This window comes from Planococcus donghaensis MPA1U2 (assembly GCF_000189395.1).
Classification (GTDB): Bacteria; Bacillota; Bacilli; order Bacillales_A; family Planococcaceae; genus Planococcus; species Planococcus donghaensis_B.
Genome location: NZ_AEPB01000032.1, coordinates 115,344 through 230,686 on the forward strand (window position 1 = coordinate 115,344; position 115,343 = coordinate 230,686).

Annotated in this window: 121 protein-coding genes and 1 riboswitch (2 of these 122 cut by a window edge); of the genes, 112 read left to right on the forward strand and 9 right to left on the reverse strand. The window is 39.7% G+C overall.

Annotated elements, in window-relative coordinates:
- The 36 genes from nusA to GPDM_RS09530 all read left to right on the forward strand — a co-directional run.
- Positions 1 to 471: the 3' portion of a transcription termination factor NusA gene (gene nusA / locus GPDM_RS09355; protein WP_008430873.1), read on the forward strand. 657 nt of this gene lie to the left of the window's left edge; the window shows 471 of its 1,128 coding nt (coding positions 658-1,128); the start codon falls outside the window, past its left edge; the stop codon is at positions 469 to 471.
- A 20-nt stretch (positions 472 to 491) separates the two neighbouring features.
- Positions 492 to 770 carry an RNase P modulator RnpM gene (gene rnpM, locus GPDM_RS09360; RefSeq protein WP_008430874.1) on the forward strand — a complete coding sequence of 93 codons (279 nt, stop codon included), beginning with the start codon at positions 492 to 494 and terminating at the stop codon, positions 768 to 770.
- Positions 770 to 1,114: a YlxQ family RNA-binding protein gene (locus GPDM_RS09365; RefSeq protein WP_008430875.1), complete on the forward strand. Its 345-nt coding sequence runs from the start codon at positions 770 to 772 to the stop codon at positions 1,112 to 1,114. Before rnpM ends, GPDM_RS09365 begins: the two co-directional genes overlap by 1 nt.
- Positions 1,092 to 3,434 carry a translation initiation factor IF-2 gene (infB, locus tag GPDM_RS09370; RefSeq protein WP_008430876.1) on the forward strand — a complete coding sequence of 781 codons (2,343 nt, stop codon included), beginning with the start codon at positions 1,092 to 1,094 and terminating at the stop codon, positions 3,432 to 3,434. The genes GPDM_RS09365 and infB overlap by 23 nt, the downstream gene beginning before the upstream one ends.
- Complete coding sequence (locus GPDM_RS09375) at positions 3,431 to 3,709, forward strand: DUF503 domain-containing protein (RefSeq protein WP_008430878.1); 279 nt, start codon at positions 3,431 to 3,433, stop codon at positions 3,707 to 3,709. Before infB ends, GPDM_RS09375 begins: the two co-directional genes overlap by 4 nt.
- Before the next feature lie 18 nt (positions 3,710 to 3,727).
- Entirely contained in the window at positions 3,728 to 4,078 is a 351-nt protein-coding gene (rbfA, locus tag GPDM_RS09380; protein WP_008430880.1) for a 30S ribosome-binding factor RbfA, read from the forward strand.
- Between the two features lie 65 nt (positions 4,079 to 4,143).
- Positions 4,144 to 5,073 (forward strand): tRNA pseudouridine(55) synthase TruB, encoded by a 930-nt coding sequence (truB, locus tag GPDM_RS09385; RefSeq protein WP_008430882.1) that lies wholly within the window; start codon positions 4,144 to 4,146, stop codon positions 5,071 to 5,073.
- Position 5,074: 1 nt separating this feature from the next.
- Positions 5,075 to 6,025, forward strand: coding sequence for a riboflavin biosynthesis protein RibF (gene ribF / locus GPDM_RS09390; protein ID WP_008430883.1), 951 nt, complete (start codon positions 5,075 to 5,077; stop codon positions 6,023 to 6,025).
- 135 nt (positions 6,026 to 6,160) lie between these two features.
- Positions 6,161 to 6,430 carry a 30S ribosomal protein S15 gene (rpsO, locus tag GPDM_RS09395; RefSeq protein ID WP_008430885.1) on the forward strand — a complete coding sequence of 90 codons (270 nt, stop codon included), beginning with the start codon at positions 6,161 to 6,163 and terminating at the stop codon, positions 6,428 to 6,430.
- 149 nt (positions 6,431 to 6,579) lie between these two features.
- The gene (gene pnp / locus GPDM_RS09400) at positions 6,580 to 8,697 is read left to right on the forward strand and encodes a polyribonucleotide nucleotidyltransferase (protein WP_008430890.1); all 2,118 of its coding nucleotides are present in this window, start codon (positions 6,580 to 6,582) and stop codon (positions 8,695 to 8,697) included.
- Between the two features lie 63 nt (positions 8,698 to 8,760).
- Complete coding sequence (locus GPDM_RS09405) at positions 8,761 to 9,987, forward strand: M16 family metallopeptidase (RefSeq protein WP_008430892.1); 1,227 nt, start codon at positions 8,761 to 8,763, stop codon at positions 9,985 to 9,987.
- A 107-nt stretch (positions 9,988 to 10,094) separates the two neighbouring features.
- Complete coding sequence (locus tag GPDM_RS09410; RefSeq protein ID WP_039863255.1) at positions 10,095 to 11,105, forward strand: aspartate-semialdehyde dehydrogenase; 1,011 nt, start codon at positions 10,095 to 10,097, stop codon at positions 11,103 to 11,105.
- A 128-nt stretch (positions 11,106 to 11,233) separates the two neighbouring features.
- Positions 11,234 to 12,901 (forward strand): ribonuclease J, encoded by a 1,668-nt coding sequence (locus tag GPDM_RS09415; protein ID WP_008430894.1) that lies wholly within the window; start codon positions 11,234 to 11,236, stop codon positions 12,899 to 12,901.
- 78 nt (positions 12,902 to 12,979) lie between these two features.
- On the forward strand, positions 12,980 to 15,328 hold the full coding sequence (locus tag GPDM_RS09420; RefSeq protein ID WP_008430896.1) for an FtsK/SpoIIIE family DNA translocase: 2,349 nt from the start codon (positions 12,980 to 12,982) through the stop codon (positions 15,326 to 15,328).
- Positions 15,329 to 15,503: 175 nt separating this feature from the next.
- Positions 15,504 to 16,232 (forward strand): GntR family transcriptional regulator, encoded by a 729-nt coding sequence (locus GPDM_RS09425; RefSeq protein ID WP_008430898.1) that lies wholly within the window; start codon positions 15,504 to 15,506, stop codon positions 16,230 to 16,232.
- 47 nt (positions 16,233 to 16,279) lie between these two features.
- Entirely contained in the window at positions 16,280 to 17,353 is a 1,074-nt protein-coding gene (locus tag GPDM_RS09430; RefSeq protein WP_008430900.1) for a BMP family lipoprotein, read from the forward strand.
- 166 nt (positions 17,354 to 17,519) lie between these two features.
- On the forward strand, positions 17,520 to 19,079 hold the full coding sequence (locus tag GPDM_RS09435) for an ABC transporter ATP-binding protein (RefSeq protein ID WP_008430901.1): 1,560 nt from the start codon (positions 17,520 to 17,522) through the stop codon (positions 19,077 to 19,079).
- On the forward strand, positions 19,069 to 20,118 hold the full coding sequence (locus GPDM_RS09440) for an ABC transporter permease (RefSeq protein ID WP_008430903.1): 1,050 nt from the start codon (positions 19,069 to 19,071) through the stop codon (positions 20,116 to 20,118). The genes GPDM_RS09435 and GPDM_RS09440 overlap by 11 nt, the downstream gene beginning before the upstream one ends.
- Position 20,119: 1 nt before the next feature.
- Entirely contained in the window at positions 20,120 to 21,079 is a 960-nt protein-coding gene (locus GPDM_RS09445) for an ABC transporter permease (protein WP_008430904.1), read from the forward strand.
- A gap of 386 nt (positions 21,080 to 21,465) precedes the next feature.
- Positions 21,466 to 22,740: an EF-P 5-aminopentanol modification-associated protein YfmF gene (yfmF, locus tag GPDM_RS09450; protein ID WP_008430907.1), complete on the forward strand. Its 1,275-nt coding sequence runs from the start codon at positions 21,466 to 21,468 to the stop codon at positions 22,738 to 22,740.
- On the forward strand, positions 22,733 to 24,034 hold the full coding sequence (gene yfmH, locus GPDM_RS09455) for an EF-P 5-aminopentanol modification-associated protein YfmH (protein ID WP_008430908.1): 1,302 nt from the start codon (positions 22,733 to 22,735) through the stop codon (positions 24,032 to 24,034). Before yfmF ends, yfmH begins: the two co-directional genes overlap by 8 nt.
- On the forward strand, positions 24,031 to 24,750 hold the full coding sequence (gene ymfI, locus GPDM_RS09460) for an elongation factor P 5-aminopentanone reductase (protein ID WP_008430909.1): 720 nt from the start codon (positions 24,031 to 24,033) through the stop codon (positions 24,748 to 24,750). Before yfmH ends, ymfI begins: the two co-directional genes overlap by 4 nt.
- 106 nt (positions 24,751 to 24,856) lie before the next feature.
- Positions 24,857 to 25,657, forward strand: coding sequence for a YmfK family protein (locus tag GPDM_RS09465; RefSeq protein WP_008430910.1), 801 nt, complete (start codon positions 24,857 to 24,859; stop codon positions 25,655 to 25,657).
- 89 nt (positions 25,658 to 25,746) lie between these two features.
- Positions 25,747 to 26,535, forward strand: a complete 789-nt coding sequence (locus tag GPDM_RS09470; protein WP_237704150.1) for a RodZ domain-containing protein — start codon at positions 25,747 to 25,749, stop codon at positions 26,533 to 26,535.
- 49 nt (positions 26,536 to 26,584) lie between these two features.
- Complete coding sequence (gene pgsA, locus GPDM_RS09475) at positions 26,585 to 27,163, forward strand: CDP-diacylglycerol--glycerol-3-phosphate 3-phosphatidyltransferase (protein WP_008430912.1); 579 nt, start codon at positions 26,585 to 26,587, stop codon at positions 27,161 to 27,163.
- A 23-nt stretch (positions 27,164 to 27,186) separates the two neighbouring features.
- The gene (locus tag GPDM_RS09480) at positions 27,187 to 28,440 is read left to right on the forward strand and encodes a competence/damage-inducible protein A (RefSeq protein WP_008430913.1); all 1,254 of its coding nucleotides are present in this window, start codon (positions 27,187 to 27,189) and stop codon (positions 28,438 to 28,440) included.
- Between the two features lie 174 nt (positions 28,441 to 28,614).
- On the forward strand, positions 28,615 to 29,676 hold the full coding sequence (recA, locus tag GPDM_RS09485) for a recombinase RecA (protein ID WP_008430914.1): 1,062 nt from the start codon (positions 28,615 to 28,617) through the stop codon (positions 29,674 to 29,676).
- A 297-nt stretch (positions 29,677 to 29,973) separates the two neighbouring features.
- Positions 29,974 to 31,533 (forward strand): ribonuclease Y, encoded by a 1,560-nt coding sequence (gene rny, locus GPDM_RS09490; RefSeq protein WP_008430915.1) that lies wholly within the window; start codon positions 29,974 to 29,976, stop codon positions 31,531 to 31,533.
- A 66-nt stretch (positions 31,534 to 31,599) separates the two neighbouring features.
- Positions 31,600 to 32,397 (forward strand): TIGR00282 family metallophosphoesterase, encoded by a 798-nt coding sequence (locus GPDM_RS09495; protein ID WP_008430916.1) that lies wholly within the window; start codon positions 31,600 to 31,602, stop codon positions 32,395 to 32,397.
- A gap of 324 nt (positions 32,398 to 32,721) precedes the next feature.
- Positions 32,722 to 33,150: a YlbF/YmcA family competence regulator gene (locus GPDM_RS09500; protein ID WP_008430917.1), complete on the forward strand. Its 429-nt coding sequence runs from the start codon at positions 32,722 to 32,724 to the stop codon at positions 33,148 to 33,150.
- A 317-nt stretch (positions 33,151 to 33,467) separates the two neighbouring features.
- Positions 33,468 to 35,987 carry a DNA mismatch repair protein MutS gene (gene mutS / locus GPDM_RS09505; RefSeq protein WP_039863228.1) on the forward strand — a complete coding sequence of 840 codons (2,520 nt, stop codon included), beginning with the start codon at positions 33,468 to 33,470 and terminating at the stop codon, positions 35,985 to 35,987.
- An 11-nt stretch (positions 35,988 to 35,998) separates the two neighbouring features.
- Positions 35,999 to 37,819 carry a DNA mismatch repair endonuclease MutL gene (gene mutL, locus GPDM_RS09510; RefSeq protein ID WP_008430922.1) on the forward strand — a complete coding sequence of 607 codons (1,821 nt, stop codon included), beginning with the start codon at positions 35,999 to 36,001 and terminating at the stop codon, positions 37,817 to 37,819.
- 59 nt (positions 37,820 to 37,878) lie between these two features.
- Complete coding sequence (locus GPDM_RS09515; protein WP_008430923.1) at positions 37,879 to 38,799, forward strand: alpha/beta hydrolase; 921 nt, start codon at positions 37,879 to 37,881, stop codon at positions 38,797 to 38,799.
- Positions 38,792 to 39,748 (forward strand): tRNA (adenosine(37)-N6)-dimethylallyltransferase MiaA, encoded by a 957-nt coding sequence (gene miaA, locus GPDM_RS09520; RefSeq protein ID WP_008430924.1) that lies wholly within the window; start codon positions 38,792 to 38,794, stop codon positions 39,746 to 39,748. Before GPDM_RS09515 ends, miaA begins: the two co-directional genes overlap by 8 nt.
- A 10-nt stretch (positions 39,749 to 39,758) precedes the next feature.
- Positions 39,759 to 39,983: an RNA chaperone Hfq gene (gene hfq / locus GPDM_RS09525; protein WP_008430925.1), complete on the forward strand. Its 225-nt coding sequence runs from the start codon at positions 39,759 to 39,761 to the stop codon at positions 39,981 to 39,983.
- Positions 39,984 to 40,254: 271 nt separating this feature from the next.
- The gene (locus GPDM_RS09530) at positions 40,255 to 40,554 is read left to right on the forward strand and encodes a rhodanese-like domain-containing protein (RefSeq protein WP_008430926.1); all 300 of its coding nucleotides are present in this window, start codon (positions 40,255 to 40,257) and stop codon (positions 40,552 to 40,554) included.
- 49 nt (positions 40,555 to 40,603) lie between these two features.
- Here the strand turns inward: GPDM_RS09530 and GPDM_RS09535 are convergent, their stop codons facing one another.
- Positions 40,604 to 41,209, reverse strand: a complete 606-nt coding sequence (locus GPDM_RS09535; RefSeq protein WP_008430927.1) for a trimeric intracellular cation channel family protein — start codon at positions 41,207 to 41,209, stop codon at positions 40,604 to 40,606.
- Between the two features lie 108 nt (positions 41,210 to 41,317).
- Between GPDM_RS09535 and GPDM_RS09540 the strand changes: the two genes are divergently transcribed.
- From GPDM_RS09540 to GPDM_RS09570, 7 genes are all read left to right on the forward strand, one after another.
- Positions 41,318 to 42,550 (forward strand): methionine gamma-lyase family protein, encoded by a 1,233-nt coding sequence (locus GPDM_RS09540; protein WP_100069885.1) that lies wholly within the window; start codon positions 41,318 to 41,320, stop codon positions 42,548 to 42,550.
- A 121-nt stretch (positions 42,551 to 42,671) separates the two neighbouring features.
- On the forward strand, positions 42,672 to 43,058 hold the full coding sequence (locus tag GPDM_RS09545) for a MerR family transcriptional regulator (RefSeq protein ID WP_008430929.1): 387 nt from the start codon (positions 42,672 to 42,674) through the stop codon (positions 43,056 to 43,058).
- 41 nt (positions 43,059 to 43,099) lie between these two features.
- Positions 43,100 to 44,434 carry a type I glutamate--ammonia ligase gene (gene glnA / locus GPDM_RS09550; protein WP_008430930.1) on the forward strand — a complete coding sequence of 445 codons (1,335 nt, stop codon included), beginning with the start codon at positions 43,100 to 43,102 and terminating at the stop codon, positions 44,432 to 44,434.
- 547 nt (positions 44,435 to 44,981) lie between these two features.
- On the forward strand, positions 44,982 to 45,188 hold the full coding sequence (locus GPDM_RS09555; RefSeq protein WP_008430932.1) for a hypothetical protein: 207 nt from the start codon (positions 44,982 to 44,984) through the stop codon (positions 45,186 to 45,188).
- A gap of 107 nt (positions 45,189 to 45,295) precedes the next feature.
- Complete coding sequence (locus GPDM_RS09560; RefSeq protein WP_008430934.1) at positions 45,296 to 45,727, forward strand: hypothetical protein; 432 nt, start codon at positions 45,296 to 45,298, stop codon at positions 45,725 to 45,727.
- A gap of 59 nt (positions 45,728 to 45,786) precedes the next feature.
- On the forward strand, positions 45,787 to 45,981 hold the full coding sequence (locus GPDM_RS09565) for a hypothetical protein (protein WP_008430935.1): 195 nt from the start codon (positions 45,787 to 45,789) through the stop codon (positions 45,979 to 45,981).
- Positions 45,982 to 46,062: 81 nt separating this feature from the next.
- Positions 46,063 to 46,794 carry a class I SAM-dependent methyltransferase gene (locus GPDM_RS09570; RefSeq protein WP_008430937.1) on the forward strand — a complete coding sequence of 244 codons (732 nt, stop codon included), beginning with the start codon at positions 46,063 to 46,065 and terminating at the stop codon, positions 46,792 to 46,794.
- A 130-nt stretch (positions 46,795 to 46,924) separates the two neighbouring features.
- On the opposite strand, the gene lexA is transcribed toward GPDM_RS09570, so the two are convergent.
- Positions 46,925 to 47,545: a transcriptional repressor LexA gene (gene lexA, locus GPDM_RS09575; protein ID WP_008430939.1), complete on the reverse strand. Its 621-nt coding sequence runs from the start codon at positions 47,543 to 47,545 to the stop codon at positions 46,925 to 46,927.
- A 165-nt stretch (positions 47,546 to 47,710) separates the two neighbouring features.
- On the opposite strand from lexA, the gene yneA reads away from it, so the two are divergent.
- From yneA to GPDM_RS09605, 6 genes are all read left to right on the forward strand, one after another.
- Entirely contained in the window at positions 47,711 to 48,028 is a 318-nt protein-coding gene (gene yneA / locus GPDM_RS09580; protein WP_008430941.1) for a cell division suppressor protein YneA, read from the forward strand.
- On the forward strand, positions 48,025 to 48,678 hold the full coding sequence (locus tag GPDM_RS09585; protein ID WP_008430943.1) for a YneB family resolvase-like protein: 654 nt from the start codon (positions 48,025 to 48,027) through the stop codon (positions 48,676 to 48,678). The genes yneA and GPDM_RS09585 overlap by 4 nt, the downstream gene beginning before the upstream one ends.
- Positions 48,679 to 48,736: 58 nt before the next feature.
- Positions 48,737 to 48,970, forward strand: a complete 234-nt coding sequence (locus tag GPDM_RS09590) for a DUF896 domain-containing protein (protein WP_008430945.1) — start codon at positions 48,737 to 48,739, stop codon at positions 48,968 to 48,970.
- Between the two features lie 87 nt (positions 48,971 to 49,057).
- Positions 49,058 to 51,061, forward strand: a complete 2,004-nt coding sequence (tkt, locus tag GPDM_RS09595) for a transketolase (RefSeq protein WP_008430948.1) — start codon at positions 49,058 to 49,060, stop codon at positions 51,059 to 51,061.
- 130 nt (positions 51,062 to 51,191) lie between these two features.
- Positions 51,192 to 51,428, forward strand: a complete 237-nt coding sequence (locus GPDM_RS09600) for a YneF family protein (protein ID WP_008430949.1) — start codon at positions 51,192 to 51,194, stop codon at positions 51,426 to 51,428.
- A gap of 125 nt (positions 51,429 to 51,553) precedes the next feature.
- Entirely contained in the window at positions 51,554 to 51,835 is a 282-nt protein-coding gene (locus tag GPDM_RS09605; RefSeq protein WP_008430951.1) for a hypothetical protein, read from the forward strand.
- Positions 51,836 to 51,861: 26 nt separating this feature from the next.
- Here GPDM_RS09605 and GPDM_RS09610 read toward each other — a convergent pair whose 3' ends face one another.
- Together GPDM_RS09610 and GPDM_RS09615 are read right to left on the reverse strand one after the other, a co-directional pair.
- Positions 51,862 to 52,836 (reverse strand): alpha/beta hydrolase, encoded by a 975-nt coding sequence (locus GPDM_RS09610; RefSeq protein WP_008430954.1) that lies wholly within the window; start codon positions 52,834 to 52,836, stop codon positions 51,862 to 51,864.
- Between the two features lie 12 nt (positions 52,837 to 52,848).
- Positions 52,849 to 53,748 carry a hydroxymethylglutaryl-CoA lyase gene (locus tag GPDM_RS09615; protein ID WP_008430955.1) on the reverse strand — a complete coding sequence of 300 codons (900 nt, stop codon included), beginning with the start codon at positions 53,746 to 53,748 and terminating at the stop codon, positions 52,849 to 52,851.
- A gap of 80 nt (positions 53,749 to 53,828) precedes the next feature.
- On the opposite strand from GPDM_RS09615, the gene GPDM_RS09620 reads away from it, so the two are divergent.
- On the forward strand, positions 53,829 to 55,013 hold the full coding sequence (locus tag GPDM_RS09620; protein WP_008430957.1) for an acetyl-CoA C-acetyltransferase: 1,185 nt from the start codon (positions 53,829 to 53,831) through the stop codon (positions 55,011 to 55,013).
- 13 nt (positions 55,014 to 55,026) lie between these two features.
- Positions 55,027 to 55,236, forward strand: a complete 210-nt coding sequence (locus GPDM_RS09625; protein ID WP_008430958.1) for a DUF3886 domain-containing protein — start codon at positions 55,027 to 55,029, stop codon at positions 55,234 to 55,236.
- A 57-nt stretch (positions 55,237 to 55,293) separates the two neighbouring features.
- Here the strand turns inward: GPDM_RS09625 and GPDM_RS09630 are convergent, their stop codons facing one another.
- Positions 55,294 to 57,657: an S-layer homology domain-containing protein gene (locus GPDM_RS09630; protein ID WP_008430960.1), complete on the reverse strand. Its 2,364-nt coding sequence runs from the start codon at positions 57,655 to 57,657 to the stop codon at positions 55,294 to 55,296.
- Between the two features lie 383 nt (positions 57,658 to 58,040).
- The gene (locus tag GPDM_RS09635; RefSeq protein ID WP_008430962.1) at positions 58,041 to 58,943 is read right to left on the reverse strand and encodes an aldo/keto reductase; all 903 of its coding nucleotides are present in this window, start codon (positions 58,941 to 58,943) and stop codon (positions 58,041 to 58,043) included.
- A gap of 81 nt (positions 58,944 to 59,024) precedes the next feature.
- Between GPDM_RS09635 and GPDM_RS09640 the strand changes: the two genes are divergently transcribed.
- The 7 genes from GPDM_RS09640 to GPDM_RS09670 all read left to right on the forward strand — a co-directional run bounded on the left by GPDM_RS09640 (position 59,025) and on the right by GPDM_RS09670 (position 65,685).
- Positions 59,025 to 59,576, forward strand: a complete 552-nt coding sequence (locus GPDM_RS09640) for an NUDIX domain-containing protein (protein WP_008430963.1) — start codon at positions 59,025 to 59,027, stop codon at positions 59,574 to 59,576.
- A 104-nt stretch (positions 59,577 to 59,680) separates the two neighbouring features.
- Entirely contained in the window at positions 59,681 to 60,142 is a 462-nt protein-coding gene (fur, locus tag GPDM_RS09645) for a ferric iron uptake transcriptional regulator (RefSeq protein WP_008430965.1), read from the forward strand.
- Positions 60,143 to 60,230: 88 nt separating this feature from the next.
- Positions 60,231 to 61,133 carry a site-specific tyrosine recombinase XerD gene (gene xerD / locus GPDM_RS09650; RefSeq protein ID WP_008430966.1) on the forward strand — a complete coding sequence of 301 codons (903 nt, stop codon included), beginning with the start codon at positions 60,231 to 60,233 and terminating at the stop codon, positions 61,131 to 61,133.
- Between the two features lie 67 nt (positions 61,134 to 61,200).
- On the forward strand, positions 61,201 to 62,388 hold the full coding sequence (gene deoB / locus GPDM_RS09655; RefSeq protein WP_008430968.1) for a phosphopentomutase: 1,188 nt from the start codon (positions 61,201 to 61,203) through the stop codon (positions 62,386 to 62,388).
- Between the two features lie 60 nt (positions 62,389 to 62,448).
- Positions 62,449 to 63,753 carry a pyrimidine-nucleoside phosphorylase gene (locus GPDM_RS09660; RefSeq protein ID WP_008430969.1) on the forward strand — a complete coding sequence of 435 codons (1,305 nt, stop codon included), beginning with the start codon at positions 62,449 to 62,451 and terminating at the stop codon, positions 63,751 to 63,753.
- A 69-nt stretch (positions 63,754 to 63,822) separates the two neighbouring features.
- Positions 63,823 to 65,145: a diaminopimelate decarboxylase gene (lysA, locus tag GPDM_RS09665; protein ID WP_008430970.1), complete on the forward strand. Its 1,323-nt coding sequence runs from the start codon at positions 63,823 to 63,825 to the stop codon at positions 65,143 to 65,145.
- A gap of 180 nt (positions 65,146 to 65,325) precedes the next feature.
- Positions 65,326 to 65,685 (forward strand): GNAT family N-acetyltransferase, encoded by a 360-nt coding sequence (locus tag GPDM_RS09670; protein ID WP_008430972.1) that lies wholly within the window; start codon positions 65,326 to 65,328, stop codon positions 65,683 to 65,685.
- A 1-nt stretch (position 65,686) separates the two neighbouring features.
- Here the strand turns inward: GPDM_RS09670 and GPDM_RS09675 are convergent, their stop codons facing one another.
- Positions 65,687 to 66,187 (reverse strand): DUF309 domain-containing protein, encoded by a 501-nt coding sequence (locus GPDM_RS09675; protein ID WP_008430973.1) that lies wholly within the window; start codon positions 66,185 to 66,187, stop codon positions 65,687 to 65,689.
- Positions 66,188 to 66,270: 83 nt separating this feature from the next.
- On the opposite strand from GPDM_RS09675, the gene GPDM_RS09680 reads away from it, so the two are divergent.
- The 11 genes from GPDM_RS09680 (at position 66,271) to GPDM_RS09730 (ending at position 77,427) form a co-directional block, all read left to right on the forward strand.
- A complete protein-coding gene (locus tag GPDM_RS09680; protein ID WP_008430974.1) occupies positions 66,271 to 67,044 on the forward strand; it encodes a segregation/condensation protein A in 774 nt (257 codons plus the stop codon).
- Positions 67,022 to 67,612, forward strand: a complete 591-nt coding sequence (gene scpB, locus GPDM_RS09685; RefSeq protein ID WP_008430975.1) for an SMC-Scp complex subunit ScpB — start codon at positions 67,022 to 67,024, stop codon at positions 67,610 to 67,612. Before GPDM_RS09680 ends, scpB begins: the two co-directional genes overlap by 23 nt.
- 237 nt (positions 67,613 to 67,849) lie before the next feature.
- Complete coding sequence (locus GPDM_RS09690; protein ID WP_008430976.1) at positions 67,850 to 68,581, forward strand: pseudouridine synthase; 732 nt, start codon at positions 67,850 to 67,852, stop codon at positions 68,579 to 68,581.
- Between the two features lie 99 nt (positions 68,582 to 68,680).
- Positions 68,681 to 69,241: a thiol-disulfide oxidoreductase ResA gene (gene resA / locus GPDM_RS09695; RefSeq protein ID WP_008430978.1), complete on the forward strand. Its 561-nt coding sequence runs from the start codon at positions 68,681 to 68,683 to the stop codon at positions 69,239 to 69,241.
- A gap of 13 nt (positions 69,242 to 69,254) precedes the next feature.
- A complete protein-coding gene (locus GPDM_RS09700; protein WP_008430980.1) occupies positions 69,255 to 70,913 on the forward strand; it encodes a cytochrome c biogenesis ResB family protein in 1,659 nt (552 codons plus the stop codon).
- Positions 70,910 to 72,094 (forward strand): c-type cytochrome biogenesis protein CcsB, encoded by a 1,185-nt coding sequence (gene ccsB / locus GPDM_RS09705; RefSeq protein ID WP_008430981.1) that lies wholly within the window; start codon positions 70,910 to 70,912, stop codon positions 72,092 to 72,094. Before GPDM_RS09700 ends, ccsB begins: the two co-directional genes overlap by 4 nt.
- 135 nt (positions 72,095 to 72,229) lie before the next feature.
- Entirely contained in the window at positions 72,230 to 72,946 is a 717-nt protein-coding gene (locus tag GPDM_RS09710) for a response regulator transcription factor (RefSeq protein ID WP_008430982.1), read from the forward strand.
- Positions 72,939 to 74,720, forward strand: coding sequence for an ATP-binding protein (locus GPDM_RS09715; protein ID WP_008430984.1), 1,782 nt, complete (start codon positions 72,939 to 72,941; stop codon positions 74,718 to 74,720). Before GPDM_RS09710 ends, GPDM_RS09715 begins: the two co-directional genes overlap by 8 nt.
- Before the next feature lie 46 nt (positions 74,721 to 74,766).
- Positions 74,767 to 75,300, forward strand: coding sequence for an RNA polymerase sigma factor SigX (locus GPDM_RS09720; protein ID WP_008430985.1), 534 nt, complete (start codon positions 74,767 to 74,769; stop codon positions 75,298 to 75,300).
- Positions 75,290 to 76,492 carry a hypothetical protein gene (locus GPDM_RS09725; protein ID WP_008430986.1) on the forward strand — a complete coding sequence of 401 codons (1,203 nt, stop codon included), beginning with the start codon at positions 75,290 to 75,292 and terminating at the stop codon, positions 76,490 to 76,492. Before GPDM_RS09720 ends, GPDM_RS09725 begins: the two co-directional genes overlap by 11 nt.
- A 76-nt stretch (positions 76,493 to 76,568) precedes the next feature.
- A riboswitch (FMN riboswitch) is annotated at positions 76,569 to 76,701 on the forward strand.
- Between the two features lie 144 nt (positions 76,702 to 76,845).
- On the forward strand, positions 76,846 to 77,427 hold the full coding sequence (locus tag GPDM_RS09730) for an ECF transporter S component (protein WP_008430987.1): 582 nt from the start codon (positions 76,846 to 76,848) through the stop codon (positions 77,425 to 77,427).
- A 339-nt stretch (positions 77,428 to 77,766) separates the two neighbouring features.
- Here GPDM_RS09730 and GPDM_RS09735 read toward each other — a convergent pair whose 3' ends face one another.
- Positions 77,767 to 78,018: a ferredoxin gene (locus GPDM_RS09735; protein WP_006829841.1), complete on the reverse strand. Its 252-nt coding sequence runs from the start codon at positions 78,016 to 78,018 to the stop codon at positions 77,767 to 77,769.
- A gap of 106 nt (positions 78,019 to 78,124) precedes the next feature.
- On the opposite strand from GPDM_RS09735, the gene GPDM_RS09740 reads away from it, so the two are divergent.
- The 36 genes from GPDM_RS09740 (at position 78,125) to GPDM_RS09915 (ending at position 108,597) form a co-directional block, all read left to right on the forward strand.
- On the forward strand, positions 78,125 to 79,150 hold the full coding sequence (locus GPDM_RS09740; RefSeq protein ID WP_008430988.1) for a YpbB family protein: 1,026 nt from the start codon (positions 78,125 to 78,127) through the stop codon (positions 79,148 to 79,150).
- Positions 79,147 to 80,574, forward strand: a complete 1,428-nt coding sequence (locus tag GPDM_RS09745; protein WP_008430990.1) for a RecQ family ATP-dependent DNA helicase — start codon at positions 79,147 to 79,149, stop codon at positions 80,572 to 80,574. The genes GPDM_RS09740 and GPDM_RS09745 overlap by 4 nt, the downstream gene beginning before the upstream one ends.
- Positions 80,575 to 80,653: 79 nt before the next feature.
- The gene (locus GPDM_RS09750; protein WP_008430991.1) at positions 80,654 to 81,406 is read left to right on the forward strand and encodes a LysM peptidoglycan-binding domain-containing protein; all 753 of its coding nucleotides are present in this window, start codon (positions 80,654 to 80,656) and stop codon (positions 81,404 to 81,406) included.
- Positions 81,407 to 81,464: 58 nt separating this feature from the next.
- Positions 81,465 to 82,097 (forward strand): CBS domain-containing protein, encoded by a 633-nt coding sequence (locus tag GPDM_RS09755; protein WP_008430992.1) that lies wholly within the window; start codon positions 81,465 to 81,467, stop codon positions 82,095 to 82,097.
- Positions 82,098 to 82,162: 65 nt separating this feature from the next.
- Complete coding sequence (locus tag GPDM_RS09760; protein ID WP_008430993.1) at positions 82,163 to 82,924, forward strand: metallophosphoesterase; 762 nt, start codon at positions 82,163 to 82,165, stop codon at positions 82,922 to 82,924.
- Between the two features lie 66 nt (positions 82,925 to 82,990).
- On the forward strand, positions 82,991 to 83,959 hold the full coding sequence (locus GPDM_RS09765) for a YpdA family putative bacillithiol disulfide reductase (protein ID WP_008430995.1): 969 nt from the start codon (positions 82,991 to 82,993) through the stop codon (positions 83,957 to 83,959).
- 68 nt (positions 83,960 to 84,027) lie between these two features.
- Positions 84,028 to 84,996, forward strand: coding sequence for an asparaginase (locus GPDM_RS09770; protein WP_008430997.1), 969 nt, complete (start codon positions 84,028 to 84,030; stop codon positions 84,994 to 84,996).
- A gap of 67 nt (positions 84,997 to 85,063) precedes the next feature.
- The gene (gene prsW / locus GPDM_RS09775; RefSeq protein ID WP_008430998.1) at positions 85,064 to 85,753 is read left to right on the forward strand and encodes a glutamic-type intramembrane protease PrsW; all 690 of its coding nucleotides are present in this window, start codon (positions 85,064 to 85,066) and stop codon (positions 85,751 to 85,753) included.
- Between the two features lie 82 nt (positions 85,754 to 85,835).
- Positions 85,836 to 86,510: a (d)CMP kinase gene (gene cmk / locus GPDM_RS09780; protein WP_192806503.1), complete on the forward strand. Its 675-nt coding sequence runs from the start codon at positions 85,836 to 85,838 to the stop codon at positions 86,508 to 86,510.
- Positions 86,511 to 87,101, forward strand: a complete 591-nt coding sequence (locus GPDM_RS09785) for a lysophospholipid acyltransferase family protein (protein WP_008431000.1) — start codon at positions 86,511 to 86,513, stop codon at positions 87,099 to 87,101.
- Positions 87,102 to 87,169: 68 nt separating this feature from the next.
- On the forward strand, positions 87,170 to 88,315 hold the full coding sequence (gene rpsA / locus GPDM_RS09790; RefSeq protein ID WP_008431001.1) for a 30S ribosomal protein S1: 1,146 nt from the start codon (positions 87,170 to 87,172) through the stop codon (positions 88,313 to 88,315).
- Between the two features lie 22 nt (positions 88,316 to 88,337).
- Positions 88,338 to 89,372 (forward strand): type 2 isopentenyl-diphosphate Delta-isomerase, encoded by a 1,035-nt coding sequence (gene fni / locus GPDM_RS09795; RefSeq protein ID WP_008431002.1) that lies wholly within the window; start codon positions 88,338 to 88,340, stop codon positions 89,370 to 89,372.
- A gap of 93 nt (positions 89,373 to 89,465) precedes the next feature.
- On the forward strand, positions 89,466 to 90,776 hold the full coding sequence (der, locus tag GPDM_RS09800) for a ribosome biogenesis GTPase Der (protein ID WP_008431003.1): 1,311 nt from the start codon (positions 89,466 to 89,468) through the stop codon (positions 90,774 to 90,776).
- A gap of 20 nt (positions 90,777 to 90,796) precedes the next feature.
- Positions 90,797 to 91,816 (forward strand): NAD(P)H-dependent glycerol-3-phosphate dehydrogenase, encoded by a 1,020-nt coding sequence (locus tag GPDM_RS09805; RefSeq protein WP_008431004.1) that lies wholly within the window; start codon positions 90,797 to 90,799, stop codon positions 91,814 to 91,816.
- 87 nt (positions 91,817 to 91,903) lie between these two features.
- Positions 91,904 to 92,107: a DUF2768 domain-containing protein gene (locus GPDM_RS09810; RefSeq protein ID WP_008431005.1), complete on the forward strand. Its 204-nt coding sequence runs from the start codon at positions 91,904 to 91,906 to the stop codon at positions 92,105 to 92,107.
- A 45-nt stretch (positions 92,108 to 92,152) separates the two neighbouring features.
- Entirely contained in the window at positions 92,153 to 92,827 is a 675-nt protein-coding gene (locus tag GPDM_RS09815) for a hypothetical protein (protein ID WP_050789208.1), read from the forward strand.
- A gap of 173 nt (positions 92,828 to 93,000) precedes the next feature.
- Positions 93,001 to 93,273, forward strand: a complete 273-nt coding sequence (locus GPDM_RS09820) for an HU family DNA-binding protein (RefSeq protein WP_006829858.1) — start codon at positions 93,001 to 93,003, stop codon at positions 93,271 to 93,273.
- Between the two features lie 257 nt (positions 93,274 to 93,530).
- Positions 93,531 to 94,115, forward strand: coding sequence for a GTP cyclohydrolase I FolE (folE, locus tag GPDM_RS09825; protein WP_008431007.1), 585 nt, complete (start codon positions 93,531 to 93,533; stop codon positions 94,113 to 94,115).
- A gap of 21 nt (positions 94,116 to 94,136) precedes the next feature.
- Positions 94,137 to 94,358, forward strand: a complete 222-nt coding sequence (gene mtrB, locus GPDM_RS09830; RefSeq protein ID WP_006829861.1) for a trp RNA-binding attenuation protein MtrB — start codon at positions 94,137 to 94,139, stop codon at positions 94,356 to 94,358.
- A gap of 76 nt (positions 94,359 to 94,434) precedes the next feature.
- Positions 94,435 to 95,211: a heptaprenyl diphosphate synthase component 1 gene (locus tag GPDM_RS09835; protein ID WP_008431009.1), complete on the forward strand. Its 777-nt coding sequence runs from the start codon at positions 94,435 to 94,437 to the stop codon at positions 95,209 to 95,211.
- Positions 95,212 to 95,216: 5 nt separating this feature from the next.
- Complete coding sequence (locus GPDM_RS09840) at positions 95,217 to 95,921, forward strand: demethylmenaquinone methyltransferase (RefSeq protein WP_008431010.1); 705 nt, start codon at positions 95,217 to 95,219, stop codon at positions 95,919 to 95,921.
- A 17-nt stretch (positions 95,922 to 95,938) separates the two neighbouring features.
- The gene (gene hepT / locus GPDM_RS09845; protein ID WP_008431012.1) at positions 95,939 to 96,913 is read left to right on the forward strand and encodes a heptaprenyl diphosphate synthase component II; all 975 of its coding nucleotides are present in this window, start codon (positions 95,939 to 95,941) and stop codon (positions 96,911 to 96,913) included.
- A gap of 85 nt (positions 96,914 to 96,998) precedes the next feature.
- A complete protein-coding gene (gene ndk / locus GPDM_RS09850) occupies positions 96,999 to 97,445 on the forward strand; it encodes a nucleoside-diphosphate kinase (RefSeq protein WP_008431013.1) in 447 nt (148 codons plus the stop codon).
- 184 nt (positions 97,446 to 97,629) lie between these two features.
- Positions 97,630 to 98,802 (forward strand): chorismate synthase, encoded by a 1,173-nt coding sequence (gene aroC, locus GPDM_RS09855; protein WP_008431014.1) that lies wholly within the window; start codon positions 97,630 to 97,632, stop codon positions 98,800 to 98,802.
- A 2-nt stretch (positions 98,803 to 98,804) separates the two neighbouring features.
- Positions 98,805 to 99,878 (forward strand): 3-dehydroquinate synthase, encoded by a 1,074-nt coding sequence (gene aroB, locus GPDM_RS09860; protein ID WP_008431016.1) that lies wholly within the window; start codon positions 98,805 to 98,807, stop codon positions 99,876 to 99,878.
- A complete protein-coding gene (gene aroH, locus GPDM_RS09865) occupies positions 99,878 to 100,261 on the forward strand; it encodes a chorismate mutase (protein WP_008431017.1) in 384 nt (127 codons plus the stop codon). Before aroB ends, aroH begins: the two co-directional genes overlap by 1 nt.
- Entirely contained in the window at positions 100,258 to 101,346 is a 1,089-nt protein-coding gene (locus GPDM_RS09870) for a prephenate dehydrogenase (protein WP_008431018.1), read from the forward strand. The genes aroH and GPDM_RS09870 overlap by 4 nt, the downstream gene beginning before the upstream one ends.
- 16 nt (positions 101,347 to 101,362) lie before the next feature.
- Positions 101,363 to 102,646: a 3-phosphoshikimate 1-carboxyvinyltransferase gene (gene aroA, locus GPDM_RS09875; RefSeq protein WP_008431020.1), complete on the forward strand. Its 1,284-nt coding sequence runs from the start codon at positions 101,363 to 101,365 to the stop codon at positions 102,644 to 102,646.
- Between the two features lie 87 nt (positions 102,647 to 102,733).
- A complete protein-coding gene (locus GPDM_RS09880) occupies positions 102,734 to 103,987 on the forward strand; it encodes a tetratricopeptide repeat protein (RefSeq protein ID WP_008431022.1) in 1,254 nt (417 codons plus the stop codon).
- Positions 103,988 to 104,001: 14 nt separating this feature from the next.
- Positions 104,002 to 104,562: a ReoY family proteolytic degradation factor gene (locus GPDM_RS09885; RefSeq protein WP_008431023.1), complete on the forward strand. Its 561-nt coding sequence runs from the start codon at positions 104,002 to 104,004 to the stop codon at positions 104,560 to 104,562.
- A 9-nt stretch (positions 104,563 to 104,571) separates the two neighbouring features.
- On the forward strand, positions 104,572 to 105,024 hold the full coding sequence (locus GPDM_RS09890; RefSeq protein WP_008431025.1) for a DUF2487 family protein: 453 nt from the start codon (positions 104,572 to 104,574) through the stop codon (positions 105,022 to 105,024).
- A 140-nt stretch (positions 105,025 to 105,164) separates the two neighbouring features.
- The gene (locus tag GPDM_RS09895) at positions 105,165 to 105,668 is read left to right on the forward strand and encodes a Rieske (2Fe-2S) protein (protein ID WP_008431026.1); all 504 of its coding nucleotides are present in this window, start codon (positions 105,165 to 105,167) and stop codon (positions 105,666 to 105,668) included.
- Positions 105,669 to 105,689: 21 nt separating this feature from the next.
- Positions 105,690 to 106,364, forward strand: coding sequence for a menaquinol-cytochrome c reductase cytochrome b subunit (gene qcrB / locus GPDM_RS09900; protein ID WP_008431028.1), 675 nt, complete (start codon positions 105,690 to 105,692; stop codon positions 106,362 to 106,364).
- Between the two features lie 40 nt (positions 106,365 to 106,404).
- Positions 106,405 to 107,187 carry a menaquinol-cytochrome c reductase cytochrome b/c subunit gene (locus GPDM_RS09905; protein WP_008431029.1) on the forward strand — a complete coding sequence of 261 codons (783 nt, stop codon included), beginning with the start codon at positions 106,405 to 106,407 and terminating at the stop codon, positions 107,185 to 107,187.
- 63 nt (positions 107,188 to 107,250) lie between these two features.
- Positions 107,251 to 107,862 (forward strand): lipoprotein heptaprenylglyceryl N-acetyltransferase LhaT, encoded by a 612-nt coding sequence (gene lhaT / locus GPDM_RS09910; RefSeq protein ID WP_008431030.1) that lies wholly within the window; start codon positions 107,251 to 107,253, stop codon positions 107,860 to 107,862.
- 51 nt (positions 107,863 to 107,913) lie between these two features.
- Positions 107,914 to 108,597, forward strand: a complete 684-nt coding sequence (locus GPDM_RS09915; protein ID WP_008431032.1) for a zinc metallopeptidase — start codon at positions 107,914 to 107,916, stop codon at positions 108,595 to 108,597.
- 47 nt (positions 108,598 to 108,644) lie between these two features.
- Here GPDM_RS09915 and GPDM_RS09920 read toward each other — a convergent pair whose 3' ends face one another.
- Positions 108,645 to 109,511, reverse strand: a complete 867-nt coding sequence (locus tag GPDM_RS09920; RefSeq protein WP_008431034.1) for a YitT family protein — start codon at positions 109,509 to 109,511, stop codon at positions 108,645 to 108,647.
- A gap of 107 nt (positions 109,512 to 109,618) precedes the next feature.
- Here GPDM_RS09920 and GPDM_RS09925 point away from each other — a divergent pair, with 107 nt between their 5' ends.
- The 7 genes from GPDM_RS09925 to panC all read left to right on the forward strand — a co-directional run.
- Complete coding sequence (locus GPDM_RS09925) at positions 109,619 to 109,957, forward strand: nucleotide pyrophosphohydrolase (protein ID WP_008431035.1); 339 nt, start codon at positions 109,619 to 109,621, stop codon at positions 109,955 to 109,957.
- Positions 109,954 to 110,754, forward strand: coding sequence for a 4-hydroxy-tetrahydrodipicolinate reductase (dapB, locus tag GPDM_RS09930; protein ID WP_008431037.1), 801 nt, complete (start codon positions 109,954 to 109,956; stop codon positions 110,752 to 110,754). The genes GPDM_RS09925 and dapB overlap by 4 nt, the downstream gene beginning before the upstream one ends.
- Before the next feature lie 13 nt (positions 110,755 to 110,767).
- Positions 110,768 to 111,172 (forward strand): methylglyoxal synthase, encoded by a 405-nt coding sequence (gene mgsA, locus GPDM_RS09935; protein WP_008431038.1) that lies wholly within the window; start codon positions 110,768 to 110,770, stop codon positions 111,170 to 111,172.
- A gap of 11 nt (positions 111,173 to 111,183) precedes the next feature.
- The gene (gene bshA / locus GPDM_RS09940) at positions 111,184 to 112,326 is read left to right on the forward strand and encodes an N-acetyl-alpha-D-glucosaminyl L-malate synthase BshA (RefSeq protein WP_008431039.1); all 1,143 of its coding nucleotides are present in this window, start codon (positions 111,184 to 111,186) and stop codon (positions 112,324 to 112,326) included.
- Positions 112,323 to 113,456 carry a CCA tRNA nucleotidyltransferase gene (locus tag GPDM_RS09945; RefSeq protein ID WP_008431040.1) on the forward strand — a complete coding sequence of 378 codons (1,134 nt, stop codon included), beginning with the start codon at positions 112,323 to 112,325 and terminating at the stop codon, positions 113,454 to 113,456. The genes bshA and GPDM_RS09945 overlap by 4 nt, the downstream gene beginning before the upstream one ends.
- Positions 113,434 to 114,420 carry a biotin--[acetyl-CoA-carboxylase] ligase gene (locus GPDM_RS09950; RefSeq protein WP_008431041.1) on the forward strand — a complete coding sequence of 329 codons (987 nt, stop codon included), beginning with the start codon at positions 113,434 to 113,436 and terminating at the stop codon, positions 114,418 to 114,420. Before GPDM_RS09945 ends, GPDM_RS09950 begins: the two co-directional genes overlap by 23 nt.
- Before the next feature lie 269 nt (positions 114,421 to 114,689).
- A protein-coding gene (panC, locus tag GPDM_RS09955) for a pantoate--beta-alanine ligase (RefSeq protein WP_008431042.1) crosses the window boundary here: on the forward strand, positions 114,690 to 115,343 show its 5' portion. The gene runs 183 nt beyond the window's last position; 654 of the gene's 837 nt are visible here — the first part of the coding sequence; it begins with the start codon at positions 114,690 to 114,692; its stop codon lies off the right edge, out of view.

Here is a 115,343-nt window from a genome sequence, read left to right on the forward strand (position 1 = left end):
GTTGAGATCAAGTCAATCGCACGTGAAGCAGGAGACCGTTCAAAAATCTCGGTTTTTGCTCATCGCGACGATATCGATCCAGTGGGTTCATGTGTTGGATCAAAAGGTGGCCGTGTTCAAACAATCGTTAACGAGTTAAGCGGAGAAAAAATTGATATTGTAGAATGGTCAGAAGAACCGGTAATTTTTGTAGCTAACGCACTTAGCCCATCTAAAGTATTAGATGTACAAGTAAACGAAGAAGCAAAATCGACAACTGTTGTTGTGCCTGATTATCAATTGTCTCTTGCTATCGGTAAACGTGGACAAAACGCTCGTTTAGCAGCAAAATTAACAGGTTGGAAAATCGACATTAAGAGTGAAACAGATGCACGTGAACTTGGGATTTATCCAAACGAGAATTCTAACATCGAATTATTAGAATCTGGTGAAGAACTGGATGACTTTGATTTTTACGAAGACAAAGAATAACGTAGAAAAGGTGATGTCCGTTGGCTCTACAAAAGAAAATTCCATTACGGAAGTGTGTAGCTACAGGCGAGATGCATCCTAAAAAAGAAATGACCCGCGTTGTCCGTTCAAAAGAAGGCGAAGTATCCGTCGATTTGACAGGCAAAAAGTCAGGACGCGGCGCATATCTTTCGAAATCGGAAGATGCCATCGCGACTGCCCGCAAAAAGAAAGTACTGGACAAACAATTAGAAGTTAAAGTTCCAGACGAAATCTATGATGAGTTAATTCGCGTCGTTCTTAGAGAGCAGTTGAAATAATGACCAAAGAAAAAGTCCTACAATTACTTGGATTAGCTACACGTGCAAGAATGACCATTTCGGGTGAAGAAATGTCCGTGAGTGAAGTTCGAAAAGGTAAAGCGAAATTAGTGATTCTTTCTGAAGATGCTTCAGACAACACAAGTAAGAAATTGCATGATAAATGCAAATCGAACGGAGTAGAGATCCGCGTTTTTGGATCCCGTTACGAGTTGGGACATGCGATAGGTAAAGAAGAGCGAGTAGTAATTGCAGTCACAGATTCAGGATTTGCAAAAAAACTAATCAGCTTGATTGAAGAAATTAATCGGGGGCGAGCAGATGACCAAAATTCGAGTACATGAATACGCGAAAAAAGTAGATAAGCCAAGTAAAGAAATCATCAATGAATTGTCAAAGTTAAATGTCAAAGTTCAAAACCATATGGCAACATTGGAAGATTCTGATGTAACGAAATTAGACAGCATTTACAAAAATGCTGGAGCTGGGCAACGTCCACAAGCACAATCTCGTCCAGCAAGCCAGTCACGTCCGTCACAAGGCCAATCACGTCCATCAGGACAAGGAAGCCAGTCGCGTTCAACGCAAGGCCAACGTCCGTCACAAGGAAATCAGTCTCGTCCAGCGCAAGGTCAACGCCCTTCAGGACAAGGAAGCCAGTCACGTCCGGCAGCAGCACCGAGTCAAGGACAATCCCGTTCACAAGGGAATGGCCAGCGTCCAACAGCACCTGCAAAATCGGGTTCAAACTTTACACCAAAAGCAGCGAAACCAACAGCAGGACCGGGACAGCGTTCTTCAGGACGTCCAGGCGGCGGAAACCGTAACGGATTCCAAAACCGTAAAGGAAAAGGCAAACAGCAGCAACCGGTAAATCCGTTGCCACCAATGCCTAAAAAAGAAAAAGAATTACCGGCTAAAATCACTTTTAGTGAGTCATTAACGGTAGCTGAACTTGCGAAAAAATTAGGACGCGAGCCGTCTGAAATTATTAAAAAATTATTCATGCTTGGTGCAATGGCTACCATTAACCAAGAGTTGGATAAAGATACAATTGAATTGATTTGTGCTGAATATGAGGTTGAAGTAGAAGAAGAGATCTTAGTGGATAAAACAGATCTTGAAGTTTATTTCGAACCAGAAGATGAAAGCTTAAACGAAGAACGTCCGCCAGTTGTTACGATCATGGGGCACGTTGACCATGGTAAAACAACTTTACTAGATTCAATTCGTCACACTAAAGTTACTGCTGGCGAAGCAGGCGGAATCACACAACATATTGGTGCTTACCAAGTTGTTGATAACGGCAAAAAAATTACGTTCCTAGATACTCCTGGTCACGCAGCGTTTACAACAATGCGCGCACGCGGAGCTAAAGTTACAGATCTTGCGATTATCGTTGTAGCAGCTGATGACGGTGTTATGCCACAAACAGTTGAAGCGATTAACCACGCGAAAGCAGCAGAAGTTCCAATCATTATTGCAGTAAACAAAATGGACAAGCCAAGTGCTAATCCGGATCGTGTTATGCAAGAATTGACTGAACATGGACTAGTTGCAGAAGCATGGGGCGGAGACACAATTTTCGTTCCGATTTCAGCTTTGTCTGGAGACGGTATCGATTCACTTCTTGAAATGGTTCTACTTGTATCAGAAGTTGGCGAATTAAAAGCTAACCCTGCACGCCGTGCAATTGGTACTGTTATTGAAGCAGAGCTTGATAAAGGCCGCGGTTCAGTTGCTACACTTCTAGTGCAAGATGGAACATTAAAAGTTGGAGATCCGATTGTTGTCGGAAATACATTTGGTCGTGTTCGTGCAATGGTATCTGATACAGGTCGCCGTGCAAAAGAAGCTGGCCCATCAACACCAGTTGAGATTACTGGATTGAACGATGTACCTCAAGCTGGAGACCGTTTTGTTGTCTTTGAAGACGAGAAAACAGCTCGCCAAGTTGGGGAAACACGCGCAACTTCAGCACTTCAAGTTCAGCGTTCTGAAAAGACACGTGTGACACTTGATAACTTGTTTGATCAATTAAAACAAGGCGAAATGAAAGAACTTAACTTAATCGTTAAAGCTGACGTTCAAGGGGCAGTTGAAGCAATGGCTGCATCTCTCCTTAAACTTGATGTTGAAGGCGTAAATGTGAAAATCATTCACACAGGCGCTGGTGCGATTACAGAATCTGATATTTCATTGGCAGCTGCGTCTAACGCAATTGTAATCGGCTTTAACGTTCGTCCTGATGCAAACGCTAAGCGTGCTGCTGAAGCTGAAGGTGTAGACATTCGCTTACACCGCATTATTTATAAAGTAATCGAAGAAATAGAGTTTGCTATGAAAGGATTGCTTGATCCTGAATTTGAAGAAAAAATTATTGGACAAGCAGAAATCCGTAGCACGTTTAAAGTTTCTAAAGTGGGTACAATTGCCGGAAGTTATGTAACTGAAGGTAAAATTACTCGCGATAGCGGAGTTCGTGTTATTCGTGAAGGAATCGTCGTATTTGAAGGCGAAATCGACACGTTGAAACGTTTTAAAGACGATGCTAAAGAAGTAGCAAAAGGATACGAATGTGGGATTACGATTAAAAACTTCAATGATGTAAAAGAAATGGACATTATCGAAGCTTACGTTATGGAAGAAATCAAACGTAAATGATCCTCTACATGGAATGCGAATTTTTCATTCCAACGGCACATTCGTTAAAAGATAAGCGGGCAGTTGTTAAAAGCATGCTGACCCGCAGTAGACAAAAATTCAACGTTTCCGCTGCAGAGATTGATCACCAAAATGTATGGCAGCGAACCCGTCTTGCTTTTGTTATCGTTTCTTCCTCAAAAGAAGTAGCAGATAAAGAAATGGCGCAGGTTCTCTACTATTTGGAAAGCAATCCTGCATGGGAATGCTTAGAGATTGAAAAAGAATATTTGTAAGAACGAGGTGGACTATCAATGACAATGCGCGCGAATCGTGTAGCTGAGCAGATGAAAAAAGAGCTTAGCGATATCATCAGTCGAAAACTGAAAGATCCACGTATCGGATTTGTCACTGTAACAGATGTTGAAGTTACAGGAGATCTCCAGCAAGCAACTGTATATATCAGCGTATTAGGCGAAGACCATGCAAAAGAACAGACATTGCTTGGATTAACGAAGTCAAAAGGATTTATCCGTTCTGAAATTGGACAACGAATCCGTCTTCGTAAAACTCCAGAACTGTCTTTTGAAATCGATTCATCGGTTGCATATGGCAATCGGATTGATACATTATTGCGTGATATTCAAGAACCAAAAGAAGATTAAAACAAAGCCCGCTGTCTATAATAGATAGCGGGTTTTTTTGTATCAAGCAAAGGGGTTAAAAGGATATGGCGTTAAACGGAATTTTACCGTTATGGAAAGAAAAAGGAATGACATCACACGATTGTGTGTTTAAGTTAAGAAAGATTTTGCAAACAAAAAAAGTAGGACATACAGGCACTTTAGATCCTGAAGTAGATGGCGTATTGCCAATTTGTATCGGGAACACAACAAAAGTAGCTGAGTATATTACCGACCAAGGAAAGACGTATGAAGCGGAAGTGACAATTGGTTATTCCACTGAAACAGAAGATGCGACTGGTGAAACAGTAGATACAGATCTATCGGAAAAAGTCATCACCCGCGATCAATTAGAAGCAGTTTTGCTTCAATTAACAGGGAATATTAAGCAAATTCCTCCTATGTATTCAGCAGTTAAAGTGAATGGTAAAAAATTATACGAATATGCACGTCAAGGAATTCCTGTTGAACGGCCAGAGCGAACAGTCCGAATCGACTCTATCAAATTGATGGATGACGATAGCGAATGGTCAGGTCAGCAAATCAAATTCAATATTCGGATACGTTGCGGAAAAGGAACTTATATTCGTACACTAGCTGTGCAAATTGGAGAAGCTCTAGGTTATCCAGCACATATGTCTAGACTGACGCGGACTGAATCGGGGAAATTTAGCCAAAAGGATTGCGTAACACTTGCCGAAGTAGCTGAACTTGCTCAAAATGGACATATCGATGATGTTTTGAAACCGCTAAGTTATGGATTGAGTTTATTTCCTTTCATGGAAATTGAGTCTAAACAAGTTTTTGCTGTAAAAAATGGACAAGTACTAGAAAGGCATTCTATACTCGACCAAATGGGATTTGTCGTGTTGACGTATAAAGGACAGCCTGTAGCACTTTATAAAAATCATCCTGAAAAAGCAGACAAAATGAAACCTGAAAAAATGTTCGGTTTTCCGACAGCAGACGAGGTGTAGCATGGAGATTATTCATTTAACTTATCCGAACCAAGTAAAGCCTGATAGCGAGACGGGACCCTTGTCATTGGCGCTTGGTTTTTTTGATGGAGTACATAAAGGCCATCAACGCGTTATAGGAGAAGCAATTAAGCAAGCTGAGCAAAAAGGGATCAAGTCAGCAGTTATGACTTTTGATCCGCATCCTTCGCTAGTGCTTGGTGGAAGAAAAGAAGAAGTTTTCTATATAACTCCTATGCAGCAAAAAATGGACATTTTAGAAGATATGAATGTGGATTACTGCTTTATCATCCGATTTACTTCGGAGTTTGCGAAATTGACACCTGAAGAATTTATCAACTTTTTTATTACCGGTCTCAATGCAAAACACGTCACAGCTGGTTTTGACTTTTCCTTTGGCTGCAAAGGAAAAGGTGATATGGAATTGATGAAGCAGATGAGTGAAGATCGTTACGGCGTGACGATCGCTGAAAAGTTAGAAGAAGGCGATGAAAAAATTAGCTCAACTCGTATTCGTGAATTGTTAAAGCAAGGCGAAACCGGGAAAGTATGTCAATTACTCGGAAGACCTTTTCGCGTTTTGGGTACGGTTGTCAATGGGGATAAACGAGGGCGGACAATTGGATTTCCAACAGCTAATATCGAACCTGAACTTGGTGCGGTTGTGCCAAGTCGAGGTGTATACGCTGTGAAGATCCGCGTACAAGGCAACGTGTATAACGGCGTCTGCAATATTGGCTATAAACCAACATTTAATAATCCAGATGTTAAAAAGCACGTGATAGAAGTTCATGTGCTTGAATTTGATAAGTCAATTTATGGTGAAATGGTAGAAGTTGAATGGCATGATCGCATTCGCGATGAACAAAAATTTTCGGGGATAGAAGAGTTGAAGGCACAAATTCAGCGCGATAAAAAGACGGCTGAACAAATTTTCAGTCGTACAAATTAACCCGTGCAGTTGATTTTAAAAATGCCGTATGCTATTATTTATGAGTACTAAAAGTACAAACCGTTGCTTGGCAAATCGAATCACCAACGTTTGCTCGGTAATTGGGGATATCAGAAATTAGGAGGTGGAAACAGTATGGCAATCACACAAGAACGCAAAAATGAATTGATTAGCGAATACAAAGTGCACGACACTGATACTGGGTCTGCAGAGATTCAAATCGCTATTCTTACAGAAGACATCAACAACTTGAATGAGCACTTACGTACTCACAAAAAAGATCATCACTCACGTCGTGGTCTATTCAAAATGGTTGGACGCCGTCGTAACTTGCTAAAATACTTACGTGAAAACGAAGTAGCTCGCTACCGCGAGTTAATCGCAAGACTTGGCCTACGCCGTTAATAGTAAACAGTAAAAGCGGGATTCGTCCCGCTTTTTCTTTATGGATAAAACTTTAAACTATCGCATCGCATACTGGATGCTTTTTTGATACACTACTATTGGATACATATAGTATATAGATACACGGTAATAGAGAGGAGCTCGATATTATGGAGCAAACAAAAAAAGTCTACACATTGGATTGGGCAGGCCGCGAATTACAAGTAGAGGTTGGCCAATTAGCAAAACAAGCAAACGGGGCTGCATTAATCCGTTACGGTGATACAGCAGTCTTATCAACTGCAACAGCATCAAAAACGCCAAAACCATTAGATTTCTTCCCGTTAACTGTAAACTACGAAGAACGTCTTTATGCAGTTGGTAAAATTCCGGGTGGATTTATTAAACGTGAAGGGCGTCCGTCTGAAAAAGCGACGTTAACGAGCCGTTTAATTGACCGTCCAATCCGTCCGTTATTCCCAGATGGTTTCCGTAATGAAGTTCAAGTAATTTCAATGGTTATGTCTGTTGATCAAGATTGCCCATCAGAGATGGCTGCAATGTTTGGGTCTTCATTAGCATTGATGATTTCAGATATTCCATTTGGCGGACCGATCGCTGGCGTAATCGTTGGATTAATCGATGGTCAGTATATTATTAACCCAACAAACGATCAGCTTGAGCAAAGCTCAATTAACTTAATCGTAGCTGGAACAAAAGATGCGATCAATATGGTAGAAGCAGGAGCAAAAGAAGTTTCTGAAGAAGTCATTTTAGAAGCAATTATGTTCGGTCACGAAGAGATTAAGAAATTGATCGCTTTCCAAGAACAAATCGCTGAAGAAGTGGGCAAAGCAAAATCTGACATCCAGTTGTATGAATTAGATGCAGAATTGACATCTTCCCTTAAAGACGCTGTTGAAGCGGATTTGAACGCAGCTGTTCAAATTAACGAAAAACAAGCGCGCAACGAAGCAATTGACGAAGTTAAAGCACGTGCTATGGCAGCTTATGAAGAATCTGATGATGCAGTTAAAAAACAAGCAGGTCAAATTTTAGACAAAATGGTGAAAGATGAAGTTCGTCGTTTAATTACAGACGAAAAAATTCGTCCGGATGGCCGTGGACCTTCTGAAATCCGTCCATTGTCTTCTGAAGTTGGCATTTTGAACCGTACGCATGGTTCTGGTCTATTTACGCGTGGCCAAACGCAAGCGATGAGTATTTGTACGCTAGGCGCATTAGGTGACGTTCAAATCATCGATGGTCTTGGTATTGAAGATACAAAACGCTTTATGCACCACTACAATTTCCCGTTATTCTCGGTAGGTGAAACTGGATTCCTTCGTGGACCAGGACGTCGTGAGATCGGTCACGGGGCACTTGGTGAGCGCGCGTTAGAAGCGGTTATTCCAAACGAAAAAGATTTCCCTTATACAATTCGTCTTGTTGCAGAAGTACTTGAATCGAACGGTTCTACTTCACAAGCAAGTATTTGTGCTTCAACACTTGCGATGATGGATGCAGGTGTACCACTTACAGCTCCAGTTGCAGGTATTGCAATGGGTCTAGTGAAAAAAGGCGATAACTATACGGTATTGTCTGATATTCAAGGAATGGAAGATCACCTTGGCGATATGGACTTTAAAGTAGCCGGTACTGCAAAAGGCATTACAGCTCTTCAAATGGATATCAAGATAGACGGTCTTTCTCGTGAAATTTTAGAAGAAGCGTTGACGCAAGCTCAAATTGGCCGTATCCACATTTTAGAATCAATGTTGGCGACAATTGCTGAACCGAGAACTACTCTTTCTAAATATGCTCCGAAAATCATTATGGTGAAGATCAACCCAGACAAGATCCGCGATGTTATCGGGCCTGGTGGTAAAGTGATCAACAAAATCATTGATGAAACTGGCGTTAAAATTGATACTGAACAAGACGGTACAATCTTCATTTCATCTGTTGATGAAGAAATGAATGCAAAAGCGAAAGCAATGATTGAAAACATCGTTCGCGAGGCGAAAGTCGGCGAATATTACGAAGGTAAAGTAAAACGCATCGAGAAGTTTGGCGCATTCGTTGAATTGTTCCCTGGTAAAGATGGACTTCTTCATATTTCTGAAATCCAAGAAGAACGGACAAAAGAAGTGGAAGATGTCTTGAAGATGGATCAAATCATCCAAGTCAAAGTAATTGAAATTGACCGTCAAGGCCGTGTAAACTTATCACGTAAAGTTGTTTTAAAAGAACAAAAAGAAGCAGCTGAAAAACAAAATCAAGAATAAAGTTAACCATACTAAAATTGCCGACTTTGTCGGCAATTTTTTACTATGAGGAGGAACATGCACATGGTAACTACACAGACTTGCAAAAATGGATTGCGCATTGTTTCCGAACATATCCCGCATTTTCATTCTGTCGCAATGGGTGTCTTTGTGAATAACGGATCCCGAGACGAATTGCCAGAAGAAAATGGCATTACCCATTTTATCGAACATATGCTGTTTAAAGGTACAGAGTCACGAACAGCTAAAGAAATCGCTCGTGAATTTGATCGTATTGGCGGCGATATAAACGCTTATACTTCAAAAGAATATACATGCTACTATGCCAAAGTATTAGATCATCATGCAGAACACGCAGTAACAGTGCTAGCGGATATGTTTTTCCACTCACAAATGGACCCAGAAGAGTTTGATAAAGAACGCCAAGTTATTCTTGAAGAAATCAGCATGACAGAAGATATGCCTGACGATGATGTTCATGAGCAACTTTGGCGTGTGATGTATCCAGAAAATTCCATTGGCGCACCCATACTTGGAACTGCTGAAACATTAGCGGCATTTACACCAGAGAAAATTCGCGATTATATAAACCGCCACTATACGCCAGCAAATACGGTCGTATCAGTAGCAGGTAATATCACTCCAGCATTATTAGAGAAGATTGAAGCATTATTTGGAAACTTTGAAAAAGAAGAAAATCCTAAAAAATACGAGCTTCCTAATTTCACTTCTGGCTATTCCTTAAAAAACAAAGAAACGGAACAAGGTCATTTATGCCTTGGTTATCCGGGCTTATCTTTAAACGATCCAGATATTTATAACATTACAGTGTTAAACAATATTATCGGTGGATCTATGTCTTCAAGGTTGTTCCAAGAAATTAGAGAACAACGAGGTTTAGCTTATTCTATTTTCTCTTATCATTCGGCATATTCCGACCACGGAACGTTGGCAATTTACGGAGGAACTTCAGATGAGCAAATGGCTGAAATGCAACAAGTTATTTTAAGCTTGTTAAAAGAACTAAAAAATGGTGGCATCACCGAGCAAGAAATTACAGATTCTAAAGAGCAGTTAAAAGGCAGTTTAATGCTCGGACTTGAAAGTACGAGCGCGCGCATGAGCCGCAACGGCAGACATGAATTGCTACTGGGGAAACACCAGTCTTATGAAGAAGTATTAACACAAATCGACCAAGTTTCACTCGAAAAAGTAATGGAACTATTAGAAATTTTAGTAGAAACTCCAGCTATTTCTATAATTCGACCGAAAGAAGCTTCCTTAGTTTAAGGAAGCTTTTTTGTGTTTTCTATTCCTTTAGCAGACTAAATTATGTTACAATAACTCAAATCATTATTGAGGGAGCGAATAGTTTGAAAACATACAATGTGGCAATTATGGGTGCAACAGGAGCAGTTGGTCAGCAAATGAAAGAGCAATTGGAAAAACGAAACTTCCCGGTAAAAGATATCGTCTTTTTGTCTTCTAGTCGTTCTGCTGGAAAAGAAATTGAATTCAATGGCAAAACGTATACTGTGCAAGAAGCAAAGCCAGAATCATTTGAAGGCATCGATATTGCGTTGTTTAGTGCTGGGGGCAGTGTATCAGAGAAGTTTGCACCAGAAGCTGTTAAACGTGGCGCAATTGTTATTGATAATACGAGCGCATTCCGTATGGATAAAGAAGTGCCGCTTGTTGTGCCTGAAGTAAACAAAGAGGATCTTCGTTTACACAAAGGAATTATTGCCAACCCAAACTGTTCAACGATTCAAATGGTTTGTGCGTTACAACCATTAAAAGAGTTGTACGGGATGAGCAAAGTTGTCGTTTCGACTTATCAAGCAGTGTCTGGTGCTGGAATTGATGCCATCAATGAATTAAAAGCGCAAGCTGCTGACTTTGATAACGCAAAAGATGCAGAAGCAAAAGTGTTACCGGTTAAATCGGCTGAACATCATTACCCGATTGCTTTTAATGTGGTTCCACAAATTGATCAATTTACAGACAATGGTTACACATTTGAAGAAATGAAAATGATCAACGAAACGAAAAAAATAATGCATGACGATTCTTTAGCAGTAGCAGCTACTTGTGTGCGCTTACCGGTAGTCACGGGTCATTCCGAATCGGTCTATGTAGAACTAGATCAAGAAGCAACGGTCGCGCAAGTGAAGCAAGCAATGATTGATGCACCCGGTGTTGAACTAATGGACGATCCATCAAAACAAGTTTATCCAATGCCATTAATGACGGCTGGTTTAGATGAAGTGTTTGTTGGACGTATTCGTCAAGACTTAGATAACCCGAACGGCTTCCACCTTTGGGTCGTTTCGGATAATTTGGTTAAAGGTGCAGCCTTGAATTCCGTCCAAATTGCTGAAGCGTTAATCGAGGAAAATATTATTTAATCCCGAACAATAGTCGTTAAAAATGACCGGCCACTGTGCCGGTTTATTTTTTTCTTTGGACTGTTTCCGGTGATTCCCGTATAATGAATTCTATGGATGTGTACGGGTGAATTTTAGGAGGAAATAAATTGAGTAAAATTAAAAACGAAGTAATAAGAGTTATCCCTTTAGGCGGCGTCGGCGAAATCGGCAAAGCTATGTATGTAATTGAAATTGACGAAGATCTGTTTGTCGTAGACAGCGGATTAATGTTCCCGGAAGATGAAATGCTTGGCGTTGATATCGTTATTCCGGATATGACTTTCTTAGTAGAAAACAAAGATCGCGTAAAAGGTGTTTTCTTAACACACGGACATGAAGATGCGATTGGATCAATCGCTTACTTATTGAAAAAAATCCAAGTGCCTGTTTATGGATCAAAATTAACAATCGCATTGGCAAAAGAACATATTAAAGAACAAGGTTCTTTAAAACATGTGAAGTTTTTTGAGGTGACGAACAAAAGCCGCATGAACTTTGATAAAACACATGTGACTTTTTTCCATACAACACATAGTATTCCGGACGCATTAGGCATTGTCTTCCACACATCAGAAGGCGCTATTGTGCACACGGGCGAATTTAAATTTGATCAATCAGCTAAAGGTAGCTACAAACCTGATATCGCCAAAATGGCGAAATTAGGAGAAGATGGCGTCTTGATGCTGTTATCTGATTCAACAGAAGCAGAACGTCCAGGTTATACAACCTCAGAAATTGTTGTTGCTGACCATATTTTGTCTGCATTTTTAGCAGCTGAAGGCCGTGTACTTGTATCATTGTATTCATCAAACTTTATCCGCATCCAGCAGGTATTTGATATTGCGGCAGCTACAGGTAAAAAGGTTGCAGTAGCAGGTAGAAGTCTTGAGAGCAGCTACGAAGTTGGTTTAAGACTTGGGTATTTGACTGTCGATGAAGATACGGTTATTTCATTGAAAGACTTGGAAAACTACCGCGATGACGAAGTTGTTATTATTGTTACAGGTAACCAAGGTGAACCACTAGAAGCATTAGATAAAATGGTTCGCAAGCAACACAAAGACGTTAAGATCAAACCAACGGACACAGTATTAATCACATTCACACCATCACCCGGTATGGAAGTTCCGATGTTCCAAACAATGAACAAATTGGCGAAAGCTGGAGCGAACGTGTTGACTTCAAGTAAAAAAGTTCACGTTTCGGGTCACGGCAGTCAAGAAGATTTGAAAATGATGCTGAACATGATGAAGCCAAAGTATTTCATCCCAATTCAAGGTGAATACAAAATGCTCATTGCGCATTCTAAATTAGCTCAACAAGTTGGCTTGAACAAGTCTGAAATTTTTATCGCAGATAAAGGCGATATCGTAGAATATAAAGGTGGCAAAGTTCGCATGAGCGGACGCGTTACAGCCGGCAATGTATTAATTGATGGCATTGGCATTGGTGATGTTGGAAACATTGTACTTCGCGATCGTAAATTACTATCACAAGATGGAATTTTCATCGTCGTAGTTACCTTAAACCGCAAAGAGAAGAAAATTGCATCTGGTCCGGAAATGATTTCACGTGGGTTTGTGTATGTGCGTGAATCAGAGGAGCTTATGGAAGAATCGACACGTCTAGTTCGCAAAGTCGTTGAAAAATACGTTACTAGAGATGCATTTGAGTGGAACAACATTAAACAAGAAATTCGCGATACATTGAATTCTTATTTGTTCCAACAAACAAAACGTCGTCCAATGATTATCCCAATTATTATGGAATACTAAGAAAAAAGTAAAAGGATTTCCATACCGATCTTATCGGAGGAAATCCTTTTTCGATTATGGAAGAAGTGAGGGATAGGTATGAATAGGGCTCGTGAAACTGCGAAGAAAAAATCACAAGCGAGAGCAAGAGCAAAAGCGAAACCAAAGGCAAAACCTAAAAACAAAAAAAGACAACCCATGCCAATGATTGCATATGAAGTCATCGGATTAATAATGTTAGGAATTGCGGTATTAATGATGTTTCAACTCGGCGTTATTGGAAAAATGTTTTACAATATCGCCGAATATTTAGCTGGATATATGGCGTTTTTAATTCCTTTATCGCTCGTTTTTGTGGCGGTATATGTAATGGTAAAGCGTGAATGGCCAAAACCTAAGATGAAAGTGGCGTTTGGATCCTTATTCGTATTAATTGGCATTTTGCTAATTTGTCATTTAATTTGGGCAGCAAATAGTATTTTGCCGATCACTTCATCAAACGTAATTGCTGAAACAATCCGAACTACGAAAATGACGGGCACTATTTGGAATAGTTACTTAGCAACAGGAGGCGGGATTTTAGGCGCTTTTCTGTATGCGCTATTGCATGTTCTTTTTGACACAGCAGGCACATGGATTGTAGCCATCATTTTACTATCAATTGGTGCGATCATTTTAACTGGAAAAGCAGCTGCTCCGTTTATCGCTGAAAAAATACCAAGTATGCGCCCATTTATGGATTCGTTAATGAGCCGCTTTAAGCAAAGCAAGCCGAAAAAAACACGCACTTCTCGTAAAAAATCAGAACCTGAACAAGTTTTGGAAATCAATGAATCTTTGTCTTACGATGAAGATGACGACCAAGAAGAGGATCTTTTATACGAGCCAAAACAAGAAGCGCCGATCATTTCGGCATTTACCGAAAATGTTAAACCGAAACAAACAGCTCCTCCAGAAGTTTCTGAAGACGAACCTCAAGAAACCGGAGAAGTCCAATTGTTGTCGACTGCAGAAGAACTTGAGAACGAAGAATACCAATTGCCTCCTATGAGCTTATTAACTTTGCCGCCGCATCATGACCAAAGTGGAGAATATTCGGGAATTCAAAAAAATGCTAAAAAACTTGAGAAAACCTTTCAAAGCTTTGGGGTAAGAGCAAAAGTAACACAAGTTCATTTAGGTCCTGCTGTGACAAAATACGAAGTATTGCCAGACACAGGTGTCAAAGTAAGTAAAATTGTTAGCTTGCATGATGATTTAGCTTTAGCTTTAGCAGCACGTGATATTCGTATTGAAGCACCCATACCAGGAAAATCAGCAATTGGTATTGAAGTGCCAAACTCAGAAGTTTCAATTGTTAGCTTACGTGAAGTATTGGAGTCGGAAGAAAACAACCAGCCCGATGCTAAACTATTATTTGCACTTGGCAGAGATGTTACAGGCCAAGCTGTGATGACCCAATTAAATAAAATGCCGCATCTTTTAGTTGCCGGTTCGACGGGGAGCGGGAAATCCGTATGTATTAACGGCATCATCACAAGCATCATTATGCGTGCCAAACCGCATGAAGTGAAGATGATGATGATTGACCCGAAAATGGTTGAGTTAAACGTCTACAACGGTATCCCACACCTTTTAGCACCCGTTGTTACAGATCCGCGTAAAGCGGCACAAGCATTAAAGAAAATTGTTTCTGAAATGGAAAGAAGATACGAACTCTTCTCGCATACCGGCACACGAAATATCGAAGGATATAACGAATATGTTCGGGTCTTCAACGAAGAAAACGAAGACAAGCATCCGAAGTTGCCGTTTATTGTCGTCATTGTCGATGAGTTAGCAGATTTAATGATGGTTGCTTCAAATGAAGTAGAAGATGCGATTACGCGATTAGCTCAGATGGCGCGTGCTGCAGGAATTCATTTGATTATTGCGACGCAACGTCCGAGTGTTAACGTCATTACAGGAGTCATCAAAGCCAATATTCCGTCACGTATTGCATTTGCCGTTTCGTCATCAATCGATTCTCGTACGATATTGGATATGGGTGGCGCTGAGAAATTACTTGGTCGAGGAGACATGTTGTTCTTGGGTGCAGGTCAATCAAAACCAGTTCGTGTTCAAGGTGCATTCTTGTCTGATTCAGAAGTCGAGAAAATTGTCGACTTTGTAATCGAACAACAAAAAGCACAATATCAAGAAGATATGATTCCAAGTGAAATTGATGAAACCAAAATAGACGAAGAAACAGATGAAATTTACGATGAAGCTGTGCAATTAGTTACAGAAATGCAAACGGCCTCTGTTTCAATGTTACAACGTCGCTTTCGTGTAGGGTATTCGCGTGCAGCACGAATTATTGATCAAATGGAGCAACGTGGTGTCGTCGGACCTTATGAAGGCAGTAAACCGCGTACCGTACTAGTTCCAAAGCAGGAAGATTATTGAGGAATTTGCAGTTACTTGTGATAAATTAATCACTCATTTATTTATTCGAGAACCGAAAATTCGCTGAATTCGACAAATTACTATTTATTTCGTTTCTAATAAGTGTTATAGTAATTCTGATTAGTAGGAATGTTTTACATCAGATGTCTGATCTCTGTCATGGGTGGTGAATCGTATGACAATCAAATCGGATCATCGTGCTTTGTACCTTCAAGTTATCGATCGAATGAAGCAAGATATTGCTGCGGGCGTCTACAAAGAGAAAGAGAAGTTGCCGTCCGAATTCGAATTATCGAAAACACTTGGAGTTAGCCGAGCGACTTTACGAGAAGCGCTTCGGCTGTTGGAAGAAGATAATATTATCGTCAGACGCCACGGAGTTGGAACTTTTGTCAATTCAAAACCTTTGTTTTCTTCGGGAATTGAACAATTGACGAGTGTATCTGATATGATCCGTCAGGCAGGAATGGAACCCGGTGCTATCTACTTAAGCACGTCAGAGGGCCTTTCTTCTGAAGAGGATATAAAACGCTTTCATTGCACAGCCGATGATACCATTATTACTATTGAACGCGTTCGTACGGCAAACAGCGACCCTGTAGTTTATTGTATCGACAAGGTTCCTTCCGCGTATTTGCCTACAGATTTTTTGAAACGCACAGAAAGTTCCATTTTTAAAGCGATTGAAGAATCTGGAGACATTCATATCTCTTATGCGGTGACATTTATTGATCCGACTGGTTATCATGATGATGCTTCGCCAATCCTGGAGTGTGAACCGGAAACAGCATTACTTGTTTTAAAACAGCTCCATTACGATGAAGACGATCGTTTGGTGCTTTATTCAAAGAATTACTTTAGAGCTGATAAATTCAGCTTTCATGTGGTTCGCAAACGTATGTAAAACATCAAATTCCTGCTAATATCAAAAAAACCTTGGGGGTTATTACATTGACAAAACGTAAATTTGGTCTAGGTTTATCATTAATGCTTGCTGCTGGAACTATGCTTGCTGCTTGCGGTAGCGACGAAGATACTTCAAACGGTGAAACTGGTGGAGGAGAAGGCGGAGAAGAAACTTCAGACTTCTCAGTAGCCATGGTTACCGATGTTGGAGGCGTAGATGATAAATCCTTTAACCAATCTGCATGGGAAGGTCTTCAGCAATTTGGTAAAGACAATGGTCTTGAAAAAGGCGATGGCGGCTATGACTATCTTCAATCTGCATCAGATGCGGATTACAACACTAACTTGAACAACTTGATCCGTCGCGATTTCGATGTTGTATTCGGAATTGGTTTCTTGATGGAAGGCGCTGTAGCAGAAATTGCTGAACAACAGCCTGAAGCACAAATTGCAATTATTGATGCAGTAGTTGATGCTCCAAACGTTGCAAGTGTTCTTTTTAAAGAGCAAGAAGGTGCATTCCTTGCGGGTGTAGCAGCGGCTTTAATGTCTGAAACGAAAAAAATTGGTTTTGTTGGTGGAATGGAAATTCCAGTAATTGAACGTTTTGAAGCAGGATTCCTTGCAGGAGTTGCAGCTGTAGACGAGTCAGTTGAAGTTGATGTTCAATACACAGGTGCTTTTGATAAAGCGGAATTAGGTAAAACAACTGCGAACCGTATGTACTCTGCTGGAGCAGATATCATTTTCCACGCAGCTGGCGGTACGGGTAACGGTGTCTTCACTGAAGCAAAAGAACGTAAAGAGTCGAATCCAGAAGCAAATATTTGGGTTATCGGCGTAGATTCGGATCAATACGATGAAGGTCAAACAGGTGACGCTAACGTTACTTTAACTTCAGTATTGAAACGCGTAGATACAGCTGTAATCAATATTTCTGAACAAGCTATGGCAGGCGAATTCCCAGGTGGCGAAACAGTTACTTACGGTTTGTCTGATGACGGTGTAGATTTAGCTGATTCACGTGGAGCAATTCCAGAAGACGTAATGGCGAAAATCGAAGAATTTAAACAACAAGTTATCAATGGTGACATTGAAGTTCCTGAAACTGTAGAGTAATAGAAAGTTTTTAAGACGGTCATCATAAAGGCCGGTTTTACCGGTCTTTATGATTTTTTTTGTCTACAAGGTAGAAATTAATAGATGAAAGGTTTTTGGAAACGGAAGCCTTTCCTGTATTAATTAATTTTTTTAAAAAGTTAGCAGTCTTGAGGGAGTGACAACAGTGGAGTATGTAATCGAAATGCTGAATATCCGTAAAGAGTTCGGTACATTTGTCGCTAATGACAATATTACGCTGCAACTGAAAAAGGGAGAAATTCACGCATTACTAGGGGAAAACGGTGCTGGGAAATCGACATTAATGAACGTTTTGTTCGGTTTGTATCAGCCAGAAGGTGGAGAAATCCGAGTTCGTGGGAAAAAAGTAGATATTTCTAACCCAAACATAGCGAATGACCTTGGAATCGGAATGGTTCACCAGCATTTTATGTTGGTTGAAAATTTTTCAGTTACAGAAAATATCATTTTAGGAACCGAACCAACTAAATACGGTGTAACCAATAAAAAAGATGCCGCTAAAAAAGTACAGGCCTTGTCTGAACAATACGGCTTAAATGTTGATCCAAATGCTATTATTCAAGATATATCAGTAGGTATGCAACAGCGAGTAGAGATATTAAAAACATTGTATCGCGGAGCAGAAATTTTAATCTTTGATGAACCAACGGCTTCATTAACGCCACAGGAAATTGTCGAGTTGATTCAAATTATGAAACGCTTAATCGCTGAAGGAAAATCCATTATTTTAATTACGCACAAACTAAAAGAAATTATGGATGTATCTGACCGTGTAACTGTTATTCGAAAAGGGCAAGGAATTGGAACGGTTATTACAGCAGAAACCAATCCGAACGATCTTGCATCTTTAATGGTGGGTCGTCAAGTTGAATTTACTACGGTAAAAGGCGAATCGTTCCCCGGTGAAGAAATTTTGGACATTAAAGATTTAGTCGTTCTTGATTATCGAGGCATTGAAAAAGTAAAACACTTGAATTTGAATGTTCGTAAAGGCGAAATTGTCGGAATTGCAGGAATTGATGGAAATGGACAGTCTGAACTAATTGAAGCGATTACAGGACTTCGAAAAGTAAAGAGTGGAACCATTTCAATTAATGGGAAAAATATTACCAACATGAAACCACGCAAAGTAACTGAGTCGGGTGTTGGGCATATTCCTCAAGATAGACATAAGCATGGCTTGGTACTCGATTTCCCAATTGGTCATAATATTTCGCTTCAAACATACTACTCAAAGCCAATCTCTAAATCAGGCATTATCGATTACAACAAAATCAATGAAAAAGCATTGCAAATTATTAAAGACTTTGATGTTCGTACACAAGGACCGTCAGAGTTAGCACGTTCATTATCTGGTGGGAATCAACAAAAAGCGATTATTGGCCGAGAAGTTGACCGAGATCCCGATTTATTGATTGCGGCTTTACCAACTAGGGGATTAGATGTTGGAGCTATTGAATTTATTCATAGTCGATTAATTGAACAGCGCGATAAAGGAAAAGCTGTATTGTTGATTTCGTTTGAACTAGACGAAGTTATGAATGTTTCAGATCGCATTGCCGTTATTCATGATGGAGAAATTGTGGATATTGTAACGCCAGAAACGACGACCGAGCAAGAGCTAGGCTTGTTAATGGCAGGACATACTGATCAGAAAAAAACACAGGATTTAACTAAGAAAGGTGAGGATCAGCATGTCGAATAGAGCGACCAATCTCTTGGTCCCCATCATTTCCGTTATTTTAGGATTGTTGGTCGGCGCAGTAATTATGCTGGTCAGCGGCTATGACCCTCTAAAAGGCTATGCTGCTCTTTGGAACGGAATTTTTGGAGACTTATATACTATTGGTGAAACCATTCGCCAAATCACACCTTATTTATTAGCTGGTCTTGCGGTAGCTTTTGCCTTCCGCTCAGGACTATTCAATATTGGTGTTGAAGGACAATTAATTGTAGGATGGTTTGCTGCAGCTTACGTTGGTGTGGCTGTAGAATTACCGAAAATTATCCACTTGCCTTTAGCGATTTTGGCTGCAGCTGCAGCTGGTGCATTATGGGGCTTTGTACCGGGTCTTTTAAAAGCTAAATTCCGTGTGCACGAAGTTATCGTTACCATCATGATGAACTATGTTGCGTTACACGTAACCAACGCTTTAATCCGTACAGTTTCTGACGGTGGAGATCGCACAGGCAATATTTATGCAAGTGCTTCACTACGTTCGGAGTTTTTACAAAACTTAACCGAATTTTCACGACTGCATTTTGGGATTATTATCGCATTAGTGATGGTTGGTGTGATGTGGATTATTTTAGAAAAAACAACGCTTGGATTTGAGTTAAAAGCGGTTGGATTTAACCAAAATGCCTCTCAATACGCAGGGATGAACGTTAATAAAAACATCATTTTAGCAATGGTCATTTCTGGTGCATTTGCCGGTCTTGGAGGTGCGATGGAAGCACTTGGAACTTTCGAGTATGTATCTTCTAAAGGTGGATTTACCGGGATTGGATTTGACGGAATTGCAGTTGCCTTACTAGGCATGAACACGCCACTTGGTGTTATATTTGGCGCTACATTATTTGGTTCATTAAAGTATGGAGCCTTAAATATGCCGAATGCTGCCGGTATTCCAATTGAAATTGTTGAAATTGTTATCGCAGTTATTATCTTCTTTGTAGCTTCAGGCTACATCATTCGCTTGCTGCTGCTCCGTGCATCAGCTAAGAAGAAGGAGGCGAAGTAATATGAGTTTCCTAGAAGTATTATATTTCATCGTTCCTTCAGCGATCTTTTATGCGGCACCACTTATTTTAGTCGCAATTGGCGGTGTGTTCTCAGAAAGATCTGGTGTTATCAACATTGGACTTGAAGGATTAATGGTTATCGGTGCTTTTGTTGGTATCTTGTTCAACTTATTGTATGCTGATACATTTGGATCGGCTACACCTTGGGTAGCATTAGTTGCAGCAATGTTAGCAGCTCTTCTCCTTTCACTATTGCATGCGGTAGCTTCTATTACATTCCGTGCCGATCAAGTAGTTTCCGGAGTAGCTATAAACTTACTAGCGGCTGCGTTATCGATTTATTTGGTAAAACGTATTTTTGATAAAGGACAAACAGATTTCATCACTGAACGTTTTTCGCGTTACAATGTTCCGTTCTTATCTGATATTCCAGTTATCGGGCCATTGCTATTTAAATCAGTTTACAATACCTCGTTCTTTGCAATCGGTATTGCCGTACTAGCATGGTTTGTTATTTACAAGACTCCATTTGGTCTTCGTCTACGTGCTGTCGGGGAACACCCGATGGCTGCAGATACAATGGGAATCAATGTAACGAGAATGCGTTATATCGCTGTTATGATTTCTGGTGGTTTAGCCGGTATTGGTGGCGCGATTTACGCACAGACTATTACAAATGATTTTGGTCATGCCACAATCAATGGTCAAGGCTTTATGGCATTGGCTGCTATGATTTTTGGGAAATGGCATCCGCTTGGCGCGATGGGAGCAGCCTTATTCTTTGGGTTTGCACAGTCATTGAGTATTGTTGGATCGTCTATTCCGTATATCTCGGAAATTCCAAACGTCTTCTTGTTGATTTTGCCATATGTATTAACTATTCTTGCACTTGCTGGTTTTATCGGTCGCGCACATGCTCCACTTGCAATCGGAAAACCGTACATCAAAGGTCAACGATAAGATTTTTAAAGAGCCGTCGATTCCGACGGCTCTTTTCATTAGCTGTCAGGATAAAACGGGCACCTGCGCTTTTCTTTATGATTCAGCTCAAGCGGCCAGATTCTTGGGTCATAAACTGTCCTGACTGTGTGGCAAAGAACGCCACTTCGCCAGGTCATCTTATGCCCGTCGAATCTAAACGGCCGCTTTCGCTTTTCTATTGTCTAGCTCCGGTGCCCAGTCCCTCGAGGTCGCTTCGAACTTGCGGATAATGGCAAAGAGCGCCATTATCAACAAGTCCTCCAGCGCTTGTCGGGACTAAAACGGGCACCTGCGCTTTTCTTTATTTGCAATTAACGGAAAAGGTTCGGTATAGTTAGAACATGAACGACGAGAGGGGATTCTACATGTTTGAAACGATTAATATTGCTAAAGGCGTAAATGTGCATGTCAATGAGACCACACAATTTAAAACGATAAATTTTTCAATTAAATTCAAAGATAAATTAACGAAAGAAAAGGCATCGGCTCGTTCGATTTTGGCGAACGTCTTACAACACAGTAATGAGGTTTATCCATCACATACAGCACTTCGTATGGTGCTTGATGACCTATATGGTACTTCTCTTTACATAGATTCATCAAAGCGTGGAAATGAGCACGTGGTTACGTTAAATGTTGAAACAGTCAATGATCAATACCTTTCTGAAAAAGGTGTACTAGAAAAGGTTTTGAATTTAATGTATATCGTCTTGTTCAAACCGAATTTCGAAAATGGTTTGTTTAAAGAATCTATATTCACACGTGAAAAGCATTCTATTGTGCAACGTATCGAATCAGTATTTGATGAGAAAACGCGATATGCGCAGCAACGTATGATGGAGCTGGCTTTGCCGAACCATCCGGCTTCTATTACATCAAATGGCACAATTGAAATCGTTGAAAGCATTACAAACGAGCAATTAGTAGCCGAATACAACGAAATGATTACCCAAAACGAAATTGAAATTTATGCGGTAGGCGATGTGAAACCTGAAATGATCGCTTCATATATTCGTGAATTTTTCCATTTTAAAGATCGGGAAAAAGCGATTGCAGTGCCGCCAATGGAATTGGTAAAGCCAGAGCAATCACGTGTTCTTGAATTCGAAGACATGAAACAAGGAAAACTACACATGGCATTTTTTACGCCGATTACATTCCGCGATGAGAAGTTTCCAATCATGCAGCTGATGAACGGCGTTTTTGGTGGCTATGCGCACTCTAAATTATTTGTAAACATTCGTGAAAAAGAAAGTATGGCTTATTACGTCTCAAGTTCTTTTGCATCGCAATTTGGGTTGATGTTCGTTCTTGCGGGCATTGATTCTAAGCTAGAAGAAAAAGCGGTGACTTTAGTTTTAGAACAATTAGAAGAAGTGAAAAAAGGGAATATTTCAGATGTTGAACTCGATCAAACAAAAGCATTGCTGATCAATCAGTTAAAAGAAGCGCTTGACTCGGCACGTGGACAAATCGACATTTATGATCAATACATGGAACTGACAGATCGTTTCGAACCTGAGTATATGATTAATAAATGGAAGAATGTGACGAAAGAAGATATCGCGTTAGTTGCTAAGGAATTGTCGTTAGAAATGACTTACTTCCTATCCGGCAAGGAGGATGAAACAAATGCATAAAGTAGAATTTGAACAATTAGAAGAAACATTATTTCATGAAAAACTAGATAACGGTTTAACGGTTTATATTTTACCGAAAAAAGGCTTTTCAAAAACATTTGCTACATTTACGACAAAATATGGTTCTATTGACAACCATTTTGTTCCGCAAGGTGAAAAAGAGCCAATCAAAGTTCCGGATGGCATCGCGCACTTTTTAGAACATAAAATGTTTGAAAAAGAAGAAGGAGACGTGTTTCAAGAGTTTAGTAAACAAGGAGCATCAGCTAATGCTTTTACTTCGTTTACGCGAACAGCTTATTTGTTTTCTGCAACAGGAGAAATCGATAAAAATGTCAAAACCTTATTAGATTTTGTGCAAACTCCTTATTTTACAGAAAAGACTGTAGAAAAAGAAAAAGGCATTATCGCCCAAGAAATTACGATGTATGATGATCAACCGGATTGGCGTTTGTATTTTGGGATTATTGAAAACATGTATAAAAATCATCCTGTGAAAATCGACATTGCAGGTACAGTTGAATCAATTCAAGATATTACAGCTGAACATTTGTATACGTGCTACAACACGTTTTATCATCCGTCGAATATGGTGTTATTTATCGTCGGAAATGTAGATCCTGAAAAAATGATGGCATTAGTAAAAGAAGACCAAGCACAAAAATCATTTGAAGAGCCTACAGAAATTACGCGCATTTATCCAGAAGAGCCAAAAGAAGTAGCGATAAAAGAACGTGTATTAGAAATGAGCGTTCAAAAACCAAAGGTGTTTTACGGTATTAAACCAGAAAAACTAGATTTAATTGGTCCTGACATGCTTAAACATGAGCTAGCAGCTCAACTTGCTTATGAATTATTATTTGGTCGAACTTCCGATTTCTACCACCACGCCTATGAAAACGATTGGATCGATGAGTCGTATTCATTCGACTACTCGTTAGAACAAGGTTTTGGTTATGCATTAGTCGGATCTGACACACACAAGCCTGAAATATTGATAAAAGAAATTAAACACACGCTTCAAAATGCAGTTGAAAAATGGCCATTTGGTCAGGAAGACCTTGATCGTGTTCGTCGTAAGAAAATCGGCTTTTTCTTAAGAGCATTAAATTCTCCGGAATACATTGCAAACCAATTCACCAATTATGCATTTAATGAAATGAACTTGTTTGACGTTGTTCCAGTATTAGAAGAGCTAGAAGTTGTGGATTTACAAAATGCATTTGCGTTAGTTAGCCATGAATCTCAGCATTCAGTCTTTACAATTATGCCACCGAAAAAGGGCGAACAGTGAAACGATTTGTTGTCCTACTCGGGGCGTCCGGTGAAATTGGGAACAGCATTGCTCGGCAATTAGCAGAAAGCGGTTGGTGCTTATATTTACATGGCAATGCTAATTCGACAGCCCCACTAGCACAAGAGCTTACAAAAAGTTACCCTATGCAGGAATTTATACCAGTCCAAGCAGATTTAGCTCTTGAAGAAGGTGTGCAGCAGCTTACAAACAATGTATATGATGCAACGGGCATCGTTGTTGCTAGTGGGCAATCGCTAGTTAAGATGTTAATTGATACTACGGAACAAGATATGGAAGATTTATGGCGAGTGCATGTAAAAAACCCGATTTCGGTAATTCGCTCATTGTCTTCCTATTTTCATCGTCACGACAAATCGTATGTCGTTTTTGTTTCTTCGATTTGGGGAGAGATAGGCGCATCTATGGAAACAATGTATTCAGCCGTTAAAGGTGCGCAGTTAGCATTTGTTAAAGCGTATGCAAAAGAAATGGCGCCATCCGGAACGCGAGTGAATGCTGTTTCACCTGGCTTTATCCAAACAAAAATGAATGCCGGTTTTTCTCAAGAAGAGATACAAGAGATTGAAGAAGAAATTCCACTCGGACTCGGGTCACCTCAAGATATCGCAGATGCTGTGGAATTTCTAATTGGAGGAAAAGCAGATTATATGACAGGACAAACATTGCGCATTAATGGTGGATGGTTGATGTAATCGTATTTCTCTGAGTAACTGCCTCTTTCACGAGAGCGGCAAATCAGCTATCATATTAACTAGAAACCCTTTTAGACAGCTTGTATAGAGAAAGGTCGGATATTGCATGAAAGAATGGTATTTTGAATACGAAATCCAAGTTAACCGTCCTGGTCTTCTTGGCGATATCGCTTCTCTTTTGGGAATGTTACGGGTAAATATCGTTACTATTAATGGTGTCGATCAAGGGCGTCGCGGAATGCTATTGCGCGCAGAACATGATGTCCAACTAGAACGTTTCGAACAAATTTTGTCAACAATCGAAACGATTGCTGTCACTAAGTTCCGGGAGCCAAAACTGCGGGATATTTTAGCAGTACGTCACGGCAGGTATATTCAAAGAGACGCTGATGATCGAAAAACATTCCGTTTCGTAAGGGACGAATTAGGCTTGCTTGTAGATTTTATGGCAGAAATTTTCAAACAAGAAGGTCATAAGTTGGTGGGCTTAAGAGGAATGCCGCGCGTTGGTAAAACAGAGTCAATAGTCGCTGCAAGCGTTAGTGCGAACAAAAAGTGGATTTTTCTTTCTTCTACAATGATTAAACAAACTGTACGCAATCAGTTGATGGGTGATGAACATAACGACAACAATATTTTTATTTTAGATGGCATTGTTACACGTCGTTCTGCAGATGAACGGCATATGCAATTAGTCCGGGAAATGATGCGGATGCCAACGATTAAAGTGGTAGAACATCCAGATAAGTTTGTAGAACAATCCGAATACAGCATTGATGATTTTGATTATATTATTGAATTGCGTCACCACCCAGACGAAAAGATCACCTATGAAGTACTGGAGAAAAATACATTCATGGATGAAAAATCACAAGGGAATATGTTTGGAGATGGCTTCAACTTTTAAGTAGGTAGGTGATCGGTTTGAATGAGTTGGGTACAAGGCTGAAACAGGCCAGAATCGCCAAAGGTTTTAGTTTGGAAGATTTACAAGACTTGACCAAGATACAAAAGCGGTACTTGGCTGGTATAGAAGATGGCAATCACAGTATGATGCCAGGTGCATTTTATGTGCGTGCTTTTATTAAGCAATATGCGGCAGCGGTCGGATTAAATGGTGAAGAATTGCTTGACCAGTTTCAAACACAAATGCCAGCAAATGATACGGTTGAAAAAACACAAATGCCAGAAACGTATACTTCTAGAAGCCGTTCTGTTGCACGTACAGCTCCGAGCGAGACATATGCTGACATCATACCAAAAGTTTTGGTTGCCTTATTTATTGTCTTAATTCTTGCGGTGTCTTGGTATTTTTATAGTGCATCAACGAATAGAGATTCCGCCAATAGACCAGCAGAAGAAGAAGGCGTAGGTGTGCCATATGAAGAACCTGTTCCAGCTACGCCAGAAGAAACAGAAGAAGCGGCTGTGGAAGAACCCGCGGAAAAACCTGCAGAACCTACATCTGTTCTTTCACTAAAAGAAACAAAAGGTGAAACAACAACTTATACATGGCAAGGAACGGCGAATCCTCAGCTCGAAATAGTTGCGGATGGACCGTCCTGGATTGCCGCCACTGATCAAAATCAGCAAGAGTTGACTTCTAAAGCACGTGTTATGCAAGCTGGAGAAAAAGAAACACTCGATTTAGCTGAAGTAGAGCGTGTTCATGTACGTATTGGAGAATACACTAATATTACATTGACTATGAACGGTGAAAACATCGAGTATACGCAACCGCTCCAAACCCAAAATATCGTTATTCAATTGACAAACGTCGAATAGCCATCTTTGGATGGCTATTTTTCATGAAAGTGTGAAAGGGGAAACAACAATGAACATACCAAACCAGATTACCATCTCAAGGATTTTATTGATTCCTGTATTTATGGTAGTTATGTTAGCAGGCTTTGACTGGGGAACAATGACGCTTTTTGGCGCCGACATGCCGGTCACTCACTTTGTCGGAGGGTTAATTTTTATCTTTGCATCACTCACAGATTGGGTGGACGGCTATTATGCCCGTAAATACAACTTAGTTACGACGTTTGGAAAGTTTTTAGACCCTTTAGCCGATAAGCTATTGGTTTCTGCAGCATTAATCATTTTAGTAGAACTAGGATTTGCAGCTTCGTGGATTGTGATTGTTATCATTAGCCGTGAATTTGCGGTTACAGGATTGCGTCTAGTGCTAGCAGGCGAAGGTGAAGTTGTAGCAGCTGGCGGTTTAGGCAAAATTAAAACAACTGCCCAAATTTTAGCGATTTCGGCATTATTGCTACATGACACTATTTTCATATTAGTTGGTTTACCATTTGGTTTAATTATGCTTTACATCGCATTAATTTTCACAGTATGGTCTGGATGGGATTATTTCTATGCCAATCGTCGCGCATTAATGGCTTCAAAATAAGCGCAAAAAAGGGGTTCGAATAAATGAACGCAGAAATTATTGCGGTAGGTTCAGAGTTATTATTAGGTCAAATTACAAATACGAATGCTCGGTTTTTGTCTAATCACTTAGCTGAGCTTGGCATTAATGTGTATTACCATACAGTAGTAGGAGACAACCCGGATCGATTAGAAGATGCGATCAAGATTGCAGAAAATCGTGCGGATCTTATACTGTTTACCGGAGGATTAGGTCCGACAAAAGATGATTTAACAAAAGAGGCGATTGCTCGTCACTTAAATACATCCCTTGAAACGAACGAGGAAGCATTAGATTCAATCGTTGCGTTTTTCGAACGTGCAGGCCGGCCAATGACGGAAAACAACAAAAAACAAGCATGGGTGTTAAAAGACAGTGACGTACTTGTGAACCATAATGGTATGGCACCTGGCATGATGTACAAAAAAGACGAACGTGTTTATATCTTGTTACCAGGACCACCAAAAGAAATGGAGCCAATGTTCCAGTTCGAGGCAAAACCAAAACTTGCAAGTTTACTGAACAAAGCTGATGTTATTTTGTCACACGTTTTGCGCTTTTATGGAATCGGTGAAGCAGAACTTGAAGATCGTTTGCACCATATACTCGAAAAACAAACTAATCCGACAATTGCACCACTCGCTGCTGATGGCGAAGTAACGTTGCGTATTACGGCTAAAACCAATACAACAGAAGAAGCGTGGCAGTTAATTGACGGAACTAAAAACGAAATTTTGGATGTTGTAGGTGATTATCTGTATGGATATGACAATGATTCGCTCGCTTCTAAAGTAGTTGAGCTTTTGAAAAACCAAGGCAAAACAATTTCGGCGGCAGAAAGTTTAACTGCTGGACTATTTCAATCGGAGCTGGCCTCTGTTGCAGGAGCAAGCGCGGTATTGTCAGGTGGAGTTATTACTTACAATGAAGAAATGAAAGTTCATCAGCTTGGCTTATCAGCTGAATTACTAGCTGAATATGGTGTTGTTAGTGAGCAAACAGCATTAGCAATGGCAGAAGCTGTACGAGATAAATTTAAAACCGATATTAGTGTTTCATTAACAGGTGCAGCAGGACCAGATGCGCATGGTGATCAGCCTGCAGGGACTGTTTGGATTGGTATAGCCACAGAAGAAGGTTCTAAATCATATCGCCTTCAACTATCAGGAATGCGCAATACCAATCGTCTCCGAGCTGTTAAACTCGCGTTATATTACGTCATTCGCACGTTAACAGAAGAAAATGCACGCAAAATTTAATTTTGCGTGTTTTTTTATGGCCAAAATCGGGAAATGCGTGAAATAGGACGTTTAAAAATAAGTTTTAAAAATAAATAACCGAATAAACGTTCGCTTTTTTCTTGTGTATTTCTCAATAAGCTAGTATACTAGAAACAGATAGAAAATAGGTTTTCATTTAGAGGAGGATTTCTTTTGAGCGATCGTAAAGCAGCATTAGATATGGCGTTAAAACAAATAGAAAAGCAATTCGGTAAAGGTTCTGTTATGAAATTAGGAGAAAATTCCGACCGTAATATATCATCGGTTTCAAGTGGTTCACTAGCATTGGATACAGCGCTAGGAATAGGCGGATATCCGCGTGGGCGTGTAATTGAAGTATACGGTCCTGAAAGTTCAGGTAAAACAACTGTTTCTCTTCATGCCATTGCAGAAGTACAAGCTACAGGCGGAACAGCTGCCTTTATCGATGCAGAGCACGCATTAGATCCAGTATATGCAAAAAATCTTGGTGTAAACATTGATGAGTTACTATTGTCTCAACCGGATACAGGAGAACAAGCACTTGAAATTGCTGAAGCTCTTGTTCGTAGTGGAGCAGTTGATATTGTCGTAGTCGATTCAGTAGCAGCATTAGTACCAAAAGCTGAAATTGAAGGCGAAATGGGCGACTCTCATATGGGATTACAAGCACGTTTAATGTCTCAAGCTCTTCGTAAATTATCTGGTGTTATTAACAAGTCTAATACCATTGTTATTTTCATTAACCAAATCCGTGAGAAAATTGGTGTAATGTTCGGTAACCCAGAAACAACACCTGGTGGTCGCGCATTGAAATTCTATTCGTCTGTTCGTTTAGAAGTACGTCGTGCAGAAGCATTGAAATCAGGTACAGAAATTATTGGTAACAGAACGAAGATCAAAATTGTTAAAAACAAAGTAGCTCCACCGTTCCGTACTGCTGAAGTAGATATTATGTACGGAAAAGGGATTTCGCGTGAAGGTGAAATCGTCGATATCGGTTCTGATTTGGAGATCATTCAAAAGAGCGGTTCATGGTATTCGTATAACGAAGAACGAATTGGTCAAGGTCGTGAAAATGTTAAGCAATTCTTGCTTAAAAATCCAGAAATCCGTAATGAGATTTCTAACAAAATCCGTGAATCTTATGGCATGGCAGCAGCTACGTATACAATTGCTGCGAGTAAAGAAGAACCAGAAGACTTTAATCTTTTGTTAGATGAAGACGATAACTAAAAGTCGTTTTATAATTTGAAAAAGCCGCTAAGCAAAAAGCTTTGCGGCTTTTTTGCTATAGTAAATTTCGCAAAGTTAGCGCTCAGTAAAAACGCGTGTATTCATTTATTCGAACGTGGTGCTAACATCTCCTTGGCGCAAGACCGCTACTTCCGCTTTCCTGGGTTGACACGACATAAGTCCATCTATACAATTAAAATTGTATAATTTACTAATTTTAAAATAGTTGTAGTGAAACAAGTTTGATCATTCATCTTTTAAAATGAAAACAAATCAATAGCAAGAGGAGGTGTCCGAATGGGTATTAATGAGTTCATCTTCGCTTTGCTTGGTATCATCGTCGGTGTAGTTGTTGGTTATTTTGCATTAAAAAAAGCAAACGATTCCAATATTGCAGGCGCTAAAAACTCTGCGGAGCAAATAGTCGAAGATGCAAAACGAGAAGCTGAAGCGCTGAAAAAAGAAGCATTATTGGAAGCGAAAGACGAAAATCATAAATTGCGTACTGAAACAGAATCTGAAATTCGGGAACGCCGTTCTGAACTACAAAGACAAGAGAATCGGTTGTTGCAGAGAGAAGAAAATTTGGATCGCAAGGATGATGCATTAAACAAAAGAGAAGCGAGTCTAGAACGTAAAGACGAAACGCTCTCAGAAAAACAACAGCATATTGAACAGATGGAGAGCAAAGCCGAAGATTTAGTCCGTCAGCAACAATCTGAAATGGAACGAATCTCATCTTTGACACGTGAAGAAGCGAAATCTATTATTTTGCAAGATGTTGAAAAAGAACTTTCAACGGACATTGCGGTAATGATGAAAGAATCAGAAGCTCGTGCCAAAGAAGAATCGGACAAAAAAGCGAAAAACATCTTATCATTGGCGATGCAACGATTTGCAGCAGACCATGTAGCAGAAACTACTGTGTCGGTAGTAAACTTGCCAAACGATGAAATGAAAGGTCGTATCATCGGGCGTGAAGGACGTAACATCCGTACGCTTGAAACCTTAACAGGAATCGATTTAATCATCGATGATACACCAGAAGCGGTTATTCTATCAGGATTTGATCCAATTCGTCGTGAAACGGCTCGATTGGCTCTTGAAAAACTGGTATCAGATGGCCGTATCCATCCAGCGCGCATCGAAGAAATGGTTGAGAAGTCTAGACGTGAAGTGGATGAACAAATTCGTGAAATTGGAGAACAAACCACATTTGACGTAGGTGTTCATAACTTGCATCCTGACTTGATCAAAATTCTTGGACGCCTTCGTTACCGTACAAGTTATGGACAAAATGTACTGAAGCACTCTGTGGAAGTAGCATTCTTGTCAGGCTTAATGGCAGCTGAACTTGGAGAAGACGTTACACTTGCTCGTCGTGCCGGACTTCTACATGATATTGGTAAAGCAATCGATCATGAAGTAGAAGGTAGCCACGTAGAGATTGGTGTAGAACTTGGAACTAAATACAAAGAACATCCTGTAGTGATTAACAGTATTGCTTCCCATCACGGTGACACAGAAGCGACTTCAATCATTTCTGTCATCGTAGCAGCAGCAGATGCATTGTCAGCTGCTCGTCCAGGTGCAAGAAGTGAAACATTGGAAAACTACATTCGTCGCCTAGAAAAACTTGAAGAAATTTCCGAGTCGTATGAAGGCGTAGAGAAATCATTCGCTATTCAAGCGGGACGTGAAATTCGCATCATGGTGCGACCTGAACAAATTGATGACATGACGGCGCATCGTTTAGCTCGAGACATCCGGAAACGGATTGAAGAAGAGCTGGATTATCCAGGTCATATCAAAGTGACGGTTATTAGAGAAACTAGAGCAGTTGAATACGCAAAATAATAAGAGTAAGGCTTCGATGAATGTCTATTCAAAGAAGCCTTTTTCTTATGGAAAAAAGGTGAGTTTGTGAAAATTTTATTTATTGGAGATATTGTCGGATCAATCGGAAGAGATGCACTAGAATCGTATTTACCGAGATTAAAAAGAAAGTATGCACCAGACGTCATTATTGCGAATGGTGAAAACGCAGCAGCAGGTCGCGGGATTACGAAAGCTATTTATCAAGACTTGTTATTTATGGGTGTCGATATGGTAACAATGGGCAATCATACTTGGGATCAAAAAGAGATTTTTGATTTTATTGATGAAGTTGATTATTTGATTCGTCCAGCAAACTTTTCAGATGAAGCACCAGGGCGTGGTATGGCTACAGTCACCAAAAATGGGCAAACTTTATCGGTTATTAATCTACATGGACGTGTATTCTTACCGCCTCATGAAGATCCATTCCAAAAAGCAGATGAGCTTGTAGCCGAAGCAAAAGCCATTTCGCCATTAGTATTTGTCGATTTCCATGCAGAAGCAACAAGTGAAAAAATTGCGATGGGGTGGCATTTAGATGGTCGCGCTTCAGTGGTCGTTGGAACACATACGCATGTTCAAACTGCTGATGCACGCATATTACCAAGTGGTACTGCATATATCTCAGATGTGGGAATGACAGGACCATATGATGAAATATTAGGTATGAACAAAGAAGCTGTGTTATATCGTTTTAAAACGAATATGCCAACTCGATTTGAAGTGCCGAAACGTGGCCGTTCAGTAGTAAGTGGGTTTTTCACAGAAGTGGATGACCAAACGGGTAAAGCGACAAGCTTTGAGCGTATTTATATCAATGAAGATTATCCGTTTCAAGGATAAATTTATAGCTTCGTGACGAAACTTCGACAATTAGAGCAGAGACCTTGAAGTACAAGCCTTATTTTCAGTATAATAATGAAGTGAGTAAAAAGAGTTTTTTAAGAAATGGATAGATTCACTTCTTTGTGAAATTCAAACAGGTCATAAGATTTCAAAATGATTAACGTACTATCAAAAGGACGAAACCTGACAGGGTGAAATTCGCAAAGTTAGGTTATGTGCTTAAAATAAAGATGTCGAAGTCTAATTTACCGAAACTAAAACATGGTCGCAAGGCGGAGAACAACAAGATGCTGTAGTGGGCCAAGAAATGGGTGTTTAAAAATGACATACACAAAACAAGAAATCGTCGACAAAGCGCGCGAAGTTGCCGACATGATCGCAGCAACTGAAGAAGTGGATTTCTTTAAACGTGCAGAAGCACAAATTAACGAAAACCAACAAATTCGTGAGAAAATCGCTAGCTTGAAAAGCTTGCAAAAACAAGCAGTAAACTTCCAAGCGTATGGCAAGGAACGTGCTTTGAATTTGATTGAAGGCAAAATTGCCAAAATCGAAGAAGAAATTGACGCAGTGCCAATTGTTCAAGAATTTAAACAATCGCAAAGCGATGTTAACTCATTATTGCAAATGGTATCAACTGCTATTGCGAACCAAGTTACAAACAACATTATCACGGAAACAGGTGGCGACTTGTTACGCGGTGAAACAGGATCGAAAGTTCGCAACGACAAACCAGGAAGCTGCGGGTAATTAGAAAAGCGTAGGTGCCCGTCTAGTCCCGACAGGCTTAAGGCAGACAGGGCATGTGGCGTATTTGTGCCACTTGACCGGGCTGACTTAAGACCCGAGGGGCTGGGCACTAAAGCCAGACACAAGAAAAGCGTAAACGACCGTTAAGCATCGACGGCATAAGACGATCTGGTTGTTATAACAAAATGCGTGCGCGAATAGAAATGCATTTAAACAGAATTAAACTGAAAGAGCCAAAGCTCTTTCAGTTTTTTCTTTTCCGCCTTTATTTTTGGTATAATGGAGAAACGACGAATCGATTTGAAAGAGGTTTTAAAATGGCACCGACACCAATGATGCAACAATATTTTCAAGTGAAATCCGAATACTTAGATGCATTTTTGTTTTTCCGTTTAGGCGATTTTTACGAATTGTTTTATGATGATGCGATTAAGGCATCTCAACTACTCGAAATTACGTTAACAGCACGTGGAGGAAATGGCGATGACCGGATTCCGATGTGTGGCGTGCCTCACCATGCGGCCAAAAACTATATTGATCAGTTAATATTAAAAGGTCATAAAGTGGCCATATGTGAACAAGTAGAAGACCCGAAAACGACAAAAGGCGTTGTGAAGCGCGAGGTTGTCCGTTTAATAACACCTGGTACACACACAGAAGGAAAAAGTGTTGATTCTAAATCAAACGTTTTTTTAGCTGCTGCAGATGAATTAGCAGACGGTTTTGCTTTGTCGTATGTGGATATTAGTACAGGTGAATCGACAGCGACGTACATAATGGGAACGGAAAAAGCATTGCTTCAGGAGTTACGTTCTTTAAGCATTCGTGAACTAGTCGTTTCCGAGCAATTGTTTGTCTTGTTAACAGAAGAAGAACAAGATTTAGTTTTGTCGATTGAGACGATGGAAGATGCTTATCAGATGAATGCATCTTTAACCGTCGATTGTCCGGAAGATTTGCAAACTAGTTGTCACAGATTGATGACGTATATTGCTCGTACGCAAAAACAATCCTTAGACCATATCCAAGCTTTTGCTTATAAAGAAAACAACCAATTGTTGAGCATTGATTTTCATTCCAAACGAAATTTGGAATTACTGCAATCAATTCGTGGCAATGAAACAAAAGGAACGTTACTGTGGCTGTTGGATGAAACGATGACAGCGATGGGAAGCCGAAAATTAAAGCAGTGGTTGCATCAACCATTAGCCAACAAACGAATGATTGAAGAACGCCAGCGAATGGTAGCGGCATTGATCGAGCAGTATTTCGTGCGTGTAGAGCTTCAGAGCTTGTTGAAAGAAGTTTATGACCTAGAACGTTTATCTGGGCGAATCGCCTTTGGGAGCGCTAGTGGGAGAGATTTAGCGCAGCTTCGCAGTTCTCTAGAGAAAGTACCTATGTTAATCGAAGAGTTAGAGAAGTCGGGGGATCCAGCTTTACTGGAATTTGGCGAGAAATTAGATCGTTGTATTGAAGTTTGTGAATTACTGCAAGCCATTAGCGAAAATCCGCCGCTGTCATCAAAAGAAGGCGGAGTGATTCGTGACGGCTTCCATGAACGACTAGATGAATTCCGAGATGCTTCTCGTAACGGAAAAGACTGGATTGCTGAGCTTGAGCAGAAAGAACGCCAATTAACGGGCATCAAGTCATTGAAAATTGGCTATAACCGTATCTTCGGATACTATATTGAAATTTCAAAAGCCAATATGCATTTAGCGGATTTAGAACGCTATGACCGAAAGCAAACATTGGCGAACGCTGAACGTTATACGACCCCTGAACTAAAAGAAAAAGAAGCGTTAATCTTAACAGCGGAAGAAGAAAGTTTGGCGTTGGAATATGAGTTATTTGTAGCGATTCGAGACGAAGTAAAACAATATATTTCCCGCATTCAGCGCTTAGCTTCTTCTCTTAGTGGATTAGATGTCTTTTTAAGCTTTGCAAACGTCGCAGAAAAATATCGATTTGTAAAACCTGATTTTAATGATTTAAATGAAATAGCCATTATCGAAGGACGTCATCCAGTGGTTGAAAAAATGCTCAACAAACAGCATTATGTTCCGAACGACTGCGTCCTTGCAGAAAATCAAAACATGCTACTAATTACTGGACCCAACATGTCCGGTAAAAGTACGTATATGAGACAAGTTGCACTGACAATTGTACTGGCTCAAATCGGAAGTTATGTACCTGCTGAATCTGCGAATTTACCGATAGTCGATCAAATTTTCACGCGTATTGGAGCAGCGGATGACTTGGTTTCTGGCCAAAGTACATTTATGGTTGAAATGCTCGAATCGCAATATGCCATTACTCATGCAACGAAAAACAGCTTATTGTTGTTTGATGAAATTGGCCGTGGTACATCAACATACGACGGAATGGCGCTAGCTCAATCAATGATTGAATACATTCATCGTGAAATTGGTGCCAATACACTGTTTTCTACCCATTATCACGAGTTAACAGCGTTAGAAAATTCGCTTGAAAAACTACACAATGTTCATGTAGCTGCAATGGAGCAGTCGGGCAAAGTCGTGTTTCTTCATAAAGTGAAAAAAGGTCCTGCTGATAAAAGTTACGGAATCCACGTTGCGGAGTTGGCTAATTTACCAGAACCCATTCTTACACGTGCACGAGAATTATTAAAAACCTTTGAACAAGATAAAAAACAGCAGCCGAAAACAATTGAACAATTATCGTTTTTTGACGAGGCGGATACTGAAAAAGATGAAATCTTACAAGCGATTAAAGACGTACAAGTATCAGCGATGACGCCGCTTCAAGCGTTGCAAATGATTCATGACTTGCAAGAGAAGTTAAACCAATAAGGAGTGAGCGCATGGGCATCATTCGATTGATGGACGAACCTCTATCCAATAAAATAGCTGCAGGGGAAGTAGTAGAAAGACCGACTTCTGTCGTAAAAGAATTAGTAGAAAACGCGATTGATGCAGGGAGTACGGCCATTGAAGTATTGCTTATTGAGGCGGGGCTGACTTCTATACAAATAATTGATAATGGAGCAGGTATGGACGCAGATGATGCATTATTGTCATTTTCTCGTCATGCGACTAGTAAAATTGCAAACGAACACGATTTGTTCCGAATTCGAACGCTTGGATTTCGTGGCGAAGCATTAGCTAGTATCGCTTCTGTATCAAAAGTAACTTTGCATACGTCAAACGGGGAAAGTGGTACTTTCGTACAAATGGAAGGTGGCCGTCTAACAGAACATCGTGCAGGGTCTCTTAGAAAAGGTACGGATATAAAAATTGATCAATTGTTTTTCAATACTCCTGCTCGTTTAAAGTATATGAAAACCTTGCAAACAGAATTGGGTCATTCAATTGATTTATTAAATCGCTTTGCCCTGAGTTATCCGGGGATTGCTTTTAAACTAGTACATGACGGAAGAATTATTCTTCAAACTTCAGGCAGTGGAGAAATCAAACGAGTATTAGCGGATATATATGGAGTGGCAATTGCTAAAAAAATGGTTCCATTTGAAGGTCAATCTCATGACTACAAAATTTCAGGGTATGCCTCACTACCTGAAATCACGCGGGCCAACAAAAATTACATTTCGTTATTTGTAAATGGGCGTTGGGTCAAGCATTATGCGATTGCCAACACAGTTCACAAAGCGTACCATACGTTTTTGCCACTGGAGAGACAACCGATAGTGGTCATGAACATTGAAGGCGATCCTTATTTAACAGATGTCAACGTACATCCAGCGAAGCAGCAAATTCGGTTAAGTAAGGAAAAAGAATTAATGGAACTTATCCATGAAACACTTCGTCGAACGATTAGCACTGTTGTCCGAGCACCCGTAATCGATAAACCAAAACCGGTTAAACAAGCGCCGACCAGACAATTGGATTTGTGGAAAAGCTCGTTTACAGTACAAGAAGCAAAAGAAGAGCCTGTTCAGCGATATTCAGAAGTTCCGGTAGAACAAGAAAAAGTCGTTGTGCCACAAGATAAAGAACGCGTTCAACAGGATTTTCCGACAATTGAACAAACACCAGCAGTTCAAGAATACGAAGAAGAACAACAAGAACAAGGTCCTCAATTTCCAGAACTTGAAGTGGTTGGTCAAATTCACGGGACGTATATTGTGGCGCAAAGTAACGATGGCTTTTATTTGATCGACCAACATGCAGCGCAAGAACGCATCAAATACGAATACTTCCGTGAAAAAGTCGGAGATATTGATAGTAACGAACGACAAGCATTGTTATTGCCATTAACATTTCACTATAGTCGAGATGAAGCTTTGCGGTTAAAAGATCATTTACCGGTATTAACTGACAGTGGTGTTTTTCTAGAAGAATTTGGAGATACATCGTTTATCGTCCGTGAATACCCAACATGGTTTCCGAAAGGCTTTGAACAAGAAGTTATCGAAGATTTAATCGAACAGATTTTAACAGAACGCAAAGTTGATGTAAAAAAATTGCGTGAAGATGCAGCGATTATGATGAGCTGTAAGCGATCGATCAAAGCGAATCATTTTTTGCAAAAACATGAAATGGAACGGTTGCTAATGGATTTAAAAAAAGCTGAACAACCGTTTACTTGTCCGCACGGTCGCCCAGTTATTATCCATTTTAAAACTTATGACGTGGAAAAAATGTTCAAACGTGTAATGAATTAAGTTTTTAATGTCATGATAAATAAGTTTTTGGGTATAGGATAAAAGAAAGGGTGTAGAAAATGCAAGTATCGAAAAACTATATGCGCGTTTCTGACGGTCACGAACTATACGTTGAATGTTACGAACCAACAAACCCGATTGGTCATGTCCATATTATCCATGGCATGGCAGAACATATAGGACGTTACAAAGAGTTTGCGGAATACTTAGTGTCACGTGGATTTGTTGTATCTGCACACGATCAACGTGGCCATGGGAAAACTGTCGAACGTAACGGCATACAAGGCTATTTTGCAGATCATAATGGTTTTGAACGAGTAGTGGAAGATGCGTATTCAGTTATTCAAGAAGTGCAGCTAGCAACTGGAAGGCTGCCGCTTGTATTGTTTGGCCATAGTATGGGTTCATTTGTGACCCGTCGATATATTCAATTGTATAGTGACTCGGTTCACCGTGTCGTATTGTCTGCAACAGGTGGGGATCCAGGTGTTTCTGGAAAACTTGGCAAAGTTATAGCAGCTGCATCGGCAAAAATGTATGGCAAGCAAGAACAAAGTGAAGCGCTTGGGAAATTAACGTTTGGTAGTTTCAATAAGCCATTTGAACATGAGGAGTCCGCTTACGCTTGGCTAAGTCGAGACAAAGAAATGGTTGCGAAATACGAAGCAGATCCATTATGTGGTTTTGAATCAACCAATCAATTTTATCAGGATCTGTTTTCAGGAATTACTACTGTGAATAATCCTGAAAAAATCGCTCATGTACGCAAAGATTTACCGATTTTACTAATTAGCGGAGCGGTAGACCCAGTAGGCGATAATGGTAAAGGTGTGTTCAACGCAGCCAAACAGTTTAATGATGCAGGAGTGAGTTTAGTCAAAGTATATCTCGTTGAAGATGCACGACATGAATTGCTGAACGAACTGGGGCGACATGATTCCTATCATGTAATTGGCGATTGGATGTGCGGTAATGATTGATGTATTAGCAGTAGTTGGACCAACAGCTTCTGGTAAGACTGCGCTAAGTCTAGAGTTAGCGAAACACTTAAACGGGGAAATCATTAATGGAGATTCGATGCAGATTTACCGTGATATGACAATTGGCACAGCAAAAATTTTGCCGGAAGAGATGGGTGGCATTCCCCATCACTTAATCGATATTAAAGAACCCAATGAAAGTTTTTCGGTGGCTGAATATCAACAATTAGTTCGCGAAAAAATTGCTGAAATTCAATCGCGTGGCAAATTGCCTATTATTGTAGGGGGCTCTGGGCTTTACGTTCAAGGGGTATTATTTGATTATCGTTTCTCAAAAGAAGCTGTTGATCAAGAGCTTCGTGAGAGCTTGAATAAGGAGTTAGAGCAATTCGGTCCTGAATGGATGCATGAAAAATTGCTTAAATTGGATCCGCAAAGTGATATTCATCCAAATAATACGCGCCGTGTTTTGCGAGCTATCGAAATACTAAAGAGCGATCAGCAAAAAGAAGACCGCAATTTAGCCTTGTCCCCAATGTATAACGAAGTCATTATTGGACTAGATATTCCGAGAAGTGTATTGTATGAGCGCATTAATCAACGAGTAGATACGATGCTTGAACGAGGCTTAGTCGAAGAAGTAGAAGCGCTAAGGCAAAGAGGGATTCGCGATGTACAGTCTATTCAAGCAATTGGTTATAAAGAAATTTATAGCTATTTGGATGGACACTGGAGTCTAGAGCTAGCCGTTGAAAAGCTTAAACAAAACTCGCGTAAATATGCTAAAAGACAATTTACGTATTTTAAAAACAAATTGCCGATTTTTTGGATTGATGCATTAGAACAGCCAGAAAAAAATCTCCAGGAAATAATTGCTTTTATGCAGGGAAATGACAGAGACTGTCGAATTGATAAACTTACGGCAAACCAAACGCCAACAGAGAAATAGGGGGATTCACATGAAACCGATCAATATTCAGGATGTCTATTTAAATCAGCTTCGTAAAAATAATATTTATGTTACCGTTTTTTTACTTAATGGCTTCCAACTAAAAGGAATCATTAAATCTTATGATAATTTTACGGTGTTGGTTGAAACTGACGGCAAACAACAATTAATCTACAAACATGCGATTTCAACGTTCTCGCCAGCAAAAGCTGTAGCAATTGAACACGAAGAATAGCAAAGCTTCCGGACTGTTTAGGCAGTCCGGATTTTTTTAGGTTATACCCGTCAGAGTTGCACGGGCACCTGCGCTTTTCTGAATGTCTAGCTCCGGTGCCCAGCTCTTTGGGTCATAAGCCAGCCCAGCTGAATGGCAAAGAACGCCATTCTGCTATTCTGTCTTATGCCCGTCAGAGCTACATGGGCACCTGCGCTTTTCTGATTGACAGCTTGCTTTTTGGGGTATAGGATTTTTGTGTGAGTAAGATTTAAATTCAGGAGGGGTATTGATGAAAACTATTACAGCGGATGAATTGCAAAAACGTGTAGAGTCGGGCGAAGAGTTGAACATCATTGACGTTCGTGAAGATGATGAAGTGGCAACAGGAATGATTCCTGGGGCAAAACACATTCCCCTTGGTGAAATGGAAGAGCGTGTTGGAGAACTAGATGCGCAAAAAGAGTATTATATGATTTGTCGTTCAGGTCGCCGTAGCGAAATGGCTGGTGGGATTTTAGAAACCAATGATATCGATGCAACTAACGTCGAAGGTGGCATGCTAGCTTGGAATGGTGAAACAATCGCATAAGGAAAATTTAAACGGGCCCCTCGGATATACTACCGAGGGGCCCGTTTTCTTAAATCATATGAATTTTACGAGCGGGTAATCTCCATTTAAACGTATACGACAAAATCCGTAAAATTGTGATGAGCACAAACAGTGAATACAACATTAAGTCGGTGTTGGCCGAATCGAAGCTTATAAACAAGCCTGCCAATGCTGCCCATACAGCGTAAATTTCAGATTTTAACACAAGTGGTTTTCTGCCGGCTAACATATCGCGTATAATCCCGCCACCTGAACCCGTTAATACTGCAGCTACAATAATCGCAAACAACGGCAATTCCAGTTCAACGGCATAAATGGCACCTTGCACAGCGAATGCTGATAAGCCGATCGCGTCAAAAAAGTACCCCCAGCGATTCCAATGACCAAGTAATTTATGTGGAAATAAGAAAACGATCGTTATCGAAACAAAAGCCAGTTGGAACATGAATTCCTGTTCCCATAATGCCGAAACAGGCACGCCTATTAATAAATTTCGGATGGCCCCACCGCCAAAGGCTGTGACCACACCAAGAAGATATACGCCAAAGATATCGTATTCTTCCTCCATAGCAATAATTGCGCCGGATACTGCAAAAGCAATCGTGCCGATTGCGCTCAGTACTTCCCAAGCCATAGCCTTTTTCCTCCTCAACATACAACTCTATGAATTGTAGCAGAATTTGACGCTATTTCAAGTCATGCCGCATAATAGAAAGAGAAATTCAAGAGAATGGAGAATTACATGTTAACAACAATTAAAACAATCGAAGAAACAATTCAAAAACAACTGCAATTAGCTGATGAGACGGCTTATATAAATCAGGAAAAAGTTTTGAAGGCTTTTCATAACCAACGTGTTAGCGATCATCATTTTAATCCGTCAACAGGCTACGGATATGATGACGAAGGACGGGATACATTAGAACGCGTTTATGCAGATGTCTTTAAAGCAGAAGCAGCACTGGTACGCCCGCAAATTATTTCAGGGACTCACGCCATTACAATTTCGTTGTTTGGAGTACTGCGCCCGGGCGATGAATTGTTGTATCTGACAGGTAAACCATACGATACATTAGATTCCATCGTTTCCGGAGGAGAAAAAGATACCGGTTCATTAAAAGACTTTGGAATAAGCTATCAGCACGTAGAACTAAACGCTGAGAACAAAATTGATTGGGAGGCAGCTGAAAAAGCCATCAATAGCAAGACGAAAGTAATTGCCATTCAACGCTCGAGAGGTTATGACACACGTCCTTCTTTTACTATAGAAGAAATTGAAGAAATGATTGTCCATATCCGGCGCATAAAACCAGAAGCGATAGTTTTTGTTGATAATTGCTATGGGGAATTTGTCGAAACACAAGAACCAATTGAAGTTGGGGCAGATTTGATCGCGGGTTCGCTCATCAAAAATCCTGGTGGCGGATTAGCTAAAATTGGTGGATATATAGCTGGAAGAAAAGATTTAATCGAAAAATGCGGTTATCGTATGACTTCACCGGGTATAGGTGGAGAGGCTGGAGCGTCACTCAATGCCTTGCCTGACATGTATCAAGGGTTTTTTATGGCACCTCACGTTGTTTCACAAGCATTAAAAGGGGCAATTTTTACTTCCGCGTTATTAGAAGATGCAGGCATGACAACAACGCCTCATTGGAGCGACAAACGCACAGATTTAATCCAATCGGTCTCATTTCAAACTGCTGAACAAATGATTGCTTTTTGCCAAACAATACAAGCTAGTTCACCGGTAAACGCGCAATTCAAGCCTGAACCTGCATACATGCCTGGTTATGAAGACGATGTCATCATGGCGGCAGGTACATTTGTCCAAGGTTCTAGCATTGAACTGACAGCGGATGGTCCGATTCGACCACCATATACGGCATTTGTTCAAGGCGGACTTACATACGAACATGTGAAAATTGCTGTATTAAATTCTGTAGATGCATTGAAAAAACAACAACTAATTTAAATAAAGCTATATAAAAAACTTGCAGAAAATTCACATGTTAGAAAACTTAACATTTCGTTGACAACTAATATAACGTGATGTATGATTTAGAAGTAGTAATTATTTGAAATGAGTGAATCTTATGACGAACCGGGTCAGACGGACAATGCCGCTACTTCCGATCAGTATAGTTATGCAGCTGACGGAATTGACAGCGAGACAAATTCGTTATTACGAAGAGCACAAGCTAATCAGCCCTGCCCGTACAGAAGGCAACAAGCGTATGTTTTCACTAAATGATGTCGATGCTTTGCTTGAGATCAAAGATTATTTGGATCAAGGATTGAACATGGCAGGCATTAAAAAACTTTACGACTTAAAAGAAACCCCTGAAAACGAAAAAGCTGAGCCGAAAAGCTTGAGCGATGCAGAGTTGCGAAAGTTGCTGCATGAAGAATTGAAACACCAAGCCCGTCCATTTGAAAAAGGCGGTTTTAGACAAGGTGATTTATCCCGTTTCTTTAACTGAAATGGGCTTACATATAACATTCATAGGAGAGTGAAGAGAACATGGGCAAGTATTCAAAAGAAGACATTCAACGATTAGTAAAAGAAGAGAACGTTAATTTTATTCGTCTGCAATTTACCGACATTCTTGGGGTCATTAAAAACGTTGAAATACCGACATCCCAATTGGACAAAGCACTCGATAACAAAATGATGTTTGACGGATCTTCAATCGATGGTTTCGTACGCATTGAAGAATCTGATATGTATTTATTCCCGGATCTTGATACGTGGGTTGTTTTCCCATGGATCACAGGTAAAGGAAAAGTAGCTCGTTTAATCTGTGATATTTACAGTGCAGACGGTACGCCATTTGCTGGAGATCCACGTACAAACTTGAAACGTGTATTAAAAGAAATGGAAGAGCTTGGATTCACACACTTCAACCTTGGACCTGAACCAGAATTCTTCTTGTTCAAACTTGATGAACGTGGCGAACCTTCATTAGAACTAAATGACCACGGTGGTTATTTTGACTTAGCACCTATGGACCTTGGCGAAAACTGCCGACGTGACATCGTGCTTGAGTTAGAAGAAATGGGCTTTGAAATTGAAGCATCTCACCACGAAGTGGCACCTGGACAACACGAAATTGACTTTAAATACGCAGATGCTGTAAAAGCATGTGATGATATTCAAACGTTTAAACTTGTTGTTAAAACAATCGCTCGTAAACACGGACTACATGCTACATTTATGCCGAAACCATTATTTGGTGTAAATGGTTCTGGTATGCACATGAACGTTTCGTTGTTTGATGGAGATCGCAATACATTCCTTGACGAAGACGGCGAAATGAAACTAAGTGAAACAGCTTACCAATTCCTTGCAGGTATTTTAGAGCACGCTGAAGGATTTACAGCTATTACAAACCCATTAGTAAACTCATACAAGCGTCTAGTTCCTGGATACGAAGCACCTTGTTACATCGCTTGGTCTGGTCAAAACAGAAGCCCGTTAATCCGTATTCCGGCATCACGCGGCTTGTCTACACGTGTTGAAGTGCGTTCAGTCGATCCAGCAGCTAACCCGTATTTAGCAATGGCAGTACTATTAGGTGCAGGTCTTGACGGCATCCGTAGAAAATTGACTCCGCCAAACCCGGTAGATCGCAATATCTACGCGATGAACAAAAAAGAGCGTGAAGCTGTCGGCATTAAAGACCTACCTGGCACATTGTACGCTGCACTACAAGAGTTACAAACAAATGAAGTCATGACTAAAGCTTTAGGCGAACACATTTTAAATAACTTCGTTGAAGCGAAAGAAATCGAGTGGGACATGTTCCGCACATCAGTACACCCGTGGGAACGCGAGCAATACTTGAAAATGTATTAATAGGAAAACCGTTGGGGCTTAAAGCTCCAACGGTTTTTTTGTTTTATAGAAAGAGTCAAAGAGTTAGCTAGTATATGGAAAAGACCCTGGAATTCATAGTCTTCTAATCTTTTTTTAATTCATTTGCTTCCTTAGTAATTTAGATGTAACAAACTTAGATGGGTAGAACCCCTCTGATTAAGAAAATGGTTTTTCGAAAATCATAAAGCGAAGTAGTAGAAAATCTTAAAGCTCAAGATCTTTATTTAGAGAAATTCCAATTATATGATGGATAAGTAAAAACTTTTGAAAGCCGAATTCATAAGCCTATGAGTATAAGGCATTAAGAGAGTAATCAATAAAGTTTTCATAAAATTCCTTGTAGTAAAAATAAATACTTTATGATATTAGTTTGATTATTATTTAATTTATTTTGTTTGAAAACCTATTTAGAAGGTTTGAAGTCCTTGTCTTAAGGTTATATTAATAGAGTATCCTACAAATTTAATAACTCGTACTGAATTTTCCTTTGTACACGAGAAGGAGGATTTTGTGGGAGGGGATTAAATTGAGGAAGATACAAGGCATTTCAAATTTGGTAACTTATTTGGAATCAGTAAATTATCCTGTGGCTGCAGAGCAAATTACAGAGTTAATGCTAAAAAGAAAAATTCCGCATCGTAAAGCCTATCAGGATATTGTGATTTTTAACTTAGAACACATAGACTGGTGGATCGCGGAGCAGCAGAAACAACAAATAAACGAAAATACTTAAAAAAGACCTCAATTTCCTTTTGTATAGGATTTTGAGGTTTTTTTGGAAACTTTATACACTTCGACTCGTCTACTGTTATAATCAATAAAACAAAGGAGGCGTCGGCCATGCGCTTTTTAATGACAATCATCGTATTTTTGATTTTCTTTTCCTTTGCTGGAATAGGTGTGTATGTCGTAGGTCCAGATCTTTCTACGGAGCGCTTTGCAACAGAAGCGACTGAAAAAATGCGGAGCAATGGTCAGTTGGAAAAAGTTGTGGAGTATGTAGAAAACGATCCGAAAATGCGCCAATACATAGAAGAAGCAGAAATCGCGGAGCCTAAACAACAAACTTTGCCGTTTCAAACGACTGGAGATGCTGCTGGCACGTTGATTAAAAAAGTGGGAATCAGTGACTTGTCTAAGATGAAGTCGGGCGTAGAAGACGGCACCATGACTGCAGAAGAGGTCATTAAAAAACTTGAAGAAAACTTAAGCGAAGAAGAGTTATTAGCTCTTAAAGTTGTTGTCTACAAAGAATTATACAAACAGCAATAGAAACCTAACTATGGTAAACTGAGTCACGAAGAGCGCGATACTTTAAGGGAGGCCATTACATGAAGACGTTTCGAGTTGAGTTCAATTTTGATCAAGAAAACATCATCGTTCATAATGTTCAGGCCATGGATAAAGAATCGGCATTAAGTCAAATTCCATCTAATGGTACTTATGAAATTTCGGACAAAGAAACAGGTTCTATTTACCGGATCACGATTAATTTAGTTAACTATATTAAAGTCAGCGAATTATAGAAGAGTCTTTCTTGATAAGCTGCACGTTAAGGTGCTGCTTATGCGGCATCTTTTTTTAGTTTCTAACAAGGGGGAGTTCGTTTGGAATTTAAAGGTTCAAGTGTTTATGATGAACAAGAGTTTTTGTCGAATTATTTAAAACGAAGAAATCGAGTGGATAGTCCGAATAATAGCATTGAAAAACCCGTAATGTATGACTTACTTGAAGGTGTGCAAGACAAACGCATATTGGATTTAGGTTGTGGAGATGCCGAATTCGGAAAAGAGTTAATAGAGTTAGGAGCGCTTTACTACCAGGGAGTAGAAGGATCTGAACAAATGAGTAAACTAGCATCTCAAAATTTAGAAGGCCTTCAAGGTGAGATTACAAAATCTACGATGGAATCGTTCGATTTTCCGCAAGAACACTTTGATATAGTTACTTCCCGTTTAGCAATCCATTATTTAATAGAGGTAGAAGAGTTCTTCCATAACATTCACAACAGCTTAAAGAGTGGGGGACAGTTTGTCTTTAGTGTTCAACATCCCTTAACAACATCTTCTTTTGAAAGCAAAAAGACAGGTGAAAGAAGAGGGAATTGGATTGTTGATGACTACTTTGTAGAAGGCGAACGACATGAGCCGTGGATAGATAAAATTGTAGTTAAACATCATCGAACAATTGAAAGTTACTTTTTCTCTTTAACGAAAGCAGGATTTACAATTACGGGACTTCGCGAAGGGATGCCAAGACGTCAAGATTTCCATGATGAAGAAGAATATGAACGAAGAAAAAGAATCCCTGTTATTCTAGCCTTTAGTTGTATTAAATAATAAAGTTTCTTGTTTACATAATAAAAATATTAAGTTGAAAAATTACTGTGTTAAAAGTATAAAAAATAGGCATTGGAATAGTTCTATTCCAATGCCTATTTTTACTATAGCAATTTAATCAAAATTCTTCCTAATGGATTTGACGATAAACGCCAACCACTTTACCTAAAATAGAAACTTGATCCACAATGATTGGATCCATTGAAGAGTTTTCTGGTTGCAAGCGGAAATAGTTATCTTCGCGGAAGAAACGTTTAACAGTTGCTTCGTCTTCTGCGGTCATCGCAACAACAATATCTCCATTATTAGCGGTTTGCTGTTGTTTTACCACCACATAATCTCCGTTTAGAATCCCTGCTTCAATCATACTTTCACCCATAATTTCAAGCATGAAAATATGATCATCTTCTGTACCATAGCTTTGAGGTAGCGGGAAGTATTCTTCAACATTCTCAATAGCTGTAATTGGCATACCTGCTGTTACTTTACCGATTAATGGAACGTGCAATACTGGGCTTTTATCAATTAATGCTTCTTCCGTACTGATAACTTCAATTGCTCTAGGTTTTGTAGGATCACGGCGGATCAGGCCTTTACTTTCAAGGCGTGCCAAGTGACCGTGAACGGTCGAACTAGATGCTAGGCCAACTGCTTCTCCAATTTCACGAACGGAAGGTGGATAGCCTTTTAGGCGGACTTCTTCTTTTATGAATGTCAGTATGTCTTCTTGACGTTTAGATACTTTTTTCAACCGTTTCACCTCATTTGAGTAGTTCTACTGGATTTCTACCAATAGTATACCAACTCGGGCTATGAAATGCAAACATAGGTTCGAATTTTATCGTTGACAAAAACACCTGTTCGCATTATTATGAGAACATACATTCCGAACACTTATTCTCAGGAGGCGATTCAGATGACAATCATCCGACAAAATTCTTACCTAATCTTATTCTTTGCTTTAATTATGGTATTTACTTTTTACGTAATTTTGACCCATAATACAAATAGTGTACAAACCAGCCAAGTAAAAATAGAAGAAGGGGATACACTTTGGACACTAGCTGAATCTTTTAGTGGTTCGACTCCCCATCATGAATGGATTGAGGAAATTATGAAAGAGAATAATCTTTCTACCGCAAAAATTATTGCCGGACAATCGCTTAAAATACCCAGTGAACAACTAAATTTTTCTCCAGATGAAACAAGAATATTTGCAGGTGATTCTGAATGAAGAAAAACGCTTTTATTTATTGTCGTGTCAGTACGACAAAAGATACGCAAGAATCTTCACTAGAAAGACAAGAAGAAGAATTGATGAAGTTTGCATTTCAGCAATCCTATAAAGTAGATGGTGTGTTCACTGATCAACATAGTGGATACGAAATGGACCGTGATGGATTATTGGAAATGCTCAACAGCATTAAAACTGAAAAAGTAGAAGCTGTGTTTATACAAGATGAAACACGCTTAGGCAGAGGTCATGCACGCATAGCACTTTTACATGTGATGAAAAAATACGATGTGAAAGTTTATACCTTGTCAGATCAAGGACCCATTGCATTAAACGATATGGACGACATGGTTCTAGAAATACTAGCGATTGTAGAAGAATATCAACGTAAAATACACAATGCCAAAATCAAACGAGGCATGAAACGTGCTGTAGACAATGGCTATAAACCAGAAAGAAATTTAAAAGGCAAAGGAAATCCTGATGGACGGGAACGCCTAGATTTACCTATTGATCAAATTGTGAGCTTAAAGACCAATGGCTTAACGTTTAGTGAAATTGCTGTAACGCTTCAAGGCTTCGGCTATCAGGCAAGTAAAGCTACGGTACATCGTCGCTTTAAAGAATATCAAAGGCTTATGGAAGACTAAACCATTGCAGAAACCCGACTTTTTTTGTACGATATGAAAAGAAGAAAGGTGGATGTGTATGTTATCACCAGACAAATTAAACCGTATTAATCAATTGTCACGTAAGTCGAAAACAGAAGGTTTGTCAAAAGAAGAAGCAAAAGAACAATCTGCTTTGCGCCAAGAGTATTTGCAAACTTTCCGCAAGACAATGCGCGGTACAATTGAAAACGTAAAAGTAATTGACCCTGAAGGAAACGATGTAACACCTGAAAAGGTCAAAAATATTCGAGAGAATAAGTATTTGAATTAAATACTTATTCTCTTTTTCATTGTATTCTTTCCTATAGTTGACTAAACTAGAATAGGATTAAATTTTTGTTTGAGAGAGGATGTTACTATGTCAACCCACGCAGATCAACTTGCAGTAACAACAATTCGTACGCTTTCCATCGATGCTATTGAAAAAGCAAATTCTGGTCATCCAGGATTGCCAATGGGCGCAGCTCCAATGGCGTATACATTGTGGACGAAACACATGAACCATAACCCGAAAAATCCGGACTGGTTTAACCGTGACCGTTTTGTGTTATCGGCAGGACATGGTTCCATGCTTTTATATAGCTTGCTTCATTTAAGCGGTTATGGCTTGGAAATGGATGAAATTAAAAACTTCCGTCAATGGGATTCAAAAACACCGGGTCACCCGGAATTTGGTCACACTGTAGGTGTTGAAGCAACAACTGGACCACTTGGCCAAGGAATTGGTATGGCCGTTGGTATGGCGATGGCTGAACGTCACTTAGCAGCTACATACAACAAAGAAGGCATGAACATCGTAGATCACAACACATTCGCTTTATGCGGAGATGGTGATTTAATGGAAGGTGTTGCGGGAGAAGCAATCTCTCTTGCAGGTCATTTAAAGTTAAATAAATTAGTAGTTCTTTACGATAGCAATGACATCTCATTAGATGGACCACTGGGCAAAAGTTTTTCTGAAAACGTTCAAAAACGTTTTGAGTCATATGGCTGGAACTACTTGCGCGTAGATGATGGCAACGAAATGGGTGATTTGTCTGAAAAAATTGCACAAGCGAAGCAATCTTCAGACAAACCAACATTAATCGAAGTCAAAACAGTAATTGGTTACGGGTCTCCAAACAAATCTGGTAAAGCAGATTCACACGGAGCACCACTTGGTGAAGATGAAATGAAATTAACAAAAGAAAATTACAAGTGGACATTTGAAGAATCGTTCCACGTACCAGAAGAAGTTTATGAAACATTTGAACAAGCTACTCAAGAATTGGGAGCAAAAGCTGAATCTGAATGGAACGAATTATACGCTCAATACGAATCAGCACACCCGGAACTAGCTAAACAATTGCAAATGGCTATTCGTGGGGAACTTCCAGAAAACTTTGATTCAGAATTCCCAACATACGAAGCTGGCAAGAAACAAGCAACGCGTGCTTCGTCTGGAGACATGATCAATGCAATCGCTAAAACGGTTCCGTCATTCTTTGGTGGTAGTGCTGACCTTGCAGGGTCTAACAAAACAAACATCAAAGGTGCAGGCGACTTTGACGCTGAACACCCTGAAGGCCGTAACATTTGGTTTGGTGTTCGTGAATTCGCAATGGGTGCTGCATTAAACGGTATGGCACTTCACGGTGGACTACATGTATTTGGTGGAACGTTCTTCGTCTTCAGTGACTATGTTCGTCCAGCGATTCGCTTAGCTGCTTTAATGGGTCTTCCTGTAACATACGTGTTCACGCATGACAGTGTAGCTGTAGGGGAAGATGGTCCAACGCACGAGCCGGTTGAACATTTAGCTTCTCTACGTGCAATGCCAAACTTGAGCGTTGTCCGTCCTGCAGATGCAAACGAAACAAAAGCGGCATGGCGTTTAGCGTTAACAGCTAAAACAACACCAACTCTTTTAGTTTTATCGCGTCAAGATTTACCGATTTTAGAAAACAGCGGGGAACTAGCAGAAGCAGGCGTTGAAAAAGGCGCTTATGTAGTATCGCCTGTTGAAAACCCACAAGCATTGTTGTTAGCGACTGGATCTGAAGTTGGTTTAGCTGTTGCAGCTCAAAAGCAATTGGCTGAAGAAGGCATCAATGTATCTGTTGTTTCAATGCCATCATGGGATCGTTTCGAAAAACAAGACAAAGAATACAAGCAATCTGTTATTCCGAAAACTGTTAAAAAACGTCTAGCGATTGAAGTAGGTACTTCATTCGGATGGGATCGTTATACAGGTGACGAAGGCGATATTCTAGCAATCGATCGTTTTGGCGCAAGTGCACCAGGCGAACGCATTATGGAAGAGCTTGGATTTACTGTTGAAAACGTTGCAAACAAAGTGAAAAACTTGATTAACGAACAGTAAAATGAGGAATGGGAGCAGTTATGGCTCCCATTTTTTTATTATTTTTCTACTTATGGTCACAATACTTTTTTTATAGTATAATCCATTGTGGTGCACTACTTATTTACGCAACACGAAGGAGGTAACAAGAATGGATACATGGATCTGGATCGTAATCGTTATCGTGGCTTTACTCGCAGGTGTTGCACTTGGATTCTATATCGCACGTCGATATATGATGAAATATTTGCAAGATAACCCACCAATCAATGAAGAAATGCTACGAATCATGATGATGCAAATGGGACAAAAACCGTCTCAGAAAAAAATCAATCAAATGATGTCTCAAATGAATAAAGCATCAACTAAACCAAGAAAAAAAAGTTAAAAAATAAAAAGTACTCTCCGGAGTGCTTTTTTTATTTTGTCGTAGTTTGCTATTAGATTTAACGAGAACGGGTATTGTGGCAATAAGTACCCATATTCACGTTATAACTAAAGGAGGAATGCAAAATGGCAGAAAATGAAGAGTTGAAGTTTTACTTGCCGGTCATAGAAGAAGATAAAAAAGAGGCAGGAAAGTTTCATCTTGAAAATGAGCGTGTTAAAAAAGCATTTCCGGTTTCTTTGGATAAGATTCAAGAATTGGTGCAAGATATGACAGATTACAACTTAGACACGATTGAGCTGCATGTTACAGGTATTGTGAAAAGTGGACCCATTACTGAGTTATTTATTGGTCTAGAGGGAGAAGCTGGCATGAAGTTAGTTTTAAACAGAAATAAAAACACATAAGAAAAGCACTCCGCGGAGTGCTTTTCTTATGTGCTGGTAAAATTAACTGAAGAAGACATTGGAATTTTTTTCTGATTAGGCGTTAAAAGTCCATATTTCATTAAAAATTCTGCTACGGTTTCTTCATATTCTTCTGGGTTTTTGTTGAAAGATTGGGCATGTGCACCTTCAGAAAACAGCTTCAACTCTTTTGGACCTTGTTTTAAGGCGAAAAGTTCTTCGCTCATTTTAGGCAAAACAAAATCATCATTGATGCTGTGTATAAAAAGTACGGGATTCTTAATGTTTTTAACGGTTTCTCGAGGCGATACTGTAGAAATCGAATACCCATCACGCATTTTCATGAAAAGACTTGCGAGTCTTAATGCTAAAGTCGTGCGTAAAGGTGTCGTCGTTCGCATGACGTGCAGAATTTGTTCGGATATATCGGAATATGCACAATCGGAAATATAGAAATTTGCGGTATCCTCCATACCGCCGTACAAAAGAGTAGTCGCGGCTCCCATTGATTCACCGTGTATGCCGAAAAATAAATCGGGTCCCACGTGTAGCTCGAGTGCCTTTACAACCGCTTTTAAATCGAGTTTTTCAAAATGCCCAAAACTGGTAGTTTTCCCGCCGGAATCGCCGTGTCGCCGATGATCGTAAACGACCGAGTTAAATCCCAAATGTTCGAACATCCGAGCGAATCTAAAAGAATTCACTTTTGATTCCGTGACTCCGTGACAAATGATGACATACCGGTTTGTGTTATGAGGTTCCAAAAAAATAGCTTTAATCGGATAACCGTTGTCTGATTCGACCCACTGTTCACTTTTTGGCACGTTTGCATACCAGGCCTCGTCATAGCGTTTCGCCGTAATTTCTCTCTCCAAAATTAATTGATCATCTTTTTTCTTTACATACATGATTCGATTGCTGGCGATGATTCCTACGACGGTAGCCGATGCGGTTAAAACACTAGAAACAATTGCTGAAGTCCAGATTAATCTTTTCTTCATCGCGTTAGCTCCTTAAGATTGATTTTTGTATAACGTGTACATGCCTGTCGTAACCGGATTTGTTACGTGAGGCTCTATTTTTTCGATAGCTGCACAAAGAAGGTCTAAATCAATTCCTGTTTGTATGTTCATCCGGTGAAGCATATTAACAACGTCTTCCGTCGCTACATTGCCTGTTGCTCCCGGAGCAAAAGGACAGCCGCCTAAACCGCCTGCAGAGGCATCGAAACGGGTAACACCTGCTTGCAAGGCTGAAACGATATTAGCTAAAGCCATTCTTCGTGTATCGTGAAAATGAGCGGTCATCATCACTTGTGGAAATTCATTAACAAGTTTTGTAAATAAATCATAACTTTCTTTCGGACTAGCCATTCCAATTGTGTCTGCCACACTCAATTCGTCGATACCCCAATCGACAAATTCACGACAAAGATCAATTGTCGCTTCAGGCGAAATAGCGCCTTCAAAAGGACAGTAAAACGCAGTAGAAATGCAGGCGCGTACAAAAATCCCTTGTTTTTTTAAATCAAGAATGAGCGGCTTTAAGGCAGCCATACTTTCTTGTGTCGTTTTATTAATATTTTTTTGATTAAACGTATTAGAAACACCTACAAAAACAGCAAGTGATTGTGCACCAGATTCGAGAGCAGTATGAATGCCTCGTTTGTTCGGAGTTAACACAAACTGTCGACCCATTTTTTCTGTCCTGGCGACTATGTCTTGAGAATCTGCCATTTGAGGCACCCATTTTGGCGACACAAATGAAGTTAGCTCCATTTCTTGGATGCCCGCTTTTTGTAAAGCACTGATAAATTGAAGTTTATCCTCTGTTTGAACAAGTTTTGCTTCGTTTTGAAGACCATCTCGTGGCCCAACCTCGATAATCGTAGCATTTTTTGGTAAACTGAACATAGTATCCCCCCTATTATCTATTGTATAGAGGAGTGGGATGAAAGAGCAACTAGCAAACAATCATTCAAGGGGGAAATTTCATGTCACAAGAAATCGTTATTGTAAGCGCTGTCCGAACTGCAGTTGGATCATTTCAAGGGTCACTTAAAGATGTTCCAGCTACAAAATTAGGGGAAATCGTGATTAAAGAGGCATTAAAACGTGCAAGCATTCAACCAGACCAAGTCTCAGAAGTTATTATGGGAAATGTACTCCAAGCAGGACTTGGTCAAAATCCGGCTCGTCAAGCGTCAATTAACGCAGGACTTCCGGAAACGGTGCCAGCAATGACCATCAATAAAGTGTGTGGTTCTGGATTAAAATCTATCCAATTAGCTTACCAAGCAATTTATGCAGGAGATGCAGAAATCGTGGTAGCGGGCGGAATGGAAAATATGAGCCGAGCACCTTATTTAATGGAAAATGCACGTAGCGGTTTCCGTATGGGAGATCAAAAAGTTGTCGACAGCATGCTTGTTGATGGATTGACATGTGCATTTAATGACTATCATATGGGTGTTACAGCAGAAAATTTATGTAGCCGATATGATATTACGCGAGAAGAGCAAGATAAATTCGCGGCGCGTTCACAAGCGCGTGCAGCGGCTGCAATTGAATCGGGACGCTTTAACGATGAAATCGTACCTGTGGAAATTCCCCAACGCAAAGGAGACCCGATCGTCTTTAAAACAGATGAATACGTGAAGAGCAGCTCGAACGAAGAAAAGTTAGGGAAATTGCGTCCGGCGTTCAAAAAAGATGGCAGCGTAACGGCAGGGAATTCGTCAGGCATTAACGACGGCGCAGCTGCAGTTGTTGTGATGTCAAAAGCGAAAGCTGAGGAACTAGGATTAACACCGCTTGCGACAGTTGTATCAAGTGGAACAGCAGGAGTGGACCCAGCTGTTATGGGAATTGGTCCTGTACAAGCAGTGAAAAATGCGTTGACTAAGGCGAATATGTCACTAGGTGATATTGAGTTGATCGAAGCGAACGAAGCATTTGCGGCTCAGTCAATTTCTGTTGATCGTGAATTAGAATTTAACCATGATATTTTAAATGTTAATGGTGGAGCGATTGCGATTGGTCACCCGATTGGTGCAAGTGGTACACGCATCTTCGTTACGTTATTGCACGAAATGATTAAACGTGATGCGAAGACAGGTCTTGCGACTTTATGTATTGGTGGCGGCCAAGGAATCGCAACTGTCATTAAACGTTCTTAAGGAGAGAAAACCTGTGGCTAAAAGAAAAGAAGAAACTAACGGTTTATTTTCAGAAGACATGTTGTCAAAATTGAAAGAAACAAAAAAAGAACTGCTCAAAGAAGAACAAAAATTAGAAGAAGAAAAAGAAGCCCAGCGCTTATTCGAGCGGAAAGAACGTGAGAAGAATTTGTCGTTCGCGGAATTGCTAGAACGTCATGGTGATAAAAGGAATAAGTTTTAATGTGAATGATTGATATAAAACTTAAAAAAGGAGCCTGCAAATGCAGGCTCCTTTTTCTCATTGCTTATTAGTGTAAGTTAATGCTCTGTCCATAAAGACGGCGAACTCGGCTCTAGTGACATCGGCTTTTGGATTGAACTTCCCATCGGGTGAACCGACAGTAATTCCTGCAGCGTATAATGCATCAATATATGGATCGGACCATCCGTTTGGATCAACGTCTGGGAATTTGTGAGACCCTTTTGCATTGATATCAAATGCCACTACAAGTACTTTTGCCATTTCTTGGCGTGTAAGCATACCGGCAGGGCGGAATTTGTTGTCGTATCCTTCAACAATGCCAGCTTGCTGAGTTGCCATGATTGGTTCGAAATATTTATAGCCTACAGGAACATCGCTAAACAATTTGTATGGTGGTTTGCTTTTCAGTTCTGGTAAAGCACGTGTGAACATTAGCGAAACGTGTTGTCTTTCAATGCTATTTCTCCATTTAAACGTTTTGTCTGGGTAACCTTGAATAATTCCTTTGCCAGCCATACGTTCAATTGCTTCGTATGCCCAGTCAGGTTTTTCGGGTGTAACATCTGGGAATGTAGGTTTAGATGGTTCTGGCTCTGGCTCTGGTTCCGGCTCTGGCTCTGGCTCTGGTTCTGGATCAGGTTCTTTTACGCCAGTTGTAAACTGGTAAACTGGGGATTTTTCATTTTCTCCAGCAGCATTAATCATAGTTATATACCATTGATAGTTTGTTTTTTCGTTCAGGCCTTTCCATTGAACAGTAGCTTTATCGCCTGATTTTACATTTTTAACTTGTCCAATCGTTTGATCTGTGTAGATATTAACTGCTAAGTAATCTGTCTCAATTTGTCTTGGATTTGGTTTAGCTTCGACATCAGCTAAATCAAAATTAGCAGTAAAGCTTTCTTTCGCTGGGTCAAATTGATCGAAATCGTAATCGTTTAGATATGGAGAATACGAAACGAAATCTAACGTTTCATCCGTTGGATCGAATGTCAGCAAACGCAAATAACCTTGTCCACGATCAGGAGGGAGATTACCTTGGTGATTTGCTAGAACTTCTAACACTTCACGATTTGTGCCATCTGCATTCTCAACTTGTTTTACACGATAATTTGCACCGTGATGGTGACCGCTAAGAACCATTTTGACATTTTCGTTAGGGTTAACAATTTCTCTATTAACAGTTCGAGCAGTATCAGTTACATATTGATTTAAAGAGTTAATGTTTTCGTGCATACCAACAATTGCATTGCGATCAGCATGTTGTTTTAACACTTTATTTGCCCAGTCTACAGTTTCTTGTGATCCGTCTTTTCCGAAACCAAGATAAAGCATAATGAAATCATGATCTCCAAATGAGAATAGATCGTAATGATTTTGATTTTCCTCGTTCATGGCTTCTCCAAACCAAGGTTTATCTTTAAAACGATCGACTCCTGCATATTGTCCGAAGCGTGAATAATCATAAATTTTTTGTGTGCGATCTGGCATGACATCTCTATTTCCTGCAAGAACGCCATAAGGTATATTAGCGGCATCCATTCGGTCTAGATTCGTTTTTGCGATTTCCCATTGTTCAATTTCTTCGTACCGATTGATAAGGTCACCTGTATGCATGGCATACTCAAATTTCCCTTTTTTAAATTCAGCTATCATCCAGTCAGTCATAGATGTCCAAATTTCAGGGTAATCTTCTGCATAGTACTGGGTGTCAGTAAACCATAACATTGTAAAGTCTTTGTCATTAGAGTTCGTCACAGTTCCAGAATCATGAACCATCGCTTGAACTTGGCCGTCTCTTACAAACCTATCAACTTCTATTTCGGCTGACAAAGTTATTTCTTTACCTTGAGCATTCCCTTCTTTTTGGCTTAAGGCTACCCAATTCCCAGCTTTATAGTCCCATGCCGATAAGTTCGCTAAGCCATTTGCTAAGGTTTTGCCTTCCCAATAAATCTCAATTACATTTCCGGCGGCCATGTTTTTAGATACATCAACGACAAAACGTTGAGAGGGGAAACCATTATTGCTTTTAGTAATCGCTGTTTTGTTGTCATTAGCGGCAATGGCCTCGATTTTAGTACCCGTTAAAGGAGTTGCGTCTGTTTGAATAGCAACAGAGATAGGATTCTCAACAGAGTCATTTTCAAAAGCTGTCATGCTCTTACTACTAGCAAAGTCGTATTTGTAACCTTGTTTAAAGTCGACTGTGTTAATAGTTTCTCCTGAAGCGTTTTTAATAATCGCTTCTAACGTTGGATTCAAACTGACATCTGCTGCATAGTCAGCGGGTTTTACATTGCTTGGGTCTTCAAAAGTAGTGGCTGCTAATGGTGCCAAACTGGCATTGGTTAGTACTAATGTTAATACAGCAGCAGTAGTAAAAATCTTCTTTATCATTTTTCATCCTCCTTTAATGGGTATTGCATCCAATCTGTGAAACCTTTTTTCCTTACGACAATAAGGGTACTATTACCTATAGAATTCCTTCCTTGTTTTAATAATTCACTTAAAAGTGATTCTATCTATTCATAATAACAAAGAAAAATTAAAAAACAACTTATTTTTCCATATTTTTAGAATATTTAGTGTTCTTTTTTCATTTTGTTGACATAGACTATTGTCACTACTAGGTTTTAAGAATTTTTTTAATTTATCTTAATTGGAAATTCTAAATAATTATCGCTTCACCTTTTAAGCAAATACAAATAGGCATAGAGCTCCGTTAAAAATTGGAGGTCTATGCCTATTGTGAATTTTGTTAACATATGTCGCCAAAACGTTTAGTTTCGATGTTCTTTATAAATATCTTGACGTGTTACGGTTTTTGCTTGTTCTATTTGATCTTGTGAGACAGTGGATTCATAAGCTTTTATGGTCGATTTGATTTGTTCTGGAGAGCTTGCACCCGTTACTACTGCTCCAATCGCTTTGTGCTGCAAGACGCTATGGAGTGATAAAGCATGTAGATTGTCATGAATGTTCATAAGCTTTTGTAATGTGTGTTTTAATTCTTCTGACTCGTAAGTTAAATAGCCACCGGTTTTATTTGCACGCTCAAGTCCTTCAGCGGTTAGCAAACCTTTTGCTAATGTGCCGCGCGTCATCACGGACCTACCTGATTGATGTATACTATCAAGCAGCTCTTCTGGGCGGCGGTCTAGTAAGCTATATTGCATCATAATAGAAGCAATCTCGCTTTCTGTTAAAAATCGATTGATCACATTTGGCCGAATTGATGAAATCCCATAAGCGCGTATTAAACCTTCTTTTTTTAATTCTTCAAAAGCTTCAATGGTTTCTAAAGAGTTGTCGGTGATCATGCCTCCGTGCAATTGATACAAGTCGATATAATCTGTTTGCAATCGTTTTAAACTTGTGTGAATTTGCTTTTTAATGTAGTCCTTAGTTGGGTTCCACTGGACTTCGTCTGAATCTGGATCCCATTGGTTACCTACTTTAGTGGCGAGGATGACATCATTTCGATGATGCTTTAATACCTTGCCGACAACTTTTTCGTTTTCCCCTTTGTCGTATAAGTCTGCCGTATCGAAATAATTAATCCCGTGAGCAATTGCTTCATCAACAACACGTCCCGCTTCTTTTTCGTTAGTTGGTAAAGACATGCAGCCAAAGCCAATTTCACTTACTTCAAGTCCACTTTTTCCTAATTGTCTTTTCTTCATCTTTTCCCACCTCATTTAGTCTGTCGTCTCTAATATGGTATACTTTTTGTCAGAGAAACCACAAATGAAAAGAGGGTTCCAATGAAGAAGTTTGAAGAAAAAACAATTCATTCCAATCGTTTATATGAAGGAAAAGTGATTAATCTAAAAGTAGACGATGTATCACTTCCAAATGGCCATACGTCAAAACGCGAATTGGTTGAGCATCCAGGGGCAGTTGCCATTATTGCAATTACACCTAATAACAAAATAATTCTTGTAGAGCAGTATCGTAAAGCGCTAGAACGATCTTTAGTTGAAATTCCAGCTGGTAAGCTCGAACCAGGCGAAGCTCCTGAAACGACTGCCATGCGCGAATTAGAAGAAGAAACAGGATATACTGCAGAAAAGTTAGTAAAACTTCAAACGTTTGCGACTTCTCCAGGATTTGCGGATGAAGTGGTTCATTTGTTCGTAGCGGAAGGTTTAAGCAAAGCAACAAATGGAGCAGTTTTAGATGACGATGAGTTTGTCGAATTGATGGAAGTTACATTAGAAGAAGCAGAGCAAATGGTAATAGATGAAAGAATTTATGATGCCAAAACTGCGTTTGCTGTGTTGTGGGCAAAACAACGATTATCAATTGAGAATTGAAACTATTATCACTTTATAACGATTATCAATAAACAATGAATAGTATTGTTGTAATTGAGAACTCCCTTTTGATATAATAAAGGCAGTTTGAGGGAGGGCGTCGCATGGAAACTAGAATCGACCGCATAAAAAAACAATTACACGCTGCGAGTTACAAATTGACGCCACAGCGTGAAGCAACAGTTCGAGTTTTGTTGGACCATGAAGAAGACCATTTGAGTGCGGAAGACGTCTATCTTTTAGTAAAAGACATTGCACCAGAAATTGGATTGGCAACAGTATACCGGACATTAGAACTTTTAACGGAATTGAAAATTGTCGACAAAATAAATTTCGGTGATGGTGTGTCACGATATGATTTAAGACAAGAAGGTGCGGCACATTTCCATCATCATCTTGTGTGTTTGGAATGTGGAGCGGTAGACGAGATACAAGAAGATCTTTTAGAAGATGTGGAGAACATAGTAGAGAAACGCTGGAATTTCCAAATTAAAGACCACCGTCTTACTTTCCATGGCATCTGCTGGCGCTGCAACGACAGCAATTCTCAAAATCCATCAGAATAACTGATGCCAACAAGGACGGCCCATACTGGCCGTCCTTTTATTGTGGGAAAACCCATATGTATACGTAGCAGGTGAAGGAGGCAGACACATGAATTTTGGCAAAGATGCACTCGATGATTATATACATTTTTTACGTGTTGAAAGACAGCTTGCGGATAATACATTATCGTCTTATGAACGCGACTTGAAAGTATATTTGCAGTATTTAAAAGAAGTAGAGCAATTAGAGTCTTTGAAAAAAGTAGAACGTGTGCATATATTAAATCATTTACGTCATTTAAAAGAAACAACTAAAACGCCACGAACAGTAGCGCGCCATATATCTTCAATTCGTTCTTTTCATCAATTTATGATTCGTGAACGAATCGTTGAAACGGATCCAACTGTTCACTTGGAAATGCCTCAAATGGACAAAAAATTACCGAACATTTTATCTATTGAAGAAGTTGATGCATTAATACAAGTACCAGCAACCAATAAAGCGAATGGCTTACGTGATCAAGCGATGTTGGAATTATTGTATGCGAGCGGAATGCGTGTCAGTGAATGCATTAATCTTGATATAGAAGATGTGCATTTAACGATGGGTTTTGTCCGCTGTACAGGTAAAGGTGGAAAAGAACGAATTATTCCTCTAGGCAAATCTGCTTTAACATCTTGTCAAACCTATCTAGAGCAAGGACGGATAGATTTAGTGAAAAGTGGCGAAAAGACAGATGCCCTATTTATCAATCAACGAGGCAAACGCTTAACTCGTCAAGGGTTTTGGAAACTTCTAAAGCAACACGCCCAAAAAGCAGGTATACAAAAAGAGTTAACACCGCATACACTGCGTCATTCTTTTGCGACACATCTATTAGAAAATGGAGCGGATATTCGCGCGGTACAAGAAATGCTAGGTCATGCAGATATATCTACAACTCAAATTTATACGCATGTGAGTAAAACGCGCTTAAAGGACGTTTATTCTCAATTCCACCCACGTGCATAAAAAAGGTCTGACTTCCGACAATAGTAGTAACTGTGGTAAACTAGAAGCAAAATAAGGAGGAATACTTATGACGACACAACCATTTAAACGCGTTCATTTAGTAGTATTAGATTCAGTGGGCATTGGAGAAGCACCAGACGCTGAAGCATATGGAGATAAAGGTTCAGATACACTTGGACATATTGCAGAATCTGTAGGCGGATTGAACATGCCGAACATGGAGAATTTAGGACTAGGAAACATCGTTTCTGTGAAAGGGCTTGCAAACGTAGATTCCCCAGCTGCTTATTATGGGAAATTGCAGGAAGCTTCAGTCGGAAAAGATACAATGACTGGGCATTGGGAAATTATGGGCTTGAATATTGATACGCCGTTCAAAGTGTATCCGGGCGGCTTTCCAAAAGAATTAATCGAACAACTTGAAGAAAAAACAGGTCGTAAAGTAATTGGTAATAAACCAGCAAGTGGAACGGAAATTTTAGATGAGCTTGGTCAAGAACATATGGAAACAGGCGCAATTATCGTCTACACTTCAGCAGATCCTGTGTTACAAATTGCAGCTCATGAGGAAATCATTCCGTTAGAAGAACTTTACCGCATTTGTGAAATTGCACGTGAATTGACATTGGCTCCTGAATATTTAGTAGGCCGTATAATTGCGCGTCCATTTCTTGGTGAACCTGGAGCATTCAAGCGAACATCAAACCGTCACGACTATGCTTTAGCGCCATTTGATCGTACAGTTATGAACGAGTTAAAAGATGGTGGAAAAGATGTGATCGCGATTGGGAAAATCGATGACATTTATAACGGAGCCGGTGTAACAAAAGCGATTCGCACAAAAGATAATATGGATGGCATGGATAAACTAGTACAAGTTGTAAAAGAAGATTTTAATGGATTAAGCTTTTTGAACTTAGTTGATTTTGATGCACTTTATGGTCATAGAAGAAATCCTCAAGGGTATGGAGATGCGTTAGAAGCGTTTGATGTACGTCTTCCAGAAGTATTAGAAAACATGCAGCAAGATGATTTGTTAATCATTACAGCTGATCACGGAAATGACCCGACATTCCCAGGGACAGACCATACACGTGAATATGTACCGCTTTTAGCTTACTCTCCACGTTTTACAGGCGGAAAAGAGTTGGAAACAGGTAAAACTTTTGCTGACATCGGTGCTACGATTGCTGAAAACTTCTCAGTAGAAATGCCTAAATTCGGTACAAGCTTTTTATCTCGCATTAACCAATAAGTATACAACTGAAATGCAATTTAACTGCGCGAAAATTAAATGGAGAAGGCGGTAATAGGCATGAGAATGGTAGACGTAATCGAAAAGAAACGAGATGGCAGTGAGTTATCAACAGAAGAAATTAAGTTTGTTATTACGGGATATACAAATGGTGAAATTTCTGATTACCAAATGAGCGCTTTCCTAATGGCGGTTTATTTTCAAAATATGACAGAACGTGAACGTGCAGACTTAACAATGGCGATGGCAGAGTCGGGCGACCAAATCGACTTATCAGCTATTGAAGGCATCAAAGTCGACAAGCATTCTACGGGTGGTGTTGGCGACACGACAACTTTAGTTTTAGGACCACTAGTTGCTGCGTGTGGGGTTCCGGTTGCTAAAATGAGCGGGCGCGGACTTGGTCATACCGGTGGAACAATCGATAAATTAGAAGCAATCGATGGTTTCCACGTTGAACTTTCAACAGAAGATTTTATCAAACAAGTAAATGATCATAAATTAGCGGTAATCGGACAAAGTGGAAACTTGACTCCTGCTGATAAAAAAATGTATGCGTTGCGTGATGTAACAGGTACTGTTAACAGCATTCCGTTGATTGCAAGTTCAATTATGAGCAAGAAAATTGCAGCCGGAGCGGATGCTATCGTGTTAGATGTGAAAACTGGCGAAGGTGCATTTATGAAAACGCCGGAAGACGCGAAAGAACTAGCGCATGCTATGGTTGGAATCGGCAATGCAACCGGTAGAAAAACAATGGCGATTATATCTGATATGAGCCAACCTCTTGGATTTGCTATAGGAAATGCATTGGAAGTTAAAGAAGCCATTGAAACGCTTCAAGGCAATGGACCAGAAGATTTAACTGAATTGTGCATGGTACTTGGCAGTCAAATGGTCGTTGTTGGCGGAAAAGCAGAAACACTTGAAGAAGCGCGCACTATGTTAGAAAAAGTCATTGAAAATGGACAGGCTTTAGAAATGTTCAAGCAATTTATTAAAGATCAAGGTGGAAATCCTGCAGTAGTAGACGATGTCACATTATTGCCACAAGCTAAGTTCGTAACGGAAGTCTCTTCAAAAGAAGAAGGCTATATTTCATTTATGGAAGCAGATGAAATTGGAACAGCTGCAATGGTACTTGGTGCAGGGCGTGCAACAAAAGAATCGGAAATTGATTTGGCAGTTGGAATCGTTCTTCGCAAAAAAGTAGGAGACTTCGTAAAAGAGGGAGAGTCAATTGCTACAATTTACTCGAATACAGAAGAGCTCGCAGAATGTTCAAAAATGATATATAATAGTATCGAATATACAAGTGAACCGGTTGAGAAAATCAAACTGATTTCAGCTTTGATAACCGATTGACAAAAAATCTTGCTGGGTAATTGCTCAGCAAGATTTTTCTTATAAAGCTATTATCAGGAGGGGTTTTTATTGCATTTATATGGCACACAAACAATTAATGACCAAGGGCATTTAACAATCGGTGGAACGGATTCAGTAGAGTTGGTGGAAAATTACGGCACACCTCTTTATGTTTACGATATTCAATTATTCCGCGATCGCGCTAAAGCTTTTCAAGAAACGTTTGAGAAAGCAGGAATTGGCTACCAAGTGGCTTATGCTAGTAAGGCTTTTTCGACGATTGCGATATACCAAGTAGCAGCAGAAGAAAAGTTGTCATTAGATGTAGTTTCTGCAGGTGAACTTTATACCGCTGTTAAAGCAGGATTCCCGGTTGAAAAAATTCATTTTCATGGCAATAACAAAAGTATGGAAGAATTACAAATGGCTTTTGAAGTGGGGATTGGCTGCATCGTAGTCGATAACTTTTATGAAATCGAGTTGTTGAAAAAACTCTCTGAGAAATTAAAACAACCTATGAATATTTTGTTGCGTGTTACTCCAGGCATTGAAGCTCATACACATGATTATATTACTACAGGTCAAGAAGATTCGAAGTTTGGTTTTGATTTGAAAAATGGTCAAGCAGACCGTGCATTTGAACAAACATTTGACCACAATTATTTGAACTTATTAGGTCTTCATTGTCATATCGGCTCACAAATCTTTGATACAGGTGCATTTCAATTGGCATCTGAAAAGCTAATGCAGAAAATGGCAAGTTGGAAAGAGCAATTCAATTATACCTGTCCTGTTTTAAACCTTGGTGGAGGTTTTGGAATTCGATATACAGAAGAAGACACGCCACTTGAACCAGCTGTTTATGTTGAACAAATGATTGAAACAGTAAAACAAACAGCAAATGCTTCTGGATACCCAATTCCTGAAATTTGGATCGAACCAGGCCGTTCGTTAATAGGTGACGCTGGAACGACGCTTTATACAATTGGGTCAACAAAAGAAGTGCCTGGCACTCGGAAATATGCGGCAGTTGATGGAGGCATGTCTGACAATATTCGCCCTGCTTTGTATGGTGCGAAGTATAGCTCGGTAATTGCAAATAACGCAAATGCTCAATTAACTGAGCAATATACGATTGCAGGAAAATGCTGTGAATCTGGAGACAAACTTATTGAACAAGCAGAGCTACCAGCTGTAGCAGCGGGAGATATCTTGGGGATCTTCTGTACCGGAGCTTATGGGTATTCAATGGCGAGTAATTATAACCGGATAGCACGACCAGCTGTTGTTTTTGTCGAAAACGGCGTATCACAGCTTGTGGTAAAACGTGAAACAAATGACGATTTGATCAAACAAGACTTACCTTATTCACAAAAGGCTGCACAAGAATGAGAAAAGGAAATGTCGTATTGCTATTATTTCTACTAGCAATGGCTATTGGCTGGGGAATTGTTTACTGGTTTTTCTTCGCAGAAAATGTCATTAGCGGCTAAAAAAGGCTCTCTTGAGTTATCAGGAGATTTATAGTAGTATGGTAAAAGCCGCTTTAAGACGAAAATGAGGGATTTAAATATGTTATTCAGATATAAGAAATCATTCGAAAAGATTGCAATGGGGCTAATGTCGTTTATGCCGAAAGAGCGAGAGCTGAAAAAACTTCAGCAAACCATGCATATTTATGAAGAAAATCCGGATTGGCAATTGTTCCTTTGGAAAAAAGAAGATGATTTTGTTGGGTTGTTAGGGCTGAAAGTAGAAGAAGAGTCATACACCATCCATCACATATCAGTAAATCCTTCACATCGTGGAGAAGGCATTGGTCATGAAATGATCGGGAAAATTCAAGATATGATGCAAGATCGAGAGATGCGTGCAACAGAAGAAACCGATGCTTTTCTAAAAAAATGCCCAGTAAAAAAAGGCGACCTTTAAGTTAAAGGTTTCGCCTTTTTTTTTGTTCGCGCAAACTAATGATTGAAGATCGATCACGAAGTCTGTGCTTATGCATGAGGAAATAAGGATCTTGTTGTGGTAAAGGATTTTCGCTACAGTATGCCTCAACTGCTTTTTTCAACTCATCTGAAACTACAGGGATTTCCTGTATAACAAAAGGTTTGCGTTCTGTAACGGCTTTTATCGAATACGTTAATATGCCAATCAGTTTTTCGTGATCAAACCCCTCGACCCATACGCCTCCTGGAGCTAACTTAACTTTGGCACGGATAAACGATCGCAGTGCACCGGGATAATTGCTTCTTCTCCAGTGGTACATACCGACGGCTAATTGGATCCAGCCGGTAAGAGGATGCATTTTATCTTTTGGTGCAACTAATTTCCAGTAGTCCTCGCCAACTTCATGACATTCAAAAAAATCTTTTTCGAGATTGAAATTAACGATGTACTGGATAAACAGTGGATGTTGAAGTGGATGCATTTTGATCCCCTTTCTACTATAATAAAGAATAATTGCCCATCAATCGGGATAAATGAGTATTTTAACAGTCAGGTGGTCTAGTTATGTCTTATGAAGTGAAAGTAGAGGCCTTTGAAGGTCCTCTTGATTTATTATTGCATTTAATCCACCGTTTGGAAATTGATATTTACGATATTCCAGTTTCACAGATTACTTCACAGTATATGGAACACATACGTGCGATGCAAGTCCTTGAACTAAATGAAGCGAGCGAATACCTTGTTATGGCGGCAACTTTACTTGCAATAAAAAGTAAAACGCTATTACCGGTTCATGAAGGAGAAATGGACGAAATTGAATATGAATTTGATGAACAGGACCCACGAGAAGAATTGGTGTCTCGACTCATAGAATACCGAAAGTTCAAAGATGCTTCAGAAAATTTAAGAGAACTTGAAAGCAATCGTTCCATAATCTATACAAAAGCACCAATGGATTTATCGGATATTCAAGTTGTTTTACCTGATGATCAAGTCAATCTAGAAGTAAATGCATACGATATGCTTGGGGCTTTTCAGAAAATGCTGCGTCGCAAGCAATTAAAAGCACCGCTATCAGCACGAATTGCCAGACAAGAGATTTCGATAAAGCAACAAATGACTTCCATTGTTGATCAGTTGAAATTGTCAAAAGGCCGTACATCTTTCAGTGATTTATTTCCTTCGGACGATAAGTCTGTGCTCGTTGTATCGTTTTTATCAATTTTGGAATTGATGAAGCGTCAAGTGGTTGCAGTAGAGCAGCAAAAGAATTTTACTGATTTGATGGTGGAACTCAGAAAGGACAAGTGGGAATATGAAGACGAATCTTTCGAGTAAAATAGAGGCGTTACTTTTTGTGGCAGGAGACGATGGTCTCACATTAAAGCAGCTTCAATTTTTAACAGAAGTTAGCGTAGAAGAATTACAAAAAGGTATTCACGAATTGGATGAAAGATACAACTCGTCCGTTAGTGGCATTGCACTAAAAGAATTAGCGGGTGTTTTTCAACTGGTTACAAAACAAGAAGTTGCTGAAACCATTCAAAAGCTAGTAGAAAACCCTACGGTTCAAGCTTTATCACAAGCTTCTTTAGAAGTATTAGCAATTATTGCTTATAAGCAACCTATTACGCGAGTAGAAGTAGAAGACTTACGCGGGGTAAAGAGTGAAAAAGCGCTCCAAACCTTAACTGCTAAAGGGTTAGTTCAAGAAGCAGGTCGAGTAGAAGGAACAGGTCGCGCTATTTTATACGGGACAACAAAAGAGTTTCTAAATTATTTTGGGCTGAAAAATTTAGAAGAACTTCCTCCTTTACCAGAAGAAGCAGCAAATGACTTGGATGAAGATACCGATCTTTTTATGACAAATTTTCAACAAACTTTTAAAGAAGAAGTAAACGTGTAAGGTTTTCCAAGAAGACTGTGTTATTGACAGTCTTCTTTTCTTTTGAGCTTAGTGCTTCCGCTTTTTAAAGAAATGTGACATAATTCCGAGAGGAACGAACGGCATATCAAGTTATTGTAATATATTTGCAGTACTCGGCTAGATTAGTTGAAACACGTTTTATCTACCTAGTTGTAGCATCTGAACGACTCAGGTGCGTACGCTTTTCGAAAAAATACTAATGAGGTGAACTTATTTATGGAAAGATTACAAAAAGTACTTGCACATGCAGGCGTAGCATCAAGACGTAAATCGGAACAATTGATTTTGGACGGCAAAGTAAGAGTAAACGGTAAAACAATTAAAGAGCTGGGTGTAAAAGTATCCAACTCAGATAAAATCGAAGTTGAAGGCGTTCAGCTTGAAAAAGAGCAGAAAGTCTATCATTTATTGTATAAACCACGTGGCGTTATTTCCGCTGTTTCTGATGATAAAAACCGAAAAGTGGTAACCGACTTTTTCGAAGGAATTGAAAAACGTATTTATCCAGTGGGTCGTTTAGATTACGATACGTCTGGATTATTAATCATGACAAACGACGGTGAATTTGCCAATATGCTTACGCACCCGAAATTTGAAATTGATAAAACGTATGTAGCACGTTTAAAAGGAATTCCTGAAAAAGACGATTTAAGAAAATTAGAGCGTGGCATCAAGTTAGAAGATGGCATGACTGCACCTGCTAAAGTGAAGCTATTGTCTGGTGATAAAAAGACCGGTAAAGCAATTGTGCAAATTACTATTCACGAAGGAAGAAACCGTCAAGTTCGAAGAATGTTCGAGGCAATTGGTTACCCAGTTCAAAAATTGAGCCGTGAACAATTTGCTTTCTTAACATTGCATGGTTTGAATGCTGGCGAATCACGTGAACTATCTGCTCACGAAGTGAAATTACTCCGCGTTCTAGCTGAAACGGGCAAGCGCGTCTAATCGGCTAACGTTCACAAACCCTTCAAAACTCCCGATTTGTGACGGTTTAAACTTTGTTATAATTAGGTTTGCGTAAGAAACCTCGAAGGGGGAACAGCTATGGATGAAAAAGGTAAACAGAAAAAGAATAGCAAAAAACGAAAAAGAGCTGTGATGCGAACGACTATCTTAGCGATTTTAATAGCTGCAATTGGCTATACAATTTATAACAGTGCGACAGCAGAAGATGTTACGGTACTAAAAGTTGGTGACAAAGCACCTAATTTTGCCTTAGTAGATCTTGAAGGTAACGACCATAAATTGTCTGATTACGAAGGACAAGGTGTGTTTTTGAATTTCTGGGGAACATGGTGTAAACCATGTGCAAAAGAAATGCCGGCGATGGATCGTCAATACGAGGTGTTCTCGAACGAAGGAGTTCAAGTGCTCGCAGTAAATATTGCTCAATCAGATTTTGAAGTCCAATCTTTTGCTGATCAATACGGCTTGTCTTTCCCAGTAGTGATTGATAAAACAAAAAGTGTGATGACGGCTTATAACATAAGGCCATTGCCGACCACAGTGCTTGTGAATCCAGAAGGAAACATTCAGCGCATCATTACAGGTGAAATGACAGAACAGGATATTGAAGGCTTTATGGAAGAAATCAAACCTGACTAAGGAGATTTTTTGGATGGAAAAATTGCAATGTCAATGCGGTCACGTAAACCCGCCCGGCACGAAACTTTGCGAATCGTGTGGGCGGTCTTTGACTGAAAAAGAACAAAATAGCAAACTGGTCGACATGCGTTATGAAGGAACAGCAAGACGTTCACAAACGTATAACAAATCTATTATCGATAAAGTATGGAACTTTTTCTCGAGCGTTAAAGTCGGGGTTGGGATTATTGTCTTCTTGCTAGTAGCTGCGGCTATCGGAACAATTTTGCCTCAAAAGGCATTTGTTCCTGCTAATACAGAAGCAACGATTAAAGATTACTACGCTGATACGTATGGTGTAGTTGGTCAAATTTATCATGCACTTGGTTTCCACGATTTATACAGTTCATTTTGGTTTATTATTTTAGTGGGAATGTTAGCTATATCATTGATTATTGCTAGTTTGGACCGTTTTGTTCCTCTTTATAAATCATTGAAAAACCAACGTGTTTTGCGTCATCCAAGCTTTATGGGCAAGCAGCGAATTTACGCTGAAGGACCAGGAGCCGAAGATACGCTAAAAAAAGCAGAAGAAAAATTAACCGAATTGAAATACAAAGTCCGTACAGATAAAAATGGCTTATTAGCTGAAAAAGGTCGTTTTTCTAGATGGGGTCCGTATGTTAATCACATCGGACTTATCATCTTTTTGTTTGGGGTTATGTTACGTATGATGCCAGGATTTTATATTGATGAAAGTCTTTGGATCCGTGAAGGTGAAACAAGAGCAATACCAGAAGTGCCTGGTTATTACTTAGAAAACAAAAACTTCGAACTTGAAAATTATTCAGGTGAAGGCGGAGAAGAAATCTTTGGGGAAGCTTTAGACCGTGTCGGTACAGTAGCGAAAAACTACCAAACAGACATTGTGTTGTACAAAAAGAAAGAAGACGCTTTACCGGGTGCAGTTGATGGACAAGAAGTTGTGAAAGAATACCCAATTCGTGTAAATCAGCCCTTAAAATTTGATGGGTATGCTATTTATCAAATGGACTTCCGTCTAGATGAACTAAAAGCAATGACGTTCTCGTTTATTAATAAAGAGACAGAAGACTCTTTCGGTGAATTAACCATTGATTTGATTGATCCGAAAAAAGATTATGAGCTTGATAATGGCTATTCGGTTAAATTGATTGGTTATTATCCGGATTTTTCAGGATTTGAAAATGGTGAACCGCAAACGGCAACACCATTACCAAACAATCCTGGCTTTTTAGTGAAGTTGTTTACTCCAGAAACACCAGAGGGAGAAACAAGTTTTATAACCATACAAAATACGGTTGAGCCTTTAGGTGAAAACGACTATAAACTAGCTTTCCAAAGTGTTGAAACGCGTGATGTTTCAGGTTTAACAGTTCGTAAAGACAGCACCTTGCCGATTCTTGGCCTTGGCGGTTTAATCTTTATGATAGGTGTAGCTCAAGGGATGTATTTTAATCACCGTCGATTTTGGATTCAGCAAAAAACTGACGGCACCATTTTACTAGCCGGTCATACCAACAAAAACTGGTTCGGCTTGAAAAAAGATTTAAACCAAGTTGTTGAATATGCATCATTGCCCGCATACACAGATCAGCAAGATGAAATCGATAAACAAGAGAAAGCGGAAAAGGAAGGTGAAGTATTGTCATGACGTTAGCTGAAATAAGTTCAAATTTATTATATGTAGCCTTTGTCGCTTATCTTATTGCAACATTTATTTTTGGGGGAGCGGTTAAAGGAAATAAAGAAGGTACGTTTAAATCTGAATCGCGATGGGGTAAAGTGGCTATTACGATTACTCTAATTGGCTTTGCTGCCAATCTTGGTTATTTCTTTACGAGATGGGGAGCAACTGGCCATGCGCCACTTAGTAATATGTTCGAGTTTACAACGGCATTCGGGATGACGTTAGTGGGCGGATTTATCATTTTGTATTTCTTGTACAAAACGCCTGTATTGGGTATGATCGTCTTGCCTGTTGCTTTGTTAATCATCGCATTTGCTAGCATGTTCCCAAGCGAAGTGAGTCCACTTATTCCAGCGCTTCAAACAAACTGGTTAGCGATTCATGTCAGCACAGTGGTTATTGCAGAAGGAATTTTAGCAATCAGTGCAGCAGCTGGTTTGATTTATTTATTAAAAGTAGTAGATCTTACGAAAAAATCTAAGCAACGTATGGGTTTAGAAGCTATTATGTATTCGCTTGTGTTAGTACTTGGATTTGTCATCGCAAGTAGCTTTTTCTCCCTAACAGGATATGAAGCTGAATTTACTTATGTAGATAAAGAAGCCAAAGATGCCGCTGTGACATACACAATGCCACCAATTTTCGGCATGAACGAGTATGTTGCTTTAACGGATGACGCTATGACACCACTTGTCGAAATGCCTGCGATTGTTCATGCAGGAAAATTGACAACTGTTACATGGTCAATTCTATTCGGTACGGTTCTTTATTGGTTGATTCGTTTGGTTTTCAGAAAACGGATTGCCGCGATTCTAAAACCATTTGTTAAAAACGTCAACATCCAATTGATGGATGAAATCGGTTATCGTGCTGTAATTATTGGTTTCCCAGTGTTTACATTGGGTGCGTTAATATTCGCCATGATTTGGGCGCAAATTGCTTGGTCTCGTTTCTGGGGCTGGGACCCGAAAGAAGTATGGGCTTTAATCACATGGTTATTCTATGCTGCATACTTGCATTTACGTTTAGGCAAAGGGTGGCAAGGTGAAAAATCTGCATGGTTAGCTGTGCTGGGCTTTATCATCATCATGTTTAACTTAGTTGCAGTAAACTTAATAATCGCCGGGTTGCATTCTTACGCATAACAAGCAGGCCTTTTCCGGTAACGGAAAAGGCCTTTTATTTTGGTCTAGTCTTCAACGCACGCTTACACTTTTCTTTATTTTTAATAAGGTTATCGGTACAATGAGACATAACAGTAGAAAGTTGGAGGGGTTAGGATGTCAGAGGAAATTACGGTTTTAGTAGTAGACGATGAGGAACGAATTCGGCGATTGTTAAAAATGTATTTAGAGCGAGAAGGATATGTAGTGGAAGAAGCTGAAAATGGCGTTCAAGCATTAGATATGGCACTTGAAAAAGACTATCATTGTATCTTGCTTGATCTGATGATGCCTGAAAAAGATGGCGTTGCTGTTGCTACAGAATTACGCGAAACGAAAATGACACCGATTATTATGCTCACTGCTAAAGGAGAAGAAGCTAACCGAGTGGAAGGCTTTGAAGCTGGAGCAGATGATTACATTGTAAAACCATTTAGCCCGAGAGAAGTGGTTTTACGAGTTAAAGCGATATTGAGACGTTCAGCTGCGTATTCACCAATTTCCAATTCAACGGCTTCAAAAGACTTGGTAGTTTTCCCACACTTGACCATCGATCACGATGCTCACCGTGTCACTGCTGATGGTGTAGAAGTGAACTTAACACCAAAAGAATACGAATTATTGTACTTTTTAGCTAAAGCACCGGATAAAGTGTTTGACCGTGAGCATTTACTAAAAGAAGTATGGCATTACGACTTTTTCGGTGATTTACGTACAGTAGATACGCACGTCAAACGGTTGCGTGAAAAACTAAACCGCGTATCCGAATCGGCTGCTAAGATGATTGTTACTGTATGGGGCGTTGGCTATAAATTTGAGGTTGGCAATGAATAGAATATGGAATAGTGTTGTCGGGAAGCTTTGGATTACGATCCTGCTTCTCGTTTCCTTTGTCCTTTTTATTGTGACCGTTCTGCTTTTGGAGTTTCTAGGGAACTATCACAGTCAAACTGTGGAAGAAGCGTTGAATAGTGAAGCAAATATGATTGCGAATATTTTTAATGAACATGAAGAAGTAGTGAATTCATTGGAAATCATTGGTGACATAATCGGTGCAGAGACAAATGCAGTCATCGCTGAAGAACCATATGAAAGTAGCTATTATATTCATGATGGATTAAATGGTGCAAAAACACGAGAAGAAATATTAAATGAACCCGTGTTTCAAAAAGTGTTTGAATCAGACGAAACGGTGATGAAAGAAATGCTTTTGCCTTCGTTAACTGAACAAAATCGTCTGGAGTCTTATATTGTCTTGGCCAGTCCCTTAAAGACAGGTGAAGAAGAGCATGGTGTAGTATTCATTTATCAATCATTGGAAGTTATGGACCGTACGGCGGAACGAACAACCAATATTGTATTTTTATCAGCGTTTATCGCTCTTTTATTAACAACATTTTTCGCCTTCTTTTTATCTTCGCGAATCACATCACCTCTACGAAAAATGCGCGAAGGTGCATTTGAATTAGCGAAGGGCAATTTTGATACGAAAGTTAGAGCCACTTCAAGTGATGAAATAGGTCAATTGGCCACGGCTTTTAATCAAATGGGTCGTCAATTAAAACATCATGTTGAAGTAATCAATCAAGAAAAAGAGCAATTATCCAGCATTTTGACATCGATGGCAGATGCGGTTATCACGTTCAATCAAGATAAAACAATCTTATTGAGCAATCCGCCAGCAGAAAAATTATTAAAGCATTGGACGATTAAAAATGATTCTGAACAGGTGAAACCTTTGCCTGCTGAACTGCTTCATATGCTTGATCATGTCATCGGATTTCAAGAAGAGATTGAAGAAGAATTGGAAATTGAAGGTGCATATTATGCCATTAATTTCAGCCCGCTATATAGTGGGGAATCGATTCGCGGAGCTGTTGCTGTTTTGCATAATATGACTGAGCAGCATCGTTTAGAGAAGCTTCGGGAAGATTTTATCGCCAACGTATCACATGAATTGCGGACACCTATAGCTATGCTTCAAGGTTATAGCGAAGCGCTCTTAGATGATGTTGGTGCTACAGAAGAAGAGCGTCGTGAAATGACGAAAATCATCTATGAAGAATCACAAAGGATGGGTCGTTTAGTCACGGACTTATTAAACTTAGCCCGTTTAGAATCAGGACATATGCGCCTTTATAAAGAAATTGTTCAACTAAACAGCTCTATTGAACGGATGACACTTAAGTTTTCTCAAATTGCAAAAGAAAACGGGGTTCAATTGTCTTTCGAAACGACTGTTGATGATTGGGCGGCAACTGAGATTGATGAAGATCGCATAGAACAAGTGATGACGAATCTAATCGATAACGCCATCCGCCATACACCTGAAGAAGGGCAAGTAGTCGTTCGTGTCGAACAACAAAAAGAGTACGCGAAGATTTCGATCAATGATAACGGAATTGGCATTTCAAAAGAAGACTTGGAATTTGTATTTGAACGTTTCTACAAGGCCAATAAGGCTAGAACGCTTGGAAAAGGTGGAACGGGTCTTGGTTTAGCGATAGCGAGTAATATAATCCAAGCTCATGAAGGTGAAATTTATGCAGAAAGTATTGTTGGGCAAGGCACTTCTTTTGTTTTCTTATTGCCTTTAAAGGATATGTAACTTTTCAGTTTCAAAGACGACTAATCTAAAGGACGGAGGGAGTATATTGAAGGACTCCGTTTTCCATCGGCTGTACGATGAGTATCACCAAGATGTTTTTCAATTTTTAATTTATCTGGTGAAAAACAGGCATCTAGCAGAAGATTTGATGCAAGAAGTTTATATTCGGGCTTTTCGCGCTTATGATCGATTTGAAGGAAGAAGCTCTGAGAAAACATGGCTTTTTTCAATTGCGAAAAATGTGGCAATTGATCATTTCCGAAAAGCGGCAGTTCGTTCTAAACATTCGATGGAGTATTTTGATTGGGAAACCCAACAATTAGTTTCGTCGGAAAAACTTCCAGAAGAAGTTTCGTTGTTAAACGAAGATAAAATATTTTTATACAAGGCATTAGACAGCTGTACAGGAGATCAAAAAATGGTCGTTATTATGCGGTTTTTTCAGGACTTGTCAATCTCAGAAACCGCCGAAGTGCTAGCTTGGACTGAAGGAAAAGTAAAAACAACCCAGCATCGTGCGATAAAGGCATTGCGCGAAAAATTAATAGCTAGGGAAGGGGGAGATGGAAATGCCGAATAACAAATGGACCGATGAATCTATCGAAGATTTGTTGAAGGATTTCCCCGCGATAAAGGATAGCCGGCCAAAAGAAAAAGTTTACAATAAGTTGATTCAAAAAGAGCCGGTCCGTAAACGCCCAAACAGATGGCTACCGCTACTTGTCGCGGCATTGGCATTTATCGCCGTTGGACTGTTGGTCTCCTCCATTATCAATCAAAATGGCATCGACTCTGCTCAAAACAGTGAAAGCTCTGCTGATAATTCGAACGACGGGGCAGAGATGAAGGCTCAGGAAAGTGTAGATGAACAAGAAGGATTACCTGCAGCTGAAGAGTCTGGAGCTGAAAGTGCAGATTCATATTCAACAGCTCAAGTAGACGGGGTATTTCGAACTGCGGTTTACGAGGAGACGATAGGTGATCAAACTTTAATGACAATAGGTATGACTGAGAATGCATTCGTTATACCGGTGTCTTTTCTAATTCCAAATGAAGAAATAACAAAAACTTTCGAAGGTTCTATGCCGACGTCTTTAGAATTGTATCAAGAATATGCAGATGACTTAGATGAAGTTGCACTAGGTTTTGATAATTATCACCCGTACGTTGGAACTTTAGAGATGACGGCTACAGGTATACGTCATGTGCTCCCGCAAGATCATCAATATGATTTGGCCTCAGCCAGTATTGGGGTATACATGAATACCATCAAAGAGACGTTTAATGATGTAGCAGAAATTGATGTTACGAATGAAGATGGTTCTCCTGCGGAATTTTCTCAAGTAGGACCGTTAGAAAAAATTATTCCGGAAGTAGAAAATCTCGCATATTATGTTTATCAAACGACTCAAGGTGAAACTTACCTTGCACCCGGCTATGACATGCCGTTTGATTCAGCGGAAAAAGCTATTACGGCACTTGCTGAAAATCCGAACGATATATATCAAGCTACAATTCCGCAAGATTGGGAATTTCAAGTGTCAGAAACCGATAAACTTGTTCAAGTTGAATTTACGAACAATGTCGACCTAGAAACATTAGACAAAATAGAGGCAGTTCGTATGCTTGAAAGTCTAGTTCTGACAGCAGATACTTTTGGGAAAGAAGTAGTAGTGAAAGGAATGCAGCAAGAGAATTGGAACGGTTTTAATTTTAATGAGCCTATACCAATTCCAGTAGCACCTAATTTGTTAACTTGGCCATTACAATAAGCAAAAGAAAGGTTGTAAACAAATTTGTTTACAACCTTTCTTTTTTATACTAATATTAGGGCATAACAAAATATCGATTCATCTTCGGGGCAGGGTGCAATTCCCTACCGGCGGTAATTGAACTCTGTTCATAAGCCCGCGAGCCGTAAAACGCAGGATTTGGTGTGATTCCAAAGCCGACAGTATAGTCTGGATGGGAGAAGGTGAAGGTGCGGACGTTTGTCGTTTACATGTAGACGGAACGCTTTTAAGTGTGCCTTTTCTCCCTTAAGTAATTATTGCTTAAGGGTTTTTATATGTAAATGCGGAGTCTAAATCTTTCTTCTGGTGAATCACGACAAGGAGAGAGGAATATGAAGAACAAAAAGTTACAAACAATGATCGCGATTGGGATGTTAAGCAGTATTTCTTTTATATTGATGCTTTTTAACTTTCCACTACCTGCACTACCTGCTTTTTTGAAAGTAGATTTTAGTGATGTACCGGCTTTAATCGCCGCTATTACAATGGGGCCAGTTGCAGGGATTTTAGTAGCCTTCTTTAAAAATGTGTTAGATTGGTTGTTTGCAGGTAGTCCAACAGGAGTTCCGGTTGGCCATATGGCAAATTTCGTAACAAGCTTATTGTTTATTTTGCCAGTTTATTTTATCTATCAAAAAGTGGCAACTAAAAAAGGAATGGCTTTTGGATTAACGATCGGAACATTGTCGATGGCAATCGGCATGAGTATTTTAAATTATGTTGTTTTCCTACCGATGTACACATATTTCCTTAACATGCCACCAACAACTGGTGACGCATTATTCGGAATGATCGTTTTAGGAATACTCCCTTTTAACATAATCAAAGGCGTTCTTTTAACCGCAGTAGTCTTGCTCATGTTCAGCAGCATGCACACGTGGATTGAAAAACAAAGAACCTACTATTTATCATAAATGATATAGAAAAGCGTAAGTGCCTGGTCAGCTCTGACAGGCATAAGGAGACCCAGCAGCGTGGCGTTCTTTGCCACTCTGTTGGGTTGACTTATGTCCCGAAGAGCTAGGCACTGGAGTCTAGACAAAGAAAAGCGTAACTAGCCGTGTAGATTCGACGGGCATAAAACGCTCTGGCGAAGCGGCGTGTTTATAGCCGCACAGCCAGAGTGAGTTATGACCCAAGAATCTGGCTAGTGGAGTCTAGACAAAGAAAAGCGTAAGTGCCTGGTCAGCTCTGACAGGCATATATAAAAGAAGGCGTTCTGGGATATTCCCAGAACGCCTTCTTTTTTAAAATCAGTCTTCGTATTTTAAAGGATCGCCTTCGAAAGATGTATCTGCAACTTTGATAGAATCTGTTGGACAGCCTTCAAATGCATCTTCCATGTCTTCTTCGAGTTCATCTGGAACTTGTTCTGTTCCCATGTTATTATCTAAAATAACAAACGCGATTCCTTCATCATCGTAATCGTAAATGTCGGGTGCAGCAGCACCACAAGCACCACAAGCGATGCAAGTATCCTTGTCAACAATGGTATACTTAGCCATATTGGTTTCCACTCCTTTATCTCCGAACAAGTTCAGTTATACTATCGTATTTATTCTAAAGGTGTTTGAGTAGTTTTTCAACCTAAAACCGCTAGGGGGTACAAGCTTGTTATTTAGTGAACTCATTTTGGCCATTATGAAGCCCTTAAATCGGCAGCGGACCATCTCTTCTCCGTATCATTTAATAAAAGGAAAGAAGTCCGGACAAACGTTACAGGATATTGGCTATTTCGGCCTTTATCCTTATTTTGGCGTGTTGTCTAAACTGGATAAGAAAGCCTATGACCAAGTGATTAAGAGCTTATTTTCTCAAGGTTATTTACTAGCGAATGAGCAAGTGATCGAACTCACTGAAAAAGCGATAAATGCATCTATCGACGAATCGCCTTTAAATGGCTGGAAATACCGAGGGAACGAAAATCTCTTTTTTAATCGCTTGTCACTAATTGTTCAAACTTTATCCCATGTGAGTCAGTCTGTAAAAATTTTCGACCCGATTGTCAATAATGAAGAAATACAAATGTGGGTAAAAAAATATTTACAACAAATTCAATTTCGAGATTTAGCAGTTGTCCAGGCGTTTAAAAACGAACTCTTCACTACTTTATCCAATTCAGCTGTTTCTGAAACACATAAAATGATTCTTACAGAACGATTAACAGGTCTTACTTTAAGTGGATTAACGTGGCAACAAATTGCCACATCTAAGAAACTATCCGTTTTAGATGTGCAATTGATGACAGTAGAAGCGCTTCACAGTTGGATGGCGGAAATAGAAAAGTCTAAGCCCCCACTACTTCTAGGCTTAATGGAGGGTGTTATCCAGCAATCCTCTTTAACTGCAACTGCACAGCGTACCGAAAAATTATTTGAAAGAGGCTTTACGTTAGAACAAATTGCTTCTTTACGGCAGTTGAAGACCAGTACGATTGAAGATCATGTGGTTGAGCTTGCCATGAATGACCCCTATTTTAATTTTCAATCATTTATGAGTCAAGAACTGTATAAAGCAATCATTAGCGAAAGTCGACACCAGCAGTCGAAAAGGTTGCGAGACATTAAAGAGCATTTACCCGATGCGAGCTATTTTCAAATACGCCTTGCGTTATCGATTAAGGAGGAAAATCAATGAATTTGGAGGAGTTACTATATTCAACTTACGGATTTTCTTCTTTTCGTCCAGGGCAAAAAGAAATTATTGAACAAGTAATAGCTGGGGAAGACGTAATTGCGTTATTGCCAACTGGCATGGGAAAATCCATTTGTTATCAATTGCCAGCGAAGATTTTGCCAGACAGTGTCTTAATTGTTTCGCCGTTACTTTCCTTAATGCAAGACCAAGTAGCGCAACTAAAAAAAATGGGCGAAAAATCTGTCGTTGCCATTAACTCATTTTTAAAACCAGAAGATAAAGACAGAATTATGAACAATCTGGGGGCTTATAAATTCATTTTTATTTCACCAGAAATGCTAGTTCAGCCCTTCATTAAAAAAAAATTACAAGAAATACGGGTTTCTTTGTTAGTAGCTGACGAAGCACATTGCATTTCTCAATGGGGGTTTGATTTTAGACCAGATTATTTACGAATCTCTGAAATATTACCGATTTTAAACTTTCCGCAAGTTTTAGCATTAACCGCGACAGCAACAGATAAAGTTACTGAAGAGATAAAAGAATATTTGGCATTAATTAAACCATTCGTTTATTGCCATCCAATGGATAGAAAAAATATTGTCTACGATATCAAAAAATTCGAAGATAGCCAAGAAAAGCTAGAATTTTTAAAAGCTTTTATCCAAAAATTTAAAGGTCCCGGAATTATTTATGCAGGGACTAGAAAAAAGTCCCAGGAATTGTCTATGCTATTAACAGAACAAGGAATTTCTGCTGCCTACTATCATGGAGGTATGGAACATCAAGATCGAGTTTTTGTTCAACAGCAATTTCAAAATGGGGAAGTCGAATGGATTTGTTCTACAAATGCTTTTGGCATGGGGGTACATATTCCAAATATTCGACAAGTCATCCATTTTCAAATACCAACTTCTATTGAAGGCTACGTACAGGAAGTAGGAAGAGCTGGAAGAGATGGGTTCCCAGCTTTAGCCACTTTACTCTATGCGACAGGAGACGAGGCGCTACTTGAAAGTTTAGTAATGGATGATTTACCAACGCAACATGAAATAGAAGCCGTATTCAATAATGGCCCATCCGCAACGCATTTAATCGACCAAGGCGTTGTGCGAGAGACAGCTTTTCGGGTCATCGCTTACTGGATGACCAAATTACCGTTAGCAGGTGTCACAAGTCAGATTGAACAGTTAAGAAAAGGCAAAAGACAGCAAGCATCAAAAATTCGCGAACTAGTTTCACGAGAAGGTTGTTTAAGAAGTTATATTATCGGTTGTTTTGATCAGCAACTTACACACAAGCCCGATAACTGCTGTGTAAATGATGGAATAGATTATGGTGTATTTGAAGCATTTTCTTATTCAGAAAAAAAACCAATACCCCTTGATTGGCAAGAACGATTAAGTGTAATATTACCTATATAAGGATTTCATTAACTGTCATTTACAAATGAGTCTTTTTTCGTCATAATAGATATATTAGTACAGATAGGGGTAGTCATGTATGGGGAATCATAGTTATCATGAGTCGATCGAAAAGAATCGACAAGAAATATCAGTAGACGATAAATCAGCATTGTCTAGAGCATCTCAAAGACAAGCCCAAAAGCCTAAAGCTAAAAAAAGTAAAAGTCTTTTGATGCCTGCGTTATTTTTTATCTTTATATTAATTCCAGTTTCTTTATTGATTTATGTAGCTTTCTTTTTTGAACCCGACGATTCTTTGACAGCCAAACCTACAGAAAACGAAGTGAGTTTTGAAATGAATTCCCAACCTTCTAGTGCTGCAGTTGCTGCAGCCGAAAAAGAAGAAAAAGAAAAAGCAGAATCTGAAAAAGCGAAAGCCGATGCTCAAGCTAAGGCTGAAAAAGAAAAAACAGACGCTCAAGCACAGGCAGATAAAGAAAAAGCTGATGCCCAAGCGGAAGCCGATGCAAAAGCTAAAGAAGAAGCGGATGCAAAAGCTAAAGAAGAAGCGGATGCAAAAGCGGCAGCTGATGCTCAAGCTAAAAAAGAAGCGGACGCTAAAGCCAAAGCAGAAGCCGACGCGAAAGCTAAAGAAGAAGTAGAGAAAAAAGAAGAAGTGCCAAGTGCTTCTGGCAAAACTTATGTAGTGAAACCTGGTGAAACACTTTACCGAATCGCTGTGAATAATTACGGGGCGGCAGGAGCAGCTGCGGCTGTAGAAAAAATCAAACAAGCAAATGGTTTAGGTTCAAATAGCATCAGTCCTGGGCAAAGCTTAACATTGCCATAAATTTCAGGGTGAAGAAATAGATACGACTAGAATGAAAAATAGAAAGTGGGGCGAATGAATGTTTGTTAAAAGCGTAATGGTAAAAAGAGAAAAATGTTATACGGTGAAATTAGAGGATTCTGTAAAAGTCGGCTTCGACTTGTTAGAAAAACACACAATTGATGCTTTACCAGTAGTAGACGGAACGGAATACAAAGGAATCTTTACTTGGTATCATGCATATCGTGCATTTTTCTATTCAGGGAAAACGAAAGAAGAGTTTATTAGCACAACTAAAGTTAGCGACGTAATTGTCAATCAAGATGTTTACTTAACGATAAATGATGTTTATGAAAAAGCATTAGTTGAGCTAAATGATTTTCCAATTATCGCAGTAGTAGATAAAGGACAATTTTTAGGGGTTGTTACTCGTTTTGATATCGTTAACCAATTGCAAAGTGCATTTGGGATCGACAAACCAGGATACCGAATTACTTTTACTTCAGTTGAATCAGAAGGTCGCATTGGCCGACTAGGAGAAATTATTGAGAAATACAAGGAATCTGTAATTTCCTTAGTTACTTTTGATGAAACGAATAAAATGGTTCGACGTATCGTATTAAAAGTTGAAAAGAAAGACAATATTGATCGCTTTATAAAAGAACTTGAGAAATCAGGCTTCCGAGTATTGGATATTGCAGAAGACGAATAGTAGAATGAAAGAAAAACATAAGCCTGGCTTATGTTTTTTTCTTCTTTTAAGAAAGGAAACACCACATGAAATATTTAAAGCGTATTGGATTTGTAGCATTAACAATGCTCTTGTATATGACGCGAAATGCCTATTCAGAAAACCTCGTCAAAAAAACGATCAAACTGCCTTCAGAAAAAGCATTTAAGCCATTTAACCTGCTTTTTATAGCTGACATTCATCGAAGAAACATAAAAGCAAACTTAATCAATTTTCCTGTAGACCTCATTGTCATAGGGGGAGATTTAGTGGAAAAAGGTGTGCCACTAGAACGAGTAGCAGAAAACATTAAAAACTTACGATCTCACGCACCTGTTTACTTTGTTTGGGGAAACAATGACCGAGAAGTAAAAGAAGACGCACTCCGAAAGATTTTTAACCAATATGGCGTGATTGTGTTAGATGATAAATCCGTTTCCTTATTTGGAAATCCGCAACTGAAGTTGGTAGGGATTGACCATTTCGCCTATAAACCTGATGGATTGAAAAATGCGTTTAGCGAAGTAAAAGAACAAGATACAGTAGTATTTGTCACTCATACGCCCTTTGATTTTTGGAAGATCAAAGGGCCGTATTCAGCCGATTTGCTGCTTGCTGGTCACACGCATGGTGGCCAAATTCGTATTGGACCGTTTGGGATGTTCAAAAAAGGATCGATAAAACATAAAGACGGTCGAGTTGAACTGATTACGAATGGATTTGGTACAACAACTTTACATTTACGGCTTGGCGCACCGGCAGAATATCATTTGCTAACCATTATTCCAGAAACAAAAATAGGAGAATAAAATTTGGCAAATAAAGTGTAAGTCCTTTATGCTTATAGAAGGATTAAATACAGGAGATGTTTTGAAATGGAATATATAGATGCTTTAATTATTGGAGGCGGCCCTTGCGGTTTATCGGCTGCGATTGAGTTGAAAAAAAGGGGATTAAAAACAATCGTAATCGAAAAAGGCAATATCGTGAATGCTATTTTTAATTACCCTACACATCAAACTTTTTTCAGTACAAGTGAAAAACTGTCGATAGGGGACGTGCCTTTTATTATCGAAGGTCGTAAGCCAAAACGAAACCAAGCTCTAGTGTATTACCGAGAAGTTGTTAAAAGAAGTGGTATTCAAGTGCGTCCTTTTGAAACGGTAGAGAAGGTTGAAAAGGATGATCTGTTTCAAGTCACGACTTCAAAAGGACAATATCAAGCAAAGTATGTAGTCGCTGCGACAGGTTATTATGATCAACCGAATAAACTCGAAGTAGAGGGTGCGAATTTACCAAAAGTCATGCATTATTTTAAAGAAGCACACCCTTATTTTGATCAGGATGTACTGGTAATAGGCGGCAAAAATTCAGCTGTAGATGCGGCACTAGCTTTACACAAAGCTGGAAGTAGAGTAACGGTGTCTTATCATGGGACAAGTTATTCGAAGAGCATTAAACCGTGGATTTTACCAGAATTTGATGGTTTAGTAAGAAACGGCGAAATTACGATGCTGTTCGACTCAATGGTCGACCGAATCACAGAGAACAGAGTAGAGTTAACAGTTAATGATCAAAAAGAAACAATCCCCAATCAGTTTGTATTTGCGATGATTGGATATCATCCAGACCATCAGTTTTTAACATCTATGGGCATTTCGATAGATCAAGTATCAGGCAGACCAACTTTTGATGAGCAAACAATGGAAACCAATGTAGATGATTTGTACATTGCAGGTGTTATAGCAGCGGGCAATAATGCGAACGAAATTTTTATTGAAAATGGGCGCTTTCATGGACAGCAAATTGCGGAAGCTATTGCAAAAAAAGAAGGCACAGCATAAATGTGTCTTCTTTTTCCGTCTTATCGATATAAACGTAGTAGCTTGCGATTAAGAAAGGAAGTTTGAGTATGAAAAAAAAAGTTTCGTTAATTACAACCGGGGGAACGATTGCTAGTCGAGAAATTTCAAATGGACTGTTAAAGTCGGGAGCAATTTCTGGAGAAGAGTTAGCTGAGCTATGTCAGCTTCCGGAAGAAATTGAAGTGAAAGTTGTCGACGTTTTTCAGTTGCCGAGCATGCATATTGGTTTTGAACAAATGATGGAGATTAGACAAGCTATTCTTAACGAATTACAAGACCCTGAAGTTGAAGGCGTCGTTGTCACGCACGGAACAGATACATTAGAAGAAACAGCTTATTTTTTGGATTTAACAATTGATGACGATCGTACAGTTGTGATCACGGGCTCTCAGCGTTCACCAGAAGAAGTTGGCACAGATGTATACTCTAATCTACAGAATTCCATATACGTCGCCGTAGACCCAAATCTACGTGGAATTGGAGCTGTTGTCGTATTCAATGAACGTATATATAGTGCTAAATACGTTAAAAAAGTGCATTCTAGTAATTTACAAGGCTTTGATTCGTTTGGGCATGGTTATCTTGGGATTATTGATAACGATACGGTACGGATTTATCAAAAACCTGTGATGCATGAAGTACATAGAGTAAAAGACCAGTTGCCGCGTGTTGATATTATTAAATGTCATTCGGGACAAGATGGATTCTTAATCGAACAACTAGCAGCAGGTCCTTCAAAAGGCATTGTTTTAGAAGCGGCGGGTAGAGGACAAGTATCACCACATATGATAGACGCGATTGAACAAGCGATAAATAAAGGCATTCCGGTAGTGTTAACAACTAGTGCCGAAGAAGGAAATACGTATCCGGCTTATAGTTACCCAGGTAGCGCTCATGATTTATTGACTCGGGGTGTAATTTTGGGTAGTGATTACGATAGTAAAAAAGCGCGTATCAAGCTTGCTGTATTGTTGTCCACTCAAACTGCGATTCAAGCAAATGCTTTTGAAAGATAAAATTCGAATTGGAAAATAAATATATAAGTATGAGCAAACAGTGTAATCCAACTAAAGGGGTACGCGTATGATTATTTTACTAACAGTAGCAATAGCCCCTGGTCTAGCGCTTTTTAGTTATTTTTATTTGCGTGATCAATTTGCTGGCGAACCGTCGAAGCTGCTGTTTCAAAGCTTTGTATATGGGGCTGTTTTAACGTTCCCGATTCTTTTTGTTCAATATGTATTTGATGCTGAAGGTGTTTTTACGAATAGCTTTATACAAAATGTTGTATTTTCTAGTGTCATTGAAGAGTTTTTCAAATGGTTAGTAGTGTTAATAGCTGTTTATCGCCACGTTGATTTCGAAGATCCATATGACGGAATTTTATACGGTGCTAGCGTTTCTCTCGGATTTGCAACAATTGAAAACATATTGTACTTATTGGAATTTGGCTTGCAAACGGCATTTATAAGGGCTTTTTTGCCGGTGTCAAGTCATGCATTATTCGGTGTAGTCATGGGTTATTATTTTGGGAAAGCCAAATTCAGCAAAAGTGACTCGCGGAGACGGTGGATTGGCTGGGCGATTATTAGCTCAGTCATTCTCCATCTTGCGTATAATACGAGTTTGTTTATATACGATAATATTGTCTACGGCGCAATTCCATTTATGCTTTTCTTATGGTGGTTTGGTCTTCGGAAAGCAAAACAAGCTCATCAGCTATCACTGTCACACTACAACAAGCAAAATTCGGCGGGGCATTCAAAAGATTAAAGTGAATACTAAAAAAGTCTTGCACATGAAGACTTTTTTTTTATGTTAAAATATGATGAATACTTAGGATGAGGTGACTATTTTGATGAAACCGATACAAATAGCAATCGATGGCCCGGCAGCGGCTGGGAAAAGCACGATAGCGAAAATTGTAGCAGAAAAATTAGGCTATGTTTACATCGATACCGGTGCTATGTACCGCGCTATTACTATGAAAGCTTTAGCAGAAGGCATTAATATGGCCAGCAACGAAGAAGCTGGAAAACTATTAGCAGAAACTGAAATTGACTTGCAACCATCTGAAGATGGCCAGTTAGTCTTTCTTGATAAAAATAATGTAACGGAAGCAATCCGTTCTCAAAATGTAACGAAAGCGGTGTCAGAAATGGCGGCCCATGAATTAGTGCGTATGCGTATGGTTGAATTGCAACAACAACTGGCTGAAGGCCGCGGAGTGGTTATGGATGGCCGAGATATTGGAACTCATGTCCTACCAGACGCTGCATTAAAGGTTTTTATGTCAGCGTCAGTAGAAGAACGAGCAAGAAGAAGATTTGTGGAAAATCAAAAAAGAGGTATTTTGACATCGCTTGAAGAACTTCAAGCTGAAATTGCTAAGCGAGATAAAATGGACAGTGAACGTGAGGTAGCGCCATTGCGTCAAGCAGATGATGCCATTTATTTGGATACGACGTCTTTGACTATTGAACAAGCTGCACAAGAAATATTGAAATTGGCTGAAAAGAGGTTGGTGTAAGTGAATTTATATGCATTTGGCAAAGGACTTGTAAAAACAGTATTAAGTCCTCTTTACCGATTTGAAGTAATTGGCAAAGAGAATTTTCCTAAAGATGGCGGTATTCTTTTATGTTCCAATCATATCAATGCCTTAGATCCACCCGTTGTCGGTATGACTGCTCCTCGAACTGTTCATTTTATGGCAAAAGAAGAACTATTCAATGCGCCAATTCTTGGATCAATTTTGCCGAAAGTAAATGCTTTTCCTGTAAAACGTGGTATGAGTGATCGGGAAGCTCTTCGGACCGCATTAAAAATATTGAAAAATGGCGATGTAGTTGGATTGTTTCCAGAGGGAACACGTTCAACTGATGGTGTATTAAAAAAAGGACTTAGTGGAGCAGGATTTTTTGCGTTGCGAGGCAATGCAGATGTAATGCCGTGTGCGATCATTGGACCTTATAAAGCATTCCGGAAAGTACAGGTCGTTTATGGTGAACCAATTCTCATGGCGCCTTTTCGTGAGCGAAAAGCCTCGGCAGAAGAAGTGACTGAAGTTATTATGGCAAGCATTCAAAAGATATTAGATGACTATTCAGTCAATAAGTGATAATTTTTGTTTTTATTAGAGAATTCGAATAAAATAGAAGGTGGATAGTTTGTGAAGGAGGGCTACTTATGTCAGAGGAAACGAATATGATGGAAAACCGTGACTTCCAAACAGGAGATCGCGTTAAAGGGGTAGTAGCAAAGATTGAAGAAAAAGCAGTAACGGTAACAATTGAAGGGGCGCCATTTGATGGCATCATTCCGATTAGTGAGTTATCTAGCTTGCACATTGAAAAAGCTTCAGATTCAGTCGAAGTTGGAGATGAGTTAGAGTTAATCATCACTAAAGTAGAAGATGAAAATTTTGTTTTATCAAAACGTAAAGTTGATGCTGAACAAGCATGGGATGATTTGGAAACCAAGTTTAAATCAGGTGAAATCATCGAAGCCGAAGTAAAAGATGTAGTTAAAGGCGGCTTAGTTGTCGATTTAGGCGTACGCGGATTTGTTCCGGCTTCGCTAGTTGAAGATTATTTTGTCGAGTCTTTTGAAGACTACAAAGGAAAAGAACTTACCTTTAAAATTGTCGAAATGGAAAAAGAAAATAATCGATTAATCCTTTCTCATCGCGCAGTTGTGGAGAAAGAGAAAGAATCGCAAAAAGAACAAGTTATGGATAAAATCCATGCCGGTGATGAATTAAAAGGAAAAGTGCAGCGCATCGCTTCCTTTGGTGCTTTTGTTGACATCGGTGGAGTAGATGGACTTGTCCATATTTCTCAGTTATCGCATGAACACGTTGAAAAAGTTTCTGACGTAGTAACAGAAGGCCAAGAAGTGACTGTCAAAGTTTTATCGGTTGACCGTGATTCAGAACGAATTTCGTTGTCGATTAAAGATACGCTTCCTGGGCCGTGGGATGCTATCGATGAAAAAGCGCCAAAAGGTTCTGTTCATACCGGGACTGTTAAACGCTTAGTTAGCTATGGTGCATTTGTGGAAGTTCTACCTGGAGTCGAGGGGTTGGTTCATATTTCGCAGATTGCCCATAAACACATTGCCACGCCAAGTGAAGTATTAACAGAAGGCGAAAAAGTAGAAGTTAAAATTTTAGAAGTCAATAAAGCTGATAAGCGCTTGTCTCTAAGCATTAAAGAATTGCAAGAAAAACAAGGCGAGCAAGATTTCTCGAATTACGATATGCCTGAAGAGTCATCTGGTTTTTCAATCAGTGACGTCATCGGTGATAAACTAAAAGGTTTTAAATCGGAATAAGATGTCGAGAGCTGAACGTAAAATGGATCATATACAATTTGCTTTATCTACAGGACAAAGTAAAAAAAACATGTTCGATGATATTCGTTTTGTTCACCAAGCTTTGCCTAATACTGCGGTATCCGATATTTGCATAAAGCCAAAAACAGGTGATTTGAATTTACGATCACCTGTTTTTATTAATGCAATGACGGGGGGAGGCGGGCAAGATACTCAACAGTTGAATGGCTTATTGGCTCGCGTTGCTCGGGAGACAGGTATGGCTATGGCAGTTGGTTCTCAAATGGCCGCACTTAAAGATGCAAATGAGAGACAATCATACGCTGTGGTCAGGAAAGAAAATCCGGATGGGATTTTCTTTAGTAACCTTGGAAGTGAAGCTTCTGTGCAACAGGCAAAAGACGCAGTCGACATGATTGGAGCCAATGCGCTGCAAATTCACTTGAATGTTGTGCAAGAATTAACGATGCCAGAAGGAGACCGTGACTTTCGTGGTGCACTTGAACGCATACAAGCCATTAAAGAAGGCGTTAATGTCCCGGTAATCGTAAAAGAGACGGGGTTTGGTATATCGCGTGAAACAGCAGTGAAATTGCGTGATTGTGACGTTTCGGCGATCGATGTCAGTGGCTTTGGTGGAACAAATTTTGCTGCGATTGAAAACAAGCGTCGCCAAAAAAAATTGTCTTATTTTGAAGACTGGGGTATTCCAACGGCACCTGCAATTGTTGAAGTAAAGAGCGTTTTTGATAAAACTGTACTTGCTTCTGGAGGAATACAAGATGCCCGAGATATGATTAAGGCGTTTTTGTTAGGAGCTGATGCGGTAGGTTTAGCTGGCTCATTTTTAAAAGTCGCAATGCAAGAAGGCGAAAAACAACTAATTTCCGATATTCACTCGTTGTATGAAGATTTGGCTATGATGATGACAGCGCTAGGCGCTAAAAACTTAATGGAACTACAGAAATGTCCTGCAATAATAACGGGAGAATTTGCCCAATATTTAACTGCCAGAGGCTTTAATCCAGCTTCTTACGCATGTGTTACGAAAAACTGAATATTGCACATTTAAAGGGGATGGACATTTAACAGATGACATCGCCTTTTTCGTGTATAATAGGCATATCAGAAGTGGAAGGATGAATTTATTATGTCAAAACCGGTAGTAGCAATAGTTGGCCGGCCGAACGTTGGTAAGTCCACGATTTTCAATCGCGTGGTAGGAGAACGGGTTTCAATTGTGGAAGATATTCCAGGAGTAACGCGTGATCGTATTTACAGTTCGGCAGATTGGTTAACACACGAATTCAATATTATAGATACAGGCGGGATCGATCTTCGTGACGAACCGTTTCTTGAACAAATCCGTCAACAAGCAGAAATTGCTATGGACGAAGCAGATGTTATTATTTTTCTTGTAAATGGCCGCGATGGCGTGACCAATCAAGACGAACAAGTAGCAAAAATTTTATATAAGACAAAAAAACCAGTTATTTTAGCAGTTAACAAGATTGACAATCCCGATATGCGTCACATGATTTATGATTTCTATACATTAGGAATGGGTGAACCTTTCCCGCTTTCCGGGTCTCACGGTTTAGGACTAGGGGATTTGTTAGACGAAGTTGCTAAAAACTTCCCGCAAGACGACGATGAGGAATATCCTGACAATGTCATTAAATTCTCATTAATTGGTCGTCCAAACGTTGGTAAATCTTCTCTTGTAAACTCATTTTTAGGAGAAGAACGCGTTATTGTCAGTGAAGTAGCCGGAACAACGCGCGATGCTATTGATACGCAATATGAATACAATGAGCAACCGTACGTTATTATCGATACTGCTGGTATGCGTAAAAAAGGGAAAGTGTATGAAACAACTGAAAAATACAGTGTATTACGAGCTTTGCGTGCTATTGAACGCTCAGACGTTGTTTTAGTGGTCTTGAACGCAGAAGAAGGCATTCAAGAACAAGATAAGAAAATCGCTGGATATGCTCATGAGGCGGGTAAAGCGGTCATTATTATTGTCAATAAGTGGGATGCTATTGAAAAAGATGAAAAAACGATGAATGTTATGACGCGTAAAATTCGCGAGCATTTCTTGTTTTTAGATTATGCGCCAATTATGTTTGTTTCTGCAATCAGCGGCAAGCGCGTGCATAACATTTTAGAAATCGTTAACAAAGTAAACGATAACCATTCGAGACGTATTCAATCGAGCATCTTAAACGAAGTAATCGAAGATGCAGTTGCTATGAATCCAGCACCATCGGATAAAGGTCGTCGTTTGCGTCTTTATTATGCAACGCAAGTGGCTATCAAACCGCCAACATTTGTTGTCTTCGTTAATGATCCAGAAATGATGCACTTTAGTTATGAACGTTTCTTACAAAACCGAATTCGCGAAAGCTTCGATTTTGAAGGAACGCCTCTTCGTCTTATAACGAGAGCTCGTACTTAAGGTAAAGGTGGTTTTAGCTTATGGAAAAAGTTTCTGTATTTGGAGCAGGAAGCTGGGGAACCGCGCTGAGCTATGTATTGGCTCAAAACGGGCATGATTTATTGCTTTGGACACATCGTCAAGAGCAAGCTGATGAAATCAACCAGCATACAAACAAACGTTATTTAAAAGATACACAACTTCCGGAAAGTCTGAAGGCAACGAGCGATTTAACGCAGGCAGTTTCACACGGTGATATTTTCGTGTTGGCTGTTCCAACAAAAGCGATTCGTGAAGTTTGTCGAGATATTAAAAAAAATCTTAACCGAAAAATTTTGTTCGTGCATGTTTCTAAAGGCATTGAGCCGGATTCGTTAAAGCGTATCAGTGAAATGATTCGCGAAGAAATCCCAGAACAATGGATTGAAGAAGTGGTCGTGTTATCTGGACCAAGCCACGCCGAAGAAGTAGTTCAAGAACATCCGACAACTGTTACGGCTGCTTGTGAGAATACTGAAGCAGCTGTACGCATTCAGGATCTGTTTATGAATAGTTATTTCCGTGTTTACACAAATACCGATGTAATCGGTGTGGAAATTGGTGGAGCTTTAAAAAACATCATCGCATTAGCTGTTGGTATTACAGATGGACTAGAGTTTGGTGACAATGCAAAGGCAGCGATTATGACGCGTGGACTAGCAGAAATCGCTCGACTCGGTGTGAAAATGGGAGCAACACCTTTAACGTTCTCAGGCTTAACAGGTGTGGGTGATCTGATTGTGACATGTACAAGTGTCCATTCACGCAATTGGCGCGCAGGCAATATGTTAGGCAAAGGGAAATCCTTAGACGAAGTGCTTGAAGAAATGGGCATGGTAGTTGAAGGGATTCGGACCACGAAAGCTGCTTATCAGCTATCAGAAGCATATGATGTGCCGATGCCAATTACTGCTGCGCTTTATTCGGTGCTTTTTGATAATGTATCGACAGATGACGCAGTTGGAAAATTGATGGGCCGCACGAAAAAGAACGAAATGGAAGACCTAGTCGACTTGCTATAATTGTCACAAAAGAAGAGGATGCTTAAGGCAGACTCTTCTTTTTTTATGCTATACTATTGACTGAAACACTACGAAAGGCGGGCAATTATGAGTGCTTTAGACAAAATGTGGGTATCATTTGCCGGAATTCTTTTTTTACTACTTTCAATGGGTTTAATCTATTTAAGTAGGTACAAATTGCAAAATGGCATTCTTAAATTTATTTTTGCGCTAGTTGCATATATTTTGCTGATTCTTGGATTTTTCATCATGATATTCACGGTATTCAGTGGACCGACAGGTGGCGCTTGAGGTGAGAAAAATAAAAAAATATCAATATTATTTTTGTTGTTGTTAATGACTGGGGTTTTGGCGGCTTGTGGGTATCCGCAAAGTGAGAGAGCCGAAAATCAAGTTCCGTATGAAGACCAATTACTTACTGTGCAAAACGCTGTAAATCAGTACAGAGATGCAACAGGTGGCTTACTGCCGATTAAAACTCGGGATATGGATGTAGATCAATATATTAAGTATCCAATTGATTTTGCGAAAATTGTTCCTGCATATACTGCTGAAATACCAACCAATGCATTTGAAACGGGTGGGATTTTTCAATATGTCTTAGTGGATGTTGAAGAAAACCCGACCGTAAAACTGGTTGATTTAAAAGCTGCAGAGGCGATCAGATCAGTGAATGTACGCAAAAGCGCGAATGGAGGAAAAGCTCCAATCGCTGAGATATTGACCGATAATGTCTATAAATTTAATCACAAAGCAATGGGATTCTCTGAAGAACCAACGGTAGTTAGTCCATATAGTGGCAGAAACTTGCCGATGGTCATTACAGGAAGCGGAGACGTTTATATTGATTATGCAATGGACCTTTTTACAGAGATTCAAGAATATGAAGGCGAGTTAGAACCGGGTCAGGATATTCGATTTATTTTGTATGAAGACTATCCGGTTTTGCCAGCTTATTCACTTCCTTACACGATAAACGAAGAAAATGAACCAATTTTTTTAACAGAGTAAAAAACCTTGATTTAACGCGTTTTTAATAGAAATAGCTGCTTTTTAGAAAATTTTGTTAGCATTTGATATGTTTATTGGAAAAGTGGGCTGTTTGTTGTTGCTATGCGATTTTCGATGTGATACTCTTTTTACAGGATTGATGGTTGCATCCCCTTTGAGAGGAGGTGAATAGCATGAACAAAACAGAATTAGTGAACTCTGTTGCTGAAGCAGCTGAACTTTCTCGTAAGGACGCTGCCAAAGCAGTTGACGCTGCATTTGAGACGATTCAAGACGCTTTAACTAAGGGTGAAAAAGTACAGTTGATCGGATTTGGTAACTTTGAAGTACGCGAACGCGCGGCCCGCAAAGGACGTAACCCGCAAACTGGTGCTGAAATCGAAATCGCTGCAAGCAAAGTTCCTGCATTTAAGCCAGGTAAAGCGCTTAAAGACGCAGTGAAGTAAGCTTTAGCCTCTGTACATAGGATGACTTTTGCGAGACACAATCTTGCAAAAGTCATCCTTTTTTTGAGCCAACAATTTTGCGAAACACCCGTGCGTATGCTACGATTCATGTGAGAAAAGCGGAGGGAGCCGTCTCAGGTTCTTGAAGTTATAGATTGATGCTAGATTGATGCAAAACTAAATTCAGTTAAAAATATATGAGCAGCTTTATGGTTGCCAAACAAATAACCGATTTGTCTTCAACAGGGGGAAGCAGAGTGATAGATGTGAAAGCACAAAAAGTAGATCTTGATAAAATCGAGCAAGCCGTCTCGATGATTTTAGAAGCAGTTGGAGAAGACATCAGTCGTGAAGGGTTACAAGATACACCAAAAAGGGTAGCTAAGATGTATGCGGAAGTATTTTCTGGATTAAAAGAAGATCCAAAAGAATACTTCAAAACTGTTTTTCATGAAGGGCATGAAGAATTAGTGCTCGTCAAAGATATTCCATTTTATTCGATGTGCGAACATCATCTTGTGCCGTTTTTCGGTAAAGCGCATATTGCTTATATTCCTCGCGATGGAGTCGTAACAGGATTAAGTAAATTGGCACGTGCTGTAGAAACAGTTTCAAAACGTCCGCAGCTTCAAGAGCGTATTACTTCTTCGATTGCAGAGTCTTTAATGGAAACCTTAAATCCACATGGTGTTTATGTCATGGTGGAAGCAGAGCATATGTGTATGACGATGAGAGGGATTAAGAAACCAGGAGCGAAAACAGTAACAGCTGTTTCACGCGGAATTCTTGAAACCGATGCGGTAAAGCGTTCAGAAGTAATTACTTATATCAATATGAACTAAAACTATAAAGTAGGTGCGAGAATGGCTCAGACAGAATATATTATTATCCGTGCGCAAGAAGATGGCGTAAACGTTATTGGACTGACTCGGGGGAACGATACAAAATTTCACCATACTGAAAAATTGGATAAAGGCGAAGTGATGATCGCTCAATTTACTGAACACACTTCAGCAATGAAAATTCGTGGCAAAGCGGAGATTCATTCTGCCCATGGTATCGTTGAAAGCGAAGCCAAAAAATAAACGATATTAATGAAGGCAAGGCTATGCCTGTGATATACTAATGTAGTATGGCTAAATCATGAATGGAGCAAGCAGTATGAAGGGACATCAAATACAATCGAAAATCATCTCAATGGAAATCGAGGTCTTGAATGCTGTGCGACAGCGGACGCTCGATCAATTTACAGAAGGTCCCTCTGTCAAAGAGTCCCGTTTGTTTTTTTTACTATTGCCTTTTTTCAGCGGGAAAACTTGGTCGCCGGATATTGAAGCCTCTGCAAAAACGGTTTCCATTGTTTATGCCGCATTACATGCGCATGATCAAGTAAAAGAGGATGCTCCCATTATTAAAGAACAACAGCTAACCGTATTAGCTGGAGACTTATACAGTGGAATTTACTATCAAATGCTAGTCAACTCTAATAACATTGCGATGGTTCAACGACTGGCATCAGCTATTATTAAAGTGAGCGAAAGCAAAACTTCCTTTTTTGAAGAGGAATTCCGAACGGTAGAAGAAATGGAACAGGCAATTACCGTTATTGAAACTGAACTTTTAATGTCTTTTTATACATTTTATGGTTATACCGAATATGAAATGTTAGCTAAACAAGCGCTGCTCTATATCCGTTATGCTGAAGAGCTAAATCGATTGCAAGCTAACAATTATTCGCATTTTCTACGTGAGTTAAACACAAGTCTAGTCCATGAAAATTATACGAAATATTGGCTAACGGAAAAGTTGGATAGCCTGCATGAACAGATTTTGGCGTCAATCGCCGATTGTGCACTAGATTATGAATTGACACAATTTCTGCTCCATCAAATAACCCCGCACCAGCATAGAGCTGAGCAGCTGACCCGAGAAGGATGACTGATATGCCTAAAACGAAAGAACAGAGAGTCCACGAAGTATTCGAAAAAATATCTGAGAACTATGATCAAATGAATTCGGTGATCAGTTTCCAGCAACACAATAAATGGCGTGAAGACACAATGTTCAAAATGCAGGTGCCAAAAGGTGCCGCAGCTATCGATGTGTGCTGTGGGACGGCTGATTGGACCATTGCGTTAGGAAAAGCAGTAGGAGAGACTGGACAAGTAATCGGGCTCGATTTCAGCCAGAACATGTTAAATGTCGGGCATGACAAAACAAAAGACATGCCACAAATCGAATTGGTTCAAGGAAATGCCATGTCATTGCCATACCCCGATAATTCGTTTGACTTTGCAACCATTGGTTTTGGGTTACGAAATGTTCCAGATTACCGTCAAGTGCTTACGGAAATGCACCGTGTGTTAAAGCCGGGTGGCATGATTGCTTGTCTAGAAACATCCCAACCTGAAAATATCGTTTTCAAACCATTTTTTAGAATGTATTTCCGTTTTATCATGCCAGTTTTCGGTAAACTCTTCGCTAAAAGCTATAATGAATATTCATGGTTACAGGAGTCAGCGAAAACGTTTCCGGGTATGAAACAGCTTGCGAAATTGTTTGCTGAAGTTGGATTTGAAAAAGTGAAATACAAGCCTTATACAGGAGGCGCCGCCGCCCTCCATTTAGGTATAAAAAAAGTAAACTAGCGGGAGAAGGATTTTAAGTGGAAAAGATGAAGTTGAAATTGCTCTATTCCGATCTTAAACCGGAACTAGAAATGATCGAGAAAGAGTTGGAACAGGCAGTGGATTCCAAATCTCTCCTTTTAAATGATGCGTCTCTTCATTTATTGCAGGCCGGAGGGAAAAGAATCCGACCTGTTTTTGTTTTGCTTGCAGGAAAATTTGGGAATTACAATGTTGATGTGATGAAACAAGTTGCTGTGCCACTTGAATTGATTCATATGGCATCTCTCGTCCATGATGACGTAATCGACGATTCTGAAATTCGTAGAGGTCAACCAACCGTTAAAGCGCAGTGGAACAATAGTGTGGCGATGTACACAGGTGATTTTATCTTGGCGCGAGCGTTGGAGCACATAACTGAAATTGAATCTCCGCGTGTACATGAAATTTTATCTAAAACCTTAATTGAAGTTTGCCGTGGGGAAATTATTCAAATCCAAGACAAATACAGGCTCGATCAAAATTTACGTGATTATTTCCGGCGTATTAAACGCAAAACGGCATTGTTGATTTCCTCTAGTTGTGAACTGGGAGCGCTTGTTTCTGGAACTGATGAAAAAACGGCAGCACATTTGCGACGCTTTGGTTACTTTATCGGAATGTCCTTTCAAATAATTGACGACATCCTGGACTTTACTTCAACAGATGAAGAATTGGGGAAACCTGCGGGGAGCGATTTTATCCAAGGGAATATCACCTTGCCGATTTTGTGTGCGAGAAAAGATCCTGAACTGTATGCCATGCTAAAAGCGAATTTGAATAAAGATCTTTCAAACGAAGAAAGGTTTAAAGTAGTTGAAGCAATACGCAATAGCTCCGGGATTGAAGAAGCGAAAGCAATGAGTGAACGTTATTTGCAAAAGGCTTTGCGTGAGCTATCGTTCTTGCCAAAAGGTCAAGGTGTAAAAACAATGCGCAAAATTGCATTTTTTATTGGGAAACGAAAATTTTAAGTTGCTAGTTGACAAATGACTCGACAATGATAGTATTTTTTAAGGTGGGCAAAAAGCCCGAGCTTTTAATAGAGGAGTGTTTACATTGGAAAAAACATTTTTAATGGTTAAACCAGATGGCGTTCAACGCAACGTAATCGGAGAAATCGTCGCACGTTTCGAGAAAAAAGGATATCATTTAGCAGGTGCTAAATTAATGCAAATTCCTACTGAATTGGCTGAAGAGCATTACGGCGAGCACAAAGAACGTCCATTCTTCGGTGAATTAGTAGAATTCATCACTTCAGGTCCTGTATTCGCAATGGTTTGGGAAGGCGAAAACGTTATTTTGACTGCACGTCAAATGATGGGCGCTACTAACCCTAAAGATGCAGCTCCAGGAACAATCCGTGGAGACTTCGCAGTAACTGTTGGGAAAAACATGATTCACGGTTCGGATTCTGCTGAAAGCGCAGAACGCGAAATCGGCTTGTTCTTCAAAGAAGAAGAATTAGTATCATACGAAAAAACAATGAACAGCTGGGTTAACTAATTTACCCTATGAAAAAGCCGTCCCATATGGGGCGGCTTTTTTTGTTGAATATGAATATTTGATGAAGATAAAATTTTCAATTGATTGAAGTTTCACTTTATCTAATTTTAATATAGAATTGAAGAAATATCTTATGGTATAGTGGTACATAAATACTTTAGCACGTTGAAGGGAGAAAGTGTAAATGCGTTATTTAACAGCAGGAGAATCACACGGTCCGCAATTGACTGCCATCATAGAGGGGTTGCCGGCGCAGTTGCCTTTAACGGCAGAAATGATTAATAAAGAATTAAAAAGACGCCAAGGCGGACACGGACGCGGCAGAAGAATGCAAATCGAGAAAGATACGGTTGAAATTGTTTCTGGCGTTCGACACGGCAAAACTTTAGGTTCTCCTGTCGCTTTAGTCGTCAAAAATGACGATTGGAAACATTGGACCTCTATTATGGGAATTGAACCAATTGAAGAAACGGAAGAAGTGAAACGTCAAATAGCACGTCCACGCCCAGGTCACGCCGATTTAAACGGTGGGATGAAATATGGTCACCGCGACCTTCGAAATGTCTTAGAACGTTCGTCAGCGCGTGAAACAACTGTGCGAGTAGCAGTTGGGGCAGTTGCAAAACAATTATTAGCAGAACTTGGGATCAAAATAGTTTCTCACGTTACAGAAATTGGTGGGATTAAAGTAAATCCTGAAAGTTACATTGGGAAGTCAGCAGATGAAATTCGAGAAATTGTTGAAAATGATGCTGTTTATTGTGCTGATCCATCGGTTACAAAAGAAATGACTGATTTAATCGATCAAACGAAAAAAAATGGAGACTCTATTGGGGGCACAGTAGAAGTTATCGTAGAAGGTATGCCAGCAGGTATTGGTAGCTATGTACATTATGATCGTAAGCTAGATGCGAAACTCGCTGCTGCTATTATGAGCATTAATGCTTTTAAAGGCGTCGAGTTCGGTTTAGGGTTTGAAATGGCGAGAAAGCCTGGTAGTGAAGTTCATGATGAAATTTTATGGGACGAAGAAAATGGATATACGCGTAACACTAATAATTTAGGCGGATTTGAAGGTGGTATGACGACAGGTATGCCAATTATTGTAAGAGGTGTAATGAAGCCGATTCCTACTTTATACAAACCACTAAAAAGTGTAGATATTGAAACAAAAGAACCGTTCCAAGCAAGCATTGAACGTTCAGATAGTTGTGCAGTACCGGCAGCTTCAATTGTTGCGGAACACGTTGTAGCTTGGGAAGTGGCAAATGCATTATTAGATCAGTTTGACGCTGACCAAATGCCGCGTTTGGTTGATAACTTGAAAAACTACATGAATTACACGAAGGAGTTTTAAGCATGAAGCAATTGCAGGTCGAAGCTGATCATCCTTATCTTGTCCATATTGGTGCCGGAGCATTCGATTTGTTTGCGGATACTTATCGCCCCTTACTAGATGCAGCTGACCAGATTGTGGTTATCGCAGATGAAAAAGTGGCCGAGCTTCACTTACAATATTTGTTGAATTATTTAACGGATTGGGACATTCGTGTATTAACGATTCCTGCCGGGGAAAGTGCGAAATCTGTGGAGACCTTTATGGCCTGCCACAGCTTTCTTCTATCTGAAAACTGTTCTCGAAATTCGTTATTATTAGCATTTGGTGGAGGAGCTACAGGAGACGTTGTAGGATTTGTCGCTTCGACATTTATGCGCGGCGTACCCTTTATTCAGCTTCCGACAACAATCTTGGCACATGATAGTGCAGTGGGCGGAAAAACAGCGATCAATCACGAGTTAGGCAAGAATATGATTGGGACGTTTTATCAACCGAAAGCTGTTTTGTACGACAGTGGATTATTAAGCACTTTACCACCTGGAGAAGTTCGTTCTGGAATGGCGGAAGTGATCAAACACGCTTTTATTTCTAATGAACAGTGGCTATCAGAACTATTAGCAATCGAAGATTTTAGTCTTTTGACAGAGGATGAATTGAACCGTCATTTAGAAAAAGGAATTGCTGTTAAAGCAGCAATTGTTGAAGAAGATGAATTTGAAGGTGGCGTCCGGAAATACTTGAATTTTGGTCATACTTTAGCTCATGCGATAGAAGGCCATCTAGGCTATGGTGAAATTACACATGGCGAAGCGGTCGTTCTTGGAATGTCTTATGCGTTATTGTTATCAGAGCATAAGAATTTGGCTGAGTTTGTTCAGTGGTCAAAGGTCAACAAGTATCCGCTCCACTTGCTAAAGGAAATTCAGTTTGAAGCATTATTGCCATATATGAAAAAAGATAAAAAGTCATCAAAAGGAAGACTGAATTTTGTTCTTCTAGAACAGACGGGTCATCCATATGTGGACAAAATAGATGAACAGCGTGCCTTTGCAGCATACGAAAAATTAGTTTCACAGATAGGAGAAGTGATTTGATGATACGTGGAGTAAGAGGGGCAATTACGGTTACTGCAGATCAGGCGGAAGAAGTGCTAAAAGAAACAAAACGTCTAGTTTTGGAAATGGCCAAAGAAAACAAAATTGATCCAGAAGATGTCGCATCAGTCATCATTTCAACAACAACTGATATTTCGTCAGCTTTTCCTGCAAAAGCCGTTCGAACAATAGAAGAATGGAATTATGTGCCGGTCATGTGCACACATGAAATGGACGTTCCTGGCAGTATGCCTTTATGTATTCGTGTCATGATGCATGTAAATACCGAGCTAAACCAAAAAGAAATTCATCACGTATATTTAAATGAAGCGACAAAACTACGTCCGGATCTATCAGCAAAAAGCCAGGTGATTTCAAAGTGACCAAACACATATTAATCATCGGATTGGGCTTAATCGGGGGATCATTGGCAAAAGCGCTTCAGCGCAACAAGGATATCCATGTTGCGGGCTATGATTCAAGTGCATTAACAGCACGAAAAGCTTTTAAGATGGGTATCATACATAGTTCACCGCCATCACTTGAGCAAGCTGCAGCGGAAGCCGATGTTATTGTTTTTGCCACACCAGTAGGTGCAACGATCAAGTTGATGGAGCAAAGTAAGTACTGGAATTTAAAAGACGATGTTATTTTGACAGACACGGGAAGTACAAAATTGCAAATCATGGAAGCTTCTAAAAAGCTGAATCACCTGTTTATTGGTGGTCATCCAATGGCAGGTTCGCACAAAAGCGGTGTCGAAGCTGCAAAAGAAGTGCTTTTTGAAAATGCATTTTATATTTTAACGCCTGACGAAAAAACGGATGAAAAAAGTCTTCAGTTTCTTAAAGATTTATTGTCTGTAACAAAAGCCAAGATTAAAGTGTTAGCAGCAGAAGAACATGATCACATGACGGCTGTAGTCAGCCATTTTCCGCATTTGATCGCAGCGTCACTCGTTCATCAATTAGACCAAGAAGAGAAATTCCCTTTTGCACGGCAATTGGCTGCAGGTGGTTTTCGAGACACTACACGGATTGCCTCGGCAAATCCGGAAATGTGGCGAGATATCACCACTCAAAACAACGCCATGATTGTTCATCAATTAGACAACTGGATGCAGCAAATGGAACAATTAAAAGAAATGCTTCAACAAAATGATCCAGAACCCATTGAACAATTTTTCAATCACGCAAAAATTGTGAGAGATGAGCTCCCGATTGCTGGTCACGGGGCAATGTTCTCTGTATTTGATTTGTACATAGATATACCAGACGTACCAGGTATTATTTCTGAACTGACGGGTTATTTAGCAGAAGAACACATTAGCATTGTCAATATTCGGATTTTAGAAACACGTGAAGACGTATTTGGTATTCTGGTCATTAGTTTTCAAACAAACGAAGACCGTCTGCGTGCACAAAAATGTATTTCGTCAAGAACAGTTTACGATACATATATTTCCTGAGAGGGTGGATGACTCCATGGCATTATCGTTAGCATTTAAAAAACCAAGCTTAAAAGGTAGCATACAGGTCCCGGGAGACAAATCTATTTCTCATCGGGCCATCATGTTCGGATCAATCGCAACAGGCACCACCACAGTAGAAGGCTTTCTTATGGGTGATGATTGTTTAAGTACAATTTCTTGTTTTAGAAAACTCGGCGTGAAAATTGATGTTACAGACGACTTAGTCACCATTCAAAGCGAAGGTGAAGCGTCTTGGAAAGAGCCGTCTGAAGTTTTGGATACAGGAAATTCTGGAACGACTACTCGCTTAATGCTGGGACTATTAGCTAGCACATCGTTTCATTCCGTAATGGCTGGGGATGAGTCGATTGCTAAACGTCCTATGAAGCGCATTATCAATCCACTTCGTGAAATGGGTGCGGATATTCGCGGACGACAAGATGGACAATTTACACCGTTAGCAGTTCAAGGAACTCAGTTAAAAGCAATTGACTATACATTGCCAGTTGCAAGTGCGCAAGTAAAATCTGCTATTCTTCTAGCAGCTTTAAAAGCGGATGGTCAAACGGTCATTCACGAACCTATCGCATCTCGTGATCATACTGAAATTATGTTGGAACATTTTGGCGCAACAGTTAATCGTGAAAATCACGTAATTAAGCTCGAAGGTGGACAAAAGTTGACGGCAGCTCACGTTCAAGTTCCTGGAGACATTTCGTCTGCAGCGTTTATGATTGGAGCGGCATTGATCACAGAAGATAGTAAAGTCACTCTTACAAATGTAGGGATTAATCCAACACGTACAGGTATTTTAGATGTAGTTGAAAAAATGGGCGCTGTAATTGAAATAGAAGAAAAAGAAACTGCGGGTGAACGCTCAGCTGACTTAACCATTTCTTCTAGCACTTTAAAAGGTACCGAAATTAGTGGTGATCTCATCCCGCGTTTGATTGATGAGATTCCGCTGATCGCTTTAATTGCAACGCAAGCGGAAGGAACGACTGTGATTAAAGATGCTGAAGAATTACGCGTAAAAGAAACAGATCGCATAGCTGCTGTTGTGACTGAATTGTCGAAAATGGGCGCGAATATCGAAGCAACCGAAGATGGCATGATTATTCACGGACCAACCGTTTTGTCGGGTGCTGAAATGACTTCTTATGGAGATCACCGTCTTGGCATGATGGCAGCCGTAGCAGCTTTAGTAGCCTCGGATGAAGTTGCGATTGACGACCCAGAATGCATTTCGATTTCGTATCCAAACTTTTTTGAACAACTGAATTTACTGACAAATTAACTCTCCATTTTGGAGAGTTTTTTTATTATGATAATAGCTACATTTCGTGTAGGATGAATGTAAGAATGTGAAGGAATAGGTGATAGTATGGCGAATATTGAACAAATACAAAAAGCAGTGGAACAAGGAGATCCTAATCTTCTAAACACTTTACTAGATGATTATTTACTTAAAGGTGATCCAGATGAGCAATATGGTTTATCTGAATGGCTAGCAGAAATAGGCTTTGTCGAGGAAGCCATTAAAGTACTCGAACATTTACAATACATCTTTCCTGAAGAAGCCCAACTGACGATCGACAAAGCCAATTTGTTAATTGATGCTGACCGCGAAGATGATGCATTAAATGCCTTGATGGAAATTCCGAAAGACGATGAATTGTATGCTCAGGCGCTTGTAACCTTAGCTGACTTGTTCCAACTACAAGGTTTGCTTGAAGCGGCTGAGAATCGTTTGAACGAAGCGATAGACTTAATGCCAGAGGAACCCCTTTTGCAGCAAGCAAAAGCGGAACTTTTGCTAGATTCTGGACGTTATCTTGAGTCGGCTAAAATTTATCAAGAGCTTGAAGCACAGCATGTGGTCATAGAAGGAGTCAATATTTCTGAACGACTAGCTGAAGTATATAGTGCAGGAGCGGCCTATGAAGAAGCGCTGCCTTATTATGAAAAAGCGCTTGAAGACTTAGCAACGCCAGATGTGTTGTTTGGCGCGGCATTTGCGGCATTCCAAACGCGTCAATACGAGATGGCTGTACGTCGCCTCGATGAATTAATCGGCATTGATCCAGATTATTTTTCTGCGTATTTATTAAAAGCACAAAGCTACAATATGGCAGAAGACTATCAACCTGCTTATCAAGCAATAAGTGAGGGTCTTGCTAGAGATGAATTTGATAAAGAGTTGTATTTATTCGCCGGCAAACTTGCTTTAAAACTTGGGAAAGCAGAAGAGGGTGTGGAGCATCTTCGTCAAGCAATTGCATTAGACCCAGAGTACATGGAAGCAATTTATACATTAGTATCTTACTTCCATGCGCAAGAACAAGATGAAGAAGTTCTTGAGTTGGCAGAAATGGTAGTTGAAAGTGGCGATGACTGGGCAGGTCTTTACCCAATGGTAGCAGAAGCCTATGAACGCACAGAAAATTATAAGCAAGCAACAGTTTACTACGATAAAGCTTATTCGTCGTTTAAAGATGATGCGGATTTTTTGAAAAAATATACCTTATTTTTAATAGAAGAAGGAAAAAGAGAGCGCGCTCTCGAAATAATAAAAGAACTGCAAGTGCTAGAACCAGAAAATCCAGAATGGTTTGATTGGCAGCAGTCTTTTGAATGAAAGGAGGAAATTTCATGACCGCTTCAGTATCAGTAGGTGAAAAAAAGCAATTTGTCCGTTGGTTCTTACAATCATACAAGATGAAAAGACGTGAATGCATTTGGATTTTAAATTATATGTTGAGCAACGAAGACCTGCTTGAAAAAACCCATTTTGTTGAAGAAGCGCATTATTGTCCACGTGCAATGGTCATGTCCTCAACAGATTCAAAAGAAATTCCTTTTCGCTTTTATAAAGGGAATTTAATGACCGCGGATGCAGAAAAATCATTTCATGATTTGCGTCTAAATCCCGATGAACATTTGTATATCCAATTGAATTTTCCTAACATTCCTCCGCCGACATTGTATTTATCGGTATTGGAAGAAAATCCATATATACCTGAAGATGCATCTATCGATGAACAAGATCGTCAAATTGCTGAGGGAATTTTAAAAGAAAGTATGTCTGTTTTCCATGAGGAAACGATTTACAGACAAATTGACGAAGCATTAGATGCTAATGATCGCGATCGCTTTTTTGAACTGTCGGCGATATTGCAGGCGTTCAAAGCCATTAAAAAAGACGGAGAGTGAAAATACGCTATGCATTTTATCGGCAAAGAAATTGATCAATATTTGAGCCAACAAGATTATATAGATACAGCTGTTGTACCACTTTTGCAATTAGATTTAAGTGAAACAGGGATGAAATCCAGTGCAGGCGCTTCCGAATACTTGCAAAACTTAACTGCTCTACTAGAAAAACAATTTAAAGGGCGGATACTTTTGCTTCCGCCTATTTCTTATGGCAAAATAGCAAATCGTCAACGAATTGCAGATGAACTGTTGGAAGAATTACAGCATACGAAGTTTAAACATATCTTTTATTTAACAACGGATTCAGAATGGCGAATGATTGATAGCCTGAAAAATGTTTTATGGCTTCCGGCAATTCCGATGGAGGATATGGACCAATCCTTCAAAAACTCAGTCATGGAAGACCAATTGAGACAGGTATTGCCGCTATTTACAAAAGAATGGTCACATCATTCATGAAATGTTCACAAACTGCTTGAATAGGCTATATGCGATATTGACCTTAAGATTTGATTGATATATCATTAGGTTGTCCTAGTAATTATATTTGAATGAGTATGTCCATTGGACTGACCTTGAATGTTAGAGGGGGGAAAAGGATGAGTAATAATCGTGTATCACGACGTCAATTTTTAGGCTACACTTTAACTGGTGTAGGTGGTTTCATGGCAGCAGGTATGTTGATGCCAATGGTTCGTTTTGCAGTAGACCCGATTCTTCAGCAACATGAAGGCGGAGACTACGTTTTAACTGATCAAGCTGTAGCTGATATTACGGAAGAGCCAGTACGTGTCGACTTTACATTTGAACAAACAGACGCATGGTACAAATCTGAAGTAACAAATTCAGCTTGGGTGTATAAAGAAGGCGATAAACTAATCGCACTTTCACCAGTTTGTAAACATTTAGGATGTACAGTAAACTGGGCGGGAGATCCAGAACACCCGACACAATTCTTCTGTCCATGTCACGCAGGCCGTTATGAGAAAAACGGACAAAACATCCCGGGAACACCGCCGCTTGGACCACTCGATGAGTACCAAGTTAAAGAACAAGATGGTTTTGTTGCAATCGGCGCAGTAAGAGACAACACATTAGTTTAATAGTTAGGGGGTACGACACCAGTGCTAAACAAGTTATATGATTGGGTTGATGAGCGATTAGACATTACGCCTATCTGGCGTGATATTGCTGACCATGAAGTACCTGAGCACGTAAACCCCGCACACCACTTTTCAGCATTTGTTTATTGTTTTGGGGGACTTACGTTTTTCATTACAGTAATTCAGATCTTATCCGGTATGTTCTTAACAATGTATTATGTGCCAGATATTGAAAATGCTTGGCAGTCGGTTTATTATCTTCAGAACGAAGTTGCTTTTGGAGAAATCGTGCGTGGGATGCATCACTGGGGAGCTTCTCTTGTAGTTGTTATGATTTTCCTTCATACACTACGAGTATTCTTTACAGGTTCTTATAAGAAACCTCGTGAGCTAAACTGGGTAGTAGGTGTACTACTATTCGGCGTAATCCTTGGATTAAGTTTCACAGGTTACTTGCTTCCATGGGATATGAAAGCTTTATTTGCAACAAAAGTTGGGATTGAAATTGCAGCATCTGTACCGGTAATCGGTGAATCGATCAAAATTCTATTAGCTGGGGATTCAACTATCCTTGGTGCACAGACTTTGACACGCTTCTTCGCTATCCACGTCTTCTTCTTACCTGCAGCGTTGCTTGGGTTGCTAGCTGCTCACTTTATCATGATTAGAAGACAAGGTATTTCAGGACCGCTATAATTCATTCTGCAACAAGGATTTTTTTAAGGAGGGAACACTTATGCATCGCGGAAAAGGGATGAAATTTGTAGGGGATTCGCGTGTTCCGAGTATGGAATTCCGTAAGCCGAATGTTCCTAAAGATTACTCCGAATACCCTGGTAAAACAGAAGCTTTCTGGCCAAACTTCCTTTTGAAAGAATGGATGATTGGTGCAGTCTTCTTAATCGGTTATCTGCTTTTGACGGTTGCTCATCCTTCACCTCTTGAAGGTCAGGCTGATCCAACAGATACAGCATATATTCCTTTACCAGACTGGTATTTCTTGTTCTTATATCAATTATTGAAATACGAATTTGCATCCGGTCCATTTAACGTGGTTGGAGCCATCATCATTCCAGGACTTGCTTTTGGAGCACTTATGTTGGCACCATTCTTAGACCGCGGTCCGGAAAGACGCCCTTCAAAACGCCCGTTGCCTACAGGATTTATGATTCTTGCGATCGCATCAATCATCTTCCTAACATGGGAATCAGTAGCAAACCATGACTGGGAGGCTGCTGAAGCACAAGGGAAAATTACACAAGAAGTGGAAATTGATACAACTGACCCAGGATATGAAATTTATGCTGGCGCCGCTTGTATTAGTTGCCACGGAGATAACTTAGAAGGAGCCGTTGGACCAGCACTTACGGGTACTGGCTTATCTCCTGAAGAAATCTCTGAAATTGCTAAAAATGGTATTGAAGAAGGCGGAACGTTAGTGATGCCTGCAGCTTGGGATGGAACAGATGAAGATCTGCAAGTTCTAGCTGAATTTATTTCAGGCCTTGAAGCAGAATAATAACTAATAGAAAAAGAGTCGGGAAACCGGCTCTTTTTTTCTATCTTGAAAGGAAGAAAACCAATGCTTTCCTTTGCGATTAAAATTTCTACTTGGTTAATGTACCGTCCATTTTTAATCTTACTTTTTGTAGTAAACTTGGCGGGTTCGATTTATGGATACATATGGTATGGATGGCAACTAAAAATCACAAATCCGAAGTTTCTAGTATTTGTTCCAGATAGTCCGACAGCGAGCTTGTTTTTCACAATCGTCCTTGGATTGTGGATTTTTAGGAAGCGAAATCGATTAATTGAAGCTTTAGCTTTTGTTACATTGATTAAATATGGCTTGTGGGCTGTTGTCATGAATTTACTTACGTTGTGGGAGGTAGGATCAATTGGTTGGATTGGCTGGATGTTAATAGGCTCTCATTTTGCGATGGCATTGCAGGCGGTTCTTTATATTGAACATTACCGTTTTGGCTGGCTATCTGTCGCTTTAACAGCTGTTTGGACTTTGCATAACGATGTAATCGATTATGTCTTTGGTCAAATGCCGATATACAGTAGATTAAGTGAGTATAGTAGCCAAATTGGTTACTTTACATTCTGGCTTTCCATTGTTTGTGTCGGATTCGCCTTTTATGTCGCTCATTTAAACAAATCACAATCCATTTCAGTTGACCAATATTGACTAATTTAAGTAAAATAAGAGTATCAAGTAGAAAGAGGTGTTGATTTAGACATGGGTATAGGCGGTTATATCTTCTATTTTATCCTTTTGCTGATCATCCCACTGTGGGCTCAATTTAAATTAAAGAGAACGTATGCTAAATACTCGAAAATTCGCTCTACATCTGGTCACACAGGTGCACAAGTAGCACGGATTATTTTAGATGCTAATGGCTTACATGATGTTAAAGTAACAGAAAGTCGCGGAATGTTAAGCGACCATTATAATCCGTTAACAAAAATTGTGGCATTAAGCAGCCATAACTATCATGACGCTTCGGTCGCAGGTACAGCTGTTGCAGCACACGAAGTTGGACATGCGATACAAGATGCAGAAGCTTATGCTTTCTTACGTTTGCGTCATCGTCTTGTGCCAATCGTTAACGTATCTTCGAATATGTCATGGATCTTTATTATGATTGGTTTCTTTTCTGCATGGAGCGGCGCGTTATTAATCGGTATTATTTTATTGGCAGCTGGAGTGGTTTTCCAGTTGATAACTTTGCCGGTTGAATTTAATGCTTCGAGTCGTGCGATGGATCAACTCCTGTCACATAATATAATTCGCAATGAAGAAGAACGCGATGCGAAGAAAGTATTAAGCGCAGCAGCAATGACATATGTAGCAGCGACAGCAGTTGCAGTACTCGAGCTTGCACGATTGATTTTAATCTATACAGGTATGCAACGTTCATAAAAAAACGGCCCAATAATGGGCCGTTTTTTCTATAGCAAATTTATCGATTAACCAATTGGCCGTTTTTCTTCATCAAGCGTAAATCCTTCGCCCATTACATCATGGACGTCCATTAAAGAGACAAAGGCGTGCGGGTCAACAGAATTAATAATATTCTTTAGTCGAACAATTTCGTTTCTTGCAATTACACAATACAGAACTTCTCGTTCTTCTTTTGTAAAATGACCATATCCACGAAGAATAGTAATACCACGATCCATTTCGATGGCAATTCGGCTGGCGATTTCTTCTTGTGAATTTGAAATGATCAATGCACCACGGCCAGAATAAGCACCTTCTTGCACAAAGTCAATGACGCGTGCCCCGACAAACACGGCAACGAGTGTATACATCATTGAGCGGTGATCAAGAAATGTTAACCAAGATAACATAATCACACCAGCGTCAAACAGAAACATTGTTTTCCCCATGCTCCATCCTATGTATTTTTGTGCAAGGCGTGCGATAATATCTACACCGCCGGTCGTGCCTCCAAAGCGGAAAATAATACCAAGTCCAATACCAACAAAAACACCAGCAAATAACGCTGCTAAAAACAAATCATCTTGTAAATTGATTTGAATTTCGTAAACGAGAAAGATTTTCAAGAATACCGAAACGGCTACAGTTCCAATGATGGTATAGAGAAAAACTTTTCTGCCGAGAAGTTTCCAACCTATAAAAAATAGTGGAATATTTAATAGAAGGTTCATCAATGCTGGGTCCCAATTAAAGATAAAGTACAAAATCAATGTAATACCAGCGAAACCGCCTTCTCCTAGTTCATTTTGGATATTAAAGTGAACAAATCCAAAACTATAAATGGCAGCACCAAGAAGGATAAATATAATGTTTTTAATTTTTAGCTCTTTCAATTATGCCAAGCCCCTTTCAAAAATATAGACTTCTGTATTATCGTTGAAATAATGTATTTTGACAACATCTCAAGTTTTCTTTACGATTAACTGAGGAGCGTGATGATATGAACGGCGATAAAACCATGAAACAGCTGCAGCAAGAGGTTGATGCATACATTGGACAATTTAAAGAAGGCTATTTTCAACCGATGGAAATGATGGCTCGTCTTACAGAAGAACTAGGAGAACTTTCTAGAGAAGTCATGCACCAATACGGGCCGAAAAAAAAGAAAAGTTCAGAAGCTGAAAACAGTATCGAAGAAGAAATGGGCGATGTTCTTTTCGTTTTGATTTGTATGGCGAACTCTATGAACATCGATCTTGCGGATGCTCATGATCGAGTAATTGATAAATTTAACAAGCGAGACCAAAATCGTTGGACACGAAAGGATGAACAGAATTGACAATTCGCGTAGCAATTGCAGGAGCAAGAGGAAAAATGGGTAAAGAAGCAGTACATACAGTTATGAATCACAGTGAGATGGAACTTGTTTCGGTTTTGGATTATAAAAAAGTCGGCGATACATTAGCTGATACAAATTTATTTCCATCTAACTTTACGGCTCCAATATATATCGATCTTGAACAGCTTAATGTTGAAACTAACCCAGACGTGCTCGTCGATTTGACTACGCCAGAGTTTGTTTATGAACATACAAAACAGGCACTCGAACTAAACATACGCCCAGTTGTTGGTACGACAGGATTTTCAGATGAACAACTTGAGGAATTAAAAACACTTTCAAAAAACTCAAAAATAGGATGTATTATAGCGCCGAACTTTGCGATTGGTGCGGTGTTGATGATGAAATTTGCAGAACAAGCGGCAAAATATTTACCAGATATTGAGATCATCGAAATGCATCATGATCAAAAGTTGGATGCTCCTTCTGGCACGGCAATGAAAACGGCACACTTAATTTCTCAACAACGTCCGATTCATGAGCAAGGGCATGTCCGTGAAAAAGAAATTATTGAAGGTGCGCGCGGTGCAAATTATGATGGTATGCGCATCCATAGTGTTCGCCTGCCTGGTTTGGTAGCTCACCAACAAGTCTTGCTTGGTGGAGAAGGTCAAATGCTAACGCTTCGGCATGATTCATTTAATCGAGGTTCATTTATGTCAGGTGTGATTTTATCTATTCAAACTGTGATGGAAAAAGAAGAACTGATTTATGGTTTAGAACACATAATCGACTAAAGGGGACGATAATATGAACATAGCTTTGATTGCCCATGACCGTAAAAAAGATGACCTCATTCAATTTGCGCTAGCTTACGAACCAATTTTATCTGAACATGCGCTTTATGCAACAGGAACGACCGGTCAACGAATCGTTGACGAAACTGATTTGTCTGTTACCCGCTTTCGATCGGGTCCGCTAGGTGGAGATCAGCAAATCGGTGCGATGATTGCGCAAGATGAAATGGACATGATTATATTTTTCCGTGATCCATTGACTGCCCAACCACATGAACCAGATGTTACGGCGTTGATCCGCCTGTGTGATGTCTACGGCATTCCTTTAGCTACGAACATGGGAACAGCTGAAGTTCTTCTTAAAGGACTAAAAGAAGGCTTTATAGACTGGCGGTTGCTTGGAGAAAGAAGAGGATAGGAGAGAACAGCGTGCGAAAAATGAAAATCGGCATCACTTGCTATCCCACAGTTGGAGGATCTGGAGTTATTGCCACTGAACTAGGAAAAATGTTGGCAGAAAAAGGACACGAAGTTCATTTTATTACGTCTAGCACTCCTTTCCGTTTAAATAAAACATATCCAAATATTTATAATCACCAAGTTGACATTAATACGTATTCCGTATTTCAATATGCCCCTTATGATATTGCGTTAGCCACTAAAATCTCTGAAGTGATCAAAAATGAAGGACTCGACCTTCTCCATGTCCATTACGCGATTCCCCATGCAGTATGTGCCATTCTTGGTCGCGACATGGCAGGCTCGAACATCGGTATCGTGACGACACTACACGGAACAGATATTACAGTATTAGGGTCAGATTCTTCTTTAAAAGAGGCGATTCGATACGGTATTGAAAAGTCTGATATTGTCACAGCCGTTTCAGATTCACTTAGAGACCAAACATATGAGCTCATCCAACCCGATAAAACGATTGAGACAGTTTATAATTTTGTCGATGAAAGAGAGTACTACCCTAAAAGTGAAACAAAGCTAAAAGAACAATTAGGCATCGATGCTGCGGAGAAAGTGCTAATTCACGTTTCCAATTTCCGCAACGTTAAACGCGTTCAAGATGTTGTCGAAACTTTCTCATTGGCTCGCCAACAAATAAATTGCAAATTGTTACTTGTAGGTGACGGTCCAGAAATGGGGCGAATCATTCAACAAGTGCGCGATTTAGGAATAGAAGAGCATGTGCTGTTTTTAGGAAAGCGCGACGATCTCGCAGAATTTTATAGTATTAGTGATATTAAACTTTTGTTGTCTGAAAAAGAAGCATTTGGCTTAGTATTGCTTGAAGCGATGGCATGTGGAGTTCCGGTAATCGGGACGAACATCGGTGGTATGCCCGAAATTATTAATCCAGGTGTCAATGGATTTCTTGTCGAACTCGGAGACATAAGTCAGGCGGCCCGCTATACAGTTGATATGTTGAGTGATGGAGTGCAATTAAAAGAGTTGCGTCAAGGCGCATTAGATACCGTGTCTTCGCATTTTCATTCTACAAAAATCTTAGAGCAATACGAAGGCTTGTACGAACAGTTGATGCCAAAGGATGACGAACAATGAATACGGCGATTAAAGTCATCCACACATTAAAAGCAGCGGGTTTCGAGGCATATATAGTTGGTGGAGCTGTACGTGATTTATTGTTAGGAAAAGCACCGCATGATATTGATGTGGCGACTTCTGCGTTGCCCCAGCAAGTAAAAGCGCTATTTGCTCGTACTGTTGATACAGGGATTGACCATGGCACAGTTTTAGTATTATTGGATGGAGAAGGCATTGAAGTAACGACATTCCGAACAGAGAGCAGCTATTCGGACAATCGCAGACCAGATTCAGTTGAGTTTGTTCTTTCGCTAGAAGAAGATTTACGGCGTCGTGATTTTACGATCAACGCCATGGCGATGACTGAAGACCTAGATATTATTGATCCATTTGGCGGAAAAGAAGATTTAAAAAATAAAGTTATTCGTGCAGTAGGGGACCCAGATGAACGTTTTGAAGAAGATGCGCTACGAATGTTGCGTGCGATTCGTTTTTCGGGACAGCTAGATTTTATTATCGATATGAAAACACTTCTTTCCATACGGCGGCATGCACGGTTAATCCGATTTATTGCGGTCGAACGGTTAAAGTCAGAAATTGACAAAATTTTTGTTAACCCATGTATGCAAAAAAGCATGGCTTACTTAAAAGATTCAGTGTTAACAAAATTTCTGCCAGTTGGCGGTCTATTTGAGGTGGATTGGATACCATATCAACCAGATGGCAAACCCACGTATGGCTGGTTTTATTTGTTGCATCAGCAAAAACGGCAGTTTGCGGACATAAAAGACTATCGTTTTTCTAATGGAGAAAAAAAGCTTATCGAAAAAAGTTTAGAGCTAACTGCATTAAACACTTGGGATCAATGGACATTTTACAAATACACGTTGGAACAATTAGAAATGGCTTCTCGTGTAACAGATAAAAGGGAAAATTTAGCTGCTATAAAGCGCCAATTACCGATTCAGTCAAGATCTGAACTTGCGGTCGATGGCTGGGATTTATTAGAGTGGAGCGGGGCAAAATCCGGACCATGGTTAAAAGTTTGGATTGAGAAAATTGAAAGACTGATTGTGTATGGCATTTTAAAGAACGACAAAGAACTGATAAAGGACTGGTTTGAAGATGAATATCACAGTCACGCTTAAGATAGCAAAACGATTAATCGAGTCAAATGGTGAAGCGGTATCAGGTCAGCAATTAGCAGATGAATTTGGCATTTCTAGAACAGCTATCTGGAAACACATTAAAGACCTCGAAGAAAAAGGCTATGCTATTGAATCGGTCAAACGCAAAGGCTATCGCATTGTCAGCGCACCAGATACTTTAGAGCCAATCGGTATTCAAACAGGGTTAAAAACAAAACAGATTGGCCAAGAAATTGAATATGTAGAAAGTTGTGCCTCGACTCAAATTATTGCCCATCAACTGGCACAAGAAGGTGCGCCGGATGGAACAGTCGTGCTTACAGAAACTCAAACGGCCGGGCGAGGTAGGATGGCTAGAAAGTGGGATTCTGCAGCTAAAAAAGGTGTCTGGATGAGTATTATTTTGCGACCAAATGTCGCACCTCAAAAGGCGCCTCAATTCACATTAGTAACGGCCGTTGCAATTGTTCGCGCAATCGAAGAAGTCACCAAATTGCAGCCGAAGATTAAATGGCCAAACGATATTTTACTTAATGGTAAAAAATGTACAGGTATATTAACAGAGCTTCAGTCTGATGCTGACGGCATTCAAGCATTAATCATTGGCATTGGGTTAAACGTTAATCAGGAACAAGAAGATTTTGACCCGGAAGTTCAAGATATCGCGACGTCTTTGAAAATGACGAGCGGGGAAACCGTTAATCGTCAAAAATTAGTGCAGTCCGTGTTGTTTTACATGGAGCTGTATACGCAAATGTATATTGACGAAGGATTTGGCATGTTGAAAATTTTGTGGGAAAGTTATTCCACAACAATTGGACACCCTGTTCGAGCACGAATGACCAATCATACGCTTGAAGGCATCGCCGAAGGAATTACCGACGAAGGGGTACTTCAACTACGAACATCAGATGGCAAACTTCACGGTATTTATTCAGCAGATATTGAGATGGCTAATTTGTAAAACAGGATTTGGCAAGCTTTTTTAAGTTTAGTAAGCAAAGAGCATAGAATATGTTTTTTGCTGAAATTCTGTTATAGTATTTTTAATGGGCAGTATCGTTTACGAACTGCACCAACCAACCGCAAGACACCCAAAATGAATACAAATAAGTTCTGCCTTGATCAGATTTACGACAGGGACGGAGGAAACCTAACGCACTTTTACTGTCCTTCTGTCTTTTTTAGCAGAAGGGCTTTTTATATGGTTTTCTTCCCGAGAGGAGAGAGAAAATGTTAATCTTACAGACGGTAAACGAGCTGAAAGAATGGGTTCGTGATACCAAAAGAGCTGACAAGACAATTGGTCTTGTGCCAACTATGGGATTTTTGCATGAAGGCCATCTTTCGCTAGTAGAAAAAGCAAAAGTGGAAAACGACAAAGTGGTCATGAGCATTTTTGTGAATCCCGCTCAATTTGGACCGAACGAAGATTTTGATCGATACCCAAGAAATTTAAAACGAGACCAAGAGCTTGCCGAAGGAGCCGGTACTGACGTTATTTTTGCGCCAAGCGTTGAAGAAATGTATCCGCGTGAAAGCCAAATTCAACTATCGGCAGGCGCTCAGGCAGATGTACTATGTGGCGCAAAAAGACCCGGACATTTTGATGGCGTCTTAAAAGTAGTGACGAAATTGTTTCATTTAGTTGAGGCGGATTTAGCTTATTTTGGCCAGAAAGATGCACAACAATTGGCGATTATTGAATCGTTAGTGGAAGATTATAATTTTCCAATGGCTATACGAAGAGGCGAAACCGTCCGTGAAGCTGACGGACTTGCGAAAAGTTCTCGGAATGTTTACTTGAGTGATGCTGAGCGAAAAGAAGCACCTCATTTAAGAAAAGCATTAGAAATGGGGAAAGAGCGGGTTTTGCAAGGTCAAGAT

Excerpts from the sequence above, each read along its gene's own strand:
- GPDM_RS09365 (WP_008430875.1), top strand. The coding sequence starts at position 770 with ATGACCAAAGAAAAAGTCCTACAATTACTTGGATTAGCTACACGTGCA.
- infB (WP_008430876.1), top strand. The coding sequence starts at position 1,092 with ATGACCAAAATTCGAGTACATGAATACGCGAAAAAAGTAGATAAGCCA.
- GPDM_RS09375 (WP_008430878.1), top strand. The coding sequence starts at position 3,431 with ATGATCCTCTACATGGAATGCGAATTTTTCATTCCAACGGCACATTCG.
- rbfA (WP_008430880.1), top strand. The coding sequence starts at position 3,728 with ATGACAATGCGCGCGAATCGTGTAGCTGAGCAGATGAAAAAAGAGCTT.
- truB (WP_008430882.1), top strand. The coding sequence starts at position 4,144 with ATGGCGTTAAACGGAATTTTACCGTTATGGAAAGAAAAAGGAATGACA.
- ribF (WP_008430883.1), top strand. The coding sequence starts at position 5,075 with ATGGAGATTATTCATTTAACTTATCCGAACCAAGTAAAGCCTGATAGC.
- rpsO (WP_008430885.1), top strand. The coding sequence starts at position 6,161 with ATGGCAATCACACAAGAACGCAAAAATGAATTGATTAGCGAATACAAA.
- pnp (WP_008430890.1), top strand. The coding sequence starts at position 6,580 with ATGGAGCAAACAAAAAAAGTCTACACATTGGATTGGGCAGGCCGCGAA.
- GPDM_RS09405 (WP_008430892.1), top strand. The coding sequence starts at position 8,761 with ATGGTAACTACACAGACTTGCAAAAATGGATTGCGCATTGTTTCCGAA.
- GPDM_RS09410 (WP_039863255.1), top strand. The coding sequence starts at position 10,095 with ATGGGTGCAACAGGAGCAGTTGGTCAGCAAATGAAAGAGCAATTGGAA.
- GPDM_RS09420 (WP_008430896.1), top strand. The coding sequence starts at position 12,980 with ATGAATAGGGCTCGTGAAACTGCGAAGAAAAAATCACAAGCGAGAGCA.
- GPDM_RS09425 (WP_008430898.1), top strand. The coding sequence starts at position 15,504 with ATGACAATCAAATCGGATCATCGTGCTTTGTACCTTCAAGTTATCGAT.
- GPDM_RS09440 (WP_008430903.1), top strand. The coding sequence starts at position 19,069 with ATGTCGAATAGAGCGACCAATCTCTTGGTCCCCATCATTTCCGTTATT.
- GPDM_RS09445 (WP_008430904.1), top strand. The coding sequence starts at position 20,120 with ATGAGTTTCCTAGAAGTATTATATTTCATCGTTCCTTCAGCGATCTTT.
- yfmF (WP_008430907.1), top strand. The coding sequence starts at position 21,466 with ATGTTTGAAACGATTAATATTGCTAAAGGCGTAAATGTGCATGTCAAT.
- yfmH (WP_008430908.1), top strand. The coding sequence starts at position 22,733 with ATGCATAAAGTAGAATTTGAACAATTAGAAGAAACATTATTTCATGAA.
- GPDM_RS09465 (WP_008430910.1), top strand. The coding sequence starts at position 24,857 with ATGAAAGAATGGTATTTTGAATACGAAATCCAAGTTAACCGTCCTGGT.
- pgsA (WP_008430912.1), top strand. The coding sequence starts at position 26,585 with ATGAACATACCAAACCAGATTACCATCTCAAGGATTTTATTGATTCCT.
- GPDM_RS09480 (WP_008430913.1), top strand. The coding sequence starts at position 27,187 with ATGAACGCAGAAATTATTGCGGTAGGTTCAGAGTTATTATTAGGTCAA.
- rny (WP_008430915.1), top strand. The coding sequence starts at position 29,974 with ATGGGTATTAATGAGTTCATCTTCGCTTTGCTTGGTATCATCGTCGGT.
- GPDM_RS09500 (WP_008430917.1), top strand. The coding sequence starts at position 32,722 with ATGACATACACAAAACAAGAAATCGTCGACAAAGCGCGCGAAGTTGCC.
- mutS (WP_039863228.1), top strand. The coding sequence starts at position 33,468 with ATGGCACCGACACCAATGATGCAACAATATTTTCAAGTGAAATCCGAA.
- mutL (WP_008430922.1), top strand. The coding sequence starts at position 35,999 with ATGGGCATCATTCGATTGATGGACGAACCTCTATCCAATAAAATAGCT.
- GPDM_RS09515 (WP_008430923.1), top strand. The coding sequence starts at position 37,879 with ATGCAAGTATCGAAAAACTATATGCGCGTTTCTGACGGTCACGAACTA.
- miaA (WP_008430924.1), top strand. The coding sequence starts at position 38,792 with ATGATTGATGTATTAGCAGTAGTTGGACCAACAGCTTCTGGTAAGACT.
- hfq (WP_008430925.1), top strand. The coding sequence starts at position 39,759 with ATGAAACCGATCAATATTCAGGATGTCTATTTAAATCAGCTTCGTAAA.
- GPDM_RS09530 (WP_008430926.1), top strand. The coding sequence starts at position 40,255 with ATGAAAACTATTACAGCGGATGAATTGCAAAAACGTGTAGAGTCGGGC.
- GPDM_RS09535 (WP_008430927.1), bottom strand. The coding sequence starts at position 41,209 with ATGGCTTGGGAAGTACTGAGCGCAATCGGCACGATTGCTTTTGCAGTA.
- GPDM_RS09540 (WP_100069885.1), top strand. The coding sequence starts at position 41,318 with ATGTTAACAACAATTAAAACAATCGAAGAAACAATTCAAAAACAACTG.
- GPDM_RS09545 (WP_008430929.1), top strand. The coding sequence starts at position 42,672 with ATGACGAACCGGGTCAGACGGACAATGCCGCTACTTCCGATCAGTATA.
- glnA (WP_008430930.1), top strand. The coding sequence starts at position 43,100 with ATGGGCAAGTATTCAAAAGAAGACATTCAACGATTAGTAAAAGAAGAG.
- GPDM_RS09560 (WP_008430934.1), top strand. The coding sequence starts at position 45,296 with ATGCGCTTTTTAATGACAATCATCGTATTTTTGATTTTCTTTTCCTTT.
- GPDM_RS09565 (WP_008430935.1), top strand. The coding sequence starts at position 45,787 with ATGAAGACGTTTCGAGTTGAGTTCAATTTTGATCAAGAAAACATCATC.
- yneA (WP_008430941.1), top strand. The coding sequence starts at position 47,711 with ATGACAATCATCCGACAAAATTCTTACCTAATCTTATTCTTTGCTTTA.
- GPDM_RS09585 (WP_008430943.1), top strand. The coding sequence starts at position 48,025 with ATGAAGAAAAACGCTTTTATTTATTGTCGTGTCAGTACGACAAAAGAT.
- GPDM_RS09590 (WP_008430945.1), top strand. The coding sequence starts at position 48,737 with ATGTTATCACCAGACAAATTAAACCGTATTAATCAATTGTCACGTAAG.
- tkt (WP_008430948.1), top strand. The coding sequence starts at position 49,058 with ATGTCAACCCACGCAGATCAACTTGCAGTAACAACAATTCGTACGCTT.
- GPDM_RS09600 (WP_008430949.1), top strand. The coding sequence starts at position 51,192 with ATGGATACATGGATCTGGATCGTAATCGTTATCGTGGCTTTACTCGCA.
- GPDM_RS09605 (WP_008430951.1), top strand. The coding sequence starts at position 51,554 with ATGGCAGAAAATGAAGAGTTGAAGTTTTACTTGCCGGTCATAGAAGAA.
- GPDM_RS09610 (WP_008430954.1), bottom strand. The coding sequence starts at position 52,836 with ATGAAGAAAAGATTAATCTGGACTTCAGCAATTGTTTCTAGTGTTTTA.
- GPDM_RS09615 (WP_008430955.1), bottom strand. The coding sequence starts at position 53,748 with ATGTTCAGTTTACCAAAAAATGCTACGATTATCGAGGTTGGGCCACGA.
- GPDM_RS09620 (WP_008430957.1), top strand. The coding sequence starts at position 53,829 with ATGTCACAAGAAATCGTTATTGTAAGCGCTGTCCGAACTGCAGTTGGA.
- GPDM_RS09630 (WP_008430960.1), bottom strand. The coding sequence starts at position 57,657 with ATGATAAAGAAGATTTTTACTACTGCTGCTGTATTAACATTAGTACTA.
- GPDM_RS09635 (WP_008430962.1), bottom strand. The coding sequence starts at position 58,943 with ATGAAGAAAAGACAATTAGGAAAAAGTGGACTTGAAGTAAGTGAAATT.
- GPDM_RS09640 (WP_008430963.1), top strand. The coding sequence starts at position 59,025 with ATGAAGAAGTTTGAAGAAAAAACAATTCATTCCAATCGTTTATATGAA.
- fur (WP_008430965.1), top strand. The coding sequence starts at position 59,681 with ATGGAAACTAGAATCGACCGCATAAAAAAACAATTACACGCTGCGAGT.
- xerD (WP_008430966.1), top strand. The coding sequence starts at position 60,231 with ATGAATTTTGGCAAAGATGCACTCGATGATTATATACATTTTTTACGT.
- deoB (WP_008430968.1), top strand. The coding sequence starts at position 61,201 with ATGACGACACAACCATTTAAACGCGTTCATTTAGTAGTATTAGATTCA.
- GPDM_RS09660 (WP_008430969.1), top strand. The coding sequence starts at position 62,449 with ATGAGAATGGTAGACGTAATCGAAAAGAAACGAGATGGCAGTGAGTTA.
- GPDM_RS09670 (WP_008430972.1), top strand. The coding sequence starts at position 65,326 with ATGTTATTCAGATATAAGAAATCATTCGAAAAGATTGCAATGGGGCTA.
- GPDM_RS09675 (WP_008430973.1), bottom strand. The coding sequence starts at position 66,187 with ATGCATCCACTTCAACATCCACTGTTTATCCAGTACATCGTTAATTTC.
- GPDM_RS09680 (WP_008430974.1), top strand. The coding sequence starts at position 66,271 with ATGTCTTATGAAGTGAAAGTAGAGGCCTTTGAAGGTCCTCTTGATTTA.
- scpB (WP_008430975.1), top strand. The coding sequence starts at position 67,022 with ATGAAGACGAATCTTTCGAGTAAAATAGAGGCGTTACTTTTTGTGGCA.
- GPDM_RS09690 (WP_008430976.1), top strand. The coding sequence starts at position 67,850 with ATGGAAAGATTACAAAAAGTACTTGCACATGCAGGCGTAGCATCAAGA.
- resA (WP_008430978.1), top strand. The coding sequence starts at position 68,681 with ATGGATGAAAAAGGTAAACAGAAAAAGAATAGCAAAAAACGAAAAAGA.
- GPDM_RS09700 (WP_008430980.1), top strand. The coding sequence starts at position 69,255 with ATGGAAAAATTGCAATGTCAATGCGGTCACGTAAACCCGCCCGGCACG.
- ccsB (WP_008430981.1), top strand. The coding sequence starts at position 70,910 with ATGACGTTAGCTGAAATAAGTTCAAATTTATTATATGTAGCCTTTGTC.
- GPDM_RS09710 (WP_008430982.1), top strand. The coding sequence starts at position 72,230 with ATGTCAGAGGAAATTACGGTTTTAGTAGTAGACGATGAGGAACGAATT.
- GPDM_RS09715 (WP_008430984.1), top strand. The coding sequence starts at position 72,939 with ATGAATAGAATATGGAATAGTGTTGTCGGGAAGCTTTGGATTACGATC.
- GPDM_RS09725 (WP_008430986.1), top strand. The coding sequence starts at position 75,290 with ATGCCGAATAACAAATGGACCGATGAATCTATCGAAGATTTGTTGAAG.
- GPDM_RS09730 (WP_008430987.1), top strand. The coding sequence starts at position 76,846 with ATGAAGAACAAAAAGTTACAAACAATGATCGCGATTGGGATGTTAAGC.
- GPDM_RS09735 (WP_006829841.1), bottom strand. The coding sequence starts at position 78,018 with ATGGCTAAGTATACCATTGTTGACAAGGATACTTGCATCGCTTGTGGT.
- GPDM_RS09745 (WP_008430990.1), top strand. The coding sequence starts at position 79,147 with ATGAATTTGGAGGAGTTACTATATTCAACTTACGGATTTTCTTCTTTT.
- GPDM_RS09750 (WP_008430991.1), top strand. The coding sequence starts at position 80,654 with ATGGGGAATCATAGTTATCATGAGTCGATCGAAAAGAATCGACAAGAA.
- GPDM_RS09755 (WP_008430992.1), top strand. The coding sequence starts at position 81,465 with ATGTTTGTTAAAAGCGTAATGGTAAAAAGAGAAAAATGTTATACGGTG.
- GPDM_RS09760 (WP_008430993.1), top strand. The coding sequence starts at position 82,163 with ATGAAATATTTAAAGCGTATTGGATTTGTAGCATTAACAATGCTCTTG.
- GPDM_RS09765 (WP_008430995.1), top strand. The coding sequence starts at position 82,991 with ATGGAATATATAGATGCTTTAATTATTGGAGGCGGCCCTTGCGGTTTA.
- GPDM_RS09770 (WP_008430997.1), top strand. The coding sequence starts at position 84,028 with ATGAAAAAAAAAGTTTCGTTAATTACAACCGGGGGAACGATTGCTAGT.
- prsW (WP_008430998.1), top strand. The coding sequence starts at position 85,064 with ATGATTATTTTACTAACAGTAGCAATAGCCCCTGGTCTAGCGCTTTTT.
- rpsA (WP_008431001.1), top strand. The coding sequence starts at position 87,170 with ATGTCAGAGGAAACGAATATGATGGAAAACCGTGACTTCCAAACAGGA.
- fni (WP_008431002.1), top strand. The coding sequence starts at position 88,338 with ATGGATCATATACAATTTGCTTTATCTACAGGACAAAGTAAAAAAAAC.
- der (WP_008431003.1), top strand. The coding sequence starts at position 89,466 with ATGTCAAAACCGGTAGTAGCAATAGTTGGCCGGCCGAACGTTGGTAAG.
- GPDM_RS09805 (WP_008431004.1), top strand. The coding sequence starts at position 90,797 with ATGGAAAAAGTTTCTGTATTTGGAGCAGGAAGCTGGGGAACCGCGCTG.
- GPDM_RS09810 (WP_008431005.1), top strand. The coding sequence starts at position 91,904 with ATGAGTGCTTTAGACAAAATGTGGGTATCATTTGCCGGAATTCTTTTT.
- GPDM_RS09815 (WP_050789208.1), top strand. The coding sequence starts at position 92,153 with ATGACTGGGGTTTTGGCGGCTTGTGGGTATCCGCAAAGTGAGAGAGCC.
- GPDM_RS09820 (WP_006829858.1), top strand. The coding sequence starts at position 93,001 with ATGAACAAAACAGAATTAGTGAACTCTGTTGCTGAAGCAGCTGAACTT.
- mtrB (WP_006829861.1), top strand. The coding sequence starts at position 94,137 with ATGGCTCAGACAGAATATATTATTATCCGTGCGCAAGAAGATGGCGTA.
- GPDM_RS09835 (WP_008431009.1), top strand. The coding sequence starts at position 94,435 with ATGAAGGGACATCAAATACAATCGAAAATCATCTCAATGGAAATCGAG.
- GPDM_RS09840 (WP_008431010.1), top strand. The coding sequence starts at position 95,217 with ATGCCTAAAACGAAAGAACAGAGAGTCCACGAAGTATTCGAAAAAATA.
- aroC (WP_008431014.1), top strand. The coding sequence starts at position 97,630 with ATGCGTTATTTAACAGCAGGAGAATCACACGGTCCGCAATTGACTGCC.
- aroB (WP_008431016.1), top strand. The coding sequence starts at position 98,805 with ATGAAGCAATTGCAGGTCGAAGCTGATCATCCTTATCTTGTCCATATT.
- aroH (WP_008431017.1), top strand. The coding sequence starts at position 99,878 with ATGATACGTGGAGTAAGAGGGGCAATTACGGTTACTGCAGATCAGGCG.
- aroA (WP_008431020.1), top strand. The coding sequence starts at position 101,363 with ATGGCATTATCGTTAGCATTTAAAAAACCAAGCTTAAAAGGTAGCATA.
- GPDM_RS09880 (WP_008431022.1), top strand. The coding sequence starts at position 102,734 with ATGGCGAATATTGAACAAATACAAAAAGCAGTGGAACAAGGAGATCCT.
- GPDM_RS09885 (WP_008431023.1), top strand. The coding sequence starts at position 104,002 with ATGACCGCTTCAGTATCAGTAGGTGAAAAAAAGCAATTTGTCCGTTGG.
- GPDM_RS09890 (WP_008431025.1), top strand. The coding sequence starts at position 104,572 with ATGCATTTTATCGGCAAAGAAATTGATCAATATTTGAGCCAACAAGAT.
- GPDM_RS09895 (WP_008431026.1), top strand. The coding sequence starts at position 105,165 with ATGAGTAATAATCGTGTATCACGACGTCAATTTTTAGGCTACACTTTA.
- GPDM_RS09905 (WP_008431029.1), top strand. The coding sequence starts at position 106,405 with ATGCATCGCGGAAAAGGGATGAAATTTGTAGGGGATTCGCGTGTTCCG.
- lhaT (WP_008431030.1), top strand. The coding sequence starts at position 107,251 with ATGCTTTCCTTTGCGATTAAAATTTCTACTTGGTTAATGTACCGTCCA.
- GPDM_RS09915 (WP_008431032.1), top strand. The coding sequence starts at position 107,914 with ATGGGTATAGGCGGTTATATCTTCTATTTTATCCTTTTGCTGATCATC.
- GPDM_RS09925 (WP_008431035.1), top strand. The coding sequence starts at position 109,619 with ATGAACGGCGATAAAACCATGAAACAGCTGCAGCAAGAGGTTGATGCA.
- mgsA (WP_008431038.1), top strand. The coding sequence starts at position 110,768 with ATGAACATAGCTTTGATTGCCCATGACCGTAAAAAAGATGACCTCATT.
- GPDM_RS09945 (WP_008431040.1), top strand. The coding sequence starts at position 112,323 with ATGAATACGGCGATTAAAGTCATCCACACATTAAAAGCAGCGGGTTTC.
- GPDM_RS09950 (WP_008431041.1), top strand. The coding sequence starts at position 113,434 with ATGAATATCACAGTCACGCTTAAGATAGCAAAACGATTAATCGAGTCA.